This window comes from Prevotella herbatica (assembly GCF_017347605.1).
GTDB lineage: Bacteria > Bacteroidota > Bacteroidia > Bacteroidales > Bacteroidaceae > Prevotella > Prevotella herbatica.
In genome coordinates, this window is the sequence record NZ_AP024484.1 from 922,742 (window position 1) to 1,038,084 (window position 115,343).

Sequence of the window (115,343 nt, forward strand, 5' to 3'; positions counted from 1 at the left end):
CAGCAGAATGAACATCAGCACGGTTGTTAAGCAACTGTACTCCAATTCCAGTAGAGAAGTTTGCAGGAAGACTCTGTTCGTCAATTTTTCCTCGGCTTATACTCTGAACCTGTTGTCCTAAAAGTAAAGACAAAGAATTCTCGGTTTCACGAATCTGTCGCTTAATGTCAGTTTTTTGAGTAAGAACAGAATAGTAATTAGATTCTGCCCTCTGTACTGCTGTAGAACGGACACCAATCACAGAATTCTTCTGCAATTTCATTATATCCCAAGTATTCTTTGTAAGTCCTTCCATGTCGTTGACAATTTCGAGTTGCTTGTCAAGCATAAGAAGTGAATAATACATATTGGCGATATTGGCAATGAGGTTAGTTTGCACTGACACCTGATAATCTTTGCTCTGAAGTAGAGCTACCTGAGCAGAACGCTTAGACGACAATAGGTTTCCAAAGAGGTCAGCACTCCAACTTGCATTTATTGGCAAACTGTAAATTTTAGTAGCCTTTCCACCATCCCATGAAGAAATAGTTCCCTGTGGAGAGAATGTAAAAGAAGGTAGGAATGCTAATTTTGCAGACTTTAACTGAGCCTCTGCCATCTGAACGTTCAAAGCTGCATTAAGAAGGTTGGTATTGTGAGCCAGACCTGTCTCTATCAATGATTGCAGATGCGAATCAGTAAACACACTGCGCCAAGGAATATTTGCGAAACTTGTTGTGTCACGAGCAGCGAGAGAATCACTGTCAGACACGGCATCTCGCATGATGGCACTTGTGTTTATATCTGGACGCTCATACTTTCCATACAAGCTCTTACAGCCACTCAACGTGAGTGCTGCAAGACCAAGTAGTACAATACTGTTATATTTATTTTTTATCATACTGATTCTTCTAGTTTTTTGGTGAAACCGTTGACTTAGCATTTGCATACTGTGCCAGTTCAGAAGCAGCCTCAGCATTCTCCTCATCCTCAAACTTGAGCGGAGTGAGCTTCTCTTGCAACCACTGGAATACGGTAAACAAAGCAGGAACGACAAACACCTGACATAATGTACCTATAAACATACCTCCAATTGCGGCGGCACCCAAAGTTTGGTTACCATTCTTACCAACACCGGAAGCAAACATTAACGGAAGCAAACCTACAACCATTGCGAGAGATGTCATTAGGATTGGTCGCAAACGTGCTCCAGCTCCAAGGATAGCTGAATATTTTATAGCCATACCTGTGCGTCGTCGTTCAAGAGCAAACTGCACGATAAGTATAGCATTCTTTGCTAACAGACCGATAAGCATAATTAGCGATATCTGCATATAGATATCATTGGAATGACCGAATATCAATGTAAAAATAAACGCTCCAGCCAATCCAAACGGTATTGAAAGAATTACAGCCAACGGAAGAATGTAACTTTCATACTGCGCACTAAGAATCAAGTAAACGAATACAATACAAAGTACGAATATCAATGCCGTAGAATTACTACTTTCTGCCTCAGAACGAGTCAAACCCGAATAGTCATAACTATAGCCCTCGGGAAGAGTATTTTCTGATACTTCCTTAATTGCTTGCATAGCCTGACCTGAAGAATAACCTGTCTGTGGAGTAACGCTCACATTGATTGATGTAAACAGGTTGAAACGTGATATATTTGAAGGTCCATATATACGGCGCAACTTAACAAACTCACTTACAGGAGACATTCCTGTAGGAGTTCTTATATAGATATTGCTAAGTCCGTCAGGGCGCATTCTACTTGCAACATCACCCTGAATCATTACACGATACAGTTTACCGAAAGCATTGAAGTTTGACGCATAGAGACCACCATAATATCCTTGCAATGTTGTCAACACATCAGAAGGAGCTATTCCTGCCTGTTTTGTCTTTGCAACATCTACATCCACCATATACTGAGGATAGTTAGGATTATACGAAGTCTGAGCCATCTGTATCTCTGGTCGCTTATTGAGTTCGGCAATGAAGTCCTTAGTTACATTATAGAACTTAACAATACTTCCACCAGTCTTATCCTGCATAGACAAAGTAACACCGTTCTGCATAGAGAAACCTGGAATCATTGGAGGACCGAAAGCTAATATCTGAGCATCCTTTATCGTTGCCGTCTGCTTATAAATCATACCAAGAACAGACGTATTTTCGAGAGGGTTCACAAACAATGCCATTACATCGGCATTTTTGATTGCATTCTCTATACGAGTCGTGAAACTTCCCGAACGTTCCTCAAACGATTTCAGTTTAATAATGAATGTAGCCTGATCTGAACCTTGTCCAGCGATGAAGTTATATCCTAAGATTGACTCACGGCGCTTAATAGCAGGGTTATTGGCTAGCATTTTATCAACCTGAGCAACAATTTGCTTAGTACGTTCCTGACTTGTTCCTGGTGCAGCAGATATTGTAACAAACAGAGTTCCAGTATCCTCATCAGGTACAAGACCAGTCTTAGTTGTAGCCATTGTTATAACTAAAGCAGCAATACCTAATACGACAGCTCCACCAACAATCAAATAATGGTTGATAATCCATTGTACACCTTTCTTATACTTACTTGTAATCTTATCAAACTGATGATTGAATCCGTCATGGAAACGGGTTACGAACGTTGTCTTCTTTTCGCTATGCTCATCATCCTCATGAGGTTTCAGGAACATTGCACAAAGTGCAGGAGAAAGTGTAAGGGCGTTAAGGGAAGAAATCACGATAGAAATAGCCATCGTAACACCAAACTCACGATAGAAAGTTCCAGAAGTTCCACCCATGAAAGATACAGGCACAAACACAGCAGCCATTACCAATGTGATTGATATGATAGCTCCAGAAATCTCATTCATGGCATCAATAGATGCAGCGAGTGCACTCTTATAACCTTGGTCCAACTTGGCATGAACCGCCTCCACAACGACTATAGCATCATCCACCACTATGGCTATCGCAAGCAGCAAGGCGGACAGTGTCAGTAAGTTGACGGAGAATCCAAATACCCATAGGAAGAAGAACGTACCTATCAACGCAACAGGAACCGCAATCATTGGTATCAATGTTGAACGGAAATCCTGAAGGAATATATAAACCACAAGGAACACAAGTGCCAATGTGATAAACAACGTGAATACAACTTCATGGATTGAAGCGAACAAGAATTCGGTTACATCCTGCTCAATAGTATATTCCAGTCCTGGTGGGAAACTTTTCTTTGCCTCTTCCAAAGTTTTCTTTACATCAGAAGCAATCTGAGTTGCATTAGAGCCGGCAATCTGATTAACCATACCAAGTACGGCTGGATGTCCATTGTTTAGAAGGTTTACATTATACTGTAATCCGCCAAGTTCTACCTTTGCTACATCTCCCAACTTTAATGTTTGACCATTAGTTGTACTAGATATGATGATATTTTCATAATCAGGGATTGTCTTCAAACGTCCCTTATAGCGAAGAACATACTCATAAGCCATATCGCTATTCTCACCAAATTTACCTGGCGCAGCCTCAATATTCTGTCCTTCAAGAGCTTTTGTTATGTCAGAAGGAATAAGTCCATACTGTTTCATCTTATCTGGCTTAAGCCAAATACGCATAGAATAAGTACGAGTACCCGGGGTCTGAATGTCACCTACACCATTGATACGTTTCAACTGAGGTATAACGTTGATAAGTGCATAATTGGTAACAAACTGGTCATCGTAGCGACCGTCCTCTGTAGTAAGAGAGAACATTATAACGTTTGATGACTGACGTTTAGACACCGTCACACCAGCACGAGTAACCTCGGCAGGCAACAAAGCCTGAGCCTGCTGAACACGGTTCTGTACATTCACCTGTGCCATATTGGCGTCGGATCCCTGCTTGAAATACACAGTAATCGAAGCCATACCATCATTGGTGGCTGAAGATGTCATGTAGGTCATATTCTCAACACCATTGATACTCTCTTCAAGAGGAGTAACAACGGAGTTAAGCACCGTCTGAGCGTCAGCACCAGTATAAGTGGTCATAACGGAAATAGTAGGCGGCGCGATATCCGGATACTGCTCTACTGGCAGTGATATCAATCCTATAGTGCCCAACAATACAAACAAGATGGAAATCACCGTTGAAAGTACTGGGCGCTTTATAAAGTTAGTTAATGTCATATATAACTATTCTCTTTTTATTGTTTTTACTTGCCTTTCATAACACCAACAAATCCCTTTGCTGTACTCTGCTTTGCAGCGAGTTTAGCAGCATCGTCGATTTTCTTCTCATACTGAGCTTCTGTGATAGGCTTTATCTTCATACCGTCAGAAAGTTTGGCAATACCCTTTGTTACAATGCGGTCACCAACGCTTAATCCAGATGTTACAATATAAGTTTTTCCATCGTTCTGAGGATTGACAGTAATTTCAGTGTATTTCACTTTATTATCAGCTCCCAACTTATATACGAATATCTTATCCTGAACTTCAGAACATGCTTCTTGAGGAACTTTTATTGCATGGCTATCATCTGTAGGAATTACAATCTGTCCTGCGCCACCACTCTTTAGAAGTTTCTCAGGATTAGTAAAATGTGCAATAAGTGAAACTGAGCCTGTTGTTGGATCAATAACACCACTCATCTTTACAACTTTTCCTGGATGATTATATACAGTTCCGTCAGCCTACTGTAGTTTTACGATCGGCATAGAAGAAATTGCTGCACTTACACTTCCTGCTGTTTTTGTCAAATTAAGTATCTCACTTTCAGACATAGAGAAGAATACTTCCATAGTACTAATATTAGATACTGTTGTAAGTGGTTGTGCATTAGATGAACTAACCAAAGCACCAACCTTGAAAGGAAGACTTCCAACTACACCATTTGAAGGACTCTTCACCTGACACCAACTTAGAGTTTCTCTTGCTGAAGCCAAAGATGCCAGAGCCTGAGCTACAGAAGCTCTTGCTGTAGCATAAGAATTCTGTGCAGTAGATAATTCATACTGTCCAATAACGTTCTTTGCAAAAAGTTTCTTATTATTTTCATAAGTGAGTCTTGCTGTGTTCAGTTGAGCACGTGCAGTATTTACAACAGCCTGCGCCTGACGAACAGTAGCACGATATGTCTCACTGTCAATTGTAAACAATACTTGACCAGCAGACACAGTCTGTCCTTCATGTACGTAAACATTAGTAATAAAACCAGAAACCTTTGGACGAACTTCGACATCCTGAATACCTTTAATAGTGGCTGGATAAGTAGTCTGTAATGATGCATCTGAAGCACCTACTGAAACTACGGCAAACTCATCATCTCCAAACTTTGGCATACCACCACCCCCACTACATGCTGTGAGAGAACTTGCGATTGCCAGAATAAATAAACAATTCTTAATCTTCATACCTATTTTTACAATTAAATTTATACATAGTTAATAATATAATGAAACATTAAACATGAGACATAGAAAACTTTAGCCCTCTTCTTAGTTTTGTTTTTGCAAAAGTAATAATAAATCAGTAACTATATCTTTACTGGCATGCACTTTTAACAATAATTAGTTTGAACAGTATCTAACAGAAAGATATTTTATCAATTATACGAAAAATCCGAGTAATTCGTCAAATCGGATTACTCGGATTTCTATTATAACAAAGAATAAGTTACACTAACCCCATGCTCTTTGCTTTATGCATAAGCAACTTCATCAAAGATTCGCGTTCATTCTCTACCTTATTATCAAGTACAGCATCTTTAAGGGTCTGTTTCAACGCTCCGACTTCACGACACGGAGTCAGATGGAATATCTCCATGATTTCATTTCCATCTATGCAAGGTTGCAACAACCGTTTGTAATCGCGTTCCTTAAGATCTGCTAGTTTTTCACGTACGCTACGGAAGTTATCAAGGAAACGCTGTTTCCTTACTTGATTTTTACTTGTAATATCTGCTTCGCAGAGAGTCATGAGATCGTCAATATCATCACCTGCATCATTCATAAGCCTGCGCACAGCACTATCCGTTACTTCATCATCCGAGATAACTATAGGACGCATATGAAGATCAACCATTTTTTGAACATATTTCATCTTCATATCCATCGGTAATTTCATACGACGAAAAATTCCAGGAATCATCTTAGCACCTACATAATTATGATTATGGAAAGTCCATCCTGCAACATTATCCCACCGCTTACTACGAGGTTTACCAATATCATGTAACAATGCTGCCCAACGTAGCCACAGCATCATCTCACCATCATCATCTGATGCAATCTGCGACTTACATACATTATCAAGCACCTCTAAAGTATGATAAAAATTATTCTTATGCGCCTTCCCATTTCTCGTTTCAACCAAATCTAACATTGATAGTTCTGGTAAAATCAATTGTAGCAAGCCACACCTCTGAAGATCAACGAATCCCTTACTTGGCGCATTAGTGAGCATTATTTTGTTGAGTTCATCAGCTATTCGCTCACCACTTATTATTTTTATCCTATGAGCATTACGCTCAAGAGCTTCAAATGTCTCATCATTAATGATAAAATTCAACTGAGTAGCAAACCTTACACAACGCATCATTCGAAGTGGATCATCAGAAAAAGTTATGTCAGGATCAAGCGGGGTGCGAATGATACCGTCTTCCATATCCAGAATACCGTCAAACGGATCAACAAGTTCACCGAAGCGTTCCTTGTTAAGACAAACAGCAAGGGCATTTATTGTGAAATCCCTCCTATTTTGATCATCTTCCAATGTTCCATCCTCAACATGCGGCTTGCGAGAATCATGACTATAGCTCTCTTTTCTTGCACCAACAAATTCAACTTCTACACCACGGTATTTCACTTGAGCCGTCCCGAAATTACGAAACACGGAAAGATGAGCTTTCTTTCCAAATAGATTTTTTAATTCGGTAGCAACGCGAATACCACTTCCAACTACGACAACATCAATATCATTAGATGGTCTCTCAAGGAAGAGATCTCTCACATATCCACCCACGACATAGCATTCCAATCCCAAAGAATCGGCTGCTTCTGAGATTTTATGAAAGATATCCTTATCTAGTAGTTTTGCCAAATCGGCATTTGTAATATTTCTCATTGTTACTTAATTTCTCTTAACTTGCTCTAAATTGCGTGCAAAGATACTAAATTTTAATGTCAGAATATGCAAGTTAAGTTAGTTTTTTATATTTTTGCACTCATGAAGAAGTATTTTTGGCTTTTTGCGCTTACAGCTATTATATGCAGCTGTGCCGAAACTCAAGACGAGAAGGCAACACCATTGATGTCTGACATAGAATCACTCTATGGTTCAGGTCAATACAAGCAAACATTAGACTCAATAATGTCGTTGAGGAAGAATTATCCTGAAGCGATAGAAACACGTAAGCGTGCCTTGAAAATATGGCAAAACGCATCATTGAAGATGGCCCAACAAGACATCGCACGCACAGATTCTGCACTTCAGGCAACACTAAAGGCTATTTCTTCGACTGGCAATATCGGAAAAAGAAATATGCTGGGCGTGAAACGTGACTCTCTGAAAGCAAGATATGAAGCAATGTGCGGCGTAGTGAGAATGATTCATTATCGCCAAAGTATGAAATGACATTATCTAAAGCATAAGCCAAAAAATTTGGTGAATTCATTATTAATAAGTAACTTTGCATCGCAAAGTTTTAAGGCTTATGAGCAATTTGAATACAGAGAAACAGTTTGAGAATGTGATGAAAGAATGTCGTGAACTCTTCAGCAAGAAGTTACACGACTATGGTGCTTCATGGCGCATATTGCGACCGTCGTCACTTACAGACCAACTGTTTATTAAGGCAAAACGTATACGTTCACTGGAGATCAAAAAAGAATCTTTAGTCGGTGAAGGTATACGTCCTGAATTTATAGCACTTATCAATTACGGAATAATAGGATTAATCCAACTCGAAAAAGGATTCGTTGACTCTGTTGACATGACAGTGAGCGAAGCCATGACGTTGTATGACAGACATGCCAAGGAAGCTTTGGAACTGATGCTTAAAAAGAATCATGACTATGACGAGGCTTGGCGCTCTATGAGAATCAGCAGCTACACTGATTTCATACTAACAAAAATAGAGAGAGTTAAGGAGATTGAGGATATTAACGGAGAAACTCTTGTTTCAGAAGGCATTGATTCCAACTACATGGATATTATAAACTATGCGGTATTTGGCGCAATAAAACTGAATGGATAAAAGTAGCACATATATTTCTACCAAAGCACGATTTATCGGAATACTGGTAAATTTATGCAGATTTGTATTGGCATTTACTTTCATATTCTCGGGGTATGTAAAGGCTATTGATCCAATAGGCACACAGTACAAGCTGCAAGACTATCTTGGTGCCGTAGGAATGGCGGGCGTTATGCCTGACTGGGTTACGCTAATTACATCAGTGGCTATAGCCGGGTTGGAATTCTCATTGGGAATATTCATGTTGTTTGCCATAAGGCGTAGAATATGCTCTAAAATAATATTGGTATTCATGTGCGCTATGACTGCCATTACTATATGGTTGACGATAGCAAATCCAATAAAAGACTGCGGATGTTTCGGTGATGCCATCAAACTGACCAACATACAATCACTGATAAAAAACATTATTCTCTTTGTATGTGCTGTAACAGTGGTATGGAAGCCACTATCTATGGTGAGATTTATATCTAAGAGTACACAATGGATAGTAATCAACTATACCATATTGTTTATTCTGTTGAGCAGTGGCTACAGTTTGTATTATTTGCCACAATTTGATTTCAGACCTTATCACATAGGTGCCAGCATACGCGATGGGATGACAATTCCCAAGGGAGCTAAACAACCTAAGTTTGAGACTTCATTTATATTGGAGAAAAACGGGGTTCAAAAGGAGTTTTCGCTTGACAACTATCCAGACTCTACATGGAAGTTCGTAGACAGCAAGACTGTACAGATCTCAGAAGGATACATTCCACCAATACATGATTTCTCTATTGAGGATAAAAATACAGGGGAAGATATCACAAAAAAAGTACTGGACTATAAAGGATATATATTCCTACTAATAGCTCCACATCTTGAACAAGCAGATGATTCCAACTTTGGCGACATAGACCAGATATACGAATATGCTCAACAACAAAACGTGCAATTCTATTGTCTGACAGCAAGTAACGACAAGCCAATAAAAAGGTGGATAGACATCACTGGGGCAGAATATCCTTTCTGTACAACAGACGAGACCACCCTTAAGACTATCATTAGAAGCAATCCTGGGTTGCTACTGATTAAAGACGGCAGAATAATAAATAAGTGGAGCCACAATGACTTACCTTCAGAAGGAACTCTGAACAAGCCACTGCTACAGACTGAAATCGGCAAGATGCCAAATGACACTGTTTGGGGAAAAATACTTGAAATAGTATTATGGTTCATATTACCATTAATGATTCTAACCATAGCTGACTGGATGCTGGCTTGGAGTAAATGGGTAAGAAACAAGGAAAAGGAAGACAAAGATAAAATATATCAACTGTTTAATAAAAAGAAAAATAAAATGAGAAAGAAAATCGTAGCAGGTAACTGGAAAATGAACATGAACCTGCAAGATGGTGTTGCTCTTGCTAAAGAGATCAACGAAGCTTTAGTTGCAGACAAGCCTAACTGTGGTGTAGTTATTTGTACACCTTTCATCCACTTGGCTAGTGTTGCACAGGTACTTGACCAGAACGTAGTTGGTCTTGGTGCAGAGGATTGTGCTGACAAGGAAAAGGGAGCTTTCACTGGTGAAGTTTCAGCCGAAATGGTAAAGAGCACAGGTGCTCAGTATGTTATTTTAGGCCACTCAGAGCGTCGCCAGTATTATGGTGAGACTGCAGAGATCCTTAAGGATAAGGTACAACTTGCATTGAAGAACGGTTTGAAGGTTATCTTCTGCTGTGGTGAAACTCTTGAAGAGCGCGAAGGTAACAAGCAGAACGAAGTTGTTAAGGCTGAACTTGCCGACAGCGTATTCAATTTGAGCGCAGAAGAGTGGAAGAATATCATTCTTGCATACGAGCCAATTTGGGCTATCGGTACAGGTAAGACTGCTACTTCTGATCAGGCTGAAGAAATGCTTGCATATATCCGTTCTACTGTTGCTGAAAAGTATGGTAAGGAAGCTGCAGAGGATACAACAATCCTTTATGGTGGTAGCTGCAAGGCTTCTAATGCTCCTGAGCTATTCTCTAAGCCAAATATCGACGGTGGTCTTATCGGTGGTGCTTCTTTGAAGGCTGCTGATTTCAAGGGTATCATTGACGCTTGGAAGAAATAATAAAAATATTGAAATGCAGGGATATTGTAATGATATGAGTATTGTTTAATGACATCTCTCTGTCATGCCGATATCCCGGCATATTTTCAACATTAACACATAACAAAAATATATGAATAAGTTCGTTATATCGTCAATAATTGCATTAGGTATTGCCGTTAACGCTGGCGCACAAACTTACCTCGACCATCTGAAGAAGAACGTCGCAGGTGAAGGTAACGTTACTGTTACTCAAAGCAAGGAAATTGATGAATTGGTTAACGGCAAGAAGATACAGACTCAACAAAAGGCTGACAACACCGTCAAAAAAGGGAAAAAAACTGAAACTAACAGAAGCGAAATAAACCGCAACAAAAACAATATCAAACCACAAAATGTGATTGGAGACTCTACAAAGCATCACAACAATAATTATAACTATAACAACAAAAATGAGAGTATAGTTAATAATGAGAAGAGTCCTGAGAAACGAGAAAATACAACTAAGCAGAAAAGCGAGCCAGTTAGGATTGACGACGATGAAGAGTTTGACATTCCAACAATTGACATGCGCAAAAAAGTGATGCGCGACAGCAGAAAGGTAACGGGATTCAGAGTCCAGGCCTTCTCCGGCGGCAACTCAAGAAATGACAGAATGAAAGCTGAACAAGCTAGAACAACAATAAAACTCAAATATCCCGAAGAACCTATATATGTACATTTCTATTCTCCACATTGGATATGCAGAGTAGGAAACTACCGCAACTTCGAAGAAGCTAGAACTATGCTCATGAAAATTAAGGCTTTGGGATATAGACAAGCATGTATTGTGAAAGGAACAATTTCCGTACAATACTGATATTATTAACATTAGAACGATAAGATATGAATCCGGAAAATGAATTTCGTGATGGTCTTGACGACCTAGCATTACATTATAAAGAGGTGTTGAAAATATTGGGCGAGGATCCTGAGCGTGAAGGGCTTGAGAAAACACCTATGCGTGTAGCAAAAGCAATGCAGATTCTTACCCGCGGATATACACAAGATCCGCACAAGGTTCTTACAGATGCTATCTTCAAGGAAGATTACAACCAAATGGTAATAGTTAAGGACATAGACGTATTTTCACTTTGCGAACATCACATGCTACCTTTCTACGGAAAGGCCCATATAGCTTATATTCCGAACGGATATATCACTGGACTAAGTAAGATAGCACGTGTTGTTGACATATTCAGCCATAGACTGCAAGTACAGGAAAGACTTACCCAACAGATAAAAGACTGTATTCAGGAAACCCTAAAACCTCAAGGCGTGATGGTCGTTATCGAGGCCAAGCACATGTGTATGCAGATGCGCGGAGTAGAGAAACAGAATTCAATCACCACGACAAGTGATTTCAGCGGAGTGTTTAATTCTCTTACTACACGACAGGAATTCATGAGTCTTCTTCGTGGAGAATCTAAAAGAATATAAAAAAAGTGTGCTATGAGATGCAAGATTCTTGCATCCCTGGCATTTACCTTATACATAATATTAATTTAAAACATGATATGAAAAATCTAAAAAACGCAATCTTGATTTTGTTCTGCTCTGTTTTGGCAGCAACAACTTTTACGTCGTGCCTAAGCGATGACAACAACGACAACAACAACAATGTCATCACACTGACTGGTGCACAGCGTACACAAACTCTCCAGGCTCTTGCAGGTGATTATTCAGGTTATCTCTATTTCTATAACACCACCAAAAAGGATTCTGTAGAAGTTGACTGGAAGGTATCAGCATCAGACTCTACATTGACTAGTTTTTCATTCCCGATTAGCTTCTTGCAGAACTATGTAGCTACTAACTCTGCAATCAAAGATGCTGTTACAAATGCTGGAAGTCAAACTCTTATAGGAGCTGTTAACACATATGCGCAAGCATCTACAACTTATTGGAATCAGAATTATTATTTCTATCTGTTAACACCTGCAAACAAGACTCTTAATTTCACTTACAACGGAAAAGCTTGCCAAATAACTTTCGCTGATTATATGGCTAATAGTTCTTATGGATATATCTATCCACAGATTCAATATTACAATAAAAAGAGCAGCATCAATTTCGTTATTAAGAGCGTAAAAGTTGGCGACGATCAAATTGATGTAAACACTGTCTTCCAAGCTGTCGGAAGCAAATAAACTAATTAAAACAGTCACAATATGAAATTTATCTCTTGGAACGTTAATGGTTTGCGTGCATGTGTTGGAAAGGATTTTGAAAAGTATTTCAATGCTCTAAACGCAGACTTCTTCTGTCTTCAGGAAACAAAGATGCAGCAAGGACAACTTGACCTGCAGTTTCCGGGTTATGAATCTTATTGGAACTATGCCGAGAAAAAGGGCTATAGCGGAACCGCTATATTTACGAAGCATAAACCATTGAGCATTAAATACGGGATTGGGATCGAAGAGCACGACCATGAAGGCCGTGTTATAGCTCTTGAATATGATAAATTTTATATTGTAACTGTTTATACACCAAATTCTCAGGACGGACTTCGACGCCTGGAATATCGCATGAAATGGGAAGAGGACTTTCAGGCTTTTCTTCATGAACTTGACAAAAACAAACCTGTCATCGTATGTGGTGATATGAATGTAGCACACGAGGAAATAGATATCAAGAATCCAAAGACTAACCATAAAAATGCAGGATTCACTGATGAGGAAAGAGAGAAGATGACAACCTTGCTAGACAATGGATTCGTTGACTCGTTCCGTACTTTGTATCCTGAGCAAGTAACTTACAGTTGGTGGAGTTATCGTTTCCATGCGCGTGAAAATAATACAGGCTGGCGTATCGACTACTTTCTGACTTCAGAACGTATAAAAGATAATATCGAAGATGCCAAAATACATACAGATATATTTGGTAGCGATCACTGCCCTGTGGAACTTGATATCAACCTATAAAAGGATAAGCAACTAAGATGAAAAGGGCAGTGAGAGAAGATATACAATATATCATACACTCACTGCTTTTCACCCATTATTTTATTTACTTGTTTATTTCCTTAACATTATAGTTCAACGTTGCCATTTCTACTAAATAGAAATACACGACTGCCAAGTTTATAATGGTTTTAGGCTTAATAATCAATTGGATTTGACGAAAGATATACATCCTTACTATCTAATACGCTATGTGCACCATAAAGATATTTATATAATTTAATATTTAATATTTTATGATTAGTCTTCTTTGGAGTAATAACAACAAAATTCATATTTATTGAGTCCTGTTCAATAACATCACTCTTATTACGAGTTTTTCTATCTTCCCAAGTTCCTGTATTTGCGTAAACACAAGCGGAGTCGATCGTATTCTTGTAAGCCGTCATTTTTGGTATATGAGTGTGTCCAAATACGACAACGCGAACACGCTGTCTACCTGGACAGTGAAAATACTGAACATCAGATTGATTATCAATATATTGAGTTTTCAAACTTCCAATAATTGCAGAATCAATTTGTGTCGCAACACGTGCACCATTTACTACCATACGAGCATTCCAAGCTGCTTGAGTAAACAACCCATTATACATATTCATTTGTATTTTACCATCAGCATCATTATAAGGAAGAACGTCATTTATAGAATAAGTCTTAGTGAAATGATCTACATTTGTGGTAATAATCTTGTCATCAAAGTTATCATTAACATATATAACACTATCTAAAACTTGCTTCCACAATTTATAATATACATATTTACTAACTTGTTCTGGATCATTCTTATCGTTTAATACTACATTTGGTACCCTTGTCCTATTTTCTATTGCAATTGGATTTACAAATGAGTTAGCAGCAATACGAGCAAAGAAATATCCTGGTGCAAAAGTTGTCCCATTAGCGTTTGGATCAGCCCCATTTGGAGTTAAGCCGCTAAAAAAATCATATCGATGTCCATGCTCTATTGCGATTTCCGGATAATTATCTGGATAATAAGTTCCAAGTTCATTGTGATCTTTATCACGAGCTTGATTCACTCCGGGCATTGCTAAATCAATACTAGCTGGAGTAAATCCCATGTCATGATTACCAGGGATATAAGTTACCTTAATTTTTTTATCGTTTATAATACCATTAAGAACATCAAATATAGCTTTATTTGATGCTACAGTTTTAAGAATAAAATCAGACTGACTTTTGTTCTCATAAGTATTAGTACGTGAAGGGATATACCACTCATCAAACATATCACCTGCAATAACCAATTCTTTTATTGTACTAGATGCTCTTACTTCGTTAAGGAATTGATTTAGACGGTTAAGATGTTTCACATTTTCAGAATAAGCAAGATCATTTCCTAGATGCAAATCACTAATAACAACAATTTTGTTTCTTAAAACACTATCAGCAAGTTCGCTTGCTGGGTCAAAAGGATTAACTACCTTTGCAACATCATCATTATCTGAGCTACAAGACACAAATAATAATGCGAATAATAAGAATAGAAAAGCTACTTTTTTCATTGTCAGTTAAATTTAATTATTATTTCTTTGAGTTATTATTTTAAATACAGATCATGACTACAATCAACGTGGCAAAGTTAATCAATACAATACATTCAGGTGTTTCATTATCACAATTTGCATGTCTCATTACCACAAAATTTGATGATATTTACTTAATATATCCATTTTTTGATTAAATTTGCAAAATAAAATTATGAAAAGTCTATATTTAGCCACCACATTTGCCGCAGCCATAGCATGCTTGCTTACATCGTTGCTCATATTCGCCCGTAGAAAAAGTGGCGAAAGATCTAGAATTATTCTTGCCTGTATAGTACTTTTCTCTGTGGCCAATTACATTACAAGGTTTTATGCCTTAAGCAATGGAGAAGTACCCGAATTGGTCATTTCTGCACCAATGCTACTGCTTGCGATATTCATGGTGATATCTTACATCATGTATCCTATCGAAGTGATATCACCAGGATATCTAAATACCTGGCGAATAATAAAACTATATAGTCCATTACTTTTTTTAGTGCTAATTTATAATGTATTAAAGATCTTTGGAGTTGCATTTCCACCATTTCATTCTTTATTAGAAATGCTACCCCATTTTACAAGGATTGATGTTTGGTTTAGAATTTTTCTTGTTGTATTGGTATTCACTCCTGTCGTGTTAATATTCATGGTACCATATACTAGACGTTACAATAATACAGATAGAGTATGGATGATGAAGTATACCATTTGTTTCATCGTAAATACTATTGCGTATATTATTATTCTTATATCAGACCACCTTATTATAAAAACTCTCTATTATTATGTTAGTGTAGGATGCAGTATATATATAGCATACATGGAATTATTTGAGAGACTGATAAAGCAACAAGAATCAAATTCAGCAGAAACTACTAACGAATATAGCAAAGAGCCTGAATACATTGAAGAAGCAGAAGAGAAAGCAAATTCGCTATGTGAAAGAGTGGTTATACACATGAGACGCACATCAGACTACAGAAATCCAGATATATCACTCAACTCTATGGCAGCATCTCTATACACCAATAGAACTACACTCTCAAAAGCTTTGAGAGAACTAGGATATACTAATTTCAACGCATATATAAATTCTTTACGTATTGAAGACTTTATTAATCGAGTGAAAAATGAGCGGATATATAACTATCAGGATATATTCTACAATGTAGGCTTCCGTTCTAGATCAACTGCTATCCGTAACTTTAAGCAATATACTGGTAAAACGCCATCAGAATATTTCAACAAATAGATACCTGAAAAAAATAGTGGAGATGAATCTCGGATATAAAAGCAACGTGAGAGAATAGAATCATATCATTCCGATCAGAAGTTCTAGTCATTTATCTTATCTATAAGTATCAAAACGCTGTATAAAGTATAAAACGAAAATGCCCGCTTCTCACGAAGCAGGCATTTTCTTCTTGTTTATTGTTTAAATAGAGACTTTTGTAATTTATCTTTTTATTAAGAGAGAAATCATTTTTTTACATAAAAGACTGCAAATCAGAGATAGGACGTTTCTCCATAGTGCCATCAGCATTTGTTATTGTGAAGTAATCATGAGCTGATTTACCGTTCACGAACTGAACTACTGCAACACCACCCTGACGCATCTGCATTGTGAAATATCCTTCACGCTTTCCGTTTACATACTTTCCGTGCCATTTTTCCTTACCATTTTTATAATAAGTAGTAATCTCACCGTCGAGTACTGTATTTGTATCATTACCAAGATCAATAAAACTGTAAGCACCTTCTGCCCTCAAAGTTCCATTCATATAGAAGTCTTGGAAGACATTTTTCTTATTAAGTCCTTGACCTTGTTTCATTAGCAATCTATAATAGCTTGCTTGTCCACTTGTAGCAACATTCATCATGTTTTCTGCATAATAAATAGTGTCAGCTACAACAACTGCATTTTCGGCTACATGTTTGCGACCATAACTTACGATGGTCAACATTGCCATTACTGATATCAAAAGGAATCGTCTCATAATTGTATACTTTTTAGGTTTTTATTCTTTTTCTGATGCAAATATATATAATTAATCTGATACCACAATATTTTATTAACACTATTTTATACATATTTTTCTGCTATAAATTAGTCGTAATTTAACAACCCACTTTCAATTTGAAACTTATCAAAAATAGGGCAAAAAACTTTCAATTTGTAAAATAGCCCTATTTAAAGCACATACAAACTAACTATTTAGTTACTTTTTGCACAGTTACAAGTGAAAAATAAGCTGTTTACGCACACAGCAAACACAACACAGTTACGATTTATATTGTAAATTATTTTTGCATTTATCAATTTGAAACAGTTAAAGACTTGATTTATATCAAGTTGCTCCATTAACAGTATTCAAAGTGACACTTTGGACGGATTACAAGCATAAATATTACACGAAGAAAACCACACTTTAATTCTATGACAATTAAAACTCTATATTACTCATTTTATAATGATGCGGCATTACACTAATACTTATATATATAATGTACGAGAGAACGTTCTTACACAAAAACAACAGGCAAATTAATGATTCGCTAGTAACACGTTTACAGAATAAGATGTAAGCAAGAAACTAAAAGCAACAATTTATTTAATCTTTATAAAGCTTAGTTTTAAAATATATCAGAAATCACTAGTGTCCACTTAAAATGATTAACATTTAGTGTAGCGCATTAATTAAATAGTTAGAGTCTATATTTCTCAGTGAAGATTTGAGTTTTGCCCTTTTAGGGTGTATCCCCTGCATTTTTGGCATTTTTTAGCTACGAAGCTACGGTAACTCTGGAAAAACCCATAAACAGAGGGGTTTCCGATACTTAGCTTGCAATATTTAGCTACGGTAAGCTACGTTCTAGCTACGTTATCCATTTCTGCTTATATAATGTACGTGCAGGCACGCGCGCACTTAGGGTTTTGCAAAAATATAAGTGTCGAAGTGTCAACTTAATGAATATCAACATTTTATCGACGAATCAGGCGTCATAAAGTGACGGTGAAATGACGGTAAAACATTGAGTTTTCCATGCGTTTCTATATAGAAACGCAACTGATTCCATATAGAAACGGAAACGTTTCTACGATGTTTTAGCTCCTAAAACATCGTAGAATGCAATGCAATATAACGTAAAACGCAATGCAAAACATCGCAAAACGCATCGCGATTCTTCGTAAAACGCAATGCAATATGAGGAAAAAAATCACCCATATTTTACCGACAAACAACCGACACTTAATGTCACTTAAAAAGTGTCCTAACAATTTGATGCTCAACAGATAGACACTTCGACACTTGTTTTTACGAAAAACTCTGAGTGCGCATACGCACGCACGTGTGCTATCAATGTGTTACTCCCCAGTAATTAAAACTTTGGCTAACAGTCTAACCTAATATCCATTGTATAGACACAAATTTTGCAGTACCTTTGCCAAGAATTCAGCGGAATCCAGCAGAACTTTTAAGCACAGAAAAATCTGCTCCTGTTTGCTAAATCTATGTGTGCTATTTTCAGATGCAGCCAACAGTTCTTTGACAGATTTACTTATAAAATACTTTTCATCCTTAAAATGACACAAATAGACGTAGCTAGAACGTAGCTTACCGTAGCTAAATCCTGCAAGCTAAGTTTCGGCAACCCCTCTGTTTATGGGCTTTTCCAGAGTTACCGTAGCTACGTAGCTAAAAAACGCCAAAAATGCAGGGGATACACCCTAAAAGGGCAATATTCAAATCTTCACTGAGAAATACAGACTCTAACTATTTAATTAATGCGCTACACTAAAGGTTAATCATTTTAAGTAGACATTAGTGATGAGACATAATGAACCAACATATTATTTATTTGAGATTAGAAATCTCTAATAAGCAACTCTTTTTATCATCTGATAGTCTGATTTTGGAATATAATAGATTACTTTTGCGGCAAATTATAAATTATAGTTCATTATGGACGATAAATCCGATAGTCATATTAAAAATAAACCCGATGTCATGAAGGTTGATTAGGATATAATACGTCCTGATTACCTCCATATACGTCATAACAATCATGGAGGTAATTATAATGAAATTTAAAAGAAGACCTCAACTGAGACCAATTAATGGTTTCAAAGACCAAGCAGAAATTTTAAGGAAAGCAAGTTGCTGCAATGAAAACGAATTGTATGATCAAACAGCAACAACAAGAAACGGATTAGATGATTCGCAAGTAAAAGACCGCCTTGAAACATATGGATATAACGAGGTAAGACAAGAAGGTAAGGTTTCATGGATAAAACAACTTATCAGCGCATTCATCAACCCTTTTATCGGAATACTTATTTTTATTGCTATAATATCAGCTATAATAGATATCTGGTTGCCAAAGATTTCCGACAGAGACTATTCTACTGTCGTCATGGTTTGTATTATGGTAACTGTAAGTGTAGCCCTAAGATTTATTCAGGAATACAGAAGTAATAAAGCAGCAGAGAAGTTGAAAGACATGGTTGAGACTACCGCTACTGTTGAAAGAAATGGCGAAAAGAATGAAGTTGACATAAAAGATATAGTTCCTGGAGATATCATTCACCTTTCTGCAGGAGATATGATACCAGCAGATTGCAGGATTATAAATGTAAAAGACTTATTTGTTATTCAATCTGCGCTTACTGGAGAATCATTACCTATTGAGAAGAATGCTACATGCTATAAAACAAAGGATGCTAATAAATGTCCTATTATAGATTTGCAGAATATATGCTTCATGGGCACAAATGTCATAAGCGGCACCGCAACAGCGGTCGTTGTGACAACTGGTGAACATACTTATTTTGGATCTATCAGTAAGACTGTTACTGGCAAAAGACAGGAAACAAGCTTTGACAAAGGGCTGAAACGCGTAAGCTATCTGCTGATTTCATTTATGGCTGTTATGGTTCCCGTTGTATTTATTATAAATGGTATCGCTAAGGACAATTGGATAGATGCTATGCTATTTGCTGTAGCAATAGCTGTCGGTCTCACTCCAGAGATGCTTCCTATGATTGTCACAGCAAACCTTGCAAAAGGAGCTGTTAACATGAGTAAGAATAAAGTAATTATAAAGCGCCTTAATGCAATACAGAACATCGGAGCAATGGATACTTTGTGTACAGACAAGACTGGTACCCTTACACTAGACAAGGTTGTATTAGAGCGCCATCTTAACATATATGGAGAATCAGACGAAGAAGTATTAAAGTGGACTTATCTGAACAGTTATCATCAGACAGGATTAAAAAGTCTGTTAGATGTAGCCATTCTTGACCATGTTGAATTGCATGACTCACTAAAAGCAGACGAAGCCTATAAAAAAATAGACGAGATTCCTTTTGATTTCCAACGCCGACGCATGTCAGTTATTCTTAAGCGTTCTGACGGTAGTCATCTACTAATATGCAAAGGTGCAGTAGAAGAAATGCTGCAACTATGTTCACGAGCTTATGATCCTGGAGAAGACAGACAATTGCAGATTGATACCGACGAAATTTTTCCAATGGATGAAAAGACAAGAGAGCACATTAAAAAAATGTCTAAAGAATTAAATGAGGACGGACTAAGAATACTGATCGTTGCAGTAAAGACATTTGATAATAGAGAACCTACATATTCTGCAGAAGATGAAAAAGATATGATTATGGCAGGCTTCGTAGGCTTTCTTGATCCTGCTAAACCTTCAGCACAGACAGCACTTTCTTCTCTTCAGCAATTGGGAGTAAACGTAAAAGTACTTACAGGTGATAATGAAATCGTAACTAAGAAAATCTGCAATGACGTAGGCATTAAGTTCGACAAGATTATGCTTGGGAACGAATTGGAAATGATGGATGACAACGAGTTGAAAGAAAAACTTGAAGAAACTGTTATTTTCGCAAAACTAAGTCCTATGCAAAAATCAAGGATTGTAACTCTGCTTCAGGAAGAGGGACATACCGTAGGATTCATGGGAGATGGAATAAATGATGCCGCAGCACTAAAAACTGCCGACGTTGGTATATCTGTAGATACTGCGGTAGATATTGCTAAAGAAAGTGCAGACATTATTCTATTAGAAAAGGATCTCAATATATTACGCACAGGTGTAGAATACGGAAGAATTACATTCGGTAATATTGTAAAATACATCAAGATGACCACCAGCAGTAATTTCGGTAACATGCTAAGTATGCTAGGAGCAAGTATCCTCTTACCATTCTTACCGATGCTTCCTATCCAGATATTATCACAAAACATGTTATATGATATATCACAGACTGCAATACCTTGGGACAATATGGACGAAGACTTCATAAAGAGTCCTAAAGTATGGCATACCAAAGGTATATCACGATTCATGTTTTATATGGGACCAGTAAGTTCTATCTTTGATTATATTACATTTGCGTTGATGTACTTCCTCTTTTCAGCATGTGCACCAGCATCTCAAAGTCTGTTCCAAACAGGATGGTTTGTTGAAGGTTTGCTATCACAAGTACTCGTGATTCATATCATACGTACTGGTAAAATACCTTTCATACAAAGCTGTGCTGCATCACCAGTAGTATTTATGACATTAGTTATAGCAGTGATAGGACTTACAATTCCTTACACAGCGGTTGGAACGGCTCTTAAAATGACTCCATTGCCTATAATGTATTATCCATATTTAATGGCAATATTGCTATCTTACGGAGTTCTCACACAAGTAGTGAAAAGATTCTTTATAAGGAAATATGGACAATGGCTATAACAGTCATTCAAAGTATTAGTCTAAACAAAAAAGGGATTACATCGTATACTGATTCTCAGAACGATGTAATCCCTTTTTCACTAACTAATAACAAAGTAATAATACTACAGAAAGTTTGTCCAACGAGTGAATTTGATAATATCCTAAACCATCAGAAAATCAACCGAAGTTCTTACTTATATACGCTACAATATTCATTTAAAATAGAACTTTTTATTTTGCGTATACTTTATATTCTTTCCCAGCTTTAGTCATTATATCATATTCATACGTTTTCATTAATTGAGGCTGTTTAAGCTTTGCCTCTGATGACACGATTGGCTTTTTGCCTGATACGATATCATATAAATGGTTGGGATTGACACCCTTCGCAACTTTCAAATCCTTTCCAGTCAATGGAACATACGAACGCAGACGAAGATTACCACCTATCGTTGACTTTACCTCTATTTTTTTAACCTTATTATCCTTCCATTGCATAGCTACTTCAAATCCACCCCTTGCTTTAAGTCCTTTAACATTACCAGAATGCCATTCGTCTGGCAAAGCTGGTAATACATGTACTGCTCCATCATGACTCTGCAAAAGCATTTCAGCAATACCTGCTGTAAAACCAAAGTTACCATCTATCTGGAATGGAGGATGTGCATCAAACAGATTAGGATACATTCTACCATGAGGGTATTCCCTTGCCACATTGTCAGAAGGCAAGATATCTAGAAGACATCTTATAAGTTTATAGGCGTGATTTCCATCGAGGAGTCTAGCCCATAGATTTATTTTCCAACCTATACTCCAGCCTGTTGCTTCATCACCTCTTTGTAAAAGTGTATTCTTAACAGCCTCGAAGAGTTGCGGAGTGCGGGTTGCCGAAATCTGACTGCTTGGGAAAAGTCCGTATGCATGAGATACATGACGATGATTATCATGTGGATCATCTTCATCCTCCAACCATTCTTGCAACTGGCCATATCGCCCTACCTGCATAGGGGCAAGCAGCGTTAATCTATCTTTAAGACTGTCAATATATTCCTGTGGTTCTTTTAAAATCTCTGAAGCCTGCAAAGCATTACTTAATACATCGAAAGCTATCTGATTATCCATAGTACAGCCTGCAACTACAGATGAAGCTCCATGTGGTCCATGTTCTGGAGATATACTAGGACAAGTAACCATCCAACCATACTTAGGATGCTTAACCATTGCTGTTAAATAGAAATCAGCAGCACCTTTCAGTTGAGGATAAACATTTTCTAGATATCCTTTATCACCATTGAAAAGATAGCGTTGCCAAAGATGGGTACTCAACCATCCTGCACCATTTGGCCACATTCCCCAAGTAGCACCATCAACCATTCCTGTAGAACGCCAGATGTCTGTATTGTGATGAGCGACATAGCCCTTTGCACCATACATTTCAGCAGCAGTTTTCCTACCAGTAACGCTAATATCCTTTACCAACTGAATTAAAGGAAATTCCGTTTCTGAAAGATTAGTGGTCTGTGCTGGCCAATAATTCATTTCTGTATTTATGTTGATAGTGTATTTCCCATCCCAAGGAGCATTAAGGTTATCATTCCAAAGACCTTGTAAGTTAGCCGCTTGACCACCAGGCTGAGAAGAAGAAATCAAAAGGTATCTGCCATATTGAAATACCAAAGAGACAAATGAAGGATCATTATCTTTATTGAAATCAGCAAGTCTCCTATCTGTTGGCTTATTTATATCAGCAGTACACGGTAGATCCAACGATACTCTGCCAAATTGTTTTTTATAGTAGTCAACGTGATTTACTATAGCCGTGGAGAAATTCTTTTTCATTGCATTCTCAAGCAATGCTACCGATTTTTCTGTTTCATTACCGCTAATATCATGATAGTTCACGAAATTCGTTGCGGAAGACAAATAAAGAACTACATCTGTAGCATTTGATACAATAAGTCTTGAACTTGTTAATTCCGTTTTTCCGCCTTCATTCTTCACATCCAAAACAGTCTGCATACGTATTTTTCCTTCTACGCCTTCATGTGACAGACACTTGCCTTTCAGAACCAGTCGTCCTTCTTCTAAACCAACAGTATGTGGAAGCGGAGAATCAAAACTTGCATTAAAAGATATAGAATGCGGTTTACTTGCAGAAATGTGAATTATAACAACGTTATCGGTAAAAGAAGATATGACTTCTCGTTTATATGTTACTCCATCAATATCAAATTTTGTAGTAGCAACAGCTCTGCTAAGGTCCAGCTCACGTCGATATGAAGTTGGCTTGTCAATAAATGGAGCATCAATCAGCAGACTTCCCACCGTCTCATACGGCATACCGTGCTGTCCCGTCATAAAATACATGTTAATCATTTGCTCGGCACTACGTGTGTCCCCAGTAAAAATGAGATTACGTATTTTTGTTAGGGTATCAGGATTTATTGCCCTGTAATTATTATAAGGAGAACCTCCCCACACTGTGTTTTCATTAAGCTGAATTCGCTCATGATTAACACCCCCATAAATCATGGCACCCATACGTCCGTTACCAACAGGTAAAGCTTCCTGCCAAATAGCTGCTGGTCTGTTATACCATAAATTCAAGTCTGCTGAATAGGTATTCAGAGACATCATTGAAAACAGCAATGGAATTATTGTTTTAGCATTCATATTCGCAATTTTATAACTATACAATAACTTTAGAATTGTATGCAAATTTATAAAAAATAAATGGTTTTTCAAAATTTTAATTCTTACTATTACATTAAATATTATTTTATAGCCACGCATTTGCCGCTAATTATATATACTCCTTTGGATAGTTTTTTAAAAACATCAGCCATCTTTAACTTTGAATAAAGAAGCATACCTGAAAGATTATACACATCAACAAACTTGTCAGTTTCTTCAATCTGCTGGATACCTGTGACAGGAGTATCGCCGTCGTTACTGAAGAAAATATTCTTTATAGAGATATCACCGCCACCCAAAGACCAAAAGCCAGCTATATAGATATGTGACAGGTCTAAGGGAGTTGTAGTTTTATTTTTCACTAACTTTGCTAGTTCTATTCTTACAGTGGTGCTGCTACCTATATCCGTCATTGAAGGACTGCTCCAATAGCTATTTTCATCAAAGAGTCGAAAAGAAGCACCGTTACTTTGCGCTTTATTTAGTTCTATTACTATGTACTTATAACTAGAGAAGTCTACTCCATTAGTATATTCCCAACCTCCAAAACCATATTGCCCCGTAACCAATGTATGTGTAGATTCATCAAACGCACCACTTGCATAAATGGAAGGATTAATACCAGCAGCTGTAAGAGGGAATGTATTTACAAATATATTAATATTTGTAGAAACGGTATTACCAAGTGCATCATTGTAACTTGCTGTCACTACAGCATTGCCTTCATTGTAAGATGTTAATCTCGCATTCTTGACACCAACGACCTTATCGTTTGAGACCTTATAATTAGCACTCGAAGTTATATCTTCTGTATGTCCGTCTTTATATGTAGCAGTAAGAACAAACGATTTCGCTGAATTTGTAAGCAAGGAATAAGAAGGTTTGTCTGCTGATATAGAAACTGCAGTAAGATAGCTTTCTGAATGTGCCACAGAGGACTTGTCGTAGAATGTATCTTCCGAAAAGTCCTTTTCTGTTGAAAACCAGTCCACGTCTACATGTCCTCCAAGTTCCTTTGTAGCGTAGTTGAATATACCGAAACGATTTCCTACAAATACTGATAAATTATACTTCATGTCCAAGTCCTGTCCAAACTTAGTATATGTAACGTTATCAAGACTATAATAGAATGTAGCCTTGGATGTAGCGATGTCGGCAACAGCACGCAGATATATCACAGAATCACATGCTATCACATTTGAATAAACCTTTTTATCTGCTGTATTACTCTGTACAAGATTAAAATTGCTGCCCTGCTTGTTTATTGCAATATAAGCATAAGGATTCTGGAATACAGCAATTCCAGCCATATCCCCGTCATACATTTTGCTTATGTTCATTCGTATAGTACCATAAGATGGTTTAGTATTGTCCCTATATCCAAAGATACGCTGTGTAAGCATATTACGAGACTTCTGCAACGAATCTGTTACAGATGCTGTGTAAAGACGTAACCTCCCCGGATTTTCAAGCAGAGACCATTTTGCCTTGTCTGGATTATGATTCCATTGCCATTGGCTTCCCAAAAGATAATTTTTGAAATTATCATTTGTCGGCATATACTTTCTGTCATAGTTCACACCAACATTCGGTTTAGTGTATGTTCCTGCATCTACGCCATTATTACCAATAACTGGCCAGTTATCATTCCAAGTCACAGGCAGCAGATAAGGCATTCTACCAAAAGCTCCGCAATCCTTCATTAACATTGTCCACCATTCACCGCTTTGAGTCTGTATCATCGCTCCCTGATGAATGTCGTCACTATTAAAGACTTCTTTCTTTTCGTAAGGACCAAAAACGTTTTTTGATCGGAAGCACCACTGTGTCGCAGGCCATGCACAACAAGTAGAATAGATATAATAATACCCATCTTTCTTGAAGAAATGGCTTCCTTCAAGTCCATCAAAGCCTCCGTCAACATCAGCTTCCTTCACAGGGGCAAAGTTATCATCCAACTGAATAACCTTTAGGTTTCCGTTTCCACATACCACGTAAGTCGTACCGTCCTCATCTGTCATAAGTCCTGGATCATAATATCCACGTGAAAGACGTGTCATTGTCCAAGGACCCTCTGCATTTGTAGCCGACAATAGATAACCTCCTGCATCATCACCATTGCCAAAAGCATTGAAGAGTATATAGAATTTGCCATTCTTGTACATCAAGCTATTAGCCCATGCACCTTTGGAATAAATATTTTTACCATCTTCAAGATTGTATTCTGCATTAACCGACATCTTTTCAAGAGGATTACAGCAATATTCCCAATTCACTAAATCTTTTGATTTAAGCAGGGTACAACCCGGAAAATTATGCATTGTGGTGGTCACCATGTAATATGTATCACCAACCTTCTGAACATCCGGGTCTGGAAAATCAGCCTGAATAACAGGGTTAGTGAATGTTCCGTCTCCATTATCAGAACATGATTTAAATGTAAAATCAGTATGTGGGTATTGTTTATTTGCATAATCCTGATACCAATGATAAGCAGGCCAAGGACATGCTTCATTATCAGTTAGGAAAGTATCACCATTTCCTTGTTCATCCTTGAACTGTGCTAGAAGTTCTGGAGTTGTGAATATCAGCCAACTTACATTTCCACAATCGTCTGTTATCTTCTTAAAGTTTGCACCAAAACCTGTTCCACCAGCAGTTCCTGTAACACCTTTACCAAATGAGGAATTATACTTTTCTGGTGCCCAGTCCATTTCCGTAACAACTATAGGCGCCAAATCTGAAATTGGTTTTATCTGTTTGTTCCAACCATCATTAAACAATTGATAGTTTACATTAGGTGTATTTTCTGATCCACTATTATACCATCCAGGATAGCAATGCACAGCATAGCCGACATTTTCGCCCTTTATCGGATAGTCGGCAAAACCTTCGTAGTTTGCTTGATAGCTCAATCCTGGCACCAATACAATATTATTACAATTAGCACGAATGGTATTGGTTATCGTTTGGAAATATTCACTCAACTCCTTGAAACCTGCCTGCTTACCATCAGACCAGATACGTACTGGTTCATTGGCAAGCTCAAACATGATATTTGGATTATTCTTGATATATGAATCGGCAGAAACATAATTCCAAACCTTGATAAGATACTGTTGATATGCATCACCCACAGCTATAGACTCTGGGCATACACCAGGTGGACGCATAATAACATAAAGTCCGTGACTGATTGCATATTTAGCCATTGGCACAAAAACACTTTGAAAGTATTTTGTGAAACGATCGTAATCAAAAGCCGAGATATCATTCTCCCCGGTTGTCCTAATACCAGGAGTATTTGACCAATAAGGGTCCATGTGTAAACGCAAGAAGTTTACCTTCCACCCAGCATTTAATATATCGTTTATTAATCCTTGGTTATAAGTTAAGCATGCGTTGACATCATAGTTATTCCATTTGGTTCCACGCTCATTAAACCACGGACTATAAGTCTGGGCAAAGCCATGAAGGTTTACTATGTTTCCATTAGAGTCTTTGAAATACCTGCCTTCTACATGCAGTTGCGGCATCGCCATCCCTTCCCAAGCAGAGACTGTTATTGAAGAGAATAACAAGATTATATATAATATAGTCTTTAAGGTTTTATTTCTCATAACAAATAATAGATTATTATTTATGCAGTCATACATTATTTAAATTCGACACGCTGCATTTTGACTTTACAAAAGTAATATAATAAATTATAATATGATTAATGACATATTACATATACTTTTCGTAGTGTAACATATTAAGTTTTTATGAATATAATAATCTAAAATCTTATCTTTACTACAATAAAAGGCACAAAGAAAGGCGGAGAAAATTTTATCATTCCCCGCCCCATTGTTCTTGTTCTGATTATTAAAATCAGATAGTCATATTGTATGACTAAAAGAAATTAGGTTGACCATCCTCTAACGGATTGGTTCCTATTTGATTACGATTCAAATATATGAAATAAAGAAATACGTTCCAACTAATTTCTTCATTATTTTTCGATTTTAACATTGTAATCGCACACAAGATCAGAAGGACAAATATAACATGCGATTTTGATAATTGTTTCATCTATATCATCCTTCTGGCATAACTTTTCACCTTATATATTATATATAAGCACATACTTAACACATTTGCATTATTCATTTCATACATGTAATCACAATGTAAGGATTTAATAACTTCAAGGCAATGTTATTGAAACATTTCCCATCTATCTTTGCAATGTCTAAAAAAAGACAAACTAAAGATTAACATGAAAAGATTTAAAAGGGAAACAGTAGCACTGCTACTAATGATGATTACAAATTTCGGATTTGCACAGCGCATTAACGGAAACGTTGTTGACAAAAAAACGGGAGAGCCACTTATCGGAGCAACTGTCCAAGTAGAGGGTTGTGACATTGCAGCGGTAACTGACGCAAGCGGAAAATTCAGTTTATCAGGACTGAAAAACGACGGAGCATACAATCTTATTATAAAGTATATATCGTATCAGACTAGAAAAATTGACGGCGTGCAATCTTCTTCAAATGAGCAGGATAACACGATAAGTGTGGCTTTAAAAGAAGACGAGCAACAACTGGGCGAAGTTACCATTACAGCGGTTGAGCGTAAAAATACAGAGGTGGCAATGGTACAACTAGCCAAAAACAGTTCCGTCATAGTGAGCAACATATCGGCACAAGAAATACAGAGAACACAAGATTCAAATGCGGGAGAGGTAATACGACGCGTGCCAGGAGTAAGCCTCATCGAAGACAAGTTTGTCATGGTGAGAGGGCTCTCGCAAAGATACAACAACGTATGGATTAATGGAGGAGCTGTTCCTAGCAGTGAAGCTGACGCAAGAGCTTTCTCTTTCGATATAATTCCAAGTTCACAAATTGATAACCTTACTATTATAAAAACACCTTCTTCGGATTATCCAGCTGATTACACAGGAGGATTTATTCTTGTAAACACAAAGGAAATTCCAGAGGAGAACTCTTTCAACATATCAGTAGGAGGTAATTGGAACAGTAGCTCAGCTTTCAGAAATTTCTATTCAGCTAAACATTCAGCAACAGACTTTTTGGGGTTTGACAATGGAATGCGCTCTATGAATAAGATGAATAATAACTGGAATGTAAAGCGCTCTACTCCTATTGGTGATATGAAACTCGCAATGGGATACAACCATAAATGGAACATACGTGGAAATAAGGTTGGACTCATTGCAGCAGCAAACTATAGCAGTGAGCAACAGACCCACGAGAATATGGAAAATAATCTCTTTGGTGTGTATGATGTAGCTAACGACAGAAGCAATTATCTTCGCAAGTCAACCGACAATCAATATTCCACCAATGTAAGACTTGGCGCAATGCTCAACATTACCTTTCTTAGTGCAGGAGGTAACAACAAATATCAGTTTAAAAACATTTTCAATCAAATCGGTAACTCCAGATATACATGGCGTGATGGCGTAAGCGCACAAGCCAATTTGGAACGTTCTGCAGAATATTACTACAGAAGCCGAACAACATACAACGGTCAGTTTACGGGTAAGCATACCTTTAGCAGCGATGCACTTGACTGGAGCATTGGCTATGCGTATGCTAACCGTAATCTTCCTGACCGCCGTAGATATTTAACAGATGATGCTTTGGAAAGTGGTGTATATGCATTGTCAACAGGTAACGACATTTCACGAGAATGGACACGCCTTGACGAACATATATTATCGGCAAGCATCAACGACGCACATAAATTTAAATTTAATTCATGGCAACCCGTATTAAAGTTTGGTGCTTATGGTGAATATCGTACCAGAAAATATACCACACATGAATTCATATACAACTGGAATGCCGACAATAATACTCTGCCGACTAACTTCAGACACATGGACATTCCTACACTCTTGAGCGACGGCAGCAATTATGGTGACAATAAACTCAACTTGCTTGAGCTAGTAAGAATGCGCAATAACTACAGCGGACACAACTCTCTCGCCGCAGGATACCTAGCTGCTTCACTTCCCTTTGGCAAACTGGATATCAATGCCGGTGTCCGCTATGAATATAATCAGATGGAGCTTATTTCAAACACGAAGGACACAGAAGAAAGCCATTCAAGCAGATTCTACCGTAACAGTGACCTCTTCCCTTCTGTAAACTCTACCTACAAGATAGATGACAGTCAACAACTAAGACTAAGTTACGGACGAAGCATAAACAGACCAGAATTCCGCGAAGTGTCTTCATCGGTTTACTATGATTTCGACTTGGCATCAAGCATACAGGGAAACACTGAGCTTAAAAACTGCCATGTAGATAATCTTGATTTGAGATATGAATTATATCCGTCACGCGGAGAAATGATCACACTAGCATTATTCTACAAGCATTTCGATTCGCCTATAGAATGGACATACACTGTGGCTGGTGGAACAGACCTTATCTATTCTTTTAAGAATGCTCTTTCTGCCAACAACTATGGTATTGAACTTGACATTCGCAAAGATCTCTCATTCATAGGTCTGCCTAATTTCAGTTGGTCGTTCAACGGTTCATTAATAAAGAGTAGAGTAAACTTCGAGAAAGGGTCGAAAGAGGAAAATAGACCCATGCAAGGTCAATCTCCTTACCTTATAAATACCGGACTTTTTTACAGCAACCATCGTCACGGTTTTGACATGGCATTACTCTACAACCGCATAGGAAAAAGAATAATCGGTGTAGGCAGAAGCGAAGGTTCTGCAGGAAGCGAAGACAACGCAAGAATACCTGATAGCTACGAAATGCCAAGAAATACAATTGACTTCACAGCTACAAAGCGCATAGGAAGTCATATTGAACTTAAACTGAGTTTCAGGGATATTCTCAACGAAAATGTAACATACAAACAGTTTGCCGACGTGACATATCCAAACGGCAATAAAAAAACGATAGAAGAAGTTACAAGAAAATATAAACCAGGACGAAATATAGGCTTAACAGCTATATATAAGTTTTAATCACAAAAAACATTAAGATGAAAAGTATGAAAATCTTAGGATGCATTGGCATCCTTGCAATGGCTGTTTCAATGACAGCATGCAGCAGCAGTAACGACAATGTAACAGACAATGGGACAAACACTGGAAACGGTACAGGCACAACATCATACGTCTGGACTACAGACGGAGGTTTGAAAGCTTGCGACCACATTCTGTTCAGCAAGGGAAAGGAAGATGCGAATGGAATTGAAATTGGAAACGGAGATCAGGAATTCGTTTTTACTGGCAAACAGACTTTAAAGAAAGGCACTTATGTGCTTAATGGATGGGTATATATTGGCAATGGGGCACAACTTACAATCGAACCTGGAACAATAATAAAAGGTGACAAGGATTCAAAGGCTGCGCTAATAGTAGAACGTGGCGGAAAACTTATAGCCAAGGGTACAGCAGATGCACCGATAATATTTACCTCAGAACAAGCTAAGGGTAGCAGAAAACCTGGTGACTGGGGAGGTATTATACTTTGCGGAAAAGCCAAAAATAATCAGAATGAAATGCAGATTGAAGGCGGTCCACGTACTAAGCATGGCGGTAATGACGATACCGACAATTCAGGAATCCTGAGTTATGTTCGTATTGAGTTTGCTGGTTACCCATTCCAGAAGGATAAGGAGATTAATGGTCTTACTTTCGGTTCTGTAGGAAATGGCACACAAATAGACCATGTGCAGGTAAGCTATAGCAATGACGACTCTTTTGAATGGTTTGGCGGAAACGTAAACTGCAAATATCTTATTGCATACAAAGGTTGGGATGATGATTTTGATACCGACAATGGATTTTCTGGTAACGTTCAGTTTGGTCTCGCCATCCGTGACTCAAAGATTGCAGATACATCACAGAGCAACGGATTTGAAAGCGACAACTGTGCAGACGGTTCAGCTGTTAGTCCATACACTACTGCAACATTCTCTAACATAACATTTGTAGGTCCGAAGCTAGACAACAACTTTGTCAATACTCCTGATTATATCACCGGCGGAAGTTATAATCCTAACAATGGTTCTGCACTTGGAAAATTTCAGGCAGCAATGCATCTAAGACGCAACTCTAGACTGAACTGCATAAATTCTATAGCAATCGGTTGGCCTATTGGATTAATTCTTGATAACCAGAAGGGTGATACACAAGGTGCAGCTACAGCAGGAAACATGAAACTTCAAAACATCTACTTTGCAGGAATGGATGCTGTAGGAACAGATGCCAACAAGATTTATGACGATGTATTAGTTACAGGATATGATGCAGACTCAAAGCCTATCATGGATAGCAGCAAAAAGTCATTCTCTAGCACATTCTTCCTTGCACAAAACGGGAACAAGTATTTTGACAAATGGACTGATCTATTATTAAACAATAGTTATATTCCACAAGCAAAAAGTCCTGTACTTAGTGGGGCATCATTCACAGGCATAGGCTCTTGGTTTACTCAAGTATCATACCTCGGTGCACTGAACGCTGGTGATACTTGGACATCAGGCTGGACAAACTTTGATCCACAAAACACAGACTATTAAATAGGACAGTTATATAATTCAACATCTGAGGTGCATCACTACAATAAGTGATGCACCTCTTTTTGTGTTCCCATTTGCTGAAAAAAATGCGGTGTTGGCTGATTTTATTTTTAAAAGAATACTATATATGTTTATATTTGCAGAAAGCAATTGCTAATAAGCACAAAAGAACATGCAATTTTTAAATAAACATTACGTTATAAAAACAATGAAAATGAAGTTATCCACTTACAAGGAAAATCTAATATATCTAGCTTTATGGTTGATATTATTTATCGCTCCCGCATCAAGTATGTATATGCGGGTGCAAAATAACTCAGCCATGACTATGGACTGGTCGGAAATTTTTCATATATGGAATTTGTATACTGCATACCTTATAATATTCCTTATACACAATTTCATCTTGGCGCCATTGTTGATATACAAGAAAAACAAACTCATTTATTTTCTCACCACAATATGCCTCATCACGATTTTTATCATCTTCCAATGTTCACTGAGACCAAGAAATTTCAGAAAGAAAATGGAAATGCACAGAATAGAATTCATGACAAGAGACTTGCAGATGCATGGATATAAAGTTGAAAAACCACCACATGAATTTAACAGAGCTGATAACGGACCTGAAAAAATAAACATGCGACCGGATATGAAAGACAGACGTCCAGATATGCCTATGTTTATTGGAGAAAAGAATATAGTGTCATCAGTCATACTGGTATTAATCATCGGTATGAACCTTGGAGTGAAACTGTATTTCAAGAATGACAAAGACTCCAAAGAAATGCAGCAACTGGAGAAACAAAACCTTCAGCAACAACTGGAATACCTGAAATATCAGATAAACCCGCATTTCTTTATGAACACGCTTAACAACATTCATGCACTTGTAGACATAGATCCAGAGAAAGCAAAGACTACTATTGTTGAACTGTCGAAGATGATGCGCTACATACTGTATGAAGGTAATAAACCGCTTATCCCTATCGTGCGTGAGATACAGTTTATTAAAAACTATATTACGTTAATGAAACTCAGATACACCGACAAGGTAAAGATTTCACTTAACATACAGGAGCCAATAAACGACAGCGAAATACCTCCACTGATGTTGATCACATTCATAGAAAATGCTTTCAAACATGGTGTAAGTTATAAACAAGACAGTTTTATAATTATCAACATAAGTTTCATCGACAAACGCCTATACTTTATTTGCAGCAATAGCAAAAAGCCAGAAGACAATGCCGAGAAGGAAGAAACAGGATTACCTAAACAGGGTGGCGTAGGACTAGCCAACGTAAAACGAAGGTTGGAACTTATCTATGGCGACAAATTTACATTGGATATTGATGACGACACCGATACATACAATGTGAAGTTGGACTTGCCTATCGCATAACAGTATATAAACAAACAACTCAAAATATATGATTAAATGTATAGCTATTGACGACGAGCCACTTGCATTGCAGCAACTCGTTACATATATCAGCAAGATTCCGTTTCTGTCTATTGTCGGTCAATGCCAAGGAGCGATTGAGGCGAAACAGATCATGGAGAACGAAGTTGTAGATGCTATATTCTGTGACATCAACATGCCAGACATCAATGGTATGGACTTCGTGAAGAGTCTTGCATCTCCTCCAATAATAGTCTTCACGACAGCTTACAGTGAATATGCCGTAGAAGGGTATAAGGTTGACGCAGTTGACTATCTACTGAAACCATTTGGACTTGACGAGTTCCAACGTGCGGCGAATAAAGTTAAGCGCGTTTATGAACAGATTAACGGCAGCGATCCGTCTTCAGTTCAAAGTGTATCTGATGGATCAGAAGATGCCTCTACCCTATTCTTTAAGACAGAGCACAGAATAGTCAAAGTTGACATCGCCGATATAGTATATGTTGAGGGCATGAGTGAATATATGAAGATACATCTAATCTCTCAGCCTAAGCCACTTATCGTTTTGCTAAGTATGAAAAAGCTTGAAGAACGCCTGCCAGCAAACTTTATGCGCATTCATCGTTCATATATTATAAACCTAGATAAAATTATTGAAGTAAACAAGAATCGTGTCATTATTGACAAAGATGCGTATCTACCAATAGGTGATTTATATAGGGATACTTTTAATAATTATTTAAACACACGTTTTTTGGGAAAATAAACTGATTCGTTTTAGCGATATACAAAAAAATCATTGTAACTTTGCAATGAGTATTGCTAACATAAAACGATGAAAAAGATGCTGCAGTTAGACAATTTTTATAAAGCACGCTATGTCTTGAACAATGTAATTCGCAAGACAGAATTAGTGCATACCAAAAAGATTAACCCGGATGTAGATGTTTATCTCAAACCGGAATGCCTGCAAAAGACAGGCTCGTTTAAAATTCGTGGAGCTTATTACAAGATTTCACAGCTGTCTGAAGAGGAAAAGGCGAAGGGCGTTGTTGCCTGTTCTGCTGGAAACCATGCTCAGGGTGTGGCACTTGGTGCTACGGCTATGGGAGTGAAAAGTCTTATCTGCCTGCCAGAAGGAGCTCCTATAAGTAAGGTAGAAGCTACACGACGGCTAGGTGCAGACGTTTGTCTTGTACCAGGAGTTTATGATGACGCATATCAAAAGGCACTGCAGCTACACGACGAAAAAGGTTATACTTTCGTACATCCTTTTGATGATGAGAATGTAATCGCCGGTCAGGGCACTATCGGACTTGAACTCATGGAACAGTTACCTAGCCTTGATGCCGTTGTTGTTCCTGTTGGTGGTGGAGGACTTATCTCAGGAGTGGCATTTGCCATAAAGAGCCTCAACCCAAAGATTAAGGTTTATGGTGTTCAGGCAGAAGGTGCACCAAGCATGCAGAAAAGTCTCTGCGACAAAAAAAGAGAATGTCTCTCGTCTGTATCTACTGTTGCTGATGGTATTGCAGTAAAAGAACCTGGCGAACTTACTTTTGAAACTTGTTCAAAATATGTTGATGAAATTGTTACTGTCAGCGAAGACGAGATTTGTGCAGCAATATTGAAACTAATTGAATCAGAGAAGATGGTTGCTGAGGGTGCTGGTGCCGCAAGTGTTGCCGCAGTCATGTTCAATAAGGTTCCTGTTAAGGGTAAAAAGACCGTTTGTATTGTGAGCGGAGGAAACATCGACGTTACAATTCTCAACAGAGTTATCAACAGAGGTCTCGCCAAAAGCGGTCGTCTGTGTACTCTTGATATGCAACTTGATGACCAACCTGGTAAATTAGTAGAGGTTTGTACAGTTATAGCAAACAATGGTGCAAACATCACAAGTGTACATCATGACAGAACAGGAAACCGTAATAAGGTGAACGCATGTATATTACGCGTAACGATGGAGACAAAGAATCAGGAGCATATTGATGAAATTCGCAAGGCTCTTGAGGAAAAAGGAATAACAATAACGAATAATTCAAATCTAAAAGTATAATATTAATTATGAAAGCTATTCACACAAACAATGCGCCTGCAGCTATAGGTCCTTATAGCCAGGCTATCGAGGTTAACGGTTTTGTCTTCGCTTCAGGTCAGATTCCAATAGATCCAGCAACAGGCGACTTCGTTGAAGGTGGTATAAAGGAACAGACAAAGCAGGCATTGACGAATGCAAGTAACATTCTAAAGGAAGCCGGAACTGATTTGGGCCATGTTGTAAAAACAACTGTCTACATGGCAGATATGGGTGACTTCGCTGCTATGAACGAGATCTACGCTCAATTCTTCAATGAGCCTTATCCTGCTCGCTCAGCCGTTGCAGTTAAAGCTCTGCCAAAGGGTGCACTCGTAGAAGTTGAAGTATTGGCTGCAAAATAAAGAAAAAAGCTCTGGAATATATGTTCCGGAGCTTCTTTATCTTCTTTTTATCAAGATAAATAAACTCTTCAAATGCCGATTATATAATTAGATTAGCTATGCGCAACATCTTAATTATATTCTTAGACAGAATAATATTTGTATGTTAATAATTACATCTGCATCAGCATATTAATTATAACAAATGGCTATCAAGAAGAAATACAAATGCATTAAGTGCGGATATGAAGCTGACATTTACGAAGGTGTAGGCTTTATGGGACAGCATATTGTCACCATGTCTTGTCCGGACTGTCACACCCTGCAACCTCTTGTTGTGGGAGGTGCTATAGGAGATGCAGCTCCATCATTCCAATCAGAGGCTGGACGTCTATGCCTGAATTGCGGAAGCGACAGAATTTATAAATGGAATGGGAAGACTTGTCCGCAATGTGGCGCAACCATGACCGATTCCCAACAAAATGAGTTTTGGACTTGATTGCGTTTTAACTCCCCCACCAGAAAAAGTTTTTTCTAATGCCACTAATTACTCAAATTCAATTAGAAAATCTGTTAGGGACTTGTCTGCCGCAATATCCATTTTTTTGCGTAGACGATACCTTGCACCTTCTACACCACGTATTGTAAGATTAGTGAATCTGGCAATATCCTTCGTATTGAGATTCAGACGGAGAAGAGCACAAAACCTTAAATCAGACGGAGTTAGATTTGGATATTTTTTGTGTAGATTACGGAAGAAATTCTTGTGTATAAGATCAAAATTATTTTGGAATACAGACCAGAACTGATCCGTATCATTGTTGTCTATCATGCTAAGCATTCTATCTATGTCTCTTCTGCTTAATGAACCCGTTCGTTCCTTTTCACGTAATGCATCCTTTATCGCTTCCACAGAGTTCTTCCTTGCTACATTAGCCAGAGCCAGACTGGCCATCTCTTTCCCTTTCACCTCTATCTCGTTTTCAAGCAACAACTTTTGCTGTTGAGCTATAATTTGTTCTTGCTCCAATACTTTCAGACTCTTGCGCATAAGTTCATCATTGGCTTTTTCTTGATTTATATGTATCAGTTTGTTTGAACGCCAGTTAATGTATATGTGAATAATAATATAAAGTAATATAGCGTAGAATATAAAAGCAACCCAAGATAATAGTAAAGGTCTGTTATGACTGAACCTATATACCGTTTGCCCCAATACCTTACCTGATACAGAACAAACAGTTGCTGTAAACTTGTAATCACCATAGTTTAAACTGTTGTAAACCACATTTGGTGATTCCGACTGTGAGTTTATATTCGTTCCAGATCCTTCCAGTTTATATTTGAATATATACTTTTCATTATTATAATTTGGGTAAGATAGAGCAATCGAAATATTGTCGTTTGTTGATATGCTCTCCTCTTCATCATTGCAAGATAACAGATGCAATTTGTTGTCTGAATCATAATTACCAACCTTTGTTATTTTAAGTATATATTTAGTGTTGTTGATGTATCCGGAGTTGCTTCTGTAACAACCTATTCCATTATTCATAAAAAAGAACGCATCATTACCGTTAACGTAGATAGGATTACTACTAGTATTGCATTCTAGACCGAATATAGTACTTGGTATGAACACCTCTGTATCGTATCTGTGTCCATTGAAATGAACCTTCGAGTATCCATTTTCATCAGCAATCCAGAATGTGTTATTATCGATATTTATAGCCGAGATAACACCTTTTTTACAAATGTTATCTAGTTCATGATATTCGATTATTCGCTTTTGAATATCATCATAAGTATATAGTTTATATCCATCAGAGAATATTACACGACCTCTAATATTCAGAACGTGCATCTTAACCGAATATACAGTCCCCGGCATAGATTTATAGTAGTGCCAGTGGACTATTCTCTTTAGATCTTTAGACAATTCTATCTTAAAAAGTCCTTTGCTCATTTGTGCTGCCCATATCACACCGCTATTGTCTATTTCAAATTCACTTATAGGCATAGAAAATCCTGTTAAGGAATTTGAGAATATCCATTTACCACCAACTTTTCTGTATATTCTAAAGAAACTGTATGACGATTCTATGAGGGCTGTTTGTCCGTAATATGAGTATTCTCTTATACTAGTGCTTCCATTTATAGCCCCCGGCATCTTAACACTCTCGTTACCATTTATTACTCTAGTACCCAAGTTGTTTCCTGCAAATATATCATTACCGAATCTCGCTACATACCAATTTTGTCCATCAGTCTTTTTTACCTGATTTATTATTCCTTTTGCTATATCATACCTCCAAACAGAAAGATTAGTTCCGATATATGCATTATTGTTGACAATGCTCATTCCATAAACCATTCCTATAGGTTGGTTGAAATTGTCAGTACGTAATATTGTAAGAGGGATTCCCGTATGTATAAGTGATATACCTATATCCAGAGCCGCCCATATATTGTTTTCCCTGTCAATGAATAGTCGTAATACAGTATTATCATATAGGCGGTTTTCCATATTATAATGCCATTTACTACGTCCATTATTGTCTATAGCATATATTCCGTTTGATATCGTTCCTATTATGATTGTGGATTGTCCTAATATTACTCCTCGGTTTACTTGGTATTTCATCAGGTCATTATCAATCTTTGTTCTCCATTTTGTCAGTTTACCTTTCGAGAAAAGAAATATACCGTTATGTTCTGTTAAAAGCAATATCCTATTATTGCTATATGGCAATGCTGCTACGACATTATCATCTCCATAAGATTTCCTATCCAGAAGATGTACAAACTTATTATTACGAAGCAAATAGAAATCCCCATTAATCATTTGTACATATATCTCCTTATTTAGCGAGAAAAAGTAAAGAGGCATATTCTTTGAATCGAAATGAGATGTTATTTTACCTTTGTAATAGTCGAACCAAGAGCAGAACGATTGGAAATACACGTGCCCGTTTGGCGTTTTAATGATGTTCCATATCTCATCGTTATGCGCCTTATAGTTTTTCGGCCATAGCGAAGTATACACATATTGTCCATATAAGTTTTGTTCGAAATATCCGAAATCAGTATACGCCCCGGCGTATATTCTTTTCCCGTCGGCCATTACCGATCTTACAACACCGTTTCCCGGCATAGGAGTTAGAGTCCAGTTGTATCCGTCAAACGAGAGTAGTCCTTTATTATTACCAAAGAACATTCTTCCATATACATCTTGCGTGCACGACCAGTTTTGCAAATCCCCATTATATTTGGATGGTGCAAAGTTTGTAACGATAGGCATTAGTTCAGATGCGTATGAGTTGACAGGTATTATTATCAGTAATATTACAAAATAGTATTTCTTCAAATTTAAAAGCATAACATGGTATAATAGTTAATGAATTGCAAATATACATTTTTATTATCATTCAACAAAAAAATATTTCTAAAAATATTATTTTTGTTATCTGCTGATAATTAATTAGTTACAGACTAAAACGTACTAAAATCGTAGTAACATTATATGGTATCGTAGTCGTAGCGTATTTTATTTTTTGCTATTAAAGGATAATATTACTTCTTTTGTAACGTGAAACAATTATTAACCTAAATACATTGATATGAAAAAAAAGTTTTATTTATTACTCATCTCATTTTTTATTATTCAACTGAGTTTTGCTCAGAACAATACAATAAAAGGAACTGTAGTCGACAAGGTGGATCAGCCTATTGTTGGAGCTACAGTAATGGTTGATGGTACAAGTCACGGATCCGTGACAGATATGAATGGTGAGTTCACAATTAAAGATGTATCATCAGGTGCAACAGTAAGTTTTTCATTTGTTGGAATGAAAACTAAAAAGGTTAAGGCATCGTCAGATATGAAAGTAACATTAGAGGACGATATGCAAAATCTTGAAGATGTTGTTGTTATTGGTTACGGAGCTGCAAAAGCAAAAGATTTAACATCACCTATTACAGTCGTTAAATCAGCAGATATCAGTTCTGTTCCTTCTACATCACCAATGACTGCGATACAAGGCAAGGTTGCTGGTGTAAATGTAATAAGCAGTGGAACTCCTGGTTCAGGGCCAACAGTCAGAATACGCGGAGCTGGTTCATTTGCCAACAGTTCACCTCTTTATGTCGTAGACGGTATGTTTTATGACGATATCAATTTTCTTAACAATGAGGATATTGAAGAAATGTCAATATTAAAAGATGCCTCTGCTGCAGCTATTTATGGTGTAAGAGCAGCCAACGGAGTTGTTATTGTTACCACAAAAAAAGGAAAGAAGAACCAGCCAGCAAAGATTACCTATGATGGATATGTAGGTTTCCAGAAAGCTACCAATGTTCTTAAGATGGCAAATTCTCAGCAGTACGCAACAATGCTTCTTGAGGCAAACAACGATGCTTATTCTCCAATCATAAAATCATCAATAGATAAATATGGTGGTAGCTATTCCGGTTCAGATTTTCACAATTGGACTTTTGGCAGTGATACAGACTGGTATAAAGAATTGCTTCGTACAGCTATTATCAGCAACCACAGCCTTGGTATCACAGGCGGTAGTGAGAAAACCACTTATTCTCTAGGTATGAGTTACCTCTATCAAGACGGAGTTATGGATGTAAAAAACAATTACAAACGTCTCAACTTCCGTGCTGCTCTCGATTATGATGCCACATCATGGTTGAAGGTAGGCTTTAGTAGTGTAGTTAGCATTTCCAATCAGATATTGCCAAACAACAGCGCATGGCAGCAGGCTTTTAATGCTCCGAGCATTTATCCTGTATACGATGCTAATAACACAAGTTCATTCCCTAACAAGTATGCCTCTCCATCAAGTGTTGGTTTTACTTCCAATTTCTACAATCCTGTAGCTACAGCTAATTACTTTAACTCAAAGAACGATTCTCATCAGTATCTTACAAGTCTTTATGCACAGATTAATCTGATACCTGAGAAACTTAACGTAAAGACAAGTGTAAACTATAATTATCAGAACATTAACGGAAAGGTTTTCACACCTACATATTACGTTAGCAGCTGGCAGCAGAATACAACAACTAGTCTGACTAAGAGCACCACAAGCTATGACAACTATATATGGGATAATATCATGACCTATCGCGACAGTTATGGTCAGCACAACTTTGGTGCAATGTTAGGTATGTCAATGCGACAGGAGAAGTATCGCTTCTTAAGTGGAACAGCTGTTAACGTGCCTGAGGGTAAAGAAGAATACCAATATCTCAGTCAGGGAAATTCAACAGGTATCACTCTTTCTGATAATGGATCAACATATCGCGGTCTGTCATATTTCGCACGTTTGAACTACGATTATGCCGGAAAGTATTACCTCATGTTCACAATGCGTGCCGACGGTTCATCTAAGTATCAGGACAAATGGGGCTATTTCCCATCTGTAGGTGCATCATGGGTCGTAACCGAAGAGCCGTTTATGAAGAATCAGAGCGCAATAGAATATCTTAAGTTACGTGCCAGCTGGGGACGTCTTGGTAACGACCACGTTGCTGCAAGTGATGGATTCGCAAGCATAGCAACAGGTAACGGTTCATCAGGCGTATTTGGTAACACCACACTGCCCGGATATCAAAACACATCATATTTTAGTTGGCTACAGTGGGAAGTTGTAGATGAAATCAACGCTGGTCTTAACTTCTCTACCCTTCAGGGCAGGTTAAATGTAGATGCAGATTATTTCCACCGCATGACCAAACATGCTGTCATATCTCCTAAAATAGCCTTCAGCAATCAAACACTTGCCGGCAATTATGGTAAGATTCTAAACGAAGGATTTGATCTTTCTGCTACATGGTCAGACCGTGTAGGCAAAGACTTCAAGTATCATGTTGGAACTAATATTTCAGTACTTAAAAACCGAGTTAAAGACCTTGGTGGACCAAGTATAATCAAAGGTGGCGAAACTGTAAATATAGTAGGTGAAGAAATGAACTCATTCTATGGATATAAGGTTATCGGCATTTATCAGACTGCAGCTGAGTGTGCAGCCGATCCTACAGCCGTAAAGAATGGTCTGCAGCTTGGTGATTTCAAGTATGAAGATAAAAATGGTGATGGTATTGTTGATGGCAACGACCGTCAGGCACTTGGCTCTTATATTCCTAAGTTCACTTACGGTATCAATGCAGGCTTCTCTTGGAAGAATCTTGATTTTGAAGTAAGCACATACGGTCAGTCAGGAGCAAAGATGTATAACCGCAAGCGCGCTCTACGTTATGCTCAGAGCAACTACAACTTTGATTACGATCAGTTTAAGAACCGTTGGACGGGCGAAGGCTCAACCAATAGTTATCCATCTGCTGCTGCACTTATCCGTAGTTGGAATATATCAGATCAGCGTGTTAACTCATTCTTTGTAGAAAGTGCAAATTATTTCCGCATCCAGAATGTTACGTTAGGTTATACATTCAAAAATATAAAGATGGGTAGTTACACACTTCCAAGTATACGCCTCAGTGCCACAGCCGACCGCCCGTTCACAACCTTCTCTGCTAATTCATTCACACCTGAGCTAAGTGATGCACAAGGTTGGGATACAGAGGTCTATCCTATAACTGCAACTTATACATTTGGTATTCAAATACAATTCTAACGCATAAAATTTAGTACAATGAAAATTAATAAATATATATCTGTTATAGCTGTTGGCACATTATTGCTTGCTATTACTTCATGCAGTAGTTATCTGGATAAAGATCCCGAAAACAGCGTGCCCGAAAAAAACGTGGACTTCACAGATGTGGCTAATATGTACCAGCCTGTGTCAGGTGTATACGCAAAACTCCGTACAGGAGGTATGCACTGGGTAATATGGCCGCTTTCTATCATCCGCGATGATGATGTATGGTCAGGACGTGTAGATGATCAGGCTATCCTGAATCAGTTTGGAGGAAAGACCAATGATCCTACTGGGTACAATTATGATAATACCTTCTGGGGACTTAATGAGATGTGGAATCAGTATTATGGTATGATTAAGGTTGCCAATGCAGCTTTGGAATCACTCAATAATTACGCGGAAAACACCACGAATAGTGCAGTCCTTACAACAAACAAATCGTATCAAGGAGAGGTTCGAATACTTAGAGCCTATGCATACTGGCGCCTTACACAGGCCTTTGGTCCTGTAACTATTCTGAGTAGCAATAGTCAGACAGACCTCACCCGTTCGACGGTGAAATCAGTGTACAATTATATTCTTGGTGATTTGCAGTACGCTATAGACAACTGTCCTAAAGTTCGTCCCAACGAGATGGAGCATGTCGGAGCAGCTACCGCATATACCGCAGAGGCTTTGGCAGCAAAGATCTATCTTAACGAAGGCGACTATGCTAAAGTAGAAGATCTCACCAACGATATCATCAATAGCAATAAATTCCAGTTATATCCCGACTTCTACGAGCTGTTTAAGATACCCGGAAAACTATGTGATGAGAGTTTGTTGGAAAGTCAGTGTACCGACTTCGGTTTAGGATCAGGTGATATGGTAGATGCCGATCAATGGTTTGTATTCCAAGGTCCAGCCAATGATGGTGATATTTCAGGATGGGGTTTTATCGGTCTTTACAAATCATTCCGCGACTGGGCTAAGGATAGAGGTGAAACAGTTAGATACACCACATCATTCCTAGAAGCAGGAACAACAACTCCAAGTGGTGACGTCATCCGTCCACTACAGAATCCTACCCAGACAGACTGTTGGAACGGTAAAGCTTATACTCCAAAGAATGAGTTAACTTCAGGACGTACCAAATACGGTTCAAATAATAATATCCGTATACTTCGTTACGCCGATGTTCTCCTGATGAATGCAGAAGCGAAGGTTCGTCAGAGTAAGAATGGCGATACACCGTTCAACCTCGTAAGAGCACGTGCCAAGATGCCAGCTATAAACAATGTTACTGTCGACCAGATTCTTGACGAGCGCCGCATGGAACTATGCTGCGAGTGGGGAGAACGTTACAACGACTTGGTCCGTACGGGAAAGGCAGCTAGCGTTTTAGGCAAGTATGGATGGACCGAAGCCAAAACATATTATCCTATTCCGTTCGATCAACTTTCAGACAATCCTGATTTGAATAAAGAACCAATAGATAAGTAATGACAAAAACTAACTATATTATACTATTCATATTGTTAATGCTTCCTGCTTCGGCAAGGAGCATTAACTCCTATGATTTTTCAGATACTATAAAAGTTGTAAAAGGACAAGTAAGTAATTATTATATCCCTGTACACGATACTTATCAGATTACAGGTCGTGTCACCGATACAGATGGCAACCCCCTTTCGGGTGCAACAGTTATGTTCTTCGCCAGTCCCAGTCATTGCAATACCAATGCCGACGGCGTATATCATCTTACTGCAACCGACACAGATTTACACCTTTATGTATATTATCCCGGTAAGGATTTCGCTAATGTCATCAGAAAACGAAGCGATCGCAATATAGATATAAGTATGGTGCCACGTAAGGACACAGCCGTTTCGCTACCCCGACGCAGCGCTCAGTCCACGCCCTGGTACGACCCTTACCATGCAGGCACAACCACGTTTTGTAACCCACTCAACATAAGTTACAACTACGAGTCGTACGATGATAACGTTAAGTCGCAAGGTTCGTTTCGCTCTTCAGCAGATCCGATGGCACTTACCTATAAAGGCCACTATATGCTATTTTCTACCAATCAGGGCGGTTTTCATTATTCAAAGAATCTTAGCGACTGGGATTTCTGTACAGCATCTTTTCAGCGTTTTCCAACAGACGATGATCAGTGCGCCCCCGCAGCTTATGTATCAGGTGACACACTCTTCTATACAGGTTCCACCTATAAAGGCTTACCCATTTGGTATACGCTCAATCCATGGTCAGGACGTTGGCGTCAGGCAGTAGAATGCAGCACACTTCCATCATGGGATCCGTGTCTCTATCTCGATGATGACGGCAAGTTGTATCTTTACTATGGTTCCAGCAACGAATATCCAATAAAGGCAGTCGAGTTGAGTCGTGACAATTTTCTGCCTATAAGCAAGATTCACGATGTCGTAATGCTTGATCCCAAACATCATGGCTGGGAAAGATTCGGCATGAACAACGACGACGATACCACCTTAAAGCCCTTTATGGAAGGAGCCTATATGACGAAACATGACGGTAAGTACTATCTTCAATATGGCGGTCCCGGTACCGAATTTAAAATATATGCCGATGGCGTTTATGTAGGTGACAATCCATTGGGGCCTTTTACTTATCAGCGTCATAACCCGATGTGTTACAAACCCGGTGGCTTTGTTCAAGGGTCAGGTCACGGCGGAACTTTCGCCGACCAGAAAGGCAACTATTGGCATGTCGCCACATGTATGCTTTCGTTGAAGTATAAGTTTGAGCGTCGTATCGGCCTTTATCCTATGGCGTTTGACAGAGACGGAACCATGTATTCTAATACAGCCTTCGGCGATTATCCATGTTGGAATGCCGATAAAGACATCAAAGATCCATCACACCGTTTCACTGGTTGGATGCTTCTCTCTTATGGCAAGAAAGCAACTGTGTCATCCTCCGACAGTATCTATGTTGCTTCCAGTCTTACAGACGAGGACATGCGCACATTTTGGACAGCCAAGACTGGCAATCCGGGCGAATGGGCACAGCTTGATCTGGGTGCAACAAAAAGTGTCAAGGCTATACAGCTCAATTTTTATGATTACAAGACTGTACAGAACAATCGCGCTAACGACCTATACTATCAGTATCGTATCTGGTCAAGTGACAACGGCACAGACTGGCAACTCGTTGTAGACAAGAGTGATAATGATAAAGACGCCCCACATGATTATGTAGAGTTGAGGTCGGTATTACATACAAGGTATATTAAAGTGGAAAATCTGCATATGCCCTCATCAGGATATTTCTGCCTGTCAGAGATTAGAGTATTTGGAAATACAGACGGCAACAGACCTTCTACGGTAAGACAATTCCGTGTTATCCGCTCAGCCAAAGACACACGCAACGCATACCTTTCATGGAAACCATCTGCAGGAGCTTACGGCTATAACATCTATTATGGTGTAGCACCCGATAAACTGTACAATAGTATTACCGTGCTAGGCAGTACATCTTACGATTTCAGAGGCATGGATACCGGTAGCCGTTACTATTTTAACATAGAGGCTTTGGGAGAAACAGGGCGTTCCGAATTATCTAAAACTATTATAAAATGATTTTGTATATGATAAAGAATAAATTATCAGTTTTGTTACTTCTTGCAATGACCTTTGTATCATGCAAGGCTGGCGAGACCAGTGAAAGTCCGGCGCAACCGGCACCCGAAACAGCAAGCAGACCTACCTCATTTGCAAGTGACGATGCGATGCTAGACTATATAGAAAAGGTACATCTCAACTATATGTGGGATGGTGCCGACCCCACATCGGGCATGGCTTACGAGAGGATACATCTAGACAATAATTATCCCGAGAACGACCGTGATGTCGTAACCCTTGGCGGTAGTGGTTTCGGCGTGGCAGGCCTTCTTGTTGGTATAGACCGAGGTTTTATTAGTCGTGCAGACGGCGTAACCCGTTTGACCAAAATCGTAAATTACCTTTCTACTGCAGATAGATTTCATGGTATGTGGCCTCATTGGCTTTATGGATCTACCGGCAAAGTAAAACCGTTCGGCACAAAAGACGATGGCGGCGATTTGGTAGAAAGCTCATTTATGATGCAGAGTCTGCTATGTGTACGTCAGTATTTCAAGGATGGCAATAGTTCAGAACGCGCACTATCCGATAAGATAAACACCTTGTGGCGTGGTATGGAGTACGATTGGTATCGCAATGGAGGCAAAAACGTTATATACTGGCATTGGTCACCCGATTATGCATGGGATATGAATTTCCCCTTGCAGGGATATAACGAATGCCTTATCGCCTATATTCTTGGAGCATCATCACCTACCCATTCTATCCCTGCCGAATGCTATCATGAAGGCTGGGCACGTAATGGTGCCATCAAGAGCAGCGCAGCTCCCTTCGGTTATCCGCTTGAGTTGAAACATAATGGTGCCGAACAACTTGGAGGTCCCCTTTTCTGGTCGCAGTATTCTTATATTGGTCTATGTCCTAAAGGTCTTACAGACGAGTATGCCAATTATTGGAATGTTACCCGTAATCATGCCATGAGCGATTATGAATATTGTGTCCGCAACCCCAAAGGATACAAAGGCTACGGTAAAGACTGCTGGGGCCTCACCGCAAGTTATTCCATTAATGGATATTCTGCCCACTCACCCAACAATGATTTAGGTGTCATCACCCCGACGGCAGCCCTGTCATCATTCCCTTATACCCCACAACAGTCTATGGCTGCCCTAAAATACTTTTGGAATAAAGGCTCTTGGATATGGGGTAAGTACGGATTTTACGATGCCTTCTCCGAGACAGCCAATTGGACAGAACCCCATTATCTGGCAATAGACCAGCTCACAATTGCTCCGATGATAGAGAACTATCGTACAGGTTTGTTGTGGCATCTGTTTATGAGTTGTCCTGAAGTACAGTCAGGTCTGCAAAAATTAGGATTTACAATAAATAACTGATAATATGATGAATAAGAGAAACATATTAGTAATGGTATTCGCCGCATTTACATTTTGTGCTAGTTCTGCCTCTGTCTCCGACGATCCAAATATGGATACATTCATAGACCGTTTGATGAGTAAGATGACCCTGAGAGAGAAAATAGGTCAACTCAATCTACCTGTTACCGGCGATATAGTCACCGGTCAGGCAAAGAGCAGCAACGTGGCAGACAAAATAAAAAGAGGAGAGGTAGGCGGACTCTTCAATCTTAAGGGAACCCAAAAGATACGAGAAGTGCAGAAGTTGGCTGTAGAACAGAGCCGCCTTAAGATTCCGCTTATCTTTGGTATGGATGTCATCCATGGGTACGAAACAGTCTTTCCTATACCATTGTCATTATCATGCAGTTGGGATCTGAACGCCATCAAAGAGAGTGCCCGCATAGCAGCCATCGAAGCATCCGCCGACGGAATATGCTGGACGTTCAGTCCTATGCTCGACATCAGTCGTGATCCGCGATGGGGCAGAATGTCAGAAGGCAATGGCGAAGACCCATACCTTGATGCACAGATAGCCAGAGCGATGGTTCAGGGCTATCAAGGCAACGACCTCAAGGCCAACAATACCATTATGTCGTGCGTAAAGCATTTTGCACTCTACGGAGGAGCAGAGGCCGGTCGAGAATACAACACCGTGGATATGAGTCATTGGCGTATGTTCAATGATTACATGCCTGGTTATAAAGCAGCCGTAGATGCCGGCGCTGGTAGCGTGATGACATCATTTAATGTCGTTGACGGAGTACCGGCCACAGGCAACAAATGGCTTCTTACAGATGTACTTCGTAACATGTGGGGCTTTAAGGGTTTTGTTGTAACCGATTTTACAGCCATATCTGAAATGATAGCTCATGGTATGGGCAATTTGCAACAAGTATCAGCACTAGCTTTGAATGCAGGTACCGATATGGATATGGTTTCCGATGGCTTTATTGGTACACTTGAGAAATCATTAAACGAGGGTAAAGTGTCAATGCAGGCTATCGATCAGGCGTGCCGTCGTATATTAGAGGCAAAATACAAGTTAGGTCTATTCGACAACCCATACAAGTACTGTGATGCTAAACGTGCAGCCAAAGAAATCTATACTCCGGAACATCGTGCAGAGGCACGTCGTATAGCTGCCGAAACATTTGTATTGCTTAAGAATCAAGACCATCTTCTTCCACTTAAACCCACAGGCAGAATAGCCCTTATAGGTCCATTGGCAAATACCAGTGCCAACATGCCCGGAACGTGGAGTGTAGCAGCACGTGTGGATAAATACAAATCGCTGTATCAGGCCATGAAAGATGCAGTAGGCAATAAAGCCCAAATCTTATATGCCAAAGGCTCCAATCTGATGTACGATTCAGTAATGGAGAAAAACGCAACGATGTTTGGTCGTGAAATGCGCGATAAGCGTTCGGCTAAGGAAATGCTTGACGAAGCATTAAAAGTAGCTGCCGATGCCGATGTTATAGTAGCTGCAGTGGGCGAGTCGTCAGAAATGAGTGGAGAGTGCAGCAGCCGTAGCAATCTGGATATGCCCGATGCCCAGCACGATCTTCTTACCGCACTCAAGAAGACCGGCAAACCTATCGTACTTCTTAATTTTGCAGGTCGTGCAACAGTCATGACATGGGAGAGTCAGAACTTCCCTGCCATACTTAATGTCTGGTTTGGAGGTAGCGAGGCTGGAGATGCTATCTGCGATGTACTCTTCGGAACCAAGTCGCCCAGTGGAAAACTTACCGTCACCATGCCAAAGAGCGTAGGTCAGATACCTATATATTATAGTCATCTCAATACTGGGCGCCCACTTGAAGAAGGTAAATGGTTTACCAAGTTCCGTAGCAATTATCTTGATATTGACAATGATCCCCTGTATCCATTCGGTTACGGATTGTCATATACCACATTCTCATATGGTGAACCCAAGTTGAGTAGTGACCATCTTAGTGAAAACGGAGAAATAAAGGTATCGGTAGATGTTACCAATACCGGCAGTTATGATGCTGACGAAGTAGTTCAGATGTACATCCGCGATCTTGTGGGCAGTGTATCACGTCCTGTAAAGGAGTTGAAAGGCTTTCAGCGCATATCCCTAAAACGTGGAGAGACCAAGACCGTTACATTCACGATAACTCCCGACGGTCTGAAATTTTATAATCAGAATCTTGATTACAAGTTCGAACCCGGTGATTTTGATGTTATGATAGGTAGTAGCAGTGATGATATTAAGACTTTAAGGTTTACATTAGATTAGTTTGTTATTTATTGCTGTCCGATAAAATAAGGAATAGCATGTGAATAGTTCCCGAAGCTCTTTTAAATAGCGCTTCGGGTTCTTTTTTTGCAGAACAAGCCCCTCTCAATCAAAAAGTAATGGTTCTAGCGGACTATCAACCTTCTCTTTCCGATATGCTTCCCGTCTTTTTCGGGATTGTTGAATAGGCTATAAAATTCATATTTAATAGATTTTTCCGCACACCAGAAAAGTTTTTTTAATGCCACTAATGTCACTTTGTCACAAACCCTTTGTTTATAAGGGATGAGCGAGTGACATTAAGTGACATTATCGGGGTAAAAGTGACATTAAAGTCGAAAACACACCTATTTTTAGCGTTTTATCTCAAATTATTAAGTTACCTGATTTCTTACATGAAATATCCTTCATATATTTTATTAAATAGTGATATGGGCCTTATCACTATCTAATGTATCGCAAAGTGCAGAGTGATTAGGCCCTAATCACTCAACGGTATGTCGTAAAAGCCTATTATATGATCATTGCGTTTATAAACTTTACTGCTGGTAATAAATCTGTTTCACGATACAGAGTTTCTGCTATAGTGAAGGATGTCTTGGTTTTATCGTTACTAAGTTTCTAGTATTCATCATCCATCACCCGTTCTATCGATCAAACGTTTGCGTTTCTACGATATAAAGTTTCCGTTCTATCGATCAAACGTTTGTATTTCTACGATATAAAGTTTCTATTCCATCGATCAAATGTTTGCATTTTATCGTTACTAATGTTTTAGTTGTATCAGCAACATGTTTATATGATTAAGATATAGTAAATAAATTTCCATCATATTCTTTTAGTGCTACCAAACTTTCAAAGTAGTCGTCTAGCCATATCATCTATTCTATCGTAGAAAACAGCAAATTTTAGTGGAGGACAGTGGATGATAGTGGAGGTATACCTCCACCACTTAATATACTATAAGATAGCAACTTACGCTTAAAGTGGAGGACATTTATGATTTTTGGAACTTTTTTAGTTTTATCTTTTTTCTATTATTAAACACTTACGGGAAAGTAATAAAAAATCACAATCATATAAGTTATAAGACATATCACACAAAAGGGTTAGATATAAAATCTATATAAACAAAAAAAAAGACTTAGTTTTAAAAACATATAAAACTAAGTCCTTTTTGTTTGTATCCTTAAATTACTTTGGAAGGTTAAAGGCAACAGACATTTCTTTCATCTGTGCTTCACTCATTCCTTCAGGTTCAAATCCCATGCAACGTGAATTGATATATATCTTGGCACTCTTAGAAAGGACATCAATCTGATCGAAAGCATCCATTACATCAAGTCCCTTTGCAAATACACCATGCTTTTCCCACATTACTACATCATAGTTTTCAAGTTCATTCAATGTAGCCTGAGCCAAATTGTTTGAGCCTGGAAGTTCGTAAGGTACTATTCCCAATCCTAACGGACAGAAAGCCTTTGTCTCAGGAATCATGCTCCACAATAAATTAGAAAGCACATCCTTGCCCATCATCTTAGGGTTGTGACTCATTGCAATAAGTTCAATAGGGTGTGTATGTACTGTAGCACGATATGGAGAACCAGTTTCTATAAGATGTGCATGAACTGTGAGATGTGAAGGAAGTTCACTTGTAGGCATAACAGCATTGTCGGCAATGATCACATAACTTGCGCAATCGTCTAATATGCGGATAATACTTCCGTTGTCCATAGGCTCACGTGCAAGATCACGCATACGCTTACCAGTTCCTTTGCAAAAGAAGTAGCAACCTTTCAAAGCAGGCAAAGTAACACCAATCTGCTTAACATCGCTGATTGCAGGAAGACTTTTAATCTTGTCATCTACCAATTCAGTAATGTTTACTGTGATATTACCACCATTGCGCTCTGCCCATCCGTTCTGCCACAGATAACCGGCAACTTCTGCAATCTTATCAATTTCTTTCTTTAAGGCTTCGCGACCTTCCAAAACTGTCTGTTTCATATTTTTGTTGATTTGTTTTTTCTTTCGGCAAAAATAGCCTTATTTTACCTTTAAAGGCTTTGAATTATGATTTTTAAGCCTCAATAATTGATATTTCAATTATCATATAATGAATATATTATCTTTCGTTACCACGAAACTCACTCGGTTTAAGTCCTGTCTTCAGTCTGAACTTAGAAGAAAAATAATCAGGAGACTCGAAATTAAGCTGATAAGCAATTTCCTTTATCGTCATATCTGTAGTCGCCAATAGATCCTTGGCACGCTGCAACTTCAAGTCCTGCTGATACATAGACGGAGAAAAACCAGTGAACTCCTTGAATATCTTTCTGAAATTAGAATAACTCATTCCCAATCGCACTGCAATCTCCTGAATAGTCGTTCCATCTTCCAATGTCTCACGTATCATTTGACGGGCACGATTCACTATATCAGTATGCACAAAATTCTGTTGCAACTGATTGCTGCTTTCTAGAGAATACATCAATCCAATAAGATAGTTGGTTATTCCGGCAAGCACCTGTTGGGAATGTATAGCTTCCTCGTCTGCCACATGCAAAGCCATGTCGAGCATGCGGATAATCTCACTTGAATAACCCACGTGATATATAGGATGTTCTGGGGACAAGAAACCTGCATTTACACGATCGTCCATATTGCGCCCCTTAAATCCAAGCCAATAACATTTCCAGCCAGTATTATCATTAGGGCGATAACTGTGCCACTCATCAGGAAAGAGAAGGAATATATCGCCACTGCGCAATTCAACTTCTCCTACACTATGAGACTTGAATGCACCACCGCCCTCTTTGACGTAAAGCATCTGATATTCTTGCAATATGCGTCCTTTGGCAACATTGAAGTAAAAGCCATCGGCATGACCATGCGTAGGATAATCCTCACCAGGAAGATTCTCCTCATAACCAACGGTGTCGACATTCAGTCCCCACAGTAAGTCCTTGGTATCAGTAACCAGATATTTAAACTTTTTCATGTTACTAAATTGTATTGTGCAAAGTTATCAAAAAACATGGTAATGACAAAAATTATGGGTTTAAAATCAAAAAATCTAGTCTGTCACATCACTGATTTACTATCTTTGCCACCATAATAAACACTAACCTACAAACAATGGAAAATCTAAAACACTTCTTTGCCGTTGACCTTGGAGCAACAAGCGGACGTACAATCGTTGGCTTTCTGGAAGACGGAAAGGTGAAAATGGATGAGCTAACACGTTTCGACAACAATCTGATTTCTACAGGCGGACATGTGTATTGGGATATATTTGCCCTATACAATGAGATAATAAAGAGTCTGAAAATCGTAGCCGAGCGTAATATAAAGATTGAAAGTATCGGTATTGACACCTGGGGATGCGACTTTGTATGCACGGGTAAAGACGGAAACATTCTTCGCAATCCACTAGCCTATCGTGACCCTCACACAATGAACACGATGGAGGAATACTTCAGCGAGCAGATGTCTAAAAAAGACGTTTATGGAATAACTGGAATACAATTGATGAACTTCAATTCTATTTTCCAGCTTTATGCTATGAAGAAAGCTAAAAATGATGCTCTTGCTGGTGCAGACAAGATTATGTTCATACCAGATGCATTGAGTTATATGCTTACAGGAAAAGCTATCTGCGAATACACAGTATGCTCTACATCACAACTTCTTAATCCAAAAGAAGGCGACATTTCTAAAGAATTACTTGAAACACTTGGACTGAAGCGTGAGCAATTCGGTAAAATGACTGCTCCTGGAACTGTAATAGGAAACCTAAGCGATGAGGTTAAGAATATTACAGGGCTTGGTGATATACCAGTTGTGGCTGTAGCTGGACACGACACAGCAAGTGCTGTAGCTGCCGTACCTGCTGAAGACGAGCACTTCGCTTATCTTAGTTCTGGTACATGGAGCCTTATGGGTATAGAAACAAAGGACGCTATCATAAATGAAGAAAGCTACAAACTTAACTTCACTAACGAAGGCGGTATTGAGGGAACGACAAGATTCCTAAAAAATATCTGCGGTATGTGGTTGTATGAAAGTTGCAGAAAAGAATGGCACGAGACAAAGGATATGGGACATGCCGAACTACTTAACGAGGCGATGAAAGTGGAAGGTTTCAGAAGTCTTATTAATCCTGATGACGCAGTATTCGCTAATCCTACTTCTATGGTTGAAGCAATAAAGAAATATTGTGCAGATCACGGTGAACACGTACCTGAAGGATATGCCGAGATATGCCGTTGCATATTCGATTCACTTGCACTGCGATATAGACAGGTATTGGAATGGCTGAAAGACTTTGCCGATTTCGACATCAAGGCTTTACATATCATCGGCGGAGGTTCACTTAACAAATACTTGAATCAGTTTACTGCAAATTCATGTGGCGTTACTGTACTCGCCGGTCCACAGGAAGCTACAGCTATTGGCAACATTATGATGCAGGCAAAAGCAGCAGGATTGGTAAAAGATGTTTGGGATATGAGAAAGCTTATTGCCGACTCTGTTCAGCTAAACATATTCGAACCAGAAGACAAGGCAATCTGGGATGAAGCTTACGATAAATATTTAACAATAACAAAATAATAAAACCTAAAATTATGAATTCAGAACTAATTGAAAAGAACTATCAAATTGCCAAAGAGCGTTACGCTGCACTTGGCATAGACACAGACAAGGCTCTTGAAACATTGGAGAAGACTCCAATATCACTTCATTGCTGGCAAGCTGACGATGTAGTGGGATTTGAGCGTAACGAAGCTCTTTCTGGTGGTATCCAGACTACAGGTAACTACCCAGGACGCGCACGCAACATCGACGAGCTTCGTCAAGATATAAATAAGGTTACATCACTTCTTGGTGGAACATTCCGCCTGAACCTTCACGAGACATACGGTGAATTCGGAAATAAATTTGTTGACCGTGATGAGGTTGAGGTTAAGCATTTCCAGGGATGGATTGACTGGGCTAAGGAAAACGGATTAAAACTTGATTTCAACTCAACAAGTTTCTCTCACCCAAAGAGTGGATACTTATCTCTTTCAAATCCAGACAAGAGCATACGTGATTTCTGGATTGAGCACACAAAACGTTGTCGTCGCATTGCAGATGCAATGGGTAAGGCACAGAACGACCCTTGTATCATGAACATCTGGGTACACGACGGTATGAAGGATATCACTGTTGAGCGCAACCGCTATCGTGAAATTCTAAAAAACAGTCTTGATGAGATTCTTGCTGAGAACTTGCCAGACATGAAACCATGTCTTGAAGCAAAACTATTCGGTATAGGAATGGAAAGCTACACAGTAGGTTCTCACGACTTCTATGCAAGTTATTGCGCAAAGAACAACGTGATGTACACACTTGACACTGGTCACTACGAGCAGACAGAGAACGTTAGCGACATGGCTGCTTCACTATTGCTGTTTGTACCAGAATTGATGCTTCACGTAAGCCGTCCAATCAGATGGGATAGCGATCACGTAACAATCATGAACGATCAGACTCTTGACTTGTTCAAGGAGATTACACGTGCAAACGCACTTAATAGAGTTCACATCGGACTTGATTACTTTGATGCAAGTATTAACCGTATCGGTGCATACATCGTAGGAACAAGAGCTACACAGAAGAGTGTTCTTTCTGCACTTCTTGAACCTTTGGCTAAATTGCGTGAGTACGAGGATAAGGGACAGTGGTTTGAGCGCCTTGCTCTTCTTGAAGAAGCTAAATCTCTTCCATTCGGTGCAGTATACGATTACTTCAACATGAAGCATAACATACCTGTAGGCGAAGAGTTTATAGCAGATGTTCAGCAATATGAAAAGGATGTTCTTTCAAAGAGAGCGTAAACAATGAATATTGCATTAGGACTTATTATCATTGCGATAGGAGCGTTTTGCCAGTCAAGCTGCTACGTTCCTATCAATAAGATAAAGAACTGGAGTTGGGAAAGCTACTGGATTGTCCAGGGAGTATTTGCCTGGCTCCTGCTCCCTCTTTTGGGAGCAATGCTTGCAATACCTGCCGGACACTCAATGATAGAATTGTTCAGTCAGGATATGCATGCCACAATTATGACAATGCTCTATGGTGTGTTATGGGGTATCGGCGGACTTACTTTCGGTTTGTCTATGAGATATCTTGGAGTTGCTCTCGGTCAGTCAATAGCACTAGGAACATGTGCCGGACTTGGAACGATATTAGCTCCGCTCTTTACAGGACATGCTAGCGACCTTACAACATCTGTAATAGTTGGTGTCGTAGTAACGCTAGTCGGTATTGCAATAATAGGAATAGCTGGTTCTATGAAATCGGCTTCACTGTCAGATGAGGAAAAGCGTGAAGCAGTAAAGGACTTCAACTTCACAAAAGGAATCACTGTAGCTTTATTGGCTGGTTTCATGTCGGCATGTTTCAACATCGGACTTGCACAAGGTGCCGACCTTCATTTCGAAGGTGTAAACCCAATGTTCATATCATTACCTGTTACATTCTTGGTTACGCTAGGAGGATTTATCACAAATGCGATATATTGCTTCTATCAAAACCAGAAGAATCATACATGGAATGACTATGGCAAATCAAACGTATGGGTAAACAATGTATTGTTTTGTCTGCTTGCAGGCGGACTATGGTACAGTCAGTTCTTCGGTCTTTCACTTGGAAAAGGATTCCTCTCAGAAAGTCCAGCTCTGCTCACATTCGCATTCTGCATTTTGATGGCTCTTAACGTTGTATTCTCTAATATATGGGGAATCATCCTAAAAGAGTGGAAAGGATGTTCTAGCAAAACTATCGTTGTATTGATAACAGGAATATTGATACTTGTTATATCATGTTTCCTTCCGCAGATCATAGATATGATAAACAAATAATAACTAATTGCATCCATACCGCATCATTGTACAGTAATGTCTTTGATGCGGTTTTTTGGATATACACTTATAATATGTGCCTTACCTTGTTTCATTTCAGCCTCCACAATTGTGCCACGACTGCAATGAAGTTTGAATTTCACATTCCATGACTTGGGCCAAGCAGGGAACAGTATAATTTTATCACCTACTTCCTGAAGTAACATTTCCTGAATACCTATCATTCCAGAACCGCCCCAATTATGATCGGGTGTCCAATCATGTCCAGGTCCCCAGAAAGCAGGAAAGCGATGTGGACCATTTTTCAATTTCAAAGTATTCCATTTTACGGCTTCATCAGTAAGTCCAAGACATGCAGCCCAGATATTTGTCTGTTCCCAACCTGCATAACCATTAAACTTGTTCACATAAGGATCGTATTTCCATGTATCAACGGCTACAGTTAGACTGTCACGACCAACACCAAACATTCGCCAAGGAAATACAGGATAAAGCATTGTCGGTTCGGTATTGTTTACACGCGCCCAGACAACAGCAGGTGAAATGACCTTATGTCCGTCAACATATCTATATGAAATATCTGGCCATATTGAAGACATAGCTTTATAACGTGCTATAGTAGTACTATCAGCGCCGATACCCGATAAGTATTTAACAAGATTATCAGTCACCGTTTTTAGTCCGCATACTGTTGATGTTGGATTATAAGCCATCTTGAATGTCTCAGCGCCAGAACCAGGATATATCACTAAGTGACCATTATCGTCGAGTTGCTTGCGTCCGTTACGTGAAGCCACATAACGATAATGCTGTTCAAAGAAATCAAGCGAAGATTCAATCCAAGGCACATATTTTGATATGTCTACGCCACCATAGCTATGTGCGTCTAATGCCATTTGGCAAAACTCCAGCACGGTGTCCCATGTATATTCCAACCAAGCATTGTATTCAAGCCCTGGATCAAAACCATCAGGGCGCTTTGTTCCATATTCATCATACTCAGGAAGTCCGAAATTCTCTAATTGTTCGGTAAATGCGGCACCACCATGATGCCAATAGACCTTACTGCGCAATTCTGCATTATGAAGAATACGTACATAAAAATCAAGTTGGCTTTTCATGGCATCATAATCTCCGCTTTTAAGCATAGGCCAATAAAGCAGTCGCTGATTCTGTGCTGTATGAGTTCCACCACCCCATCTGCGATAATCAGGAGTAAAAGGGAAATCAGATTTAACATAAGAAGGATCAAAGCAGAAAAGTCCACCATTGAATTTCGTTGGCCATTCACCAAGAGCATTACATCCCATCATATATCTGAAAAGAGTGTAGTTTCGAGTAATCTCTTTGGCTTCTCCCTCTCCTTCTATATAACTACGTTGCCACCATTTATGCCACCATGTTACAGAAGATTTACTGTCACGGCTAACATTTATAGCTTTTATAATGCCATCAAGTTTATTATTCCATTCGGCAACTGTTCCCTGATTGTCAGTCAAAGCTATGCACAGTTCATGATGTTTTGAAGCAGAACGTGAACTTAGATTATAGCTTCGATAATCAGTATTGTCGTATATTCCATCACAAGTTCCTGAATATTTAATATTGTTACCGAATATCTTTCCGCCAAATATTAAGTCTTTCAGCGGATTATACATCTCAGCCTTATAAGCCAAAAGATGTTGTTGCGCAACAGTTGCATCAAAAATCGTAGTATCTGGATTCTGATGGTAAAAAGTAATTCCACAATCAGATGGAGTTATCACATCATGAGACGTAACAACTCCACTCGGTACACCAAATTTATATGATGTCTGAAAACTTTCTTTTTTACCTATTTCCCGATTACGATAGCGCCAATTATGATATTCATATTCAACAGCTACCGCCTTTTTGCTGTCAACACTAACATGAACAACCGGCTTGAATACATCAGCCCATAGTTTGACAGAAATGTTACCATCTGAAATCACAGCATATCCATCATTGACCACCAATCGCTGTGAGAAGTTGTGTGTTGTGTTAAGATTTGGAGTCAGTCTTATACGAAAGCGACCTTGCTTCAAGAGAGTATTATTCTCATCAAAAGATCCACTTCGACTCAAATAAAAATATATATCACCATTTTCCACCCATACATTCATTCCGATACTTCCTCCGCCAACAGGCATTGACTCTGACGAATTACGACTTTGGCTATGCCAAACAACATCTGCGGGTAGTCCCCACACAAAAAGCGGAATAAATAATAAAAGCAAAAATAGTTTCCTCATTGTATTTTTTTTTACACTGCAGCAGTTCGTAGCTTTATCATTCCTCGATGAACAAGATTACGCACTGAATGATAGTTCATATTCATTATATCACATATTTCATCATACTTGCGTTCATCAAGATAGTAAAGTTGAAAAGCCTCACGTTGTCTTGGAGTCAAGGCATTCAAAAGATACACGATCTTTGCATGTCCCAACCGTTCGTTTTCAGCATCTAAATAAGCTTTTTCTACATCATCAGACATGTGCATATTGGTAGCTCTGTCTAATTCTGTAACATTATTATATGATGCCTTACGAAACTCATCAAGTAGACGATTACGCAAAGATACAATTAAATAAGAACTTACCGAAGTAATCTTTAAGGAATTTCTACGATCGAGCATCTTTACAAACACATCTTGTATGCAGTCCTTTATAAGTTCCACATCAGATGTGATGCAACGACCATAATTCAACATTGTCTGAACATACATACTATATAATTCAGAGAAGGCAGCATTATCACCAAACTGGTAAGCTTTAAGTAAAACAAGCGAACTCTTTTCGTTGTTAATAGCAGAAGAAGTCATTTAGGTATTTTTTAGGTTTTATTATCAATTGCAAATGTACCTAAATAACCTATTAAGGTCTTGTAAAATCAGATATAAAAATGGGAAAAATTGGTATTTTCCCCATTTTTATTACCATTATAAGTGCTTTATCATCTTTTTCTTAACCAATATATACCTTTAAAAGAAAGAAGATAATTGCCATTTATTGTCACTCCGGTTTTCATCTTTTTCATCTCTCCACTCTTAGAATCTATCTGATAAATATCATAAATTCCATTGGAAAGTGAAATGCTAATAGTATTCTTATCCGTTCCGATATATGCCACAGCATCTTTCTTTTCATTATTAATCAAATAAACATTATCTTTATGAAAAGTAGGTTGCATTCCAGCAACACTATGCAAGAACTGCTTATCAGTAACAGGAAGGTCTGGACAAGAACCACCAGCCATCAATACAGCCCATGACATTTCAGTATAGTTATTGGCATAATACATAACAGCCTTATCATGCCATGCATTACGACATTCAGAAACGCCACGATATACATCGGCAAAACTAACACTTCCTGTCTTTCCATTACGCAAAGCTTGACGAGGAGCAAGATTCATACCACCCTTAGGTGCATACAATCCACGACTGTTATAAAACCATTGTTCAATATTTATTATATCAACAGTCTTTGCCAACTCCTTATCCTGCATAATAGAATCCTGAACATCTTTATTTACGGCGAGCGATACAAAAACTTTCTTGTTATGTTCATGTTCCCATTCAGATATTGTCTGCAACCAGAACTTCACAAAGTTGAAAGGTCCTGTAAACTCTTCACCTATAGAATGAATAACATTCGGCTTATCGGCAAAGGCATCAAGAACTCCATATATATATTTACGATGCAGTTCACGAAGATAACTATTATTCACATCATAAAAATAGCCTGCCATAAAAATTCTCTTATCAGCTGTGAAAGGTACTGGTTCTGGGAATCCTGTATTATTGATATTGTTAGCTGTACGCCAAGGACAATCAACCCAATGCGCACCAGCTTCCAATATGTTATGCTGGAAATAATGCTGATTCATCAATAGCATTCCATTATCTGCCTCACTGTCAGCAAACTTTCCTAGACGATAGAAATACCATTTATTAGGTCTTGAAAGATCGTATTTGCTCAATCCGTCCCAAGCAGTATCCTTACCACTGCGTGCAAAAGGCTGTTCATAGAAAGGTCCCCAAACATCACCGTCACGTCTGCGCACACGTTCGTGGTCATCACGTCTGCGATCATACCACAGTCCGTAATTCTGACTATATATAACGTTGTTGTCACGCTTCATATTTAGGATAACACTATCTATTCGATCAGTAGTGCCATACATTTCCATTCCAGGTACAAATCGTGTGACGGCATAAGGAAGTTTGGAAAATACTGAATATTTTACTCTTCCGCTCCACCATGGACTGTTATGTCTACCACCAACAAGGAGACTTCCATCAACAAGAATCTTTCCATTCACTATGGCATATTCATGTTTAGCAACAGCAGTCTTGTTTGCTATTTTTATTGCATCAACATTTTTAGTTCCTGTCGGAGATACATTGGCAACAAATTTAGCACTGTCTATCCAAGAGTGCATTGTGATACGTGGCAATTTTGCATTAGCCATCATCATCTGAGCTTGCTCTACAGTAGGACTACTTGATGCTTCGGTGTTTCGCTCCAGTGTTCTGGTTATTCCGCTTACATCCCTACCCAAACGTTTACTCAACTGCGACGCAAAAAGACTCCAAGGTTTCACATGATTATTTGATTCATCAAAGAAACCTGTTCCGCAAAATTGCGCCCAACATCCATATACATAATTATTTGTTCCGTCAGGAAGACTGTCGGCAAAGATACCACTTGCAGTACTCTGATATACTGTTGAGTTTGTTGAATTCCAACCTGTACCGTATTTCTCTATACCAAGATTGCACAGTTTAATATCATTGCCATCTATATTTACATCATCGAATAGCAGACCTGAGGCAAAACTACCAACAGAACCACTGAATCCCAACGACTCATAACTGTCACACTGAACAAAAGCATTTGGACCAGCAGCTATATAGCCTGCAGCGAAGTCGTTGATGCCATGTTCACTATATAGTCTTTGAAAAAGACATTTTTCGCCAAACGTTAGGAATGTGCGACGTCGGTAACCACCAATCTCTGAAACTGGAGACAACGACTTGCAATCCTCAACAGTAATCTGGCTACCACTGCGCTGTATAACGACAGCCGAACCTGCCAAATGTTTGAAATCAACCATTCTAACCCAACAGTTGATTGCATTCGCAAGATAGACGCCATTCCAAGCATGATCTTCATCCTTAGGATATGCCTTGTCATAATCAGACTCAACAGTGATATTCTCTATTCCAGAATTCTCTATTCTACCACTCCAATTATAACGAAGCATCATGCAGTCTTTGTCGTAAGATATAGGCAATGGAGCATCAAAAGATGGTTTTCCGTTTACAATACCAGTAATCTTTCTAGTGAATTCCAAATCCATTTCACCAGGATGCCATCCCCAATAGCCCAAGTCCAGGCCGCCGCCAAAGTTACCACATTTCATAAGATCTATCCATTTCTGAGTAGACTTTCTTACGATCATTACATCATCGTCTTTTCTGGCATTATCATGAATCGTATCTGTTACTATGCGATTATTCTTTCCTTCAACATATACAACTGCTCCACGATCTACACCAGTCTTGAACAATACAGTTTCACCTTTTGCAGTTCCACGGATCACAACTCCTGAAGCTTGGATACGCAAAGGTTCAGACAATTCATAGCATCCCTTACCTAAGAGTACGGCACCACGCAAACCTGTTTTTCTATCAGGTTTCAATGAAGCCACATAATCAATGGCTTTTTGTATGCGTGAACTTTGATTACCAGCATGCCATTCCACATACACTTTTACATCTGCATTAGGAATTGGTTGCTGCGACATGTGGTAACCCACATAACTGTAATCTAAAGGGAAGGGTTGCGCATAACAACACGCAACCCCAATCATAAACACCAATATGGCAATTATCTTTTTCATCAAAAAACGTAATTATTTCTGTTTCTTTGCTGCCTCAATACGCTTATACCAACCTTCTCGCTCACTTTTCAGGTCATACCCACGAGTTGCAAGCCAGTTGTTTATACGTCCTTTATATTTACCAAACCAAGCGTGCTTGCTTTTTGAATCACTTGCGTCAATAGCAAATTCACGAGCTTCCTTCAACCAATTAAGAATCTGAAGTTTTTCATTTTCTTTTAGTCTTGGTATCATTTCAAGATGTGCCTTATAAGTTTTTGGAACAACACCGTATGTCATTCCGTCCTTTATGGCTTCTATCTGAGCATCATTGACATAGTTTGCTAAATCTGCAGCAAACTCGAAATGATGCTTATACAATTCGGCATCAATCGCATTGCGATCTTTGTTTTTTTCGTATATGTCGTTCAATTTAAAATAACGGTTACAAACGATATTTAGTACATTATTGCGTACGTTACCATCATTTATATTAAGCCCATCAACTATTTTTATTGAACGCTCGGTTATAGACTTCACATAGTTGGCGTCACGTCCTGCGCTGTCAAGTTTTACCTGACCTACAGCGCAAAGACATCCGCACATTATAGCAAATACACCGAGTAATAATCTTTTTCTGATAATCATGATATATCTACGTTTACATCAATTTACCCTTTTCGGCAAGAGTATCATGATTATTTTTCAAATTGGTCCAATCAGTCTTTTCTTTTGTGCTGATTCCATTAATATACTTTTCAATATTTGTATATCCGTCACCAGTGCAATCCTTTACTGCGTCTGAAGGATCATTTGGATTCAATCCGTTTGCAATTTCCCATTCATCAGGCATACCGTCCTTATCGCTATCTTTATAAGGTTTACCCTTATATTGTGGATATCCACCCATCTGACGTGGATCTGTTATGATACCTTCTTTATATGAATCTTTTGCAAGACGACGATACTTGAATGAACCATCAGGTGCCTGTGATTTAGGACTAAGTCCCCAAAGATCACCATAAGGATTTACCTTAGGTAGTTTCTTTTCGTAATATACATTTCCTGTACGAACTTCATCAACGACTCTTTGGTCAACGATATCACGCTTAGGAATTGTAGCACCTACATTATTTAATACGTAGTCAAATGTCTGATCGTTTGGAAGAATTGTAATATGAGGCATTACAAAAGGTTCTTTTGAATGCATAATAGCCAATTCGTCTTCAGCAAGATCACCATCCTTATCGGCTGTCTGTATTCCACCAGCCCAGTTATTCTTTGTTATTGCATCGTATCCTTCTACAATATTACCATCGGCATATACTCTACCAAACTGCTTGAAAGGAAATAGTTTACCGCTACGACTTTCAGACTTTACAATACGCCAACCTACATTACTGTCTTTTGGAGTCAATGGCCCTGGCTTGTAATAGTTGTTTACGAAGTTGGACATCGTAGAAAATTCGCCACCATCGGCTGTACGATGTACCCAGTTATAAATCACATTATTTACAAAGTTGAATACTCCACCCCATCCTATTGAAGGATTTCTTCCTGTATTGTCAGCCCATAGGTTTCTCATAAATGAAGCATTCTCTCCACCTATCGTACTTCCAAAAGCATGATTATATGTATCAAGAGCCTTCGCTGAAATAGTATTTTGTATTGTTACGTTTACTGTAGGTTCCTTGCGGCTACCGATAGCATCACCAAGATCAAACATGTGACGATAGAATGAAATATTCTCATCAAGTCCCCATTCGCAAGAGCAATGGTCTATCATGATGTTTCCAACTGGATTTCCACCGAAAGAGTCTTCGCGATACCATACATGTGTATTGCCACGACGGAAACGCATGTGACGAACTACAACGTCATGGGTGTTAACCTGAAAACTTTCACCAGCGATACATACTCCATCACCAGGTGCAGTCTGTCCAGCAATTGTAATATATGGAGCACGTACAATGATAGGAGTCTTCAATTTTATAATACCACTCACGTTGAATACGATAATACGTGCGCCACCTTGTTCACAAGCCCATCTGAAAGAACCTATTCCATCATCATTAAGATTGCTTACAGTGATCACCTTACCGCCACGGCCGCCAAAAGTGTACATACCACCACCTTCTGCACCAGGGAATGAAGGAATCTTTGATTGTTTCAAGTCGTAAGGACGGAAAGCCCAAGGCACATAAGAACGTCCTTCCATAGCTTCTTTCTTTACAATAGGAAAAGCAACAGCCCATGCAGAATCAGAATGTGCAGTCCACACTTTCTGTAAAGAATCAATCTTAGCCTTTGCAGCATCTGTTATACTTGGATATTGTGCTTCGGCTGCAACCGGGGCCAATATCATTGCGCATGCTGCAAGTAATAGTTTCTGTTTCATTTTATATTATCATTTTTTGTTTGTTCTGATATTAAGACGAACTAAAGGAAAAAATGTAATATCAACTAAAACAAAAAATAAATATTTATTTTTAAAAGTCTATTTGTATAAGTTCGTGATTAAGGTTACAACGTATTGGCAATACGCCTCACTTTACTTGTATAATTGCGGTCTTCGGCATAACCAATACGACTTAGAAAAGAATAATAATCCCCATCTGTGTATTTATACTGTACGTCATCACGATAACTCTTCACGCTTTCCTCCCACTTATTAAAAACATAGTAGCTACCATCTGAAGGATGGCGAAGCCCGAAAAGATTATGACTCACGCGACATAAGTCGCTTGAAAAGTTTCCTGTTTCCAGTAATGCCTGTGCCAATACAATCTTAGGGAATTTCACATCATATTTCTGCAACATCGCTAACACGTTTTCAGCTGTCAGCGCTGCGTCATTCATAATATAATCGCTATCGCTTTTCATTTCTGGTTCATCAATACTATCACAAACCTTATCAACACGTGCTACAGAAGGTAGCGCATCAGGTTGATATTGCTGTGCTTGAATTTCCACAGATAACAAAAGTGCGTATACAATTACAAGTAATTTTCTATTTATTGCCATACCAATAAAAAAAACGCTATATTTTTTGGTTTATTGTATTATCAAGAAAAAAGATGATTAGCTACTATTGATGATATTAAAAAGTTTTATTATAATGGCGAAACACAACTTAGTTGAACTTTATCCATACTGAAAAACGACCGAAAAGCTAAATATATACTAGTTTTTCGATCGTTTTTATGTATAAGATTATAAAGAGAGTCGCAAGACTTTAAAATCACATACTCTTTATATGCTCTTTACTTGAAAAGTTTTTGTGCAAATAGATATAAATCTTCACGCCATACAGGCCATGTGTGACCACCGTCTTTAGAATCATAATAATCAAACTTCACGCCTTTCTGCTTCAAATGTTGCATCATTATCTGGCAGTTTTCATAAGCAATATCAGGTTTACCACCTATCGTGATAAAAAACTGTTTCAGATTATTATTCAATAGCGATACGTTATTATCAATATATGCATAATTAGCATCACGTTCCTTATCTGCATTCATGAATGGTGAAGACTTAGCAAACCATCCAGAACTGAACACACCTAGATAATGAAATTTGTCTGTATTTGGAACACCAACATACAATGTGAACATTCCGCCCATTGACAAACCAGAAATAGCACGACTATCAGCAGAAGCATCAACGCGGAAATCTTTTTCGACAGAAGGGATTACATTATCCAATATCTCTTTACCAACATTATCAAAGCCTCCAACATTGGCATCAAAACTTACCATCAACATTGGTTTAGCTTTGCCATCAGCGATAAGATTATCAAGAATTATATCACCTCTACCTTGCTGTACCCATCCACGTGCATCCTCACCACCACCGTGCATTATATACAATACAGGATACTTCTTATCCATATTCTTATCATATCCAGCAGGTGTATATACATACATTACTCTCCAGCTATTTGTGACCTTTGAGAAATATCTCACTGTGCTAACATTGCCATGAGCAACATCACGTACCTGAAAACGAGTGTCTTCCTTTGCATAAGGTACTTCAACACAACTCATCATTCTACTGCATCCGAAGAATGATTCACTTGATGGATCGGCAACTGACAATCCATCTACTATCAAACTATAATAATGAATTCCAGAGCCTTGTGGTTCTGTAGTTACAGTCCAAACTCCACTTGCACTTTTCGTCATGTCATACTTGCGTCCCAAGTCTAACTGAACCTTTTGTGCTTCAGGTGCTTTGATACTGAATTCAATACTGTTATCTGGCATTATCTTTGGAAAGCCAGATTTGTTAATGTTAGTTGTTGCCGGTGTCTGTGCAAATGTAGCTACAGAGACCATGGCAAGCATACTTAAAAATAATTGTCTCTTCATGGTTTTTATTTGTTTATAAATGCGTTTTTAATTGCCTCAACAAGTGCAGGACGCCAATAGTCCCAATTATGATTACCATCTTTCACACGAAATTGATAACGAGCACCACGACTTCTGAATGTCTTTATGAGATCCATATTGCCTTCTAATGTGAAATCATCATCTCCACAATCAATAAACCAGCGAACGGTATTCAGTTCATTAATCTTTGTCTGCTGACATTCTGCAACATACTTTATAGGGTTATTTCTCTCTACTACAGTCTGTCTCCATTCACCAAGCGGATCGTTTTTAAGAAATTCCAATGGCTGACGACGCAGATAACTACTCATGGCATAAACCATGTTAAAGTATTCTGGATGATGTACTCCATAAACCACTGAGCCACCGCCTCCCATTGAAAAGCCTGCCAAAGAACGATTACTTTTATCATTAAGCACACGATAATGACTTTCTATATAAGGGACAAACTCCTTGAAGAAGAAATCTTCGTAAGTCCAGTCTGGGTCATTAAACCAAATCATCTTATTCTTGTTGGCTTCTGGACAAACGATAACCATTTTAGGAACAATATGGTTGTTGATAAGGCTATCAGCAACATCAGGCAAATGTCCGTCTGTCACCCATTGTGTATCTTCACAACCACCACCATGCAATAGATATAGCACAGGATATTTCTCTGCTTTTTCAGCATCATAGCCAGGAGGAAGATATAATGTATAGTCGCGTTGTGATATGCCCTTCAACATTTTACATGGCATTTTCATATATTCAATTCTACCTTTATCTTGGCTAAACATTCCGCCACAAACAAATAAGAGTAGAAATGATAAAATTGTTTTCTTCATTATCAGATTTTTTTATTTTCAATATGCAAAGTAACAAAAAATATTCCATTATACAATATTCAAATGTTTCAAATACTTTATGCAATGTTACATATCCAAATTAATATCTAACAAGAGAAATATGAATTTAATATTTGAAAAAGATTGACTAAGGGGCAATAATACTAATAGTATTTACATTTACTCATATATATATTGATATTTGTCTATCAGTATGCTTTTTAGATAATCTCAATGAGTATCTTTTTTAGCTTCATACGTCTTATTATAATTTAGACATTAATTTAATATGAAAAGACAACTGCTTATAATCACAGCAATGGCAGCCGGTTTGTCTGCCAATGCGCAACAAATAGACTTCAACCTTGCAGGAAGACAGGCTTCACAAGTAACTGAAGACGGTTTTACCCCATGGGCTATTGCTACAACAAGATCAGAATCTATGCTGCTCCAAGATGGTGGCATCACTGTTAAAATTGCATTGGATAATTCCGCAACAGAAATGACAATGAAATCGTGCTGGTGGAAAGACGGAGCAAACAAATTCTCAAAACTTATTTCTGACGGCGTAACTGTATACCAACTTGACGCTAAAGGAAATACAACCATGATTCGGAGTGGATCGGTAAAGATGGTTGTCACAATAAGTGGACTTTCTGCTGGCAAGCATACCCTATTGGCATATCACAATGATACCGACGGAAACTCTCCTGCCAAGCTAGATGTTTACACTAATGGGATAAAGGTACAAACCGGAGTGAAGCAATCAAGCAGAGCTACGAATACTGACGATTGCGGAATGTCGTATATCGAGTTTAATGCCGAGAAAGGAAAGGATGTAACAATATGGTATGTGACCACACCTGAATCAGGAAAGGATTACACGAAAGATAATGGAACGACAAGTCTCACGATCAATGCATTGGTACTTGACCGTCCTAATCCTAAGACCACAGCATCAACTCCTATTCCTGCAAACAGAGACTATCACGTTGACGCTGACAATAGAAACATAAAACTAGAATGGAAAGCAGCTGCTACAGCTGTGAAACATCATGTAAGAATAGGTACATCGTCAGATAACATGCATGAATTGGCAACAGTTACAGGCGCATATTATCAACTAAACAACATGTATAACCTTAATGAATATTTCTGGAGAATAGACGAAGAGGACGCTAACGGCAATATACATGAAGGTGACTTGTGGACATTCCGTCCCAGACATCTTGCTTTCCCAGGTGCTGAAGGTTATGGCAAATATGCTATCGGCGGACGTGGCGGAAGCGTATATCATGTAACAACACTTGCAGATAACGGTGATGATGAGAATCCTATCAGTGGGTCGTTCAGATATGGAATAAAGAAAGCAACAGGACCAAGGACTATTGTTTTTGACGTTGGCGGAGTGATTGCACTAAAAAACAGACTTACATGTTCGGATAAGTATGTTACTATTGCTGGACAGACAGCACCAGGCAACGGTATCATGCTTCGTGACTGTCCTTTCGGAATGGCTGAAGATGGAATAACCAGATTCATGCGCATGAGACTAGGACATAAAACTAAAACAAACGGTGTTATTGATGCTCAATACAAAGCTGCAGGACTTGATGGTATGGGTATGGCTGGAAATAATAATTCTATTATGGACCACTGCTCTATCGGATGGACTATCGACGAAGCTTTCAGCAGCCGCAATGCACGTAGCATAACATTACAACGCACGCTTATATCAGAAGCATTGAATGTGGCTGGACATCCTAACTATAAAGCAGGAACAGCTCATGGATACGCTGCTACAATTGGAGGCGGTGAGGCATCCGGTGTTGGTTCGTTTCATCATAATCTCCTTGCACACGACGAAGGTCGAAACTGGAGTATCAGCGGAGGACTGGATGGAAGCGGCGCGTATGACGGGCATCACGACATCTTCAATAATGTTGTTTACAACTGGGGAGGACGTGCATGTGACGGAGGCTCACACCAAGCCAACTTTGTAAGTAATTTTTATAAGGAAGGTCCTGCCACAACACAGAAATATCTGTTAAGAGCTCAGTTGGAAGGAACTGGAACTGGTTCGCAATCATACTACGTAAACGGTAATCTTCGACAGGAAAAAGACGGAACTTTAACTGAAGACAAGGAAAATGAGACCTATCGCGTTGAAGCAAGTCAGGTATATAACTGGCAGGTATTTGTTGATAAGCCTTTCTTTGCAAGTGAAGCAACTATAGAAAGTGCCAAATCAGCCTATAAGGATGTTTTGAGCGACGTGGGATGTAACATGCCTTCACTCGACAATCACGACACGAGAATGATTAACGAGACTATAAACGGAACTACTTCCACAAAAGGTAGTGTTTCGGGGAAAGCTGGACTCATTGACTCTGAGGAAGACAAAGGATGTGAAGGATTTGGCGGATTGAACGTAAATTATGCGACTCGCTGTTCCAACTTCGATACTGACGGAGACGGAATGCCAGACTGGTGGGAGAAAGCCAACTCACTAAGTACAACAACAGCAGATAACAACGGAGATGCAAACAGAGACGGATATACAAACCTTGAAGATTATCTTAACTGGATAGCTGTACCTCACTTCACAATATATAAGAATGAGACTTCTGTTATAAATCTGAAAGACTTCTTCGCTGGTTTTACGAATAGTCCAACATTTGAGCTTAGCGGTTCTAACAACATCATCTATAACTTTGACGGTGCAAACACACTTACTGTAAAATCAAAAAATAACAAGACTGGTTTCTACACCATAACAATAAAGGCATCAGATAAGGATGGTTGGGGCACGATGCTGCGTGTATTCAATTTTTATATTGATGGAAATACCTCTGCGACACGTAATATAAACAACAGCAAAAGACAGTAAACAATAAATGCTATAACATTTTAGAACAAAGAGGTGAAGCTAAGACACATGGAATAGTAGTTACTAAAGGAAAGAAAAACATGAATAGCTAAACCTATATATATGTATTAACAAGTATTACTATATAGACGAAATGAGGACACTTCAAAATAGAAGTGTCCTCATTTTATTTTTAGTTTCAATCGGCACAGTAATAGTATGTGGCGATTGCGTTGTTCGGATTATTCAGCCAATGGATCAAATGTTCCGGCAGAACCAGACTTGTTATAGTCTGCCCATCCTATTGTCTGAGGCAAAGCCTTATTAGCAGAAGCTGCGCCAGAGCATAAACCCAACAGATAATAGTTTGGACGGAAATTGATATACTCAGAAACATGCTGTGCATTATATCCGTCACCCTTCTTAAGTTTGCGCTTGAGATTACTCTTATACCAAGTTGCCAATTGAGCAACCTGATCAGTGATAGGCTTTCGCAAATCTACACCAGCAGGACGTGTCACGCCAACCTTTACCATTGGGTCAGAATCATAAGTAGTTCCTCCAACACCATACTTATCGGCTACACGGAATTCCATGTTTTCACGACGCTGTCCGTTAAACGGTTTGAAACCCAACCACGTGCAAGTGTTTCCACCCCATCCTGTAAGAGTCCAAGAAGCTGGAGCTCCTGCAACTTTCTGTGCACCTCCATCGAAAAGCATCCAGCGACGCATATCATCAAAGCGTTTGCCTTCGTAGGCGAATTCTATCTGGCGTTCGTATAATATAGCGCTCATACATGCAGCCTGATCTGATGAAAGATTTGCCTGTAATCCACAATCGCCAGTATATCCTACACGCTCACGAATCTGTTTCAACACTGCTACAGCTTCATCAAGATGTCCTGCACCACAAGCAGCCTCAGCAAAGTTCAATAGCACTTCAGCAAATCTTATTTCGAGAAGAGGAGCTGCTGAATAATAAGGAGCTGCACCCTTTACATCTGCAGCGACGAAAGTATAAAGAGGACTGCCATTCGCATCAAGGTCATCTGTCTTTTTGCGCACATATACACCAGACTTATTTGTCAACAAGTTATCAGCACCATAAGAGTTTCCACTTTCTGCATTACCCTGATCATCAAGAGATGTATACCATACATAGTTCCACAAAACGAAATTCTTTCCGTCAGAAGGATTGTTTGCTACGGCTGAACTATAATCACCATTATATGCCCATCTGAAACCAGGGAATGTAAATGTGCGATAAAAACGTGGATCACGATCTACGAAAGGTGTTTCTGTATCATAAGCATCATCAGAAGTTTCCAGCTTGGTATATGTACCAGTACCAGAAGGAATCTTACCATCTTTCATTGGGAACATATCAACTAACATTGCCGAAGCATTTTTTCCGCTACCACCAGCATTCTTTGGTCTGATACCCTTTTCCCATGTATTATTTTTCTGATTGTCAAGACCGTCACCTGTTATATTATTGTAAAGAGTTACAAATACAGCTTCTGGATTCTTTGCTGATTGAGTGAACATATTTGCATATCCCTGTGCATTTTCACCAGAGCCTTGATAAAGTCCATACCCACAAGCCTTGATACTATCCATTTCCTGCTTCATAACAGTATATGCCTTTGTCCAACGACCTTCATCGTTTGTACGATTGAAGATAGGACTAGCCCAAAGCAACAAAACGCGACCTTTCAGTGCCTGAGCTGTACCAGTTGTCACTCTTCCATAATCATCACCGCTCCAACCGCCGCTCATAGTCTTTGAAGCAAGCAATGATGCAGCCTTATCAAGGTCGCTCAATATAAACTCAATTGAAGCCTTTGTTGAAGAACGTGGAGTAACAGATGTCACTAGAGGATCTTGTGTCTCAGTAACGATAGGCACGCCACCATACCATTTCACAATATTATAGTAACACCATGCACGGAAGAAATAGCACTGTCCTAGCAATGTATTCTTCTGTTCCTGAGAAAGCGTTCCTCCGTTGATGCCCTCAATGACATCATTGATATTACGGATACGACCATACACTGCCTCTTGTATATTCGACTGTGTAGCCATGAAAAAATCAGGCACCTGATTGGTGGTACTTGTTGAAGACAATTCTATATCAGGATTTACGAAATCACTGAATCCACTGTATTCTTCAGTAGACTGTCCTGCAATGTCAGCATTACCCATAGAAGGAGTCTTCCAAGTCATATCGTTTGAAAATGGCAGACACCAACTATATACATCGTTAACTCTACCATTGCATCCACTATAATAATTATAGATGTCTGAATTCACATTATCATAGTTTTTCTTGTCTTCAAGAAAACCATCACTACATGAAGCCAGAGCTAACAGACCTGCCATGCAGATAACTGATATTTTAATATTATTTTTCATTGTAATTACTATTTATAGTTTTACAGTCTGTTAGAAACTTACGTTCACACCAACAGTGAACTTTCTAAGGTTTGGATAACTGCCATAAGAACCAGCCATAGAATCCATAAATTTATCTGGATATGGGTTCAGGAAGTTAATGAGATTCTGTCCAGTTACATTAAGACGTACACTCTGCAGACCAATCTTCTTAACCAACCCTGAAGGTATTGTATAAGCCAAAGTCAAGCGGTTAAGGGCAATTCTTGCAGCACTTACACGCCAGAAGCTAGAAGCTACAGCATTTACATCAGTGTATGAAAGATTTGGATAATATCCGTCAAGATTCTGGGCAACAACAAGTTTGCCTGAAGCATCATAAACATCCTTATATGAGAACATATTATCAACATTCCAGAAAGAAGGCATGTTGCAATATTCCAAACTTCCCGTAGGTTTTAGAGCTGCACTAGGTATAAGAGTGTATCCTCCCCAACTTGCACCAAGCTGTGCTGTTAAAGAGAAACTTTTATAATCAGCTCCAAGATTCATTGTGAAACCATAGATATTATCACGGTTTGACAAACATACCTGATCGTTGTTTTGATCAACTATTCCGTCAGGAGCTGCATAAGTACCGTCAGCCTGTTGAGCACCTCTCACATCCTTATACATAAGCATACCAGGACGAACCTTATCCTTTGTCAATCCCATGTAGGAAGTGATATTGTATTTTGCGAAGTATTCATCTATATCCTGGAAACTACGGAACATACCTATGCACTGCATACCCCATGTACCAACATTTGAACGAGTACCATATCTAATCTGGCGATAGATATATTCGTCTTCCCAGTCCATATTCAGCACCTTATTGTCAGAATATCCTGTATTGATACCTATCTTATACTTGAAATCCTTACCAATTTTATCGTGCCAGTTAAGAGAAAGCTCCCAGCCCCATGAATCCATTTCGCCAAGATTTGAAGCAGCAGACACAGTACCTACTGTAGAAGGAACTGTCTGAAGAATATTCATCAACATTTCACGATTCCATTCTCTATAATAATCAAATGTAAGACCTAGACGTTGGTCAAGAAAGTTTGCATCAACACCTACATTGAACTTATAATCCTTATCCCAATGAACATCAGAGTTTACTGCTGAATTATTTTTATTAATCGTAATTCGACTACTAGAATCATTTCCTGTTCCTTCACCAAATACAATACCCTTATTCGCATCAAGAGCATAAACCTGCATCCATTGCCATGCAGCGGTATTGTCACGACCAGTAAGACCGAATGAAGCACGAAGTTTTAAGAAGTCCATCCACTTTACGTTCTTCTTGAACCAAGGTTCCTCAGAAACTACCCAACCAGCACTAACAGCAGGGAATGTACCCCAATAGTTTTTAGGAGCAAACTTTGTAGATGCGTCAGAACGCAAAAGGAATTCAAACAAATATTTGTTTGCATAAGCATAATTCACACGACCGATATATGACAGAGTACCACTCTCACTACGTGTAAAAGTAGTTGTCATCTCACCTGTTGCGGCATTATACTGACCAGTAGTAAATTCATAAGGACTTTCACGCTGACCTGTGAGATATTCACTTTCAGCCTCAGACTTCTCTACAGAGAACAAAGCCTGAATATGGTGTGGTCCGAAGTCACGCGCATATTGTGCGGTGAAATTCAACTGATAGTTATCTGTACGTGTCATTGAACGTCCAAGATAGTTACCGTTTGAAGTTGTTATTCCAACAAAGTTAGAAGGATCAAGGTATGAAGCATCTTCGTCGCCTGTGACAGGAGTATAGAGATGGTTACCACTACCATATCTATTTGTCATCTGATACAATGTGTACTTGGTACCATACTCGTTACCCTTGTCAGTATTGATGCTCTTGCTATAAGAGAAGCTTAGTTTCAAACCTTTCAACAAATTACTCCAACCAAAATCATAGTTTAAACTTCCCATGATGTTGATATTAGAATTCATATTCTTCTTATAATCGCCATTGTTCTGAAGTACGTCATAGTTGTAACCCTGACTCTGGTTTTTCTGTGCATTGCTTACGCCATAAGCAGGGATAGCATATCCATCTACATACTCAGGTATATAATAAGGATGTGTAAGCAAAAGATTATAGTCTTTTTCTGTGCTAGAGCCACCGACCTTTACCAAAGGAGTCTTTTGTGAACCATAATCTCCAGATACAGTAAGATTTGCACCTAGCCATTTGCTCACTTTAACATCAATTCCTGCACGGTAGTTAAAACGATTATAATCAAGTTTGCCTAAATTACCACCTTGGTCATAGTAAGACAGTCCTGCAAAATAATTTACCTTGTCTGTCGCACCACTCACATTCACACTATGCTTCATTGTAGTACTGGTTTTCCAATACTTATCAAGCAAGTCATAGTTAAGTCCCTTCATTGCCTCTAGTTCATCAGCCTGGAACAAAGCTGTTTTCTTATTGAGTGATGTATTTGTTGGATCGGCAGCAGCCACCGCATTATACAGTCTACCATATTGATAAGCATTTAGCATCTTTGGTCTTGACACTTCATCCGCAAAACCAAACGTTCCACTATAACTAATACTTGGCGCTCCTAACTTACCCTTCTTTGTTGTTACAAGAATAACACCGTTAGCAGCACGTGCACCATAAACGGCAGCAGAAGCATCTTTCAATACAGAAATACTTTCAACTTCAGATGCATCAAGATTATTAAAAGCCTCAACACCAAGATTCTGAGTTGTGTTACCCACCTTAACGTCATTAGGATAAATATATCCATCAATAACGATGAGTGGTTCTTGTGCAGTTGACCCTACATCTCCAAGTGAATTGGTATCACGGATTGACATCTTGGCATTTTCACCAGGACGGGCGTCGCCTCCGCTTACACTCAATCCATTAACAAGTCCGCCAAGACTACTTGCAAGTCCGCCATTAGCAAGATCCTGAATGTCAGCCACAGGAACAGTTGCGACAGAACCTGTAAGGTGAGCCTTTTTCTGAGTACCATATCCCACGACAATAACGTCTGTCAAATCAGTAGAATTTGTTTCCAACTGAGTGCGTCCTCCTGTTGTGGTTGCATCTTTATATCCTATATAAGTTATTGTTATTTTGCCCCCATTAGGAACATTAATCTTATAATTTCCTCCAAGATCAGATACTGTTCCGTTCTTGCTGCCGGCAACACGTATGGTAGCACCGATAATAGGTTCTCCATTCTCGTCAACAACTGTTCCCTGAACCACTTTATTCTGAGCCATTGCAGGCGCAGCACAAATCAGAGCAAGTCCAAGAGCCAGAGTTTTTATATATTTACTTTTCATAATATGTTTCCATTTGATTAGTTGTTATTCCGCAGAAGGAAGCCATCTTGGATCTCCTGTCTTTGCATTCACTTGAGTAGCATTACTAATAGTGAAGTCAGCTCCATCAGGATTCTTGAAATCAGGATTTTCCTTTATGTCTGTTCCCGTATTGTCATATCCGGTAGGAGCATCAAAGATAACACCATCAGTACCCTTCTGCATATATGTATTGTTCTTGAATGTAGCAGTCTTCTGATTTGCTTTACCTGCAAGGAATCTACGAGCCACACCTGAAGGACTGCAATACGCAAATATACAGTCTGCCATATTCCAATAAGAGTTAGACTGTCCTGCCATGCCGTTGTAGTTACCCCATTGTCCGTTGTTACATACATTATAGAATGTAGAGTTGGCATAAGTGGTGGTATTACTTAAATAATTTATATTCTTTGCACGACCGCTAGTCTGGTAGAAATACTTATAATCGAAAGAACCTGTCTCATAGAATGTTGAGTTTGTGACAGTAAGCGACAAGATATTTCCACCCTTATTTAGATAGAACACGGCATCCAATACAGCAGCTGGTATGAGATGCACAATACAGTTGTTTACAACTACATTCTCAACATACACTTTCTGCTTGTTGTCATAAACGAAGTAATTGCCTACATTATCAATATTACATGACTGGATATTCAACTTATCCTGCAAAAAATAATTACCACCTATTATATTTGTTATAAGAGGTGTTGCATTCATTGAAACGAAAGACGCTGTAGAAGTTCCGCAGTCAAAGTTGATATTCTTTAGGGTAAGTCCGGCATCCATTACAAAACCAGCATTACCCGTAAACTTAACCGTTGGACGATTATTCTTATTAGTACATCTCAGTGTAATCTTATTCAGTCCTGGAGTTATAACACCTGACATTGTGTAACTACCACCTTCAACAAGGTTGAAACACAAATCAATAGATGTGCTGTCAGCAGGGAGTGCTTTGCCTGCAAAATACTGAGTCAAATCTGTACCATCAGGAATTGTCATATAAGTAGGAGTATAAGTATTATATGAAATTTCAGAATTCTTGTCAGACTCTGTATTATTAGCCTTAGCATTTGCAGCCGACTTTATAGAGAACTTATAATAAGTATCTTCCTTACGAGAGAATGTTATTGCTGTACCGTCAACGAGTTTGTTTTCAATACTATCTACAGCAACAGGTTTTTCAGGAGTAGTTACGTCATACACCGACACGATGTATCCACCTGCGCCAAACACCACAGGCCAAGAGATTGTTTGTTTTGCACCACTTGCATCAGGAGTTACAACAATAGAATCGGCATTTGGTGATTCGAGCTTCACACCCGAAACAGTAGCAAATCGTTCTCCATTGTCAAAACCATCCTGTGCGCACGAGCCTAAAGTCAAGATAGCTACACCCAACATCAGGTAGCCACCTATTTTACGTCGTGCAATGAAATGATTCTTTTTCATGATTTAACGTTTTTAAGTTTAACATATCATTTTAGTTTATTTTCTTTCCAAAAACACGTCCTTGAGATATTCCACATTACTTCCGAAGTTGTATTTCACATCTTTCACGCGCTTCACGTCACGGCTGCGTTCCACAACAAGCCATCCGCTCCACCCCATTCTATCAAGAGTGCGTTTTATCTTGGGTAAATTTATCTCATTATCGTATCTCAGAATCATACTATCTGTATTACTGGCATGAATCTGCGCTATATTTTCGCGCCCCAGTCTTTTAAGTTCCTTGCATATATCACGTTGTGAATCAGCAGCATCTTGGAAGTTATAATATATCTTCACACCTTTGCTATTAATCTGCTTCAATAGTTTTATATCATATTTTGCATCCATTGCCGTACGAATAGCGACAACAACGCCTCGCTTCAAAGCCATTTCACCCGCAACATGCAGTCTACCGACAAGAGAATCGTGCATTGCACCTTCTTTTTTCCAGTCATTTCCACATCCCCCCAAAGGTAAGAAAGCTATTTTGCTATTGAAAATCTCCATGGTATTAAAGCAGTCTTTCAATAATTCTACATAGTTTTCACGTGTTATAAAGTTTTGTGCAAAGAAACCAGACATCGCTATCGAAGGTACTTCAACTCCCAAACTGTCAGCGGTATGTTTGAAAACATTTGCATCAACGGCATTACGGAATCTATTATCGAAAAGCACACGGTTACCCAAAGGTCCCATATCCATTTCAACCCCATCGGCATTAATCTGTCGCGCTAAAGCGAATTCACCCAGTTTTTGCCTTTTCAGAATCATCCAGTCACACACCGCAACACGATATTTTGGCGTAGTTTGCGATTCTGTTTTTATAAACGGTACCAGCAGAATAACCGATAGTACGATTAGTTTTAAAGACTTAACAGCCATTTGGCATTTCTTTCTAATTAGATACTTAGTTAACTAAACTAACTTTATAGACGAGATTACCCTAAGATTGTAATCACATAAAATAAAAAAATATAATTATTCTAATAAGAAACATTTAATTACCATTCTGTATATTCTTTTTAACCACTTGTATATACATGACTATTTTATTACTTTTGAATTACTATCTTAATAACAGAAAAATGAAAGAAAATAAAAAGTTCCAAAAATTCAAAATAACCTCCACTTTAAGTGTAAGTTGCTATCTTGTAATATGTTAAGTGGTGGAGGTATACCTCCACTATCATCCACTGTCCTCCACTAAAATTTGCTATTTTCTGCGATAAAATAGATAGTCATACCCTGATCACTACTTTAATGGTTTGACTATTGTTAAAGAATAAAATAGAAATTTATTTACTATATCTTAATCCATAAACATCTCGTTGATACAACTAAAACATTAGTAACGACAAAACACAAACGTTTGATCGATGGAATGGAAACTTTATAACGTAGAAACGCAAATGTTTGATCGATGGAATAGAAACTTTGTATCGTAGAAACGCAAACGTTTGATCGACAGAACGGGTTGATAGATGATGAATAATAAAAACTTAGTAACGATAAAACAGAGGCATCCTTCAATGTAGCAGAAACTCAGTATCGTTAAACGGATTTATTACTAGCAGCAAAGCTGCAAAACGCAATGATAATATAATTAGCTTCTCCGACATATCATTGAGTGATAAGGGCCTTATCACTCTGCACTTTGCGATACATTAGATAGTGATTAGGCCCTAATCACTATCCAATAGAATAGCTGAATGATATTTCTTGCAAAAAATCAGGTAACTTGATAATTTGGAATAAAACGCTAAAGATAGGTGTGATTTGCACTTTAATGTCACTTTTACCCCGATAATGTCACTTAATGTCACTCGCTCGCCCCTTATAAACAAAGGGTTTGTGACAAAGTGACATTAGTGGCATTAAAAAAACTTTTTCTGGTATAATGTCTTTAGCCGGAATAGGTTTACATTTGTTATTAAATAAGTTGTCTCACCTTACCTGATTGGTTGTCATTCAATCCAATATGTGTCTTCAACAACCATTCCAAAGAAACAAACTCAGATTCGTTGACTAAAAAAACATGTTAATAACTATAATTCAGCTATTCCAAAGTACGATTGCTGATTTTAAGTGAACTGCACTAATTATGTATTATACCTCAGAATATGGTGATATTGAGGTTGTTGTATTATTAAAAATGAGTAAAGAGCGACCTTAACTGTATACATATTAAAAATATTGATATAATATGTTAAACATATTCCACTCTATCATAATTTTACATATATTTACAATCGAAAACAAAAATGTATGTTTTTAACGCAACAACTAAAAGAACTATCCACATATTTTGTGGAATATATAATCTAATAACAATTTTAATTAATGAAAACATTATTCTTTTTGCATATTTTTGTATTGCAATTGGGTGTTACGCCAGTCTATAGTCAGATTAACCTGTCCGGCATGGCACCATTATCCACCGATAGCTTACAGAAAAGCAAGATTCATTATTTCTCCCCAGGCAAGGGTGGTAAGCACAAAGTATGGGATTTCTCCCGCAAACTTGGCTCGAAGGAGTCATCTCAGGTCATGTTCATGAAAGACAGTACTGGCGTTGTGTCAGTCAGTGAATCTGGCAAAAACCGTTACTATCATGCAACTTCAGACACACTCATTCAGTTTGCCAGCGAGTCGCCATTGGAAAGAAGAGAGTATATCAGGAAGAAACTTACAAAGAAATTCCCCCTTGAATACGGAGACTCCATCAGTAAAGGATTCAGATGCGAGGGTATGTACTGTGGCAATCATCCCTTCCGAGAGGTAGGAACAACAACGGTACACGTAGATGCAGCAGGTTCAATTGTGCTTGCCGAGAATGATACCGTAAGAAATGTGCGAAGAGTGCACACAATTGATTCATATTCCATCGGTATGAATATAAATGTAGCTGCGCTTGATACGGCAAAACTAACTCAGGTGATAGATGAACGCTATGAGTGGTTTGTTTCAAAGTCACAATATCCAATCATTGAGGATGTGACCAGCACTACTTATCTCAACATGGATGTAATCGGTACAACAAAATATGCCTATTGCAACCTTCCGAAAGATAAGGTAGCGCTCTATATTCGCCCAGAGGATGAAAATGCTTCAGATTGGCAGGACAATTCTTTTGACGAGACACAGGCAGAACCTGATATCATCCACTACAGTATAGAAACCAATGGAGGCGTTATCAACATCAAATACGACCTTGATGTAGATGCAACCATCTGTACTATTGTTGCCAGTCACATGGGTATAACCTATCGTCACGGAGAGTGGACCCAGAAGGCAGGAGAAGGATATACTGCAGAAATAAATTGTAACGGATTACATCATGGAACGTATATTCTTTATATTAATGTTAACGGAAAAGTATATAGCAAAAAGGTAATACTATGATTAAATATATAAAAAAAACAACAATACTATTATTCATTTTATTGACTTACTTCAGTCTTACTCATGCAGATGAGAATCAAGACCTGCAGAATATCTATAAGAGTTTTCTTCCAGACTTCCAAAAACTGACTCCAGAAGCAAGTGCACTTGGACAATATGGGAAATATAGTGCTTCTGGTTATACTGGTGTTCCACATATCTCAATACCTTTATTCAGTATTGGCTCTAGTAATTTCACCATGCCTATAGAACTGAACTATGATGCTTCTGGAATAAAGGTCGAACAGCAGGCAACGTATGTCGGATTGGGATGGAACCTGATGATGGGCGGAAACATCAGCCAAATCGTATGTGGGCAAAGCGATTTTTATGAAACGTCATATAATATTTCAATATCCAACTTAGATTTGCTGCAGACAATATTACCTAATGTTAAATATATTTTATCTCCAACGTGCACATTAGCTTCTGTCAAATTTCCTGCGATTCCTAATGGTCCTGACGGTTATTGTTTACCTATAGAAGCAGACCGAAAGAAATATGACATTTTGCAAGCTGTCTCAAAGGGAGCAAAAGTTCCTGATATTTTCCAAGCATCATTTTGCGGTCATAGCGTTTCTTTCATAATTGACACTTCTAATAAGAATGCTAAGATTATTGGTAATGATGCAACAAATTACAAGATAGAACTGACGGAATATACTGCTATCTATCCTCATAGCATTGAAATTACGGATGACCATGGGCTTAAGTATATTTTTACAGAAGCTCCAGAGAATAATATGTATGACCATGCTTCATACAATCTATCGAAAATCAAAAATGCAGCTGACCAGAGCTTGGCTGAATTCAAATATTTAAAAGAGTCTTGTGATTTTTTGAGACCCTATTATGAAACTGTTGGTAAACCTGATAAGAGCTATGACAGGCCTATAGAGTCAGCAGCAATACGAAAGCAATTCATTGATCGTAATTATCCTTTTAGTTTGTTGGAACATGTCGCTAACGAATACTATCCTGAAACTATAACAACTGACAAAGAAACAGTTACGCTTACTTATGGCAATAGAGAAGATATTAAACAAGCAAAACGAATAGACAAAATAACAGTACAGTCAAATAGCAACAAGAACTCGATTATACATACCGCCATTTTTAAGTATGGGAACTTTACTGAAAGTAATTACGATAGAGAGCTTTGTAATAGGTACGATTATACAAGCGTGTATAGCTATAATCGATTAAAACTAACAGACATTACTGTAGATGGAAAGAAATACTCTTTCGGGTATAACGAAGGTATAGCATTGCCTTCACGGTTAAGTGTACAACAAGATTTTTGGGGCTATTATAATGGAGAACGTAACACAGACGGCTTTTGCGCTTCGCCAGAATATAAAAATCAGAACAACGACAAGCTTGTTAGTGTTGAAACTGTTGGACCTGCTAATCGTTATGCTTCGGAATACCTTTGCGAGGCAGGAACTTTGAACAAGATTATATACCCCACTGGCGGATATACGAAGTTTGATTATGAGATAAACCACTTTGATGATGTTGATGGAAATAATTACTATCCATCAGCCACTTCAACTTCAAGTGTGGTGCATGTAAGAACAGAGTCATGTGCTTCTGGTTATACAGGAAGAGGGTATAAAACCACAGCAGATACAAGTGAATTTGATATTGACCAACCTACAAAAGTAGACATAACTTCAAGCACTCCATATTACCCATCTTCACAACAATACTATAGGTTTTGTGTAAGTATTGTTGGTAAGGATGCCAATGGAAATACGGTATTCTCCAGGTATTATGACAAATATAATGACAAACAGGATATTAAAGAGTCATGTGAACTTCCTAAGGGGCATTATGTATTATCAAGTCTATACGCTAGTGTTGCAAGTGGATTAATAACTGGCGGTAGCATAAATGTATTGTTTCCTCCTGAATACAAAGAAGATTTATCTATTGCTGACGCTAGTGGAAAGTCAATTGGCGGGGGGATGAGAATCAAAAAAATAGAGAATTATGATAACAATAACACTCTTCTTGGTTCCACTCTATATAAATACGAAGGTGGAAGACTTTTGGTCCCAACAGTTCAGGCAGAACTAATACCCATGGCGTCTTTTTATCCCATAACTGGGGATTTTAATAAATATAAACAAGTTTATGATTGTAGATTTTTCTTTATAACATCAAATCCTACCTATCCAGCGATATGCTCTCTAGGATGCCCAAATGTTGGATATTCAAAAGTAACTAAGGAATCTTACGATAAAAACGGACAACTTATGTCTTATGACATAGAAAAATATAATAATAAAGGATATAATATTTATTATAACATGTTCGGAGTAAATTTAGATGGATTAAATGGGAAATTGGCAGAATCCATGACATATTCAAAGGATAAGACTCTAATGGATAAAGTTTCCTATTCTTATTCGACTATTGGTTTAAATCCTGCATTGAACAATATGATATTTTTTCCATGGGCGCGTTGTCTTGATACGAATCCAGGAAGTACATATTTTGATACATATTATAAGTACTCTTTATATCCTAAATATCCAATATGCGCATTGCCCCAAAGCGTAACTGAAACAAATTACATAAATGGAAAGCCAATGTCTCCTGTTACCACATCTTACGAATACAAAGAAAGTAATTATCAACCAAAATTTATATCAAAGAGCAACGGCTATGAATCCTCATCTACGAATATTTGGTACCCAGAAGACGGTATGGTTATCAGCAAAGCAAACAACACGCTTAAGACTGAACTGCAGAATAAAGGGTATAATCCTGATGCAATGTTAAATAATAAGCATTGCATCAGCGAAAAAACAATAGAGGAGGAATCCCGAAACGGTTCTTTAAGAGGCGGATACCTAAATTTGTATGAAGAATTGCCGAATGGCTTACCTGTCATTGAAAAAAGCTATTCTATTCAACCATCTCATGCGCAACTTCTTGAAATAGAAATTACTGATTATGACAACTATGGCAATATTCGTGAATATAAAAAGAAAGACGGAACTCCAGTGACTATCATCTGGTCATACAACCATCAGTATCCAGTAATGGAAATTATTGGAAGAAAACATAATGATTTCAATAATGAAATTATGACACAGATTTCAGATTTGGAAGGTAGATCAGATGTATCCCCAGATGTTATTAGAAATTTGTATAACAGTTTGATAAAGCAAAAGTACCAAGGAGTAATGATAAATGCTTACATATATTCCCCAGAGCATACCATATCAAGCATCATTCATCCCAATGGGAATGAAACGAAATACAGCTATGACAGCTATGGGAGGCTAATAATGGCAAGTGATGCCTCTGACAATATCCTTCAAAAGTACATTTACAACTATAAAAAATAAGCATCATGAACAAAATAAAACAACTTTTGATAATTCTGCCATTTGTGCCAACCTTGTGTCTGGCTCAAACCGACAGAGAGAATTATGTCCAATCCATTACGATGCTTGATGCTAAAGGTACAGATTTCATACAAGCAGTTCAATATTATGATGGTCTTGGCTATCCAACGCTCTCTGTTGCTACAGCTGGCGTCAATGGCGAAACTGCATATTCCCTGACAACATACGATGCCGTAGGTCACAAAAACCGAGAATATGTTCCCGTACCTGGCACCAATCTGGATTATATAAATGAAAGCAGTATCAATTCCAAGGGGGATTTTTATATGGATAATAGTGGCTTTACCCAGAACCATTATGATGCCCTTAACAGAGTGACAGCTGTTGATATCGCCGGAGAGAAATGGAGAGGAGCGGGAAAGCAGAACAAAACTGAATACCTCGCAAATATTGCATCAGACTATGTCCTACACTATGAGGCACCAGAGGATGGTTCCTATAGCCTGAGACATCCAGAGAATACATCTTACCAGTATTATCCCGAAGGCATACTCAACAAGGTCGTATCCTATGATGCAGACAACAAGAGTGTAACTGTTTTCACAGACCTGCATGGTAATAAGATACTCGAGCGTACAGCTGCCGGTGATACGTACTATGTATACAATGTCCTTGGACAACTTCGTTTCGTCCTTTCGCCATCCTATCAAAGTTCTCACAATGAAGCAATATTTGCCTATGAATATCGTTATGATGATAGAGGACGTATGGTTAAGAAGATTCTTCCTCAATGTGGCACTACTCAGTATTGGTACGACATGGCTGACCATGTGGCTTATATGAGAGATCCTGCACTCGGAAGCAGATACAGGTTTTATCTATATGACAATCTTGGAAGACTGTGCGTACAGGGTACTTGTATTGATGGTAATCGAGATTACTCGATACTCTCTGCAACAACTTACGTAAGTGGGTCTGACGGTATCTGCAATTCTGGCTATACTATCCCCTATACCATCAACGACCCAAAGCTTGAGATTGTCAACTATTACGACAATTATGATTTCATTGGTAAAAATCTTATATCTACAATGCCGACAGTAACCATTAACCAGAACCAAGAACAATACGCCATTGGATCCCAGACGGGATTGGTGGTATATGCAACCAATGGTGAAGCACTTGGTTCCATTGATGTGTACGACTATAAAGGACAAGTCGTAAGGTCTGTTCGTAAAGGAATCAATGGATTTATTGAGGATGTAAACACAGAATATACATTCACTGGTGCTATTGACAACACGGTGGCTAATGTCAATGTTGGATATGGCAGTGATTTTATCGCTAAAACTGACTATACATACAAGTGTGGTAAGAAGATGAAAATGAATCTTTCATTAAGTCATGGTATAACAGTACTACCACGAGAAACAGAATACCTCTATGACGCTATAGGCAGACTAAGTAGTAAAAGTAGGCAGCTAACGACAACAGGCAAGTCTGATTGTTCGTATTCCTATGATGTTCATGGATGGCTTACAGGCATTAATAGCAATGGCTTTCGTGAAAACTTATACTACTCAGACGGTCTCGATGGCGGATGTTACAATGGCAACATAAGCACCATGAAATGGAAGGCAAGTAATGATGGTGGGTATAATGGATATAACCTGAAATACGATGACAGCAACCGTCTATACAATGCAGTCTATGGCTCAGGTGATAATCTCTCAAACAACAAGAATTACTTCGACGAGCATGTAGAATACGACTGTAATGGCAACATCACCGGACTGAAGCGGAGTGGTCTCGTGGACAAGATACATGGCAGTTTTGGCATGGTCGACAACCTGTATATGACGTATGGCGGCAACAGATTGACAAGTGTCCGTGACAATGCAACTCAGCTCACTTATGAAGGTGCAACTGACTTCAATGGAGAGCCTAATAAGGAATATCCTCTAACTTACAACGATGCTGGTTCTCTCATAAGCGATGCTGGTCGTAAAATAGCCAAGATTGACTATGACTATCTCAACAATCCAGTCCGCATACAGTTCACTGATGGCAACGTGACCAAGTACATCTACAGTGCTACAGGCGAGAAGCTCCGAGTGATATATCAGACTGCTGTTCCTAATATCGCTGTTGCGATTGGCGATACAAAAGAACTTGCCCCTTCAGAGATTCAATGTACAGACTACAATGATTATCTCCTTGGCGGCAATCTTACACTAAAGAACGGACACATAGACAAATATCAGTTCGAAGAGGGTTACTGTCAGGCAGAAAAGAATTCCTCTAATGCAAGTATCGATGACTTCACATTCTACTACTACGATAAGGATCATCTTGGCAACATCCGTCAGGTAACGAAAGCAGATGGCAGCCAAACAGGAAATGTCGTCCAGACTATCAACTATTATCCATTCGGAATGCAGTTCTGCGATGGCACCACTTGCAACATTGATCAAAAGCACAAGTATAATGGAAAGGAGTTTGACAACATGCATGGCTTAAACACCTACGACTACGGAGCACGCCAGTACAACCCTGCCACCGCACGATGGGATAGAATGGACCCTCTCTGCGAGAAATACTATAGTATCTCGCCGTATGCTTACTGTTGTAACAATCCGGTTGCTTATTATGATGTTGCAGGATTAGATAGTGTTTATTATAATGAAAGTGGTATAGAAATACAAAGACGTAACTGTGCAAATAGTTTGAATTTTGTTATAAAAACAAGCCAGAGTACAGCTGAATTATATAAAGATTCCAATCCTGATCAAAAAGGGGTTAGTAATCCTATTTCAAAAGAGAATGCCATATCAACTGAAGAAGAAATACGAAAAGGTAATTTAGCGGGTGATCACATGAAGAATGTGACCCAATTTGGCAGTAATAGCGAGATGTCAGCTATGATATCTAGTATAGAAGACGACGGAACAGGTGGCGTTAGTGACCAAAATAACAGGGAATATTCTGGCAAATTTACTGATACCGGTGTTAAAGATGTAAAAAAAAGTTCTGTAGGAGATCTTTCTAAGAATGATAATTTGGTTTCATATGGAAATTCTGATTGGCATAGCCATCCAAGTGGTTCTAAAACTTATAAGCCTGGATATTCAAGAACTTGGCAACAAGCTCCATCAAAGCAAGATTTAAAAACTGCTAATCATGCAGAATTTGTAGTGGGATGTGGTAATAAAACAATATATAAATATAATAAATATGGAATTATTTCAACTTGTCCGTCGTCTGTGTTTTCTAAATAGAAGCATAGTTCTGCTATTTATAGTATGTGGTGTACCTCATACTTTTTATGCTCAAAATAGCTATTTAAAGCAATATGATTATATAATAAAGGATCTTCTTAAGACTATTAAATCAGATACCCTTTATTTTTCTTTCGATGGTGATTCTTGTATAGAAGATTCTATAAGAAAGCATGTTAAAAATAAAAGAGCAAAGGTAGAAATGCCTATGAAAGATGATTACGTATACATTGTTTCATACCCTAAAATAATTAAACATCGCCTGTTTATTCAAGTTATGCAAACATGGTTGGTTGCCGATCATAAGGTTCTTTTAAATAACAATTCTATAGAATATTTCTTTGGAAAGAAAAAAGTAATACGCAAGGCATCACACACTATACATGGGAATAAATAATAGTTAAATCAAGTCGTATTGCGCAAAAAACAAATAGATAATGATGAACAAGTGTGACATAGGAAGTTCTACAGGTGATATTGTTCCTGCATTTTATTAGCTGACCACAAACCGAATGAAACTGCTTTAGCAGATAGTGTAGATAAGTGCTATGAGGAAAAATCTGCGGGAGACATTGGGGTTCTTTATGCAATTGATCGAGTACACTTGCGTGAGTATTCTCTCGCAGATTACGCATAGGAATGTAGCCCTGCTGCATTCCTATGCAGATATTATTACTTAATTTTGTGCTGTTGTAAAATGGTGGATAAAAGTACAAACATAATATTTGGTAACATAAATAACTTTTTTATTGCTGTCCGGTAAAACTTTTGTTTAAATTTAGTTGTTGCTAAAAGTGCTCTAAAACGAGTATATTTGTGCTTTTCCAAGGCTTTTATGTCTAATATATGGTAATATAAAGCCATTTACTCTTGTTTACTATTCAAAAGAAAAAGTAAGCCCCTTAGTTTGGAAAGCGCTTGAACTCCCTATAAATAAAGGACTTTAATACTTTCAATTTGTTTTTACCGGACAGCAATATAACTTTTTATATCTTTGTCCTTAACAAAATAGACACTAGGTAGAGCAATAGGAGATAAATACGATGAAAGTAAATGCCTTCATCTTTATTGTATGATAATGCCCCTAATGAATCTTTTGTCATAAATGAGTATTTACTAGCAAGTCTAAAATAAGAAAGCATGATATTATACGAATCCTATTCTTCAAATATATCCTTCATCTATTTATAAATTATAGATATACATACTAACTTTTCATAGCCTTTATTTCTGACTATTTACAAATTCACGAGGACTCATGCCATATCGCTTTCTAAAGCACTTTCCAAAATAGCCAGAATCACTGAAACCAGATTTATATGCTATGTCGGCGATGCTTAATTCTGATGTTTTCAATAACTCTACGGCACAAGCTAACTTACGTTCCTTCACAAAATCAGAAGGAGATAAATCGGTTAGTGCTTTAAGACGTTTGAAGAATGAGCTTCTGCTCATACCCAACTGTTTTGCTATTAATTCTATATCAAAATCTTCCTGCATAAGATTGCTATCAATAATGCTACTAACATTATCAACAAACAATTTATCCTGCTGTTCAAGATAAAACTTCTTTTTAAATTCAGACACCTTTGTCTGAATATAGATGTCGTTCTTCATCTTCAACTGATACTTTGCATATCTTATGGCAAAATAAGCAGTTACAACGAAAATAAACATATAAAATGTATATGCCCACCAAGTAGCCCACCAAGGTGGCAATATAGTTATCTGCATTCTGCAACTGCTCATCTTACCCGGATTGGCAGTATCTATTGCCTGAACAACAAAAGTATAATCTCCAGAAGGCACGTTAGTATAAGACGCAATTCTGTTGCTGCCATTGTAATGCCAGTCCTTATCATATCCGTCTAGCTTGTAACGATAGTTCACTCCGTCACGATTATGAAAGTTCAATGCTGCAAACTCCAATGTAAACATTGACTGACTATGTTTAAGTTCCAGCCTGTCAACATAGTTTATAGCCTTATCAATAATTGGGTCATCAACATAACTACGTATATCCCTATTATTTACCTGACAGCCGACAATGTATACAGGATATTTTACATTTTTCGTTTTAAGAGCCTCTGGTCGAAATGCTAATATTCCCTGTTTGCATCCCATCCATAATTCTCCATTAGAATTTTTCAAAGAAGAAGTCTCTTCCATATCCACATGTGGAAATCCGTCTGTATTATCAAAGTTCCTTATACGATCAGTGACAGGGTCATAACATGATAAACCATGATCATTACCGAGCCACAGTCTACCACTATTATCCTCAAGAATGGAAACAATAACATCGTTTCGCAATCCCTCTCGTTTTCCAAGTGATTTAAATAAAGGAAGATTTTGTTTTTTATCATATCCAGAAATACGACTCAGTCCACCGCCAAACGTACATACCCAAATATTCTGACGATGATCTTTATATAGTGCATAAACATCACTATTTGCCAAAGTATTAGTTTCTGTCAATCTGTATGAATTAAACTTGATGTGCCTAACGTCATCAAAGTTCGTATTAAAAGACATTAATCCGTCTATCGTTCCAACCCATATTCTACCCCATCGGTCTTCAACCATATTCCTTACTTCAAGATATAGTCCATATCCCGGATAGTTTTTCATTCCGTTATATTTATTCTTGAACTCAATGCTGCCGTTATGTTCCACTATTAGATTCAAACCACCATCAAGTGTTCCAACCCAAATGCGCTTATGACTGTCCTCATAAGTAATATACACGTTATTACCACTTATTGTCGACGGATTAGCAGCATTGTGCAAATAATGAACAAAACGGTATCCTCCCTCAACGCTCTTATCAGGTAAAGCCTTTACGAGTCCATCACCTTTAGTTGACAACCACAGATTTCCTTTATGGTCTGCCATGATATAATAAACGCTTCCTATATGATATCTGTCATAAGAATATTTGAACTTCAATTTGCCGTTTATGTCAAGTACATAAAGATTCTTACTGCGTGTGCCGACCCAGACATCTCCATTTTTAAGTTGAAACAAAGACCTCACACCTTCTTTATCACATGGCGGTAAAGGAATTATACGGAACTGACGTTTAGGAAAATTAAAACGATAGATACCATTGTTTGTTGACGAAAGCCATAAAATACCATCACGATCCATATTCATACTGAAGAAATGCGCTCCATGCTTTTCATCACGCAATTGCGGCAACGTTACAACATTACGCATTTCAAGAGTCTTTCTGTCTATATAAAGAGCCTCACCTGCCTCAGTGAGATAGAACACACCATGCTCACCAGCATCACAAAAGGAAGGAGAAGTGATACGACCGAAGTAAGAAAACGGAAACAGTTTTTGTTTTCCGTTACGAGGATTAAAATATTTTATCGAAGTAGCGCCAACTGTCCATAAGCATCCTAAACAATCCTTATATATATTTGACTCAACAGATTTTCGCTGAAAATAAGTATACCATTGTTTCTTTGTCCATTTGCTTCCTTTAAGTGGTTGAACAAAAATGCGATAGTCTTTGCCTACCCAACCAGCGTAACCAGAACGTATATCAACAAGGTTATCCTTTAGTTGATAATCAAACTTATTTATCTTTCCACGTGAAGACGCAATCAACTGCACTTTGATTCTTCCGTCGGGTAACGTATATGCCTGTAATAGGCTTTTATCTTTCGTAAGCAGTAACACTTTTCCTTCAGGTGTAGACTGTATCTTTATTATCTGCAAATTACGTGAATACGGTTTCAGTTCATCAAAGATATTTTCAAACCGCTCTGTACGTTTAAAGAATACCGATAATTTCCAATCCAAAGTTTTTATCCAGATATTTCCCTGACCATCTTCCATAATAGTTTCTATCTTACGTGGAGGTTGATCAGAAACTATGCTCACGGCATTTGAATAGTTTTGAAAACGAGTTCCGTCAAAACGTGTAAGTCCATACCATGTACCAAACCACATAAACCCTTCTTTGTCTTTCAAAGAACAGTTTACAATATTGTTTGGCAATCCATTTTGTTCAGTGTAATGAGAAACTAACAAATCATCCTTTTCCGTATTCTGCGCAAAAGCTGAAACGGAAAGCAAAACAAAAAGTAGTATGTAGGCTAGTTTTCTCATTACACCGTCAAAAATACAAAATTATTTTGAGATTCCGAAATCTGCTTGTTGCTGTTCTACCTCTTTAAGCATTTTTTCTTTCTCCTTAGCTGATAATACTGTACCATTATGCTTTTCGGTTATGTTAGATGAATTATCGGAGCTTTTCTTATTAAACTGCTGTATAAAGCAGAAACTACCTTCATAAGGAACAGACTGAATATCGAGCTCGGCTGGAGTTGGTGCATGCGTACCAGGGAACTGCACCTCTGCACGAATATGAATTTTACCTGCTTTACGTGTTGAACGCAACAAAATAGGAGCTGAGCCCCACTCTACAGCACGCGGGTTGGCATTTATTGTGCCGTCATCTATGATGCGACCTTCTCCAGTAACAGTAAACTTAACATCTTCTTTCGCCAGACGACGCACGTTACCATTATCATCAGTAACCTCTGCCACAACAACGACGAAGTCGGAACCATCTGCAACCAAAGGTTTCCCCATTGTGTCTGCATATAAACGAAGACGGGTGCTGCGACGTGAAGGCATGCGGCGTGAAGTGCAAACTACTTTACCATCAACAATACCTTGTGCAACCATATTCACTTTCTGCCAGTTCTTCTTCACATAACTATAGTTACGAGCTTCAAAGAAGTTCCATGCACCCTTGAATATAACTGGAGCAGAATACTGCTGATTATGAACAACAGGCAATGTCCAACTCTTTTCACCATCATATAAACTAAGGCGTACACTGTCGCAATTTGAGAATACAACGACATCACTATCCGAGAACGGAGTCATCTCATTAGCTATATTCACAACTGGTTTGCTTCCCAATGTCTCATACATAGCTGCTGCATATTTTGGTTGACGGAAAGCATCAAAGTCACCACCCCAATAAGGATCTGGATGATAGCCTCGCTGATGATCAAAAGGATGCCACTGTGCACCACCTATAAACTGACTAGTGGAAGTAAACATCTCACCAGTCGTCTTAGCTAGTGACAAAGCCTGAACAAGTTGAGGATGTTCTCCCCAGCTACGACTTGCGCGATTTATACAGTTATGAGCGTACCAATCATCAACAATTTCACCAAATTCACGTGTAAATATACATTGACGTGGACTATTAGGTTTTAAGTCATCACCAGGCCAACCATATACAACATCGTAATGATCACGTACTCCCGCTGAATTTAAATCAGCGGCAGCTGCCGGACGATATGGATAAGGGTATTCGTCTCTAGTAATCTGCAATGATTTCAAAGAGAATTCCAGTGGATAGTGGGTCTCGTTAAGTATCGGTTCCCACATAAGCACAGAAGGATGATTTCTGTCGCGTCTTATTATATGACGAGTATTATCCAATACACGATTTTCAAAGATTGAATCCTTATTCCAGAATTGCCAACCAGGAGTAGCTACGATAACAAAGATGCCCAATTCGTCGCATGCGTCCATGAACGAAGGGTCCTGAGGATAATGAGCTGTTCGGATAATATTGAATCCACAATTCTTTAATCTCATCACGTCACGCCACTGCTGACTATTTGGGACAGCATTACCTACATAAGCAAAGTCCTGATGACGATTACCCCCTATAAGTTTACGATATTTCTTGCCATTAAGCCAGAAGCCATCCTTTCCACGAAACTCTATAGAACGGATTCCTATCTTTGTCATTCCACCGTCAAGAGTCTTTGAGCCTTCATTAACACGTGTAACAAGATTATAAAGATATGGACTTTCAGGCGACCATAGTTTAGGATTGCGCAAAGATATCTTTTGAGAAACACTTTTCTGTCCTGCAGGAATAACAATTCCTTCATGCACTCGCTTAATTACCTTACCACAAGAATCAACAAGCGTGTTCTCAATATTTAAATGACGTACCTTGTTTGAAACGTTCCTCACATTAACATCGATTATAACGTCAGCTGAATGTGTTGATATATTAGCATAATGAACAAATATACCTGCGTCACGCCTATCTTCGGCAAGCGGACTTGTAATAAATACATCGTTTTTAGCAATTAGCCATACATCACGGTATATTCCACCATGATAAGCAAAATCCAAGGCATACTGTGGTTTTCCTGGAGGATAATTCTTATCATCTGAATTGTCAGCCATCACAGCAACAACACAACTATCACCTTTGTGAAGTCCGAATTTATCAAGATCTACTATTATCGGAAGATAACCACCAAAATGTGTAGTGGCTAATTTTCCATTGATATATACATCTTGCTTACCCATTATCGCCTCAAAATATATTTCACTGCGATTGGCTGGTACTACAAAATGCTTTCTATACCATGCTTTACCTTGATAGTTGCGGCATCCACTAGCCTCAGCCGGTTCGAGTTTCACACAGTGCGGAGTTGAAACTACTTCCCAACCACTATCATTAAAGTTTACTGATTCGGCATTGGCTACATCACCAAGACAAAAGCGCCATTCGGGATTAAAATTCCACACTTGACGTCCCTGTGAAACAATAGGGAAAAGTCCATCAACAGACGTGTCGTTCTTTGCCAAACAAGTAGTGAATGACAATATTGCGACAAACAATAATATTATTTTCTTCATACTAAACATTTTCTTACCAATTATCCGTACGGAAAGAACTTACCGGCAAACCATCATGAAACAAGTCGCCTACAGCCCAATCATGAAATGCATATCTCACTGCAACGGGATGCTTTACTTCGTCACTCTTTACATATACCTGATTGCGTGAAATCCAAGCCTTTGCGGGATGAAAGACTTTGTCGGCTCCGGCAACTTCAAACAAGTCACTCGACGTAGAATTATTGAAATATACCCATTCACGACTGCGACTAAACGAAACGACAGCAGTGTCACCATCAAACTTCACTCCGCTATAAGCAGCAAATTCAGGAAGTCCGTTCACATTATATGTATTCTTCAAAGCAAGCATAGCAAGACGTTCGCCAGCCTCTCGCTTCTTACGTGGATGAATACCATATTGCAAACCTGCATCCATTAATACAGCCATGCGACAATTATCAACATTGGTTTCTACCATAGACTGCTGCTCACGAAGATACGCACTGTTGTAATTCCAGTTGATTAAAGAATAATCGTATGGAGCTATCTGGCAGTAGTAGAAAGGAAAAGATCCTTCTTTCCATTCATTTCTCCATCCACTTATCATCTTCTGCATAAGAGCAGAATAAGAAGATGCACGATTTACATTGTCCTCTCCCTGATACCATATCACACCACGCATAGTGAAACCTATCAGTGGACGCAACATTCCATTATATAAAGCTGTAGGACAACGTTGTGCTCGTTTGTCAACATCAGTCTGGTCAGTTGGCAGCTTCACATCAGGAAATGCCTTCAACCAATCAGAAGACATCCATGCTTCACAAGCACTGCCACCCCATGAGGTTACAATAAGTCCTACAGGAATACGTAAACTCTTACGCAACATTGAACCAAAATAATATGCCGTTGCACTGAACTGGCGTATTGTCTCAGCATCCGCAGCATTCCATTTTCCCTGCAATGTATCTACAGCCTGCAAACGGGCATTGCGACTGACCGTAAACAAGCGTAAGTCTTTGTCGGCTCCAGTAATAAGTTCATGTAATGCCCCATCAACAGGTTGTGCCTTAAATCCCTTCATCGGCATTTCCATATTGCTCTGTCCACTACATATCCAAACTTCCCCGATAAGGATATTATGCAATGTAAGTGCCTTGCCATCAGAGAGACTTATATCATAAGGACCACCAGCATCAGGAGTACTGATCTTCAATTTCCATTTCCCATCATCTCCAACTTTCACCTTGTAAGTCTTACCATTCCATGACGTAGTAATCTTTACTGTTTTTAATGCATCGGCAGTTCCCCATATATTACAATCAGAATTGCGTTGCATGACCATATTGTCGCCAAACATGTGCGGCAATTTGATTTCTGCTTTCATAACCATGGCAGACAATGTCATTGCCATGCCAACAAGTAGTCTGTTGTATTTCATATATATTTTAGTATTTTAATTCCACAGGTCCAATAAGTCCCGCATTCAGTAGTTTATCATCTTTCATTCTATACGGCGCATTAGTCCAGATGCCAGAAAACGGAGGATTTCCGATATCATTTCCACGCAAGGCGTTAGCCCATGTGTTAGTGACTATTATCTTAATAAAATTATCGCCTTTTCTCAAAGCCTTAGTAACATCCACCTCATAAGGTGATGTCCATGCCACCCCGCAATCTACATCATTTACGAATACATGCGCAATATCACATACTTTTCCTAAAGATAACGTTGCATTCTGTCCTTTTAGTATATCACATCGCAAATGAGTTGAATATTCTGCAGAACCACTATAATATCGTATCTTGGCATTATCAGAAATACTCCAATCGTTAGGGAGATTCGTATTTACATTAATCCCTGTCGCATCAAAAGTCAACTGCCAATCACCGTTAACATTCACGACTTTATCATATACTGGCAACTTTGATAATGTTGTTGACTGAACACGATGAGGAAATATGACGAATACAGAACCATGAGATGGCAATGTAATTTCTACATTTGCAAAACCATTATCCATGCTACATGATGAAGGACTGAAATAAATGTCTTTCTGTGCATCATACAACATACATCCCGTTATATCAGCTTGTCGCATAATGGCATTGAATGTCATAATACGAGCAAACTGATTACTAAGGAAGTAGATATCATCACCGCTTTTTGCTTTCACATGATTAAAGGCGATACCATTAGGCACCACGATATCCCTTGGAATACCAGCTGATTTAAATGTGTCATCCGTATAAGGAACATCGATAACAGTTACTCCACTCCTACGAAGTTTTTTTATTCTATCAGCAATAACTTTTGAATACCCTGAAAACGAAGGTGTCATCTTTGTCTTTCCCGGCATAACCAATATACCATAACTTATGCCACCAGGCATTACAATACGACCATCAACGATTTTAGCATTCAAAAGAGCATCACTGTTCATTGAATCATAATGATATCCGTGTAACGGATTTATCCAATCATTTAAATTCATGATACCCGAAGCATGTACCACTCCGACAGGACTTTCCTCAAGAGGTTGGTTTTTATTCTCCAATCGTCTACATTCTGATTCTACAAGCTCATTACCAAACAAGCCTGGAAGAATATCTACAAGACGGTCGGGAGTGAAAGAGCGCGATGGCATTTCCTCACCTGTAAACACAGCAATATCCACAACTGGCGTACCGCTCTGCAACATTTTCTGACACCTATTGATATAATCAACTAATGCACCAGACTCATGATACCAAGTATTATCACGCTGGAAGAAAAGTCCTATTCCATCAAGTGTCATACCTGGTTTTCTGTCAGTCCACGGATTATGAGTATTTACATGAAAGAACAATTTATTCATGCCTAATGCAAAGTTATGATCAAGAAGCGGTTTTATCATCGCTGGCGTTTCATTCCATACCCCTCTGACTTCCGTAAATCCTTCAGCTTGAACTATCGGTTTTCCATATATATGAGCACCGCTTATTGCATCAAGCATATCACTAGGTTTATCATGAGTTGGTAAATTTAGCCAAAACTCGCCCATAGGAACATCTGAATATTTGTAATGTTCAAGACCATCGGCAACAAATGTAGGAGCGATACTCTCATGACTTATCTTGCGTCCATGTTGATGTGCGTATTTTTCTACTGTCTTGAAAAATATTTCATTAACAAGATCATTCTGCGTACTTCTTATATCGCGCAATACTCTTTCGCTTTGAGCGGCACTCTCCAATGATATTCCTGCCATTACCGGAAGCCAATCAATAAGATTATAACCTCGACGTGACTTAAATTCCTTGGCAAATTGATATCCCCAGTTTTGAGTTCCACATTCCCAACTGTCTACATGAAGATATTTCACTACAGAAGAATGACTGCGTGATAGGAAAAGTGAATACCAATTATCTAATAGTTTATTTACTGCAGATGAAGAAAACTCGTCAACTTCCAAACCCTTTCCGCCTCCTGCCGTAGCATTCATCTGTCTGGTAGAAGTATGTCCCATGCGCAATATGCGCCATGTTCCATTTGGAAGTTTTCCAACTACACGTCCATTATTCAGTTTTAATCTTATAATATCTGACTTCTTTATGCAATCCCCATCAGGCACTTCATCTTTCGTTGTTTCAGGAGCCACTAACCATGTGAATCCAGCCTTGCCACGCCATTGTGAAATAACTGGTGACAGACCGAAATTCACCGACTTTAATTTAAAGTTTGGTTTCCATTTTGCGGCATCCAAATCTTCGCTTCCTGGTTCTGTTCCGTCTGGACTCCATTCCAGTCTTACAAATTTTGCAGAAACAGGACTTATCGCATAAGTAAAACCATATCCAGTACTTTGCCAACCTTGTCTAGCAGGTTGAAGTTGTGAAGCCAACTTAAACTCATTTCCATCATCAGACACCATAACCTTAACACGCTGACATTGTATATTGTTTCCCGAAGGTATAATATCAATGCTGCGCAAAGTCACTTTTCTGCCAAGATTATACTCGATCCAACAAGATTTGGAAGCATTAAAACTACCATTTGGATTTACAACCAAATTATCAGAATGAGATACAACAACAGGTTTCACTTTCGTTGTATCATATTTCACGGGCAATGCAAATGCGGCTATATCTTCATAATAGCCCATGTATGCCTCTGGGCGAACTAATTTTATATGATCAGATGATGATGAATTAACAGATATGATTGTGTCACTCCACACAACTTTCTGCATACTCTCGGCTGGAGATATGCATGGAGCACCGGCAAGAGCAAAACCATCACAGATATGAATACCCATATCAAGCCCAAGGGAATCGGCTTGTGAAAAAGAATAATCCACCATCTCCCAGAATTTAGGTGATAACTGTGTCGCATCACCATTAAACTCAGGTTTGTCTGACACTCCACGTATAGGCATCAGATAGCAACCACCAAGTCCGATGTCTTTCATTCCCTTTAAATCCTCGTGTATTCCTGCTTTAGAAACTGCTCCATACATCCAGTACCAGAATGTCCAAGGACGAGAATCGCCATAGACAGAAACTGCCACAAGAAAGGAAATCAATATGGTATATACTAATCTTTTCATTCGAATTTGAATGTTGCTGTTGTAGACATAAAGCCACTGCTCCACACTGGTTGTGCTGAAGGACCATTGAGGTCTGTGCAGTTAACTTTGTTTCTCACTGCCGGAATCACTCGAAGTAATGATATTCCTGTCTGCGGCAAAGTATATAGCAGTTCATCCCTGCCGTCACGTGGCTGATAAACGCCTACAAAACTGTTACTATCGTTGATTATTCCTATTCGTCCTTCGGTTGTGTTAATCTGCATCCATGCCACATTTGAGAAATATCCCTTGAATTCAGGATACTCAAAACTCTCGCCTGGTATAGGGTCATTATATTTATTCTGCCATAAATTATATTGAGGTCCTTGCATTCTGTTCTGCCATACGCGATAAGGTCCGTCACCAACCCATTGCTTACTCTTCACGTTTTGTTCTGGATAATCAAACATTATACCCATCAAGTCAACAACTCCACCAAAACTGTAATTTGCATTCATCTCTACGCTTCCACCAGAAATGAAACGCCATGTCACTTCATTAAGCGAGCCATGAGCATATTTCACTGTAAGAACATTACCTTTCATTTCAATACTCTGCAATATTCCTTGGTCGTTATAAAGAGTATATTGAGTCTTTTTCTTTTCGGCTTCCTTATCATCATGATTATAAAACTGGTCGAAACTGCGATCGCTGCGTCTTGCGGCAACAAAGCGAGGACCATTTGCAAATGATATTTTTCTATCACCAACAGCTACCCCTTTCAATAGTCCGTCAAGTCGTGAGAATGTATATGTGCGACCTTCAGAATTTATAATCAAATTATCTTTCGTTGAATCAACCTTGCAAGTGTTTACATTCACACGAGCGGCATTATTCACTTTCTGTTTAAAGTCCCATGTAAATAGTTCGTTTCCATGATTATCAATGGCTTTTACCTCTATCACATCGGCTTTTTTCCAACCGTCGGGTAATATTATATAAGCTGTATCACCAGGATTTGCATTTGGAGACACAAGACTGCCTGCTGAGTTTGTTTTCACATCAGAAGAACCCAACATTGGCATTCCTAAATATTTATATGAGAAATGGCAGTCACGAAGATTTGTGAAGTTATAACTATTCACAACCTGTAATCTGTTTCCAGACAAAGACACAGCTACAGGACTCCACACCTGTTTAACGGTATAATAAGAACCTTCCTTTTCGAAGTGCGGGCCTACGATTCCGTCTGCGCCAAAGTTTCCCATGCAATCAACCATATTATTTTTGTCTGTACGCACCACTCCCTCATCAGCTAAATCCCATAAGAATCCACCTGCACATCTTGGGTTTGCCATCATCATCTTCCAATAGTCAGCAAGTCCGGCACCGTGTCCACCATCATATAGTCCATGAAGAAATTCTGTAGGCATGAATATCTCCTTCTGTCGCATGTATTCCTCTGTTTCACCATAAGAGCGATAGTGCTTTGTTTCAAATCCGTTTCTGTTAGCCCACGGATATATCACAACGCGTTTCTGAATATCCCAACGTGAGAATTCTGGTTCTAGTTCATAATTAAAACCGCCTTCATTTCCATTGCTCCAAAATATGATACTTGGATGATTTTCATCACGTGTCACCATTTCCTTCACAAGCTGCTGACCTATGATAGTCTCGTGAGCCCAATGCCATCCACTAAGTTCGCTTTCCACATATAGTCCAAGAGAATCACATGCATCAAGGAATTCCGGATCAGCAGGATAATGGCTCAATCTCACAGCATTCATGTTCATACTCTTGATAAGTTTCACGTCTTCTATGTTCTTTGCCTTACTCAACGTTCGTCCACTTTCAGGACGGAATGAATGACGGTTTACACCCTTGAATATTACTTTATTTCCATTGATATAAACACCATCAGACAGGCGATACTGAATCGTACGGAAACCAAACTTCTGTTTTTCACGATGAATGACATGATTATTTGAATCCATCAGAGAAAACTCTGCTGTGTACATGTTTGGCGTTTCGGCAGTCCATAGTTTTGGATTGGATGCTTTGAAATCAAAATGCGCCACATCTCCCCTTACTTCTGCTACACTTTCACCAATTGAATTTATCTTCACCTTAACTTTTGCTCCTTTAAGGGCATGGTTAAGAAAACAATCAGCCTTGAACACTCCGTTCATATCGGCATCAATAGCTACTCTAGCAATATTATAAGATGGTTTGGCAACGACAAAGACAGGACGGAAGATTCCTCCAAAGTTCCAATAATCAGCACGTCTTTCTGCCATATTCACTTGTGAGTTAGCACTCTCCTTGCTCACCTCTACCTCTAGAATATTCTTATGTTTACCAAAGAAAATGCGATCGCTGACATCAAATATAAAGCGATAGAATCCACCTTGATACAATCCACTTCCGGCTTTTCGTCCGTTAATGGTTACTTTTGCATCTGTCATCACAGCTTCAAACACAAGCTCAATCTGTTTTCCTGCCCATGACTTCGGAAGGTTAAATTCATATTTATAAAGTCCTTTTTCGTTTGCGATGCCTTCAGGATTTGCAACTCCATAGAATCGCATACCGTATTGGTAAGTACCAAAGCCTTGCAATTCCCAACAAGACGGAACTCCAATCTTTGTCCATTTACCTGAATTACGTCCATTGGTACATAAGAAATCCCATTTCACCATATCGTCACAACCATGTCCCGACAGATACATTCGTTGTGTCTCAACATCGCTTTGAGCCAATGTTGCCAACGTTACAAAGAAAAACACTATATAAGTTGCAAACCTTTTCATATCATTACCTATTTATTATAAGACTCAAAACTCCCGTTTTTGTCTATAACAAAGAGCGAAAAAGTAATGCAATTATATGATTAATAAATTATAAAAGCTGAAAAAAAATTGCCTAATAATCAATTATAACATCGAACTAACGTTATTTTACAAGTATAATGCTTATAAAAATAAGTGAGTTAAGCTACTGATACCTAAAAAAGAATTTAAGGAAATGATAAATCTATTGCAAAAATGATATAAATTGGCAATTCTTTAAAATATTTTTCGCACTCATCTGTCTTAATCTATAGAAAGCTATTTATAATATTAAAAATGAAAGGACAAATGATACAACTTTATTTTGCAATAGGTGCTTTATTCGTTATTTATCTGGTAACGGACTCACTAAGGAAAAAGGAAAAAAACAATAGAATAATATCTATCGATGATAAGAAGTGTGCTCGATGTAACAGCTGTATAACACACTGTCCAAACGGTGTACTCAAAATGGAACCTGAGGAAGGAAAGGATATGCATGTAATTGTGAAAAATCCAAACTAATGTACGGCATGTCAACATTGCATAAAAAGTTGTAACTTTGGAGCCATCAGACTGATTGATAAGATACCGTTATCTTCAACGCAAGAAAAAATTCAATTTGATAATAAACATTAATATATACACATTATGAAATCTTATTTTAAACATTCACTTTGGCATTTCTTAGGTTTTTTAGGGTTTGCAGCCGTATTTGCAGCTATTGTCATGTTGCTTTGGAATTGGTTGATGCCACATATCTTTGCACTTCCATGCATTAACTTTTTGCAGGCATTCGGCATCTTGGTTCTTTCACGAATTTTATTCGGAACATTTCCTAGCGGTTGGATGGCAAGAAAAGAAATGGCTAGATATCACCGGCATCCTTTATATGAAAAATGGGCTGGGATGAACGAGAAAGAACGTGAAGAATTTATTAAAAATAGACACCACGGTTTCCACGGTTATCCTTTTGGGCAGGAACATTCTCATAGCGAAAATACCAGTGAGCAATAACTCGAATCAAAAGAATCTGAAAGAGTGGATTGCAAAATACACCCCGAGATTAAAATCGTTTATTAGAGGGCGAGTATCAAGTCGTGATGATGCGGATGATATTTTGCAGGATGTGTTTTATCAATTGGCAAAGAACATGGATAATGCCATGAACCCAATTGAAAACACCTCTGCATGGCTGTATCGTGTCACGCAAAATATGATTACCAATGCCCAAACGAAAAAGAAGGAAGTCAGGATGCCAGTTTTTCAGGAAGACGAAGATGAACATGTGCTGGAAGAAATATCGGGGCTACTGTTTCACGAAGTGGAAGACGAAGACTCTCCGGAAACGAAATATCTGCGTTCACTGGTATGGACGGAACTTGAAAACGCATTGGCAGAATTACCTGCCGAACAACGTGAGATTTTTGAGCTTACGGAGCTGGACGGCGTTCCTGTGAAAGAGATTTCAAAGACCATCGGCGTACCAGTCAACACATTGCTTTCGCGCAAACATTACGCAATCGTTTATCTGCGAAAGCGTTTGCAAACTATTTACAACGATTTGATCTCCACATAAAAGCAAAAAATAAAATAATAGAATTAAAACAATTAAGATGAATAGTATCGAAGTTAAAAACTTTACAAAGAAATTTGGTGATTTCATAGCGGTCGACAATATCTCATTCGAAGTGGAAGAAGGGAGTATCTTCGGGTTCCTTGGTCCTAACGGAGCAGGTAAGAGCACCACTATCAACACGCTATGCACCATTCAGGAAAAAACATCGGGCGACATGAAAATAAATGGGTTCGACGTAAGCACGCAGATGGCTGAGGTAAGAAACAACATAGGTATTGTCTTTCAGGATCCTACGCTTGACGACAAGCTTACCATTGAAGAGAACCTGAAACTGCATTGCGATTTTTACAACGTACCGAAGAAAGAAGTAAAATCACGTATTGACTTTGTACTCGACCTAGTTGATCTTGAACAAAGACGCCATTCGCCGGTCAAGAATCTTTCGGGAGGCATGAAGCGCCGTGCCGAGATTGCCCGAGGTTTGGTGCATTTCCCCAAAGTATTGTTTTTGGACGAACCAACTACCGGTCTCGATCCGCAAACACGCTCCAATGTGTGGGAATATATTTACAAACTACAAAAAGAAAAGAAAATTACCATCTTTCTCACCACGCACTATATGGAAGAAGCTGAGATTTGTAATAAAATCGCAATTATTGATAAAGGGAAAATCATTGCGTTTGACACTCCATTCAACCTAAAAAAACAATACACTTCAACGGTTATGAGACTGGAATCCGATCAACCCGAAATAATTGTTGGTTTTCTTGATCAGCATCACATGAAATATAAAAAGGATGGCGATTTTGTTATGGTCAACATCAATGATTACGATGATTTTCTAAAAATCCTGTCTGCCAACAAACAATATATCAAAGACCTCGAAGTTAAGAAAGGATCACTCAACGACGTATTTTTAAATATCACAGGAAAGGAGATTAGAGAATCATGAGAGCCATTTTAGCCATCTTAAATAGAAACTTATTGAAACTTGTGCGCGATAGAATGCGCCTGTTTATGAATCTGTTCATGTCTGTTATCATGCTTTTTGTCTTTTCATTTGTAATGAAGAGCACTGCTGTAGGCATTGCCAACCCTATGAATTATTTGATTGCGGGTATCATCATCATGACCGTTTTCCAAATTGCTTTGAATAATTCAATGAACATCCTCGATGATATCTCAAGCGGTTTCATGAAAGAAATTCTGGTAGCACCCATCTCGCGGTGGCAGATAGCCATTGGGCATATGTTATCGTCTACCGTAATATCTGTTATTCAGGGACTTATTATCGTAATCATCGGTCTGTTTATGGGATTAGACCTCGATGCGGTCCACGGACTCGATATGGTTCTCATTATGATTTTAGCCGGACTCACATTCAGTGCTTTGGGATTATATCTGGCAACAATTACACGTGAATCGAGCAATTTTCAGCTATTGGTCACTATCATATCATTCCCCCTCACGTTCTTGTCTGGAGCCTACATTCCGACATTTGCATTACCCAAATTTATGCTTCCCATCGTCCTACTAAATCCCTTGACATACACCACAGCTCTGTTTCGAGAAGTTACATTGAAGATGGATCATTTATCGGTAGCAGAACAGGTAAAAAATGGTATAGCGTTTCAAGTGGGCAGTTTCACCATCATGCCGTGGATGAGCTTTGTTATAATTATGATTATTTGCATTATCTTCCTGATGCTAAGCGTAAAGCAATTTTCCAAAGCCGATTTTTCAAGAATCAAAATATTCAAGCACGGGCATTAATCATTCAAAATTATATTCTACCGCAAAGTCTGAATCAAAGAATCCATGCATTAATCTACAAAGGACTATCAATATCCAACTCTCCTTGTTTTAATGCATAGACAACAATAAAGCCATCGTTCTGTAGCAGAACGATGGCTTCTCTTCATTTGTCCCTGTAATACTATTTAAAATGAGTTTGAAGAATTAGATACACTGTATTAATTTTAAACTTCACCTTTTATTTTCGTTATTCTTATAGGATTACTAAATTATAAAAGCAGTAAAAAATCAGATAATCTCTTTTCTTTTACAGCTTTATATCTATTCTATTCCCATTTAGGTATTCTATTTCCTGAATGGTAAATACCAACCAAAGATACATCAAAAATTAATGTACTATAAGCAGGTACTAATGGAGATGAATTATTAACTGTTCCATACCCATATTGGTAAGGCACATATACAATCCAACGATCACCGAGATGCATCTGTTGAAGTGCTGTTGAAAGTCCATCTATCTGCTTTGAATTAACGGTATTAGTACCTGAAGGTATTATTCCATTCGCAGATAACAGAAAAGGCAATGATGTTGTAACATCCAATTTATCATCAAAAGATTCCCAAAAAGGATATCCTTTAGAATATGTAGTTGAAGGTAGTATCCTACCTTGTATGTGGACTCTTACTGAATCTGTATATATCGGACAAGTAGAGGCATTGCCTGTTTTTAAAATATTCACGACAATGTTATTTTCTTTTGCTGTACTGTAATTATCTTCTAAAGACCATTCTCTAATAATTTTCCAGTCTTTGGAACCATTGTTTATTGCAGAATCTGCATAAATATATATATCAGTGAAGTATTTTTCATTCTTATCCTTCCAATTAGAAAATTCATTTAATTCATCATCTGTTTCAGAACAAGAAACTAAGAATAACGGTAACAGAGCTACAAACTTTAATAAAGACCTTTTCTTCATACTTTTAATAAATTTAGATTCAACCATTTATTCTATAGACGGTAATATTATAAAAAGCCCCTATCCGAGATTTATAATATATCCTAACTGTCCTGTTAAGAAATTATCCGAACCAAATAGACTCGCTTAGTCATTATCTGGTATCTATTTCTTGGTAACAGTTTGGTTAAATAATTTATGAAAAGGGTTCTTTGTTAGAAACAATCCCACGTTCTTTAAAATAGTGTCTAACAATTATCATCGAATGCAATGGCTGAGTTCATAGCACGTCAGTATCAACCGGAACTAACTTTTGTTAGAAGTACAAAGCTTCAATTTCATACTTTCACCGTTATTGACTATATGCAGTATTGTGCGTATGTGGCTTATTATCATATTTCTATTTCTGTCTTAAATATTACCACAGCGTCACCTTTTATTTGAATCACCTTTGGTAAGTCATTTTCAATTTTAACTCTCACATTAACAACACCAAGTTTATCTATTTGCTCCCCTTGTCTACCATTAAATTCAAAAACGTTCTCTTTATAGTCCACGATCTTATTTTGTATCAAGTAGCCACCTAATGGTCCATTTGCATTGCCAGTTACGGGGTCTTCTGATATTCCAATCGCAGGAGCAAACATTCTACCATAAGTCAGAATATCTCTTTTATCAGAGTCAAATGTAAAAACAAAATATCCATTACAATTAATAGTCTTACTCAAAATTGCCAAGTCATTCAAATTTAAGGCTAAATCATTGAGTTTCTCTCGGCTCTTAATTCCAATCATAACCTTTGAGTGTCCAGTTGAAGCTATCTGAATCGGACATTTATTATCCAAATCCGATTTCTCTAATCCTAAAGCTGTTAACAGTTTTTGTGTTGTTTCAGAATCAAATGTAGGACTTAGCTCAAATTTTCCCTGAGTCATAATAACTTGATAATCTTCATCTTTCTTTATTATCTCAAATGGAAGAATGCCGATTTTAGTTCTCATCCTTAAAACACAGGAATCCAAATTTTCTTCCAATGCTTTAGCATACATCGCTGCAATTGTGGCATGTCCACAGGTAGGTACTTCAGTCTTAGGGGTAAAGTATCTTATTACTCCATCGCAATCATCACTGTCAGATGAGAAAAGAAATGCCGTCTCAGAATTATTTAATTCTCTTGCAACTAATTGCATTTCGTTATCACTTAATCCGTCGGCATTCACAACTACACCTGCTGGATTTCCTTTAAATTTTTCTTTAGTGAAAGAATCAATTTGATATGTTATCAGTTTTTTCATTATTGCTTACGCTTAATTCCACACCACTTTAGGTTGTTTTTAAAGATACATGAGCTACAATAAGTTGCTCACGATTTTGTCGTGTCAGATTTTCACTTACTTTAGTGGTGCAAAAAAACAGTTAAAATCCAAATGACATGACAAAAATAGCAATTAAATAAGAAAAACGAACACCATTCGGTGGTATTTTTTCAATAATGAGCACATTTCATACACATCCGATATCAGCAAGACATCATTGGAATATTGCGTAGCTCCCTAACACGCTTCATTGAGTATGGGGATGCTGCTGATTTTAGGTTATACTAAAAATAATAATTGAAGTTTTAGAATAAAGAAAACTGATAATCCTTTATAAAAAAACAGATACTAGTTTCCTATATCACACACTTGGTATAAGAGGACAATCATGTTCCAAAGCAAGCAATAATAAGAACTATAACATCGCACTTTTCCTTTTTATTATTGAGTTCATCTATAGAGTATGACTGTGTTTGTTAGTTTACAAACATTATTACTTTTTGGGATTAATGCTAAATCGCCAAGCAAGTGAAAGCATGACATAACGAGGAATACTATTGTGCCAAATTTCTGTTCGGCCCTGCGCATTCATGGCGTATTGCGTGCTTGAAAGCTCATGTAGCAAATCAAAGCCTTGCAACTTAGCCAGTAGTTTACCTTTGACGAAACTGCGGGTGAGCTGGGCATTCCATACCCAGTCTGTAGTATTCATCTCAGCTTGCTGATATCCTCTGCGTGCAAACATGGTCATATCAGTAGATATCTGGAAGTTCCAAGGAAGTGATAATGTGGTATTAAGTCCCATGCTGTAATCGCCTGCATGAATATTACTGAATCCCTCACGTTGACTATTGATAAGATAGTAGTTGCCACCACCATGAAGTGTGAACTCATAGTTGTCGTTGGCATGAAAAATCAACTTACTTTCGCCGCCCATCTTCCAATTGTTTACGATGCTGCGTTGACTCGTTGTGAGTCCGCTTACTGTAGCAAGATCTACATTGTGGTAGTAATTAATCCATAGCTGATTATCAGTGGTAAACTTCTGGGCATTATCTAAGGTGCGCGTGTAACCCATTCCTCCATTGGCATCCCAATTGCCGTTAACGCTCATAGGACGGAGGGTAGAGATACCAGTAGTTTTATCGTACGTAAGTTGGTAGGCAGTGCTGTTGTCGGTTTTATGCCATGCAGTCCATAGGCTAAACGCCCGTTGGTGTGGTCCGTGAAATGTAGAATTGACCTCTAGACTATATCGGTGGATATCCTTTAGATCGGAGTTGCCTTCTTTGATATAAAGCGGTTCGCTATCGTCGCGATAGTTGGTCATGGCTGTAAGGTCGGGAAGGTCAGACTGCGATTCTGCTGTTAGGCTCCATTCGGTTTTGTTGCCCTGATGATAAATATAGAGAGAAGGTTCGAAAAATACACTCTTGCGCATTACATCGTGACGCCCCATACGCTCATAATAGAGGTTAGCGTTGACTATGCGTATCGGCATTTTCACTTGTACATCCGCATTGAGGAGCTTACACTTAAGATCTTTATAATTGAGGCTGAACTCATGTTGGTTGCGGTATTCGTGGTAACGGTAACTGTTTTCACCGTCAAGGGAACCGGCTAGCGCATTCACTGCTGATGGCAATATATCAAATCTGCTGCTGTCTCTGCCAGCCAGTTTGTCTAATCGATAAAACAGATTAGAAGCCTTGTCGTAAGAATAGGTATAAATATATTCGGGCATGATAGACTTTTCACGGAGCATAAAGGTATAGGAAGTACTGCCAAAGAGCTTTAGATGCTGATTGGGAGCGTTGGTATATGGATTGCGATAGTCTCTAGATGGAGTGCCTTGCAGGTATTGTATATCTTGCATGGCAAATGATTTTTGGGTTTTGCGGTTGTATTCAGCCGATAGACTTAGACGCCACATGTCGGTAACAAATACTCGTAGTCCGTTTTCGGATTTCGCTTTGAAGTTGAATTCACTCGATTCAATACTGTTTTCTGTAAGTAAACGGTTGACGACAGAAGTAGAATCGAGTGTTTCCGTGTTCATATTTCCTCTACCATTGGTGTGCTGATAGGAGAGGTTGAGGTAGTCGGAAGTGAAGAAGCCGTCCTGTGTCAGATGTAATTGTGTATTGCTTTTCCATAGATCTCTGCTTTCCAAGTCCTTGGCATAGCTATTCTTGTAGGCGTCGCCACCAGGTAGAAAGGTCTGTGCGTTTTGCTTTGTTACATTGTCAGATGAAGTATGCGTATAGGTTATGTCACTGCTTAGCCAATCCGTACCTTTGATGAAGTAAAGATAGGAGAGTCCTGCAGTTTTAGTTGCCAATAGTCCGTCGGGCATATCCTGTGGTTTCCATTCGCCATTAAGTTCGGCGCGCTGGTTGTCGTTGAGGTTATTGATGTTGACAAAAGCTCCGATTCTCTCTTTATTAGAGAATTTCATACCAAAGCCCCGCACTTGATAACGATCTTTTGTACCCATTCCGGTTTCTAAATTACTCATGTATCCAGTGGCATATTCACGTTTTAATCTTACGTCCATCACATAACTTTGATCACCCATGTTATGCCCCATCATCACTGAGGCGGCACCTGCTTTATTAAACACCTTTATCTTATTGACGGTGTAAGCAGGAAGATTCTCTAAAGCGAGTTTCGGATTGCCAGAAAAAAACTCATGACCGTTGACAAGAAGGCTCTCGATATATTTCCCATTAACATAGATTTGTCCATCTTTATTTAGTTTGGCACCGGGCAATTTTGCGATCAATGCATCAAGCATACTACCATTGGCTAAGTTGAAAGCATTGGCATTGTAGACTATCGTGTCGCCCTGCATCACCATTTTCAGCTTAGTAGCTTTAACAAGGACTTCAGGAAGTTCGTGGAAAACCTTCATCATGCGAATGAGTTTGGCAAAGATCGCAGACTGACGATTACTTCGTAGCTCACAATCAGTATAGGCATCACTGTAATTCTCCATCACAGCCTTAATGATGTATCGTCCCTTCTGGTTAATCTTTTCAAAATAATAACTTCCTATTTTACCACCTGTAAAGGGGTTATCTTCAAGTTCAGCGGTAGTCGTGTCTATCACTACGCTATCCGCAGTCATCAGTATAATTTTTGGGGTGAGCCCATCTCCGCTGATATTGTCCACCACATGTCCCTGTATGGTATGGTCGTAGTCGCGCCCCATGGCTTGTAAATAACCAATGACAACCAATAAAAACGTAAGAAAAACACGAGTATGTAGAGATTTGAATTTAGGCATATTGATTAGATTAAAATTGGATAGAGATGTTTTGGGATTAGTGAGTTGTCAATGACACTAATAACCCAACAACCGCCATTTAAAAAGCACTTGCAAAAATGTGAACTGATAAAGTCAGCCCTTCCTAATATCATACCCGATTTCTTGTTCAGCTTCATTAGTTGTTAATTTACAATGTTCTTCGTGTATTTTATTATCATACAAAATAAACTAATATAATGATAAATTCAAAATATAAGACATTCTATTTCTTTTTTATTTCAAATAATTAACATATCAAAGAGCTACATATACAATCAAAAAGCCCTAACAGAAACATTTTCGTGACCTCAGAGAAATGGTCACTAACGTTGATTCACTGTAATTTAGATGATTCACTATATAATATTTCTTTTGCAAGCATATATGATAATAATAACTATAACGCATATTTTGACGTGTTTGAAGGAGAAGAAAAAATAATATCATATCAAATTAATTTGTCTCATCAAACGCAGTGCTCGCTCTCCTATCATTTTTTATATTTTTAGCTACGGTAGCTACGGCATCTCTCACATACCCCATAAACAGAGGGATTGACGATACGTAGCTTGCAGGATTTAGCTACGGCTAGCTACGTTCTAGCTACGGCAACTTGTATTTTTTAAAGGATGAAATGTATTCTACAAGTAAATTTGTCAAAGAATCGCTGGCGGCATATGAGGAACTAAGGATGTGAGCAAGAACTATGCAAACGAAAACAGAATCATCAAGCTTGTTTTAAGATTCTACTGAATTCCACTGAATTCTCTGCAAAGATACTGCAAAATTTTTGTCCATGCAATCAGATTTAGGTTAGCCTGTTAGCCAAAGTTTTAATTACTAGAAATGTTACACATCGTAATACACGCACGCATATGCACACACTGTGAATTTTTCAGCAAAAAAGATGTCGAAGTGTCTATCCATTGAACATCAACTTGTTAGAAATATTTTCGAGTAGAATAACGTGATGACTATTCGTCGATAAAAAAAAGGTGACAATTTCCCATATATTACATTGCACTTTGCGAAGGAATTTGGTGCGTTTTTCGATGTTTTGCAGTGCGTTTCTTCGTAAAACGCAGTGCGTTTTACGAAGAAATAGGAGGTAAAACATCGTAGAAACGTTTGCGTTTCTATGTGGAAAGAGTTGCGTTTCTATATAGAAACGCATGGGAAAATCAATATTTGACCGTCTGATCTCCATCACTTTATTTAGTCAAATTCGTAGATAAAATACTGATATTCATTAACTTGACATTTCGACGCTTATATTTTGCAAAACCCTATGTGCGCGCGTACTTGCACGTACATTATATAAGCAGAAATAGATAACGTAGCTAAACCGTAGCTTACCGTAGCTAAATTCTACAAGTTAGGTATCTTGAGCCCCTCTGTTTATGCGCTATGCAAGAGATGGCGTAGCTAACGTAGCTAAAAAACATAAAAACATAGGGGGAAGCCCTCAAAACCTACAAAATTGAAATCGTCACCGAGAAATCTAAGCTATAAATAATACGCCACACAAAGTGTTAATCATTATCTATGGATACGAGTATAACTGTTTGTAAAGCGCAATATAGTTAAAAATTACACAGAAAAAGAAGTTTTTTTTCTTTTACTATGCATTTTTTTACTATCATAGCCTCATCAAGTTGAATGGTTATTGATAACGTAACTACATCATTAAAAGACACCACATTTGTATTTTATCACTTTTTGATAATCATTTTTTGATAATTACAATAAAAGTACTATATTTGCGGAATCAAACAAGAAACTATGATGTTGAACAACCCTTTTATAACAAATGGATATGCTGGTCCTGAATATTTCTGTGATCGTAAAGATGAAACAAGAAAAATTACAGACCTGTTAGTCAATGAGAATAATCTTGCCCTTATGTCTCCTCGACGTATTGGTAAGACTGAACTTATAAATCATTGTTTCAACCAACCTGAGATAAAACAAGACTACTATACTTTTATCATCGACATCTATTCAACATCTTCTGTTTCAGACCTAGTTAATGTATTTGGTAAAAGTATTATAGACGGACTACGTTCAAAGGGTAAGAAAGTCTGGGAAAAATTAATCCAGACATTAGCATCTTTGCGCTCTGAAATTTCATTTGATATCAATGGTCTTCCCGTATGGAGTGTTGGGGTTGGAGCTATAACAAATCCAGAAGTTACTTTAGATGAGATATTCACCTATCTACAACAAGCAGATAAGCCTTGCCTTGTAGCAATAGACGAGTTCCAACAGATAACATACTATGGCGATAATAGAATCGAGGCGCTTTTGCGCACATATATACAAAGATGTACAAATGCACATTTCATATTTTCAGGCTCACACCGCCACCTAATGGGAGAGATATTTGTATCACCATCACGACCTTTTTATCAGAGCGTTACACTAATGAACTTAAAAACACTAACTGTTGAGAAATACAGCGAATTCGCATCTGAGAAATTTGAAGAACGCAACAAACATCTAGAAGTAGAAATAATAAAAGAACTATTCAATAGATTTGAAGGCGTCACTTCCTACATACAACGTGTAATGAATGTACTGTTTCTTAAAACTCCTCAAAACGGTACATGCTCAAAAGGTATGCTTGATGATGCAATAAACTATATCTTAGATATGTCATCAGACACCTACGAAACCATATTGCGACAAATGGCAGAAAAGCAACGTAACACAATCCTTGCTATAGCCGCTGAAGGCAAAGCCAGAAATGTTACAGGCGGAATTTTTGCAAAGAAACATCACCTGCCATCACCTAGTTCAGTAAATTCTGCGGTTAAAGGATTATTAGAAAAAGACTTCATCACTGAAAATGATGGTGCATATTCTGTGTATGATCAGTTTTTCAGCCTATGGATAAAGAAATATGTTTTAGGCAATACAACTGATTAAGAAATATTTCGTAACTATATCTTTAAAAAATTTAGGCTATGAGAAATATTTTTTATCAATGGATGATTTCTTATAACCTACTAATAATGGAATAGAATGTCTTCTAGCTTGAACTTCTTTCGTAATGCAAGAGAAAAAACACTATTTCTTCACGTTTAGATATACCTTTAAGGCTTCCACATAATCCTCAAAAGCCTTCTTTCCCTTGCTAGTCATACGACATAAAGTGCGAGTTTTCTTTCCTTCGATAACTCTTTTTGTTGAGACATATCCAGCAGCAGATAATTTATCCAGTTGCACACTTAGGTTGCCGGCTGTTGATTCTGTCTTATTTCGCAGATATACAAAGTCGGCTTCATCCAATGACATTAGGATAGATACAACAGCAAGTCGTAGTTGGGAGTGTAGTAATGGATCTAATTCCCTTAACATGCTTTTTTCTCCTTTCTTTTAAGTATGTGTCCAGGTATTACCATCATTATTATAAATGATAAACCAAAGATAAGATGCCAAGATATAGTTGGAAAAATATTCAA

68 protein-coding genes and 1 pseudogene (2 of these 69 running past the window's edge) are annotated in these 115,343 nt (G+C 38.4%); 36 read left to right on the plus strand and 33 right to left on the minus strand.

Annotated features, from left to right (window positions below; translation table 11 throughout):
- The 4 genes and pseudogenes from prwr041_RS03495 to prwr041_RS03510 all read right to left on the minus strand — a co-directional run.
- Positions 1–880: the 5' portion of an efflux transporter outer membrane subunit gene (locus prwr041_RS03495; RefSeq protein ID WP_207154981.1), read on the minus strand. 521 nt of this gene lie to the left of the window's left edge; only the first 880 of its 1,401 coding nucleotides appear in the window; the start codon lies at positions 878–880; its stop codon lies beyond the left edge, outside the window.
- A gap of 10 nt (positions 881–890) precedes the next feature.
- Positions 891–4,154 carry an efflux RND transporter permease subunit gene (locus tag prwr041_RS03500; protein ID WP_207154982.1) on the minus strand — a complete coding sequence of 1,088 codons (3,264 nt, stop codon included), beginning with the start codon at positions 4,152–4,154 and terminating at the stop codon, positions 891–893.
- 26 nt (positions 4,155–4,180) lie between these two features.
- A pseudogene (locus prwr041_RS03505) lies at positions 4,181–5,380 on the minus strand (efflux RND transporter periplasmic adaptor subunit).
- Positions 5,381–5,642: 262 nt separating this feature from the next.
- Positions 5,643–7,091 carry a CCA tRNA nucleotidyltransferase gene (locus prwr041_RS03510; protein WP_207154983.1) on the minus strand — a complete coding sequence of 483 codons (1,449 nt, stop codon included), beginning with the start codon at positions 7,089–7,091 and terminating at the stop codon, positions 5,643–5,645.
- Positions 7,092–7,193: 102 nt separating this feature from the next.
- Between prwr041_RS03510 and prwr041_RS03515 the strand changes: the two genes are divergently transcribed.
- The 7 genes from prwr041_RS03515 (at position 7,194) to prwr041_RS03545 (ending at position 13,269) form a co-directional block, all read left to right on the plus strand.
- Entirely contained in the window at positions 7,194–7,601 is a 408-nt protein-coding gene (locus prwr041_RS03515) for a hypothetical protein (RefSeq protein WP_207154985.1), read from the plus strand.
- Between the two features lie 79 nt (positions 7,602–7,680).
- Complete coding sequence (locus prwr041_RS03520; protein WP_207154987.1) at positions 7,681–8,223, plus strand: DUF1599 domain-containing protein; 543 nt, start codon at positions 7,681–7,683, stop codon at positions 8,221–8,223.
- A complete protein-coding gene (locus prwr041_RS03525; protein ID WP_207154989.1) occupies positions 8,216–10,327 on the plus strand; it encodes a BT_3928 family protein in 2,112 nt (703 codons plus the stop codon). The genes prwr041_RS03520 and prwr041_RS03525 overlap by 8 nt, the downstream gene beginning before the upstream one ends.
- 112 nt (positions 10,328–10,439) lie before the next feature.
- A complete protein-coding gene (locus prwr041_RS03530) occupies positions 10,440–11,165 on the plus strand; it encodes an SPOR domain-containing protein (protein ID WP_207154991.1) in 726 nt (241 codons plus the stop codon).
- A 26-nt stretch (positions 11,166–11,191) separates the two neighbouring features.
- On the plus strand, positions 11,192–11,785 hold the full coding sequence (gene folE / locus prwr041_RS03535; RefSeq protein ID WP_018463095.1) for a GTP cyclohydrolase I FolE: 594 nt from the start codon (positions 11,192–11,194) through the stop codon (positions 11,783–11,785).
- Positions 11,786–11,862: 77 nt separating this feature from the next.
- On the plus strand, positions 11,863–12,495 hold the full coding sequence (locus prwr041_RS03540) for a DUF4840 domain-containing protein (protein WP_207154992.1): 633 nt from the start codon (positions 11,863–11,865) through the stop codon (positions 12,493–12,495).
- A 21-nt stretch (positions 12,496–12,516) separates the two neighbouring features.
- Positions 12,517–13,269 (plus strand): exodeoxyribonuclease III, encoded by a 753-nt coding sequence (locus prwr041_RS03545; RefSeq protein WP_207154993.1) that lies wholly within the window; start codon positions 12,517–12,519, stop codon positions 13,267–13,269.
- Positions 13,270–13,445: 176 nt separating this feature from the next.
- Here prwr041_RS03545 and prwr041_RS03550 read toward each other — a convergent pair whose 3' ends face one another.
- The gene (locus tag prwr041_RS03550; RefSeq protein WP_207154994.1) at positions 13,446–14,831 is read right to left on the minus strand and encodes a metallophosphoesterase; all 1,386 of its coding nucleotides are present in this window, start codon (positions 14,829–14,831) and stop codon (positions 13,446–13,448) included.
- Between the two features lie 196 nt (positions 14,832–15,027).
- Here prwr041_RS03550 and prwr041_RS03555 point away from each other — a divergent pair, with 196 nt between their 5' ends.
- A complete protein-coding gene (locus prwr041_RS03555; protein ID WP_207154995.1) occupies positions 15,028–16,107 on the plus strand; it encodes a helix-turn-helix domain-containing protein in 1,080 nt (359 codons plus the stop codon).
- 235 nt (positions 16,108–16,342) lie between these two features.
- Here prwr041_RS03555 and prwr041_RS03560 read toward each other — a convergent pair whose 3' ends face one another.
- Entirely contained in the window at positions 16,343–16,852 is a 510-nt protein-coding gene (locus tag prwr041_RS03560) for a VCBS domain-containing protein (protein WP_207154996.1), read from the minus strand.
- Between the two features lie 2,086 nt (positions 16,853–18,938).
- Between prwr041_RS03560 and mgtA the strand changes: the two genes are divergently transcribed.
- Positions 18,939–21,623: a magnesium-translocating P-type ATPase gene (mgtA, locus tag prwr041_RS03565; RefSeq protein WP_237072297.1), complete on the plus strand. Its 2,685-nt coding sequence runs from the start codon at positions 18,939–18,941 to the stop codon at positions 21,621–21,623.
- A 213-nt stretch (positions 21,624–21,836) separates the two neighbouring features.
- Here the strand turns inward: mgtA and prwr041_RS03570 are convergent, their stop codons facing one another.
- A complete protein-coding gene (locus prwr041_RS03570; RefSeq protein WP_207154998.1) occupies positions 21,837–24,278 on the minus strand; it encodes a glycoside hydrolase family 95 protein in 2,442 nt (813 codons plus the stop codon).
- Positions 24,279–24,379: 101 nt separating this feature from the next.
- Positions 24,380–27,919: a family 43 glycosylhydrolase gene (locus prwr041_RS03575; protein WP_237072298.1), complete on the minus strand. Its 3,540-nt coding sequence runs from the start codon at positions 27,917–27,919 to the stop codon at positions 24,380–24,382.
- A 644-nt stretch (positions 27,920–28,563) separates the two neighbouring features.
- Here prwr041_RS03575 and prwr041_RS03580 point away from each other — a divergent pair.
- The 8 genes from prwr041_RS03580 (at position 28,564) to prwr041_RS03615 (ending at position 37,198) form a co-directional block, all read left to right on the plus strand.
- Complete coding sequence (locus tag prwr041_RS03580) at positions 28,564–31,308, plus strand: TonB-dependent receptor (RefSeq protein WP_207155000.1); 2,745 nt, start codon at positions 28,564–28,566, stop codon at positions 31,306–31,308.
- A 17-nt stretch (positions 31,309–31,325) separates the two neighbouring features.
- A complete protein-coding gene (locus prwr041_RS03585) occupies positions 31,326–32,870 on the plus strand; it encodes a hypothetical protein (RefSeq protein ID WP_207155001.1) in 1,545 nt (514 codons plus the stop codon).
- Between the two features lie 354 nt (positions 32,871–33,224).
- Positions 33,225–33,452: a hypothetical protein gene (locus prwr041_RS03590; RefSeq protein ID WP_207155002.1), complete on the plus strand. Its 228-nt coding sequence runs from the start codon at positions 33,225–33,227 to the stop codon at positions 33,450–33,452.
- Complete coding sequence (locus prwr041_RS03595; protein WP_237072299.1) at positions 33,421–34,275, plus strand: sensor histidine kinase; 855 nt, start codon at positions 33,421–33,423, stop codon at positions 34,273–34,275. Before prwr041_RS03590 ends, prwr041_RS03595 begins: the two co-directional genes overlap by 32 nt.
- Before the next feature lie 28 nt (positions 34,276–34,303).
- Positions 34,304–35,044, plus strand: coding sequence for a LytR/AlgR family response regulator transcription factor (locus tag prwr041_RS03600; protein WP_207155003.1), 741 nt, complete (start codon positions 34,304–34,306; stop codon positions 35,042–35,044).
- A gap of 78 nt (positions 35,045–35,122) precedes the next feature.
- Entirely contained in the window at positions 35,123–36,337 is a 1,215-nt protein-coding gene (gene ilvA, locus prwr041_RS03605) for a threonine ammonia-lyase (RefSeq protein ID WP_207155569.1), read from the plus strand.
- Positions 36,338–36,345: 8 nt separating this feature from the next.
- A complete protein-coding gene (locus tag prwr041_RS03610) occupies positions 36,346–36,720 on the plus strand; it encodes a RidA family protein (RefSeq protein ID WP_207155004.1) in 375 nt (124 codons plus the stop codon).
- Between the two features lie 184 nt (positions 36,721–36,904).
- Positions 36,905–37,198 (plus strand): hypothetical protein, encoded by a 294-nt coding sequence (locus prwr041_RS03615; RefSeq protein ID WP_207155005.1) that lies wholly within the window; start codon positions 36,905–36,907, stop codon positions 37,196–37,198.
- Between the two features lie 48 nt (positions 37,199–37,246).
- Here the strand turns inward: prwr041_RS03615 and prwr041_RS03620 are convergent, their stop codons facing one another.
- Positions 37,247–40,066 carry a helix-turn-helix and ligand-binding sensor domain-containing protein gene (locus tag prwr041_RS03620; RefSeq protein ID WP_207155006.1) on the minus strand — a complete coding sequence of 940 codons (2,820 nt, stop codon included), beginning with the start codon at positions 40,064–40,066 and terminating at the stop codon, positions 37,247–37,249.
- A gap of 253 nt (positions 40,067–40,319) precedes the next feature.
- Between prwr041_RS03620 and prwr041_RS03625 the strand changes: the two genes are divergently transcribed.
- From prwr041_RS03625 to bglX, 5 genes are read left to right on the plus strand one after another with little or no spacing between them, the layout of a single operon-like run.
- Positions 40,320–43,343 (plus strand): SusC/RagA family TonB-linked outer membrane protein, encoded by a 3,024-nt coding sequence (locus prwr041_RS03625; RefSeq protein WP_207155007.1) that lies wholly within the window; start codon positions 40,320–40,322, stop codon positions 43,341–43,343.
- An 18-nt stretch (positions 43,344–43,361) separates the two neighbouring features.
- The gene (locus prwr041_RS03630; protein WP_207155008.1) at positions 43,362–44,852 is read left to right on the plus strand and encodes a RagB/SusD family nutrient uptake outer membrane protein; all 1,491 of its coding nucleotides are present in this window, start codon (positions 43,362–43,364) and stop codon (positions 44,850–44,852) included.
- A gap of 38 nt (positions 44,853–44,890) precedes the next feature.
- Complete coding sequence (locus prwr041_RS03635; protein ID WP_237072332.1) at positions 44,891–46,972, plus strand: family 43 glycosylhydrolase; 2,082 nt, start codon at positions 44,891–44,893, stop codon at positions 46,970–46,972.
- An 8-nt stretch (positions 46,973–46,980) separates the two neighbouring features.
- Complete coding sequence (locus prwr041_RS03640) at positions 46,981–48,351, plus strand: glucoamylase family protein (RefSeq protein WP_207155010.1); 1,371 nt, start codon at positions 46,981–46,983, stop codon at positions 48,349–48,351.
- 7 nt (positions 48,352–48,358) lie between these two features.
- Complete coding sequence (gene bglX, locus prwr041_RS03645; RefSeq protein ID WP_207155570.1) at positions 48,359–50,641, plus strand: beta-glucosidase BglX; 2,283 nt, start codon at positions 48,359–48,361, stop codon at positions 50,639–50,641.
- Positions 50,642–51,835: 1,194 nt separating this feature from the next.
- Here bglX and rhaD read toward each other — a convergent pair.
- Together rhaD and prwr041_RS03655 are read right to left on the minus strand one after the other, a co-directional pair.
- Positions 51,836–52,648, minus strand: coding sequence for a rhamnulose-1-phosphate aldolase (gene rhaD / locus prwr041_RS03650; protein ID WP_018463029.1), 813 nt, complete (start codon positions 52,646–52,648; stop codon positions 51,836–51,838).
- Between the two features lie 118 nt (positions 52,649–52,766).
- Positions 52,767–53,642, minus strand: a complete 876-nt coding sequence (locus prwr041_RS03655; RefSeq protein WP_207155011.1) for an AraC family transcriptional regulator — start codon at positions 53,640–53,642, stop codon at positions 52,767–52,769.
- 137 nt (positions 53,643–53,779) lie between these two features.
- Here prwr041_RS03655 and prwr041_RS03660 point away from each other — a divergent pair, with 137 nt between their 5' ends.
- From prwr041_RS03660 to prwr041_RS03670, 3 genes are read left to right on the plus strand one after another with little or no spacing between them, the layout of a single operon-like run.
- A complete protein-coding gene (locus prwr041_RS03660; protein ID WP_207155012.1) occupies positions 53,780–55,255 on the plus strand; it encodes a rhamnulokinase in 1,476 nt (491 codons plus the stop codon).
- A gap of 14 nt (positions 55,256–55,269) precedes the next feature.
- Positions 55,270–56,523 carry an L-rhamnose isomerase gene (locus prwr041_RS03665; RefSeq protein ID WP_207155013.1) on the plus strand — a complete coding sequence of 418 codons (1,254 nt, stop codon included), beginning with the start codon at positions 55,270–55,272 and terminating at the stop codon, positions 56,521–56,523.
- A gap of 3 nt (positions 56,524–56,526) precedes the next feature.
- Positions 56,527–57,549 carry an L-rhamnose/proton symporter RhaT gene (locus tag prwr041_RS03670; RefSeq protein ID WP_207155014.1) on the plus strand — a complete coding sequence of 341 codons (1,023 nt, stop codon included), beginning with the start codon at positions 56,527–56,529 and terminating at the stop codon, positions 57,547–57,549.
- Between the two features lie 23 nt (positions 57,550–57,572).
- On the opposite strand, the gene prwr041_RS03675 is transcribed toward prwr041_RS03670, so the two are convergent.
- The 8 genes from prwr041_RS03675 to prwr041_RS03710 all read right to left on the minus strand — a co-directional run bounded on the left by prwr041_RS03675 (position 57,573) and on the right by prwr041_RS03710 (position 68,677).
- Positions 57,573–59,822, minus strand: coding sequence for a DUF5703 domain-containing protein (locus prwr041_RS03675; RefSeq protein WP_207155015.1), 2,250 nt, complete (start codon positions 59,820–59,822; stop codon positions 57,573–57,575).
- Positions 59,823–59,833: 11 nt separating this feature from the next.
- Entirely contained in the window at positions 59,834–60,394 is a 561-nt protein-coding gene (locus prwr041_RS03680) for an RNA polymerase sigma factor (protein WP_207155016.1), read from the minus strand.
- Between the two features lie 131 nt (positions 60,395–60,525).
- Complete coding sequence (locus prwr041_RS03685; protein ID WP_207155017.1) at positions 60,526–63,480, minus strand: DUF6298 domain-containing protein; 2,955 nt, start codon at positions 63,478–63,480, stop codon at positions 60,526–60,528.
- A 12-nt stretch (positions 63,481–63,492) separates the two neighbouring features.
- The gene (locus prwr041_RS03690) at positions 63,493–64,107 is read right to left on the minus strand and encodes a DUF3826 domain-containing protein (RefSeq protein WP_394370806.1); all 615 of its coding nucleotides are present in this window, start codon (positions 64,105–64,107) and stop codon (positions 63,493–63,495) included.
- 13 nt (positions 64,108–64,120) lie between these two features.
- Positions 64,121–65,857: a thrombospondin type 3 repeat-containing protein gene (locus tag prwr041_RS03695; RefSeq protein ID WP_207155018.1), complete on the minus strand. Its 1,737-nt coding sequence runs from the start codon at positions 65,855–65,857 to the stop codon at positions 64,121–64,123.
- Between the two features lie 125 nt (positions 65,858–65,982).
- Positions 65,983–66,483 carry a glucosaminidase domain-containing protein gene (locus prwr041_RS03700; RefSeq protein WP_207155019.1) on the minus strand — a complete coding sequence of 167 codons (501 nt, stop codon included), beginning with the start codon at positions 66,481–66,483 and terminating at the stop codon, positions 65,983–65,985.
- Between the two features lie 239 nt (positions 66,484–66,722).
- The gene (locus prwr041_RS03705; protein ID WP_207155020.1) at positions 66,723–67,829 is read right to left on the minus strand and encodes an alpha/beta hydrolase-fold protein; all 1,107 of its coding nucleotides are present in this window, start codon (positions 67,827–67,829) and stop codon (positions 66,723–66,725) included.
- 5 nt (positions 67,830–67,834) lie between these two features.
- Positions 67,835–68,677, minus strand: a complete 843-nt coding sequence (locus prwr041_RS03710) for an alpha/beta hydrolase (RefSeq protein ID WP_207155021.1) — start codon at positions 68,675–68,677, stop codon at positions 67,835–67,837.
- Between the two features lie 289 nt (positions 68,678–68,966).
- On the opposite strand from prwr041_RS03710, the gene prwr041_RS03715 reads away from it, so the two are divergent.
- Positions 68,967–71,567 (plus strand): hypothetical protein, encoded by a 2,601-nt coding sequence (locus prwr041_RS03715; protein WP_207155022.1) that lies wholly within the window; start codon positions 68,967–68,969, stop codon positions 71,565–71,567.
- A gap of 221 nt (positions 71,568–71,788) precedes the next feature.
- On the opposite strand, the gene prwr041_RS03720 is transcribed toward prwr041_RS03715, so the two are convergent.
- The 4 genes from prwr041_RS03720 to prwr041_RS03735 are packed head-to-tail and all read right to left on the minus strand — an operon-like array spanning position 71,789 to position 79,699.
- Positions 71,789–73,963 (minus strand): RagB/SusD family nutrient uptake outer membrane protein, encoded by a 2,175-nt coding sequence (locus prwr041_RS03720; protein WP_207155023.1) that lies wholly within the window; start codon positions 73,961–73,963, stop codon positions 71,789–71,791.
- A 30-nt stretch (positions 73,964–73,993) separates the two neighbouring features.
- A complete protein-coding gene (locus prwr041_RS03725; RefSeq protein WP_207155024.1) occupies positions 73,994–77,302 on the minus strand; it encodes a SusC/RagA family TonB-linked outer membrane protein in 3,309 nt (1,102 codons plus the stop codon).
- A 24-nt stretch (positions 77,303–77,326) separates the two neighbouring features.
- Positions 77,327–78,778, minus strand: coding sequence for a DUF4992 family lipoprotein (locus prwr041_RS03730; protein ID WP_207155025.1), 1,452 nt, complete (start codon positions 78,776–78,778; stop codon positions 77,327–77,329).
- Between the two features lie 36 nt (positions 78,779–78,814).
- Positions 78,815–79,699 carry a sugar phosphate isomerase/epimerase family protein gene (locus prwr041_RS03735; protein ID WP_207155026.1) on the minus strand — a complete coding sequence of 295 codons (885 nt, stop codon included), beginning with the start codon at positions 79,697–79,699 and terminating at the stop codon, positions 78,815–78,817.
- A gap of 1,458 nt (positions 79,700–81,157) precedes the next feature.
- On the opposite strand from prwr041_RS03735, the gene prwr041_RS03740 reads away from it, so the two are divergent.
- The 4 genes from prwr041_RS03740 to prwr041_RS03755 are packed head-to-tail and all read left to right on the plus strand — an operon-like array spanning position 81,158 to position 89,295.
- A complete protein-coding gene (locus prwr041_RS03740) occupies positions 81,158–82,219 on the plus strand; it encodes a hypothetical protein (protein WP_207155027.1) in 1,062 nt (353 codons plus the stop codon).
- Entirely contained in the window at positions 82,216–85,620 is a 3,405-nt protein-coding gene (locus prwr041_RS03745) for a hypothetical protein (RefSeq protein WP_207155028.1), read from the plus strand. The genes prwr041_RS03740 and prwr041_RS03745 overlap by 4 nt, the downstream gene beginning before the upstream one ends.
- Positions 85,621–85,625: 5 nt before the next feature.
- Positions 85,626–88,898, plus strand: a complete 3,273-nt coding sequence (locus prwr041_RS03750; RefSeq protein ID WP_207155029.1) for an RHS repeat domain-containing protein — start codon at positions 85,626–85,628, stop codon at positions 88,896–88,898.
- The gene (locus tag prwr041_RS03755; protein WP_207155030.1) at positions 88,855–89,295 is read left to right on the plus strand and encodes a hypothetical protein; all 441 of its coding nucleotides are present in this window, start codon (positions 88,855–88,857) and stop codon (positions 89,293–89,295) included. The genes prwr041_RS03750 and prwr041_RS03755 overlap by 44 nt, the downstream gene beginning before the upstream one ends.
- An 827-nt stretch (positions 89,296–90,122) precedes the next feature.
- On the opposite strand, the gene prwr041_RS03760 is transcribed toward prwr041_RS03755, so the two are convergent.
- From prwr041_RS03760 to prwr041_RS03780, 5 genes are read right to left on the minus strand one after another with little or no spacing between them, the layout of a single operon-like run.
- Positions 90,123–93,020 carry a two-component regulator propeller domain-containing protein gene (locus prwr041_RS03760; protein ID WP_207155031.1) on the minus strand — a complete coding sequence of 966 codons (2,898 nt, stop codon included), beginning with the start codon at positions 93,018–93,020 and terminating at the stop codon, positions 90,123–90,125.
- A 21-nt stretch (positions 93,021–93,041) separates the two neighbouring features.
- On the minus strand, positions 93,042–95,597 hold the full coding sequence (locus tag prwr041_RS03765; protein WP_207155032.1) for a glycoside hydrolase family 2 protein: 2,556 nt from the start codon (positions 95,595–95,597) through the stop codon (positions 93,042–93,044).
- Between the two features lie 13 nt (positions 95,598–95,610).
- Entirely contained in the window at positions 95,611–97,020 is a 1,410-nt protein-coding gene (locus prwr041_RS03770; protein ID WP_207155033.1) for a sialate O-acetylesterase, read from the minus strand.
- Positions 97,021–97,027: 7 nt separating this feature from the next.
- The gene (locus tag prwr041_RS03775) at positions 97,028–100,168 is read right to left on the minus strand and encodes a glycosyl hydrolase (protein WP_237072300.1); all 3,141 of its coding nucleotides are present in this window, start codon (positions 100,166–100,168) and stop codon (positions 97,028–97,030) included.
- A complete protein-coding gene (locus tag prwr041_RS03780; protein WP_207155034.1) occupies positions 100,165–102,942 on the minus strand; it encodes a glycoside hydrolase family 2 protein in 2,778 nt (925 codons plus the stop codon). The genes prwr041_RS03775 and prwr041_RS03780 overlap by 4 nt, the downstream gene beginning before the upstream one ends.
- A 327-nt stretch (positions 102,943–103,269) precedes the next feature.
- Between prwr041_RS03780 and prwr041_RS13765 the strand changes: the two genes are divergently transcribed.
- From prwr041_RS13765 to prwr041_RS03805, 5 genes are all read left to right on the plus strand, one after another.
- Positions 103,270–103,485: a 4Fe-4S dicluster domain-containing protein gene (locus prwr041_RS13765; RefSeq protein WP_207155035.1), complete on the plus strand. Its 216-nt coding sequence runs from the start codon at positions 103,270–103,272 to the stop codon at positions 103,483–103,485.
- A gap of 126 nt (positions 103,486–103,611) precedes the next feature.
- The gene (locus prwr041_RS03790; protein WP_207155036.1) at positions 103,612–103,977 is read left to right on the plus strand and encodes a hypothetical protein; all 366 of its coding nucleotides are present in this window, start codon (positions 103,612–103,614) and stop codon (positions 103,975–103,977) included.
- Positions 103,967–104,539: an RNA polymerase sigma factor gene (locus prwr041_RS03795; RefSeq protein WP_207155037.1), complete on the plus strand. Its 573-nt coding sequence runs from the start codon at positions 103,967–103,969 to the stop codon at positions 104,537–104,539. Before prwr041_RS03790 ends, prwr041_RS03795 begins: the two co-directional genes overlap by 11 nt.
- Before the next feature lie 37 nt (positions 104,540–104,576).
- Positions 104,577–105,491, plus strand: a complete 915-nt coding sequence (locus prwr041_RS03800; protein WP_207155038.1) for an ABC transporter ATP-binding protein — start codon at positions 104,577–104,579, stop codon at positions 105,489–105,491.
- Between the two features lie 41 nt (positions 105,492–105,532).
- Positions 105,533–106,312 (plus strand): ABC transporter permease, encoded by a 780-nt coding sequence (locus prwr041_RS03805; protein WP_237072301.1) that lies wholly within the window; start codon positions 105,533–105,535, stop codon positions 106,310–106,312.
- A 308-nt stretch (positions 106,313–106,620) separates the two neighbouring features.
- On the opposite strand, the gene prwr041_RS03810 is transcribed toward prwr041_RS03805, so the two are convergent.
- From prwr041_RS03810 to prwr041_RS03820, 3 genes are all read right to left on the minus strand, one after another.
- Entirely contained in the window at positions 106,621–107,274 is a 654-nt protein-coding gene (locus tag prwr041_RS03810) for an FKBP-type peptidyl-prolyl cis-trans isomerase (protein ID WP_207155040.1), read from the minus strand.
- 371 nt (positions 107,275–107,645) lie between these two features.
- Positions 107,646–108,548 (minus strand): PhzF family isomerase, encoded by a 903-nt coding sequence (locus prwr041_RS03815; protein ID WP_207155041.1) that lies wholly within the window; start codon positions 108,546–108,548, stop codon positions 107,646–107,648.
- Between the two features lie 514 nt (positions 108,549–109,062).
- Positions 109,063–111,858, minus strand: a complete 2,796-nt coding sequence (locus prwr041_RS03820; protein ID WP_237072302.1) for an outer membrane beta-barrel family protein — start codon at positions 111,856–111,858, stop codon at positions 109,063–109,065.
- A gap of 1,806 nt (positions 111,859–113,664) precedes the next feature.
- Between prwr041_RS03820 and prwr041_RS03825 the strand changes: the two genes are divergently transcribed.
- Positions 113,665–114,807 carry an AAA family ATPase gene (locus prwr041_RS03825; protein ID WP_207155574.1) on the plus strand — a complete coding sequence of 381 codons (1,143 nt, stop codon included), beginning with the start codon at positions 113,665–113,667 and terminating at the stop codon, positions 114,805–114,807.
- Between the two features lie 141 nt (positions 114,808–114,948).
- On the opposite strand, the gene prwr041_RS03830 is transcribed toward prwr041_RS03825, so the two are convergent.
- Both prwr041_RS03830 and prwr041_RS03835 read right to left on the minus strand, forming a co-directional pair.
- The gene (locus tag prwr041_RS03830) at positions 114,949–115,239 is read right to left on the minus strand and encodes a winged helix-turn-helix domain-containing protein (protein WP_207155042.1); all 291 of its coding nucleotides are present in this window, start codon (positions 115,237–115,239) and stop codon (positions 114,949–114,951) included.
- Positions 115,233–115,343: the 3' end of a hypothetical protein gene (locus tag prwr041_RS03835; RefSeq protein ID WP_207155043.1), read on the minus strand. It continues 510 nt past the right edge of the window; the window shows 111 of its 621 coding nt (coding positions 511–621); its start codon lies off the right edge, out of view; its stop codon occupies positions 115,233–115,235. The genes prwr041_RS03830 and prwr041_RS03835 overlap by 7 nt, the downstream gene beginning before the upstream one ends.

What these genes read in the sequence shown, in the direction of transcription:
- rhaD (WP_018463029.1), bottom strand. Translation starts at nt 52,648, where the DNA reads ATGAAACAGACAGTTTTGGAAGGTCGCGAAGCCTTAAAGAAAGAAATT.
- prwr041_RS03800 (WP_207155038.1), top strand. Translation starts at nt 104,577, where the DNA reads ATGAATAGTATCGAAGTTAAAAACTTTACAAAGAAATTTGGTGATTTC.
- prwr041_RS03510 (WP_207154983.1), bottom strand. Translation starts at nt 7,091, where the DNA reads ATGAGAAATATTACAAATGCCGATTTGGCAAAACTACTAGATAAGGAT.
- prwr041_RS03585 (WP_207155001.1), top strand. Translation starts at nt 31,326, where the DNA reads ATGAAAAGTATGAAAATCTTAGGATGCATTGGCATCCTTGCAATGGCT.
- prwr041_RS03550 (WP_207154994.1), bottom strand. Translation starts at nt 14,831, where the DNA reads ATGAAAAAAGTAGCTTTTCTATTCTTATTATTCGCATTATTATTTGTG.
- prwr041_RS03790 (WP_207155036.1), top strand. Translation starts at nt 103,612, where the DNA reads ATGAAATCTTATTTTAAACATTCACTTTGGCATTTCTTAGGTTTTTTA.
- prwr041_RS03525 (WP_207154989.1), top strand. Translation starts at nt 8,216, where the DNA reads ATGGATAAAAGTAGCACATATATTTCTACCAAAGCACGATTTATCGGA.
- prwr041_RS03810 (WP_207155040.1), bottom strand. Translation starts at nt 107,274, where the DNA reads ATGAAGAAAAGGTCTTTATTAAAGTTTGTAGCTCTGTTACCGTTATTC.
- prwr041_RS03675 (WP_207155015.1), bottom strand. Translation starts at nt 59,822, where the DNA reads ATGAGGAAACTATTTTTGCTTTTATTATTTATTCCGCTTTTTGTGTGG.
- prwr041_RS03640 (WP_207155010.1), top strand. Translation starts at nt 46,981, where the DNA reads ATGATAAAGAATAAATTATCAGTTTTGTTACTTCTTGCAATGACCTTT.
- prwr041_RS03610 (WP_207155004.1), top strand. Translation starts at nt 36,346, where the DNA reads ATGAAAGCTATTCACACAAACAATGCGCCTGCAGCTATAGGTCCTTAT.
- prwr041_RS03830 (WP_207155042.1), bottom strand. Translation starts at nt 115,239, where the DNA reads ATGTTAAGGGAATTAGATCCATTACTACACTCCCAACTACGACTTGCT.
- prwr041_RS03760 (WP_207155031.1), bottom strand. Translation starts at nt 93,020, where the DNA reads ATGAGAAAACTAGCCTACATACTACTTTTTGTTTTGCTTTCCGTTTCA.
- prwr041_RS03730 (WP_207155025.1), bottom strand. Translation starts at nt 78,778, where the DNA reads ATGAAAAAGAATCATTTCATTGCACGACGTAAAATAGGTGGCTACCTG.
- prwr041_RS03735 (WP_207155026.1), bottom strand. Translation starts at nt 79,699, where the DNA reads ATGGCTGTTAAGTCTTTAAAACTAATCGTACTATCGGTTATTCTGCTG.
- prwr041_RS03590 (WP_207155002.1), top strand. Translation starts at nt 33,225, where the DNA reads ATGGAATTTGTATACTGCATACCTTATAATATTCCTTATACACAATTT.
- prwr041_RS03560 (WP_207154996.1), bottom strand. Translation starts at nt 16,852, where the DNA reads ATGAGACGATTCCTTTTGATATCAGTAATGGCAATGTTGACCATCGTA.
- prwr041_RS03705 (WP_207155020.1), bottom strand. Translation starts at nt 67,829, where the DNA reads ATGAAGAGACAATTATTTTTAAGTATGCTTGCCATGGTCTCTGTAGCT.
- prwr041_RS03635 (WP_237072332.1), top strand. Translation starts at nt 44,891, where the DNA reads ATGCTTCCTGCTTCGGCAAGGAGCATTAACTCCTATGATTTTTCAGAT.
- prwr041_RS03500 (WP_207154982.1), bottom strand. Translation starts at nt 4,154, where the DNA reads ATGACATTAACTAACTTTATAAAGCGCCCAGTACTTTCAACGGTGATT.
- prwr041_RS03750 (WP_207155029.1), top strand. Translation starts at nt 85,626, where the DNA reads ATGAACAAAATAAAACAACTTTTGATAATTCTGCCATTTGTGCCAACC.
- prwr041_RS03680 (WP_207155016.1), bottom strand. Translation starts at nt 60,394, where the DNA reads ATGACTTCTTCTGCTATTAACAACGAAAAGAGTTCGCTTGTTTTACTT.
- prwr041_RS03770 (WP_207155033.1), bottom strand. Translation starts at nt 97,020, where the DNA reads ATGAAATACAACAGACTACTTGTTGGCATGGCAATGACATTGTCTGCC.
- prwr041_RS03600 (WP_207155003.1), top strand. Translation starts at nt 34,304, where the DNA reads ATGATTAAATGTATAGCTATTGACGACGAGCCACTTGCATTGCAGCAA.
- prwr041_RS03625 (WP_207155007.1), top strand. Translation starts at nt 40,320, where the DNA reads ATGAAAAAAAAGTTTTATTTATTACTCATCTCATTTTTTATTATTCAA.
- prwr041_RS03755 (WP_207155030.1), top strand. Translation starts at nt 88,855, where the DNA reads ATGGAATTATTTCAACTTGTCCGTCGTCTGTGTTTTCTAAATAGAAGC.
- prwr041_RS03615 (WP_207155005.1), top strand. Translation starts at nt 36,905, where the DNA reads ATGGCTATCAAGAAGAAATACAAATGCATTAAGTGCGGATATGAAGCT.
- prwr041_RS03540 (WP_207154992.1), top strand. Translation starts at nt 11,863, where the DNA reads ATGAAAAATCTAAAAAACGCAATCTTGATTTTGTTCTGCTCTGTTTTG.
- prwr041_RS03660 (WP_207155012.1), top strand. Translation starts at nt 53,780, where the DNA reads ATGGAAAATCTAAAACACTTCTTTGCCGTTGACCTTGGAGCAACAAGC.
- prwr041_RS03700 (WP_207155019.1), bottom strand. Translation starts at nt 66,483, where the DNA reads ATGGCAATAAATAGAAAATTACTTGTAATTGTATACGCACTTTTGTTA.
- prwr041_RS03695 (WP_207155018.1), bottom strand. Translation starts at nt 65,857, where the DNA reads ATGAAACAGAAACTATTACTTGCAGCATGCGCAATGATATTGGCCCCG.
- prwr041_RS03670 (WP_207155014.1), top strand. Translation starts at nt 56,527, where the DNA reads ATGAATATTGCATTAGGACTTATTATCATTGCGATAGGAGCGTTTTGC.
- prwr041_RS03575 (WP_237072298.1), bottom strand. Translation starts at nt 27,919, where the DNA reads ATGAGAAATAAAACCTTAAAGACTATATTATATATAATCTTGTTATTC.
- ilvA (WP_207155569.1), top strand. Translation starts at nt 35,123, where the DNA reads ATGCTGCAGTTAGACAATTTTTATAAAGCACGCTATGTCTTGAACAAT.
- prwr041_RS03825 (WP_207155574.1), top strand. Translation starts at nt 113,665, where the DNA reads ATGTTGAACAACCCTTTTATAACAAATGGATATGCTGGTCCTGAATAT.
- prwr041_RS03655 (WP_207155011.1), bottom strand. Translation starts at nt 53,642, where the DNA reads ATGAAAAAGTTTAAATATCTGGTTACTGATACCAAGGACTTACTGTGG.
- prwr041_RS13765 (WP_207155035.1), top strand. Translation starts at nt 103,270, where the DNA reads ATGATACAACTTTATTTTGCAATAGGTGCTTTATTCGTTATTTATCTG.
- prwr041_RS03685 (WP_207155017.1), bottom strand. Translation starts at nt 63,480, where the DNA reads ATGAAAAAGATAATTGCCATATTGGTGTTTATGATTGGGGTTGCGTGT.
- prwr041_RS03740 (WP_207155027.1), top strand. Translation starts at nt 81,158, where the DNA reads ATGAAAACATTATTCTTTTTGCATATTTTTGTATTGCAATTGGGTGTT.
- bglX (WP_207155570.1), top strand. Translation starts at nt 48,359, where the DNA reads ATGAATAAGAGAAACATATTAGTAATGGTATTCGCCGCATTTACATTT.
- prwr041_RS03820 (WP_237072302.1), bottom strand. Translation starts at nt 111,858, where the DNA reads ATGCCTAAATTCAAATCTCTACATACTCGTGTTTTTCTTACGTTTTTA.
- prwr041_RS03595 (WP_237072299.1), top strand. Translation starts at nt 33,421, where the DNA reads ATGACAAGAGACTTGCAGATGCATGGATATAAAGTTGAAAAACCACCA.
- prwr041_RS03745 (WP_207155028.1), top strand. Translation starts at nt 82,216, where the DNA reads ATGATTAAATATATAAAAAAAACAACAATACTATTATTCATTTTATTG.
- prwr041_RS03665 (WP_207155013.1), top strand. Translation starts at nt 55,270, where the DNA reads ATGAATTCAGAACTAATTGAAAAGAACTATCAAATTGCCAAAGAGCGT.
- prwr041_RS03555 (WP_207154995.1), top strand. Translation starts at nt 15,028, where the DNA reads ATGAAAAGTCTATATTTAGCCACCACATTTGCCGCAGCCATAGCATGC.
- prwr041_RS03720 (WP_207155023.1), bottom strand. Translation starts at nt 73,963, where the DNA reads ATGAAAAATAATATTAAAATATCAGTTATCTGCATGGCAGGTCTGTTA.
- mgtA (WP_237072297.1), top strand. Translation starts at nt 18,939, where the DNA reads ATGAAATTTAAAAGAAGACCTCAACTGAGACCAATTAATGGTTTCAAA.
- prwr041_RS03530 (WP_207154991.1), top strand. Translation starts at nt 10,440, where the DNA reads ATGAATAAGTTCGTTATATCGTCAATAATTGCATTAGGTATTGCCGTT.
- prwr041_RS03630 (WP_207155008.1), top strand. Translation starts at nt 43,362, where the DNA reads ATGAAAATTAATAAATATATATCTGTTATAGCTGTTGGCACATTATTG.
- prwr041_RS03815 (WP_207155041.1), bottom strand. Translation starts at nt 108,548, where the DNA reads ATGAAAAAACTGATAACATATCAAATTGATTCTTTCACTAAAGAAAAA.
- prwr041_RS03520 (WP_207154987.1), top strand. Translation starts at nt 7,681, where the DNA reads ATGAGCAATTTGAATACAGAGAAACAGTTTGAGAATGTGATGAAAGAA.
- prwr041_RS03710 (WP_207155021.1), bottom strand. Translation starts at nt 68,677, where the DNA reads ATGAAGAAAACAATTTTATCATTTCTACTCTTATTTGTTTGTGGCGGA.
- prwr041_RS03690 (WP_394370806.1), bottom strand. Translation starts at nt 64,107, where the DNA reads ATGATTATCAGAAAAAGATTATTACTCGGTGTATTTGCTATAATGTGC.
- prwr041_RS03775 (WP_237072300.1), bottom strand. Translation starts at nt 100,168, where the DNA reads ATGAAAAGATTAGTATATACCATATTGATTTCCTTTCTTGTGGCAGTT.
- prwr041_RS03715 (WP_207155022.1), top strand. Translation starts at nt 68,967, where the DNA reads ATGAAAAGACAACTGCTTATAATCACAGCAATGGCAGCCGGTTTGTCT.
- folE (WP_018463095.1), top strand. Translation starts at nt 11,192, where the DNA reads ATGAATCCGGAAAATGAATTTCGTGATGGTCTTGACGACCTAGCATTA.
- prwr041_RS03545 (WP_207154993.1), top strand. Translation starts at nt 12,517, where the DNA reads ATGAAATTTATCTCTTGGAACGTTAATGGTTTGCGTGCATGTGTTGGA.
- prwr041_RS03515 (WP_207154985.1), top strand. Translation starts at nt 7,194, where the DNA reads ATGAAGAAGTATTTTTGGCTTTTTGCGCTTACAGCTATTATATGCAGC.
- prwr041_RS03765 (WP_207155032.1), bottom strand. Translation starts at nt 95,597, where the DNA reads ATGAAGAAAATAATATTATTGTTTGTCGCAATATTGTCATTCACTACT.
- prwr041_RS03580 (WP_207155000.1), top strand. Translation starts at nt 28,564, where the DNA reads ATGAAAAGATTTAAAAGGGAAACAGTAGCACTGCTACTAATGATGATT.
- prwr041_RS03780 (WP_207155034.1), bottom strand. Translation starts at nt 102,942, where the DNA reads ATGAAAAGGTTTGCAACTTATATAGTGTTTTTCTTTGTAACGTTGGCA.
- prwr041_RS03570 (WP_207154998.1), bottom strand. Translation starts at nt 24,278, where the DNA reads ATGAATGCTAAAACAATAATTCCATTGCTGTTTTCAATGATGTCTCTG.
- prwr041_RS03725 (WP_207155024.1), bottom strand. Translation starts at nt 77,302, where the DNA reads ATGAAAAGTAAATATATAAAAACTCTGGCTCTTGGACTTGCTCTGATT.